General features: G+C 64.0%; 110 protein-coding genes, 3 tRNA genes and 1 pseudogene (2 of these 114 running past the window's edge). 61 read left to right on the plus strand and 53 right to left on the minus strand.

Annotated elements, in window-relative coordinates:
* Positions 1-332, plus strand: partial view of a hypothetical protein gene (locus VOI18_RS00770; RefSeq protein WP_323760518.1) — the end only. Its footprint begins 997 nt before the window's first position; the window shows 332 of its 1,329 coding nt (coding positions 998-1,329); its start codon lies beyond the left edge, outside the window; it ends in the stop codon at positions 330-332.
* Here VOI18_RS00770 and VOI18_RS00775 read toward each other — a convergent pair.
* Positions 329-766 (minus strand): helix-turn-helix domain-containing protein, encoded by a 438-nt coding sequence (locus VOI18_RS00775; protein WP_323760519.1) that lies wholly within the window; start codon positions 764-766, stop codon positions 329-331. The two genes, VOI18_RS00770 and VOI18_RS00775, sit on opposite strands and share 4 nt — an antisense overlap.
* 72 nt (positions 767-838) lie before the next feature.
* Between VOI18_RS00775 and VOI18_RS00780 the strand changes: the two genes are divergently transcribed.
* A complete protein-coding gene (locus tag VOI18_RS00780) occupies positions 839-1,525 on the plus strand; it encodes a cation transporter (protein WP_323760520.1) in 687 nt (228 codons plus the stop codon).
* Here the strand turns inward: VOI18_RS00780 and VOI18_RS00785 are convergent.
* The 12 genes from VOI18_RS00785 to VOI18_RS00840 all read right to left on the minus strand — a co-directional run bounded on the left by VOI18_RS00785 (position 1,477) and on the right by VOI18_RS00840 (position 12,697).
* On the minus strand, positions 1,477-2,082 hold the full coding sequence (locus VOI18_RS00785) for a hypothetical protein (RefSeq protein WP_323760521.1): 606 nt from the start codon (positions 2,080-2,082) through the stop codon (positions 1,477-1,479). The two genes, VOI18_RS00780 and VOI18_RS00785, sit on opposite strands and share 49 nt — an antisense overlap.
* A 39-nt stretch (positions 2,083-2,121) precedes the next feature.
* Positions 2,122-3,474, minus strand: coding sequence for a peptidoglycan-binding protein (locus tag VOI18_RS00790; RefSeq protein WP_323760522.1), 1,353 nt, complete (start codon positions 3,472-3,474; stop codon positions 2,122-2,124).
* Between the two features lie 181 nt (positions 3,475-3,655).
* The gene (locus tag VOI18_RS00795; RefSeq protein WP_323760523.1) at positions 3,656-4,270 is read right to left on the minus strand and encodes a nucleotidyltransferase family protein; all 615 of its coding nucleotides are present in this window, start codon (positions 4,268-4,270) and stop codon (positions 3,656-3,658) included.
* Positions 4,271-4,272: 2 nt separating this feature from the next.
* Positions 4,273-6,672: a phenylalanine--tRNA ligase subunit beta gene (gene pheT / locus VOI18_RS00800; RefSeq protein WP_323760524.1), complete on the minus strand. Its 2,400-nt coding sequence runs from the start codon at positions 6,670-6,672 to the stop codon at positions 4,273-4,275.
* Positions 6,673-6,691: 19 nt separating this feature from the next.
* Positions 6,692-7,264 (minus strand): hypothetical protein, encoded by a 573-nt coding sequence (locus VOI18_RS00805; protein WP_323760525.1) that lies wholly within the window; start codon positions 7,262-7,264, stop codon positions 6,692-6,694.
* On the minus strand, positions 7,264-7,656 hold the full coding sequence (locus VOI18_RS00810; RefSeq protein ID WP_323760526.1) for a hypothetical protein: 393 nt from the start codon (positions 7,654-7,656) through the stop codon (positions 7,264-7,266). The genes VOI18_RS00805 and VOI18_RS00810 overlap by 1 nt, the downstream gene beginning before the upstream one ends.
* Positions 7,656-8,738 carry a phenylalanine--tRNA ligase subunit alpha gene (pheS, locus tag VOI18_RS00815; RefSeq protein WP_323760527.1) on the minus strand — a complete coding sequence of 361 codons (1,083 nt, stop codon included), beginning with the start codon at positions 8,736-8,738 and terminating at the stop codon, positions 7,656-7,658. The genes VOI18_RS00810 and pheS overlap by 1 nt, the downstream gene beginning before the upstream one ends.
* Positions 8,739-9,054: 316 nt before the next feature.
* Positions 9,055-9,411, minus strand: coding sequence for a 50S ribosomal protein L20 (gene rplT, locus VOI18_RS00820; RefSeq protein WP_323760528.1), 357 nt, complete (start codon positions 9,409-9,411; stop codon positions 9,055-9,057).
* A gap of 31 nt (positions 9,412-9,442) precedes the next feature.
* Complete coding sequence (gene rpmI, locus VOI18_RS00825; protein ID WP_323760529.1) at positions 9,443-9,643, minus strand: 50S ribosomal protein L35; 201 nt, start codon at positions 9,641-9,643, stop codon at positions 9,443-9,445.
* 157 nt (positions 9,644-9,800) lie between these two features.
* On the minus strand, positions 9,801-10,253 hold the full coding sequence (locus VOI18_RS00830; RefSeq protein WP_323760530.1) for a MerC domain-containing protein: 453 nt from the start codon (positions 10,251-10,253) through the stop codon (positions 9,801-9,803).
* Positions 10,254-10,436: 183 nt separating this feature from the next.
* Positions 10,437-12,200: a hypothetical protein gene (locus tag VOI18_RS00835; RefSeq protein WP_323760531.1), complete on the minus strand. Its 1,764-nt coding sequence runs from the start codon at positions 12,198-12,200 to the stop codon at positions 10,437-10,439.
* Positions 12,201-12,223: 23 nt separating this feature from the next.
* Positions 12,224-12,697 (minus strand): peptidase S1, encoded by a 474-nt coding sequence (locus VOI18_RS00840; RefSeq protein WP_323760532.1) that lies wholly within the window; start codon positions 12,695-12,697, stop codon positions 12,224-12,226.
* A gap of 252 nt (positions 12,698-12,949) precedes the next feature.
* Between VOI18_RS00840 and VOI18_RS00845 the strand changes: the two genes are divergently transcribed.
* Complete coding sequence (locus VOI18_RS00845) at positions 12,950-14,218, plus strand: MFS transporter (RefSeq protein WP_323760533.1); 1,269 nt, start codon at positions 12,950-12,952, stop codon at positions 14,216-14,218.
* 69 nt (positions 14,219-14,287) lie between these two features.
* Here VOI18_RS00845 and infC read toward each other — a convergent pair whose 3' ends face one another.
* The 3 genes from infC to VOI18_RS00860 form a co-directional block, all read right to left on the minus strand.
* Complete coding sequence (gene infC, locus VOI18_RS00850; RefSeq protein WP_416374847.1) at positions 14,288-14,827, minus strand: translation initiation factor IF-3; 540 nt, start codon at positions 14,825-14,827, stop codon at positions 14,288-14,290.
* Positions 14,828-14,980: 153 nt separating this feature from the next.
* Positions 14,981-15,964, minus strand: coding sequence for a glycosyltransferase family 9 protein (locus VOI18_RS00855; protein ID WP_323760535.1), 984 nt, complete (start codon positions 15,962-15,964; stop codon positions 14,981-14,983).
* Positions 15,961-17,109: a glycosyltransferase family 4 protein gene (locus VOI18_RS00860; RefSeq protein WP_323760536.1), complete on the minus strand. Its 1,149-nt coding sequence runs from the start codon at positions 17,107-17,109 to the stop codon at positions 15,961-15,963. The genes VOI18_RS00855 and VOI18_RS00860 overlap by 4 nt, the downstream gene beginning before the upstream one ends.
* 226 nt (positions 17,110-17,335) lie before the next feature.
* On the opposite strand from VOI18_RS00860, the gene VOI18_RS00865 reads away from it, so the two are divergent.
* Positions 17,336-18,022 (plus strand): hypothetical protein, encoded by a 687-nt coding sequence (locus tag VOI18_RS00865; protein ID WP_323760537.1) that lies wholly within the window; start codon positions 17,336-17,338, stop codon positions 18,020-18,022.
* On the opposite strand, the gene VOI18_RS00870 is transcribed toward VOI18_RS00865, so the two are convergent.
* The 5 genes from VOI18_RS00870 to VOI18_RS00890 all read right to left on the minus strand — a co-directional run bounded on the left by VOI18_RS00870 (position 18,023) and on the right by VOI18_RS00890 (position 22,928).
* Positions 18,023-18,997 (minus strand): diguanylate cyclase, encoded by a 975-nt coding sequence (locus VOI18_RS00870; RefSeq protein ID WP_323760538.1) that lies wholly within the window; start codon positions 18,995-18,997, stop codon positions 18,023-18,025.
* Between the two features lie 126 nt (positions 18,998-19,123).
* Positions 19,124-20,263, minus strand: coding sequence for a tRNA epoxyqueuosine(34) reductase QueG (gene queG, locus VOI18_RS00875; protein ID WP_323760539.1), 1,140 nt, complete (start codon positions 20,261-20,263; stop codon positions 19,124-19,126).
* Complete coding sequence (locus VOI18_RS00880; RefSeq protein WP_323760540.1) at positions 20,238-21,104, minus strand: hypothetical protein; 867 nt, start codon at positions 21,102-21,104, stop codon at positions 20,238-20,240. Before VOI18_RS00880 ends, queG begins: the two co-directional genes overlap by 26 nt.
* 143 nt (positions 21,105-21,247) lie before the next feature.
* Positions 21,248-21,925, minus strand: a complete 678-nt coding sequence (locus tag VOI18_RS00885) for a glutathione S-transferase family protein (RefSeq protein ID WP_323760541.1) — start codon at positions 21,923-21,925, stop codon at positions 21,248-21,250.
* Positions 21,926-21,956: 31 nt separating this feature from the next.
* Positions 21,957-22,928 carry a cation diffusion facilitator family transporter gene (locus VOI18_RS00890; protein ID WP_323760542.1) on the minus strand — a complete coding sequence of 324 codons (972 nt, stop codon included), beginning with the start codon at positions 22,926-22,928 and terminating at the stop codon, positions 21,957-21,959.
* 149 nt (positions 22,929-23,077) lie between these two features.
* Between VOI18_RS00890 and VOI18_RS00895 the strand changes: the two genes are divergently transcribed.
* Complete coding sequence (locus tag VOI18_RS00895) at positions 23,078-23,884, plus strand: undecaprenyl-diphosphate phosphatase (RefSeq protein ID WP_323760543.1); 807 nt, start codon at positions 23,078-23,080, stop codon at positions 23,882-23,884.
* Between the two features lie 75 nt (positions 23,885-23,959).
* Positions 23,960-24,826, plus strand: coding sequence for a CPBP family intramembrane glutamic endopeptidase (locus VOI18_RS00900; RefSeq protein ID WP_323760544.1), 867 nt, complete (start codon positions 23,960-23,962; stop codon positions 24,824-24,826).
* A 47-nt stretch (positions 24,827-24,873) separates the two neighbouring features.
* Here VOI18_RS00900 and VOI18_RS00905 read toward each other — a convergent pair whose 3' ends face one another.
* Complete coding sequence (locus tag VOI18_RS00905; RefSeq protein ID WP_323760545.1) at positions 24,874-25,839, minus strand: complex I NDUFA9 subunit family protein; 966 nt, start codon at positions 25,837-25,839, stop codon at positions 24,874-24,876.
* Between the two features lie 164 nt (positions 25,840-26,003).
* On the opposite strand from VOI18_RS00905, the gene VOI18_RS00910 reads away from it, so the two are divergent.
* The 6 genes from VOI18_RS00910 to VOI18_RS00935 all read left to right on the plus strand — a co-directional run bounded on the left by VOI18_RS00910 (position 26,004) and on the right by VOI18_RS00935 (position 29,888).
* Positions 26,004-26,090, plus strand: a tRNA-Leu gene (locus VOI18_RS00910).
* A 181-nt stretch (positions 26,091-26,271) separates the two neighbouring features.
* Positions 26,272-27,483 (plus strand): tyrosine-type recombinase/integrase, encoded by a 1,212-nt coding sequence (locus tag VOI18_RS00915; RefSeq protein ID WP_323760546.1) that lies wholly within the window; start codon positions 26,272-26,274, stop codon positions 27,481-27,483.
* Positions 27,470-28,240 (plus strand): hypothetical protein, encoded by a 771-nt coding sequence (locus VOI18_RS00920; protein ID WP_323760547.1) that lies wholly within the window; start codon positions 27,470-27,472, stop codon positions 28,238-28,240. The genes VOI18_RS00915 and VOI18_RS00920 overlap by 14 nt, the downstream gene beginning before the upstream one ends.
* A 110-nt stretch (positions 28,241-28,350) precedes the next feature.
* On the plus strand, positions 28,351-28,557 hold the full coding sequence (locus tag VOI18_RS00925; protein ID WP_323760548.1) for a helix-turn-helix transcriptional regulator: 207 nt from the start codon (positions 28,351-28,353) through the stop codon (positions 28,555-28,557).
* Positions 28,558-28,580: 23 nt separating this feature from the next.
* Complete coding sequence (locus VOI18_RS00930; protein WP_323760549.1) at positions 28,581-28,967, plus strand: hypothetical protein; 387 nt, start codon at positions 28,581-28,583, stop codon at positions 28,965-28,967.
* A gap of 291 nt (positions 28,968-29,258) precedes the next feature.
* Positions 29,259-29,888 carry a hypothetical protein gene (locus VOI18_RS00935; protein ID WP_323760550.1) on the plus strand — a complete coding sequence of 210 codons (630 nt, stop codon included), beginning with the start codon at positions 29,259-29,261 and terminating at the stop codon, positions 29,886-29,888.
* Between the two features lie 239 nt (positions 29,889-30,127).
* On the opposite strand, the gene VOI18_RS00940 is transcribed toward VOI18_RS00935, so the two are convergent.
* Together VOI18_RS00940 and VOI18_RS00945 are read right to left on the minus strand one after the other, a co-directional pair.
* Positions 30,128-33,028: a class I SAM-dependent DNA methyltransferase gene (locus tag VOI18_RS00940; protein WP_323760551.1), complete on the minus strand. Its 2,901-nt coding sequence runs from the start codon at positions 33,026-33,028 to the stop codon at positions 30,128-30,130.
* 566 nt (positions 33,029-33,594) lie between these two features.
* On the minus strand, positions 33,595-34,023 hold the full coding sequence (locus VOI18_RS00945) for a hypothetical protein (protein ID WP_323760552.1): 429 nt from the start codon (positions 34,021-34,023) through the stop codon (positions 33,595-33,597).
* A gap of 410 nt (positions 34,024-34,433) precedes the next feature.
* Here VOI18_RS00945 and VOI18_RS00950 point away from each other — a divergent pair, with 410 nt between their 5' ends.
* The 10 genes from VOI18_RS00950 to VOI18_RS00995 all read left to right on the plus strand — a co-directional run bounded on the left by VOI18_RS00950 (position 34,434) and on the right by VOI18_RS00995 (position 43,827).
* Positions 34,434-35,954: an MBOAT family O-acyltransferase gene (locus tag VOI18_RS00950; RefSeq protein WP_323760553.1), complete on the plus strand. Its 1,521-nt coding sequence runs from the start codon at positions 34,434-34,436 to the stop codon at positions 35,952-35,954.
* 12 nt (positions 35,955-35,966) lie between these two features.
* The gene (locus VOI18_RS00955; RefSeq protein WP_323760554.1) at positions 35,967-37,226 is read left to right on the plus strand and encodes a hypothetical protein; all 1,260 of its coding nucleotides are present in this window, start codon (positions 35,967-35,969) and stop codon (positions 37,224-37,226) included.
* A gap of 26 nt (positions 37,227-37,252) precedes the next feature.
* Entirely contained in the window at positions 37,253-37,867 is a 615-nt protein-coding gene (locus tag VOI18_RS00960) for a ribonuclease D (protein WP_323760555.1), read from the plus strand.
* Between the two features lie 87 nt (positions 37,868-37,954).
* Entirely contained in the window at positions 37,955-38,665 is a 711-nt protein-coding gene (gene lptC / locus VOI18_RS00965) for an LPS export ABC transporter periplasmic protein LptC (RefSeq protein WP_323760556.1), read from the plus strand.
* The gene (locus VOI18_RS00970; protein ID WP_323760557.1) at positions 38,665-39,198 is read left to right on the plus strand and encodes an LptA/OstA family protein; all 534 of its coding nucleotides are present in this window, start codon (positions 38,665-38,667) and stop codon (positions 39,196-39,198) included. Before lptC ends, VOI18_RS00970 begins: the two co-directional genes overlap by 1 nt.
* A 45-nt stretch (positions 39,199-39,243) precedes the next feature.
* Positions 39,244-40,005, plus strand: coding sequence for an LPS export ABC transporter ATP-binding protein (lptB, locus tag VOI18_RS00975; RefSeq protein WP_323760558.1), 762 nt, complete (start codon positions 39,244-39,246; stop codon positions 40,003-40,005).
* A 37-nt stretch (positions 40,006-40,042) separates the two neighbouring features.
* Entirely contained in the window at positions 40,043-41,557 is a 1,515-nt protein-coding gene (rpoN, locus tag VOI18_RS00980; RefSeq protein WP_323760559.1) for an RNA polymerase factor sigma-54, read from the plus strand.
* A 181-nt stretch (positions 41,558-41,738) separates the two neighbouring features.
* On the plus strand, positions 41,739-42,368 hold the full coding sequence (hpf, locus tag VOI18_RS00985) for a ribosome hibernation-promoting factor, HPF/YfiA family (protein ID WP_323760560.1): 630 nt from the start codon (positions 41,739-41,741) through the stop codon (positions 42,366-42,368).
* A 17-nt stretch (positions 42,369-42,385) separates the two neighbouring features.
* Entirely contained in the window at positions 42,386-42,850 is a 465-nt protein-coding gene (gene ptsN, locus VOI18_RS00990; RefSeq protein WP_323760561.1) for a PTS IIA-like nitrogen regulatory protein PtsN, read from the plus strand.
* A gap of 83 nt (positions 42,851-42,933) precedes the next feature.
* On the plus strand, positions 42,934-43,827 hold the full coding sequence (locus tag VOI18_RS00995; RefSeq protein WP_323760562.1) for a hypothetical protein: 894 nt from the start codon (positions 42,934-42,936) through the stop codon (positions 43,825-43,827).
* Between the two features lie 78 nt (positions 43,828-43,905).
* Here VOI18_RS00995 and VOI18_RS01000 read toward each other — a convergent pair.
* Together VOI18_RS01000 and VOI18_RS01005 are read right to left on the minus strand one after the other, a co-directional pair.
* Positions 43,906-43,981 (minus strand) — tRNA-Ala (locus VOI18_RS01000).
* Between the two features lie 121 nt (positions 43,982-44,102).
* On the minus strand, positions 44,103-44,570 hold the full coding sequence (locus VOI18_RS01005) for an FYDLN acid domain-containing protein (RefSeq protein WP_323760563.1): 468 nt from the start codon (positions 44,568-44,570) through the stop codon (positions 44,103-44,105).
* Positions 44,571-44,681: 111 nt separating this feature from the next.
* Here VOI18_RS01005 and aroA point away from each other — a divergent pair, with 111 nt between their 5' ends.
* The 5 genes from aroA (at position 44,682) to VOI18_RS01030 (ending at position 49,783) form a co-directional block, all read left to right on the plus strand.
* Positions 44,682-46,025, plus strand: a complete 1,344-nt coding sequence (gene aroA, locus VOI18_RS01010) for a 3-phosphoshikimate 1-carboxyvinyltransferase (RefSeq protein WP_323760564.1) — start codon at positions 44,682-44,684, stop codon at positions 46,023-46,025.
* Positions 46,022-46,648: a (d)CMP kinase gene (gene cmk / locus VOI18_RS01015; protein WP_323760565.1), complete on the plus strand. Its 627-nt coding sequence runs from the start codon at positions 46,022-46,024 to the stop codon at positions 46,646-46,648. The genes aroA and cmk overlap by 4 nt, the downstream gene beginning before the upstream one ends.
* A gap of 155 nt (positions 46,649-46,803) precedes the next feature.
* Positions 46,804-48,540: a 30S ribosomal protein S1 gene (gene rpsA / locus VOI18_RS01020; RefSeq protein ID WP_323760992.1), complete on the plus strand. Its 1,737-nt coding sequence runs from the start codon at positions 46,804-46,806 to the stop codon at positions 48,538-48,540.
* Positions 48,541-48,680: 140 nt separating this feature from the next.
* Positions 48,681-48,986, plus strand: a complete 306-nt coding sequence (locus VOI18_RS01025) for an integration host factor subunit beta (protein WP_323760566.1) — start codon at positions 48,681-48,683, stop codon at positions 48,984-48,986.
* Positions 48,987-49,072: 86 nt separating this feature from the next.
* On the plus strand, positions 49,073-49,783 hold the full coding sequence (locus tag VOI18_RS01030) for a putative metalloprotease CJM1_0395 family protein (RefSeq protein ID WP_323760567.1): 711 nt from the start codon (positions 49,073-49,075) through the stop codon (positions 49,781-49,783).
* A 2-nt stretch (positions 49,784-49,785) separates the two neighbouring features.
* Here VOI18_RS01030 and VOI18_RS01035 read toward each other — a convergent pair whose 3' ends face one another.
* A complete protein-coding gene (locus VOI18_RS01035; RefSeq protein ID WP_323760568.1) occupies positions 49,786-49,938 on the minus strand; it encodes a hypothetical protein in 153 nt (50 codons plus the stop codon).
* A 91-nt stretch (positions 49,939-50,029) separates the two neighbouring features.
* Here VOI18_RS01035 and VOI18_RS01040 point away from each other — a divergent pair, with 91 nt between their 5' ends.
* The 9 genes and pseudogenes from VOI18_RS01040 (at position 50,030) to VOI18_RS01075 (ending at position 57,284) form a co-directional block, all read left to right on the plus strand.
* Positions 50,030-50,986 (plus strand): LysR substrate-binding domain-containing protein, encoded by a 957-nt coding sequence (locus tag VOI18_RS01040; protein WP_323760569.1) that lies wholly within the window; start codon positions 50,030-50,032, stop codon positions 50,984-50,986.
* Between the two features lie 149 nt (positions 50,987-51,135).
* Complete coding sequence (locus VOI18_RS01045) at positions 51,136-51,771, plus strand: phosphoribosylanthranilate isomerase (RefSeq protein WP_323760570.1); 636 nt, start codon at positions 51,136-51,138, stop codon at positions 51,769-51,771.
* 29 nt (positions 51,772-51,800) lie between these two features.
* A complete protein-coding gene (gene trpB / locus VOI18_RS01050; protein ID WP_323760571.1) occupies positions 51,801-53,033 on the plus strand; it encodes a tryptophan synthase subunit beta in 1,233 nt (410 codons plus the stop codon).
* Between the two features lie 126 nt (positions 53,034-53,159).
* Positions 53,160-53,399, plus strand: a pseudogene (locus VOI18_RS15025) (BrnT family toxin); the annotation flags it as partial.
* Positions 53,374-53,670, plus strand: a complete 297-nt coding sequence (locus tag VOI18_RS01055; RefSeq protein WP_323760572.1) for a BrnA antitoxin family protein — start codon at positions 53,374-53,376, stop codon at positions 53,668-53,670. The pseudogene VOI18_RS15025 and the gene VOI18_RS01055, both read left to right, overlap by 26 nt.
* A gap of 94 nt (positions 53,671-53,764) precedes the next feature.
* The gene (locus tag VOI18_RS01060; protein ID WP_323760573.1) at positions 53,765-54,175 is read left to right on the plus strand and encodes a hypothetical protein; all 411 of its coding nucleotides are present in this window, start codon (positions 53,765-53,767) and stop codon (positions 54,173-54,175) included.
* Positions 54,172-54,969, plus strand: a complete 798-nt coding sequence (trpA, locus tag VOI18_RS01065) for a tryptophan synthase subunit alpha (protein ID WP_323760574.1) — start codon at positions 54,172-54,174, stop codon at positions 54,967-54,969. The genes VOI18_RS01060 and trpA overlap by 4 nt, the downstream gene beginning before the upstream one ends.
* Before the next feature lie 61 nt (positions 54,970-55,030).
* Entirely contained in the window at positions 55,031-55,966 is a 936-nt protein-coding gene (gene accD / locus VOI18_RS01070; RefSeq protein WP_323760575.1) for an acetyl-CoA carboxylase, carboxyltransferase subunit beta, read from the plus strand.
* Positions 55,938-57,284 (plus strand): folylpolyglutamate synthase/dihydrofolate synthase family protein, encoded by a 1,347-nt coding sequence (locus VOI18_RS01075; protein WP_323760576.1) that lies wholly within the window; start codon positions 55,938-55,940, stop codon positions 57,282-57,284. Before accD ends, VOI18_RS01075 begins: the two co-directional genes overlap by 29 nt.
* 74 nt (positions 57,285-57,358) lie before the next feature.
* Here the strand turns inward: VOI18_RS01075 and trxA are convergent, their stop codons facing one another.
* The 6 genes from trxA to tsaE form a co-directional block, all read right to left on the minus strand.
* Entirely contained in the window at positions 57,359-57,679 is a 321-nt protein-coding gene (gene trxA / locus VOI18_RS01080; protein ID WP_011642030.1) for a thioredoxin TrxA, read from the minus strand.
* 80 nt (positions 57,680-57,759) lie between these two features.
* Positions 57,760-61,311, minus strand: coding sequence for a double-strand break repair helicase AddA (gene addA / locus VOI18_RS01085; RefSeq protein ID WP_323760577.1), 3,552 nt, complete (start codon positions 61,309-61,311; stop codon positions 57,760-57,762).
* Entirely contained in the window at positions 61,308-64,358 is a 3,051-nt protein-coding gene (addB, locus tag VOI18_RS01090; protein WP_323760578.1) for a double-strand break repair protein AddB, read from the minus strand. The genes addA and addB overlap by 4 nt, the downstream gene beginning before the upstream one ends.
* Positions 64,355-65,068, minus strand: coding sequence for a nucleotidyltransferase family protein (locus tag VOI18_RS01095; protein WP_323760579.1), 714 nt, complete (start codon positions 65,066-65,068; stop codon positions 64,355-64,357). The genes addB and VOI18_RS01095 overlap by 4 nt, the downstream gene beginning before the upstream one ends.
* The gene (locus VOI18_RS01100) at positions 65,065-66,162 is read right to left on the minus strand and encodes an aminoglycoside phosphotransferase family protein (RefSeq protein WP_323760580.1); all 1,098 of its coding nucleotides are present in this window, start codon (positions 66,160-66,162) and stop codon (positions 65,065-65,067) included. The genes VOI18_RS01095 and VOI18_RS01100 overlap by 4 nt, the downstream gene beginning before the upstream one ends.
* A complete protein-coding gene (tsaE, locus tag VOI18_RS01105; protein WP_323760581.1) occupies positions 66,152-66,628 on the minus strand; it encodes a tRNA (adenosine(37)-N6)-threonylcarbamoyltransferase complex ATPase subunit type 1 TsaE in 477 nt (158 codons plus the stop codon). Before tsaE ends, VOI18_RS01100 begins: the two co-directional genes overlap by 11 nt.
* Before the next feature lie 103 nt (positions 66,629-66,731).
* Between tsaE and VOI18_RS01110 the strand changes: the two genes are divergently transcribed.
* On the plus strand, positions 66,732-67,052 hold the full coding sequence (locus VOI18_RS01110; protein WP_323760582.1) for a 2Fe-2S iron-sulfur cluster-binding protein: 321 nt from the start codon (positions 66,732-66,734) through the stop codon (positions 67,050-67,052).
* Between the two features lie 33 nt (positions 67,053-67,085).
* Here VOI18_RS01110 and VOI18_RS01115 read toward each other — a convergent pair whose 3' ends face one another.
* Entirely contained in the window at positions 67,086-69,575 is a 2,490-nt protein-coding gene (locus VOI18_RS01115; RefSeq protein ID WP_323760583.1) for a sensor histidine kinase, read from the minus strand.
* Positions 69,576-69,842: 267 nt separating this feature from the next.
* On the minus strand, positions 69,843-70,289 hold the full coding sequence (locus VOI18_RS01120) for an energy transducer TonB (RefSeq protein WP_323760584.1): 447 nt from the start codon (positions 70,287-70,289) through the stop codon (positions 69,843-69,845).
* A gap of 205 nt (positions 70,290-70,494) precedes the next feature.
* Between VOI18_RS01120 and VOI18_RS01125 the strand changes: the two genes are divergently transcribed.
* Entirely contained in the window at positions 70,495-72,477 is a 1,983-nt protein-coding gene (locus VOI18_RS01125; protein WP_323760585.1) for a hypothetical protein, read from the plus strand.
* An 81-nt stretch (positions 72,478-72,558) separates the two neighbouring features.
* Here the strand turns inward: VOI18_RS01125 and VOI18_RS01130 are convergent, their stop codons facing one another.
* The 4 genes from VOI18_RS01130 to VOI18_RS01145 form a co-directional block, all read right to left on the minus strand.
* A complete protein-coding gene (locus tag VOI18_RS01130) occupies positions 72,559-72,834 on the minus strand; it encodes an HPr family phosphocarrier protein (protein WP_323760586.1) in 276 nt (91 codons plus the stop codon).
* Positions 72,831-73,238 carry a PTS sugar transporter subunit IIA gene (locus VOI18_RS01135; RefSeq protein WP_323760587.1) on the minus strand — a complete coding sequence of 136 codons (408 nt, stop codon included), beginning with the start codon at positions 73,236-73,238 and terminating at the stop codon, positions 72,831-72,833. Before VOI18_RS01135 ends, VOI18_RS01130 begins: the two co-directional genes overlap by 4 nt.
* A gap of 65 nt (positions 73,239-73,303) precedes the next feature.
* Positions 73,304-74,926, minus strand: coding sequence for a stimulus-sensing domain-containing protein (locus VOI18_RS01140; protein WP_323760588.1), 1,623 nt, complete (start codon positions 74,924-74,926; stop codon positions 73,304-73,306).
* 10 nt (positions 74,927-74,936) lie between these two features.
* Positions 74,937-75,647 carry a response regulator transcription factor gene (locus VOI18_RS01145; protein ID WP_323760589.1) on the minus strand — a complete coding sequence of 237 codons (711 nt, stop codon included), beginning with the start codon at positions 75,645-75,647 and terminating at the stop codon, positions 74,937-74,939.
* 167 nt (positions 75,648-75,814) lie between these two features.
* Here VOI18_RS01145 and VOI18_RS01150 point away from each other — a divergent pair, with 167 nt between their 5' ends.
* The 4 genes from VOI18_RS01150 to VOI18_RS01165 are packed head-to-tail and all read left to right on the plus strand — an operon-like array spanning position 75,815 to position 79,239.
* Entirely contained in the window at positions 75,815-77,515 is a 1,701-nt protein-coding gene (locus tag VOI18_RS01150) for a hypothetical protein (protein ID WP_323760590.1), read from the plus strand.
* 46 nt (positions 77,516-77,561) lie between these two features.
* Positions 77,562-78,134 (plus strand): DUF1214 domain-containing protein, encoded by a 573-nt coding sequence (locus tag VOI18_RS01155; protein WP_323760591.1) that lies wholly within the window; start codon positions 77,562-77,564, stop codon positions 78,132-78,134.
* Positions 78,131-78,682 carry a DUF1254 domain-containing protein gene (locus VOI18_RS01160; protein ID WP_323760592.1) on the plus strand — a complete coding sequence of 184 codons (552 nt, stop codon included), beginning with the start codon at positions 78,131-78,133 and terminating at the stop codon, positions 78,680-78,682. Before VOI18_RS01155 ends, VOI18_RS01160 begins: the two co-directional genes overlap by 4 nt.
* A gap of 56 nt (positions 78,683-78,738) precedes the next feature.
* A complete protein-coding gene (locus tag VOI18_RS01165) occupies positions 78,739-79,239 on the plus strand; it encodes a hypothetical protein (protein WP_323760593.1) in 501 nt (166 codons plus the stop codon).
* A 511-nt stretch (positions 79,240-79,750) separates the two neighbouring features.
* On the opposite strand, the gene VOI18_RS01170 is transcribed toward VOI18_RS01165, so the two are convergent.
* The 3 genes from VOI18_RS01170 to VOI18_RS01180 form a co-directional block, all read right to left on the minus strand.
* Positions 79,751-80,290: a hypothetical protein gene (locus VOI18_RS01170; RefSeq protein ID WP_323760594.1), complete on the minus strand. Its 540-nt coding sequence runs from the start codon at positions 80,288-80,290 to the stop codon at positions 79,751-79,753.
* Positions 80,291-80,409: 119 nt separating this feature from the next.
* The gene (locus VOI18_RS01175; RefSeq protein ID WP_323760595.1) at positions 80,410-81,522 is read right to left on the minus strand and encodes an AraC family transcriptional regulator; all 1,113 of its coding nucleotides are present in this window, start codon (positions 81,520-81,522) and stop codon (positions 80,410-80,412) included.
* Positions 81,523-81,664: 142 nt separating this feature from the next.
* Complete coding sequence (locus tag VOI18_RS01180; protein ID WP_323760596.1) at positions 81,665-83,869, minus strand: prolyl oligopeptidase family serine peptidase; 2,205 nt, start codon at positions 83,867-83,869, stop codon at positions 81,665-81,667.
* Between the two features lie 85 nt (positions 83,870-83,954).
* On the opposite strand from VOI18_RS01180, the gene dapF reads away from it, so the two are divergent.
* A complete protein-coding gene (gene dapF, locus VOI18_RS01185) occupies positions 83,955-84,773 on the plus strand; it encodes a diaminopimelate epimerase (RefSeq protein ID WP_323760597.1) in 819 nt (272 codons plus the stop codon).
* A gap of 107 nt (positions 84,774-84,880) precedes the next feature.
* Entirely contained in the window at positions 84,881-86,185 is a 1,305-nt protein-coding gene (locus VOI18_RS01190; protein ID WP_323760598.1) for a hypothetical protein, read from the plus strand.
* A gap of 87 nt (positions 86,186-86,272) precedes the next feature.
* Here the strand turns inward: VOI18_RS01190 and VOI18_RS01195 are convergent, their stop codons facing one another.
* Entirely contained in the window at positions 86,273-86,623 is a 351-nt protein-coding gene (locus tag VOI18_RS01195; protein ID WP_323760599.1) for a hypothetical protein, read from the minus strand.
* Between the two features lie 194 nt (positions 86,624-86,817).
* Here VOI18_RS01195 and VOI18_RS01200 point away from each other — a divergent pair, with 194 nt between their 5' ends.
* Entirely contained in the window at positions 86,818-87,345 is a 528-nt protein-coding gene (locus VOI18_RS01200) for a CC0125/CC1285 family lipoprotein (protein WP_323760600.1), read from the plus strand.
* A gap of 86 nt (positions 87,346-87,431) precedes the next feature.
* Here VOI18_RS01200 and VOI18_RS01205 read toward each other — a convergent pair whose 3' ends face one another.
* Positions 87,432-89,675, minus strand: coding sequence for a TonB-dependent receptor family protein (locus tag VOI18_RS01205; RefSeq protein WP_323760601.1), 2,244 nt, complete (start codon positions 89,673-89,675; stop codon positions 87,432-87,434).
* A gap of 179 nt (positions 89,676-89,854) precedes the next feature.
* Complete coding sequence (locus VOI18_RS01210) at positions 89,855-90,637, minus strand: SDR family NAD(P)-dependent oxidoreductase (protein WP_323760602.1); 783 nt, start codon at positions 90,635-90,637, stop codon at positions 89,855-89,857.
* 158 nt (positions 90,638-90,795) lie between these two features.
* Here VOI18_RS01210 and VOI18_RS01215 point away from each other — a divergent pair, with 158 nt between their 5' ends.
* From VOI18_RS01215 to VOI18_RS01245, 7 genes are all read left to right on the plus strand, one after another.
* Complete coding sequence (locus VOI18_RS01215; RefSeq protein WP_323760603.1) at positions 90,796-91,659, plus strand: isoaspartyl peptidase/L-asparaginase; 864 nt, start codon at positions 90,796-90,798, stop codon at positions 91,657-91,659.
* Complete coding sequence (locus VOI18_RS01220; RefSeq protein ID WP_323760604.1) at positions 91,659-92,195, plus strand: RNA methyltransferase; 537 nt, start codon at positions 91,659-91,661, stop codon at positions 92,193-92,195. Before VOI18_RS01215 ends, VOI18_RS01220 begins: the two co-directional genes overlap by 1 nt.
* A gap of 95 nt (positions 92,196-92,290) precedes the next feature.
* Positions 92,291-92,821 (plus strand): hypothetical protein, encoded by a 531-nt coding sequence (locus VOI18_RS01225; protein WP_323760605.1) that lies wholly within the window; start codon positions 92,291-92,293, stop codon positions 92,819-92,821.
* A gap of 1,051 nt (positions 92,822-93,872) precedes the next feature.
* Positions 93,873-95,063 carry a 23S rRNA (adenine(2503)-C(2))-methyltransferase RlmN gene (gene rlmN / locus VOI18_RS01230; protein WP_323760606.1) on the plus strand — a complete coding sequence of 397 codons (1,191 nt, stop codon included), beginning with the start codon at positions 93,873-93,875 and terminating at the stop codon, positions 95,061-95,063.
* A complete protein-coding gene (locus VOI18_RS01235) occupies positions 95,060-95,947 on the plus strand; it encodes a GNAT family protein (protein WP_323760607.1) in 888 nt (295 codons plus the stop codon). Before rlmN ends, VOI18_RS01235 begins: the two co-directional genes overlap by 4 nt.
* A 53-nt stretch (positions 95,948-96,000) precedes the next feature.
* Positions 96,001-96,348, plus strand: a complete 348-nt coding sequence (locus tag VOI18_RS01240) for a hypothetical protein (protein WP_323760608.1) — start codon at positions 96,001-96,003, stop codon at positions 96,346-96,348.
* Positions 96,345-97,802, plus strand: a complete 1,458-nt coding sequence (locus tag VOI18_RS01245) for a methyl-accepting chemotaxis protein (protein ID WP_323760609.1) — start codon at positions 96,345-96,347, stop codon at positions 97,800-97,802. Before VOI18_RS01240 ends, VOI18_RS01245 begins: the two co-directional genes overlap by 4 nt.
* On the opposite strand, the gene VOI18_RS01250 is transcribed toward VOI18_RS01245, so the two are convergent.
* Complete coding sequence (locus tag VOI18_RS01250) at positions 97,803-98,555, minus strand: hypothetical protein (protein WP_323760610.1); 753 nt, start codon at positions 98,553-98,555, stop codon at positions 97,803-97,805.
* A 346-nt stretch (positions 98,556-98,901) separates the two neighbouring features.
* On the opposite strand from VOI18_RS01250, the gene VOI18_RS01255 reads away from it, so the two are divergent.
* Both VOI18_RS01255 and VOI18_RS01260 read left to right on the plus strand, forming a co-directional pair.
* Positions 98,902-99,663: a creatininase family protein gene (locus tag VOI18_RS01255; protein ID WP_323760611.1), complete on the plus strand. Its 762-nt coding sequence runs from the start codon at positions 98,902-98,904 to the stop codon at positions 99,661-99,663.
* Between the two features lie 3 nt (positions 99,664-99,666).
* A complete protein-coding gene (locus tag VOI18_RS01260) occupies positions 99,667-100,227 on the plus strand; it encodes a hypothetical protein (RefSeq protein ID WP_323760612.1) in 561 nt (186 codons plus the stop codon).
* 113 nt (positions 100,228-100,340) lie between these two features.
* On the opposite strand, the gene VOI18_RS01265 is transcribed toward VOI18_RS01260, so the two are convergent.
* The 4 genes from VOI18_RS01265 to tsaD are packed head-to-tail and all read right to left on the minus strand — an operon-like array spanning position 100,341 to position 103,100.
* On the minus strand, positions 100,341-100,676 hold the full coding sequence (locus VOI18_RS01265; RefSeq protein WP_323760613.1) for a Rieske (2Fe-2S) protein: 336 nt from the start codon (positions 100,674-100,676) through the stop codon (positions 100,341-100,343).
* Complete coding sequence (locus VOI18_RS01270; protein ID WP_323760614.1) at positions 100,676-100,969, minus strand: YciI family protein; 294 nt, start codon at positions 100,967-100,969, stop codon at positions 100,676-100,678. The genes VOI18_RS01265 and VOI18_RS01270 overlap by 1 nt, the downstream gene beginning before the upstream one ends.
* Positions 100,969-101,970, minus strand: a complete 1,002-nt coding sequence (locus VOI18_RS01275; RefSeq protein WP_323760615.1) for an NAD(P)H-dependent glycerol-3-phosphate dehydrogenase — start codon at positions 101,968-101,970, stop codon at positions 100,969-100,971. Before VOI18_RS01275 ends, VOI18_RS01270 begins: the two co-directional genes overlap by 1 nt.
* A complete protein-coding gene (gene tsaD, locus VOI18_RS01280) occupies positions 101,967-103,100 on the minus strand; it encodes a tRNA (adenosine(37)-N6)-threonylcarbamoyltransferase complex transferase subunit TsaD (RefSeq protein ID WP_323760616.1) in 1,134 nt (377 codons plus the stop codon). Before tsaD ends, VOI18_RS01275 begins: the two co-directional genes overlap by 4 nt.
* Before the next feature lie 37 nt (positions 103,101-103,137).
* Here tsaD and hemC point away from each other — a divergent pair, with 37 nt between their 5' ends.
* The 7 genes from hemC (at position 103,138) to yghU (ending at position 109,550) form a co-directional block, all read left to right on the plus strand.
* Positions 103,138-104,103: a hydroxymethylbilane synthase gene (hemC, locus tag VOI18_RS01285; RefSeq protein WP_323760617.1), complete on the plus strand. Its 966-nt coding sequence runs from the start codon at positions 103,138-103,140 to the stop codon at positions 104,101-104,103.
* On the plus strand, positions 104,100-104,837 hold the full coding sequence (locus VOI18_RS01290) for a uroporphyrinogen-III synthase (RefSeq protein ID WP_323760618.1): 738 nt from the start codon (positions 104,100-104,102) through the stop codon (positions 104,835-104,837). The genes hemC and VOI18_RS01290 overlap by 4 nt, the downstream gene beginning before the upstream one ends.
* A gap of 33 nt (positions 104,838-104,870) precedes the next feature.
* On the plus strand, positions 104,871-106,196 hold the full coding sequence (locus VOI18_RS01295) for a hypothetical protein (RefSeq protein WP_323760619.1): 1,326 nt from the start codon (positions 104,871-104,873) through the stop codon (positions 106,194-106,196).
* Entirely contained in the window at positions 106,193-107,659 is a 1,467-nt protein-coding gene (locus tag VOI18_RS01300) for a heme biosynthesis protein HemY (protein WP_323760620.1), read from the plus strand. The genes VOI18_RS01295 and VOI18_RS01300 overlap by 4 nt, the downstream gene beginning before the upstream one ends.
* Entirely contained in the window at positions 107,656-108,300 is a 645-nt protein-coding gene (udk, locus tag VOI18_RS01305; protein WP_323760621.1) for a uridine kinase, read from the plus strand. Before VOI18_RS01300 ends, udk begins: the two co-directional genes overlap by 4 nt.
* 90 nt (positions 108,301-108,390) lie before the next feature.
* A tRNA-Thr gene (locus tag VOI18_RS01310) sits at positions 108,391-108,466 on the plus strand.
* Between the two features lie 232 nt (positions 108,467-108,698).
* Positions 108,699-109,550 (plus strand): glutathione-dependent disulfide-bond oxidoreductase, encoded by an 852-nt coding sequence (yghU, locus tag VOI18_RS01315; RefSeq protein WP_323760622.1) that lies wholly within the window; start codon positions 108,699-108,701, stop codon positions 109,548-109,550.
* Between the two features lie 62 nt (positions 109,551-109,612).
* Here the strand turns inward: yghU and VOI18_RS01320 are convergent, their stop codons facing one another.
* The 3 genes from VOI18_RS01320 to bfr form a co-directional block, all read right to left on the minus strand.
* Positions 109,613-111,517 (minus strand): hypothetical protein, encoded by a 1,905-nt coding sequence (locus tag VOI18_RS01320; RefSeq protein WP_323760623.1) that lies wholly within the window; start codon positions 111,515-111,517, stop codon positions 109,613-109,615.
* A 25-nt stretch (positions 111,518-111,542) separates the two neighbouring features.
* Positions 111,543-112,229, minus strand: a complete 687-nt coding sequence (locus tag VOI18_RS01325) for a DUF305 domain-containing protein (protein ID WP_323760624.1) — start codon at positions 112,227-112,229, stop codon at positions 111,543-111,545.
* Positions 112,230-112,351: 122 nt separating this feature from the next.
* Positions 112,352-112,490, minus strand: the end of a protein-coding gene (gene bfr, locus VOI18_RS01330; protein ID WP_323760625.1) for a bacterioferritin. Its footprint extends 341 nt past the window's final position; the window shows 139 of its 480 coding nt (coding positions 342-480); the start codon falls outside the window, past its right edge; it ends in the stop codon at positions 112,352-112,354.

The raw sequence follows: 112,490 nt of genomic DNA on the forward strand, positions 1-112,490 counted from the left end.
AGATGCTCCGCAATTCCGGGTATTACCTCGTATTCGTACCGGTGCTCTTCCTGGCGGTTCTGGCCGGGCTGAATATCGGCCTGATCGAGTTGACCGGCTTTGATGCCGGCGCCCGACTGGCCGATCTCGGTGTGATTTTCGTGCTCCTGTTCGTCAGCATGCTGGTCATCTATGGCGTCTTCCTGCGGCGCTCGATGATGAGCATTGACGAGATCAACCAGGACGAATGGATCGGCTTTGACAGCCTGATGCTGGAGAATGTTCTGGGCGAAATTGTCGGCAAGTACGCCGAAGATGTCGGCTACTGGAAGAACCGGATGGGTCGCGGCTAGGGGGTCCGGTCCGGACTGTGGTCGCCGTCACACAGGCCATGATCGGACAGGGTCTGGATCACGCGGCAGTCATCGACCACGCCATGTGAGCATTGCGCTACCATGCGCTTGAGCTCGGTGCGGACGGCCCGCAGACCGGCGAGGCGCCGCTCGACATCCGCCAGCTGCTGACGGGCAATCCTGTCCGCCGCGTCGCAGGAGGTTTCCGGACGGCTGGCCATGTCCTGCAGCGCCCGCAGGTCGTCCAGGCCGAAGCCGAGGTCGCGGCCATGCCGGATGAAGCGCAACTGCTCCAGATGGCTGGCATCATAACGCCGCTGGCCGCCGGCCGAGCGGTCGGGTGCATCCAGCATGCCGATGGATTCATAATAACGGATGGTCGGGATCTTGACCCCCGTCCGGCGCGACAGGCGCCCGATCGAAATATCTGACATCGCCCCTTGAACCTCCAGTCGCTAGAGGGATTAGGTTCGACCCTAGTTGATTTGAAATGACGGGAACAGACCATGTCAGCCAGTTGCGGACATCATCAGGACTTTGACGGCAGCGCCCCGGGTTTCCGGCGCGCGCTGTGGATCGTGATCGCGATCAATGCCGTCATGTTCGGCGTCGAAATGCTGGCTGGCGCCGCGGCGCGGTCGCAGGCACTCAAGGCCGACGCGCTCGACTTCGCCGCCGACGCCGCGACCTACGGGCTGTCACTCTATGTGATCGGAAAGCCGGCCAACTGGCGGGCCAATGCCGCCATCATCAAGGCCATCAGCCTGCTCGCGATCGGCCTGTCCATCCTCGGCCTCGCCCTGTGGCGGGTGGTCTTCACCCAGCAGCCCGAACCGGCCCTGATGGGGTCGATCGCGGTGCTGGCCCTGCTGGCCAATCTGGCCAGCGTGCTGATCCTGCTGCGCTGGCGCGACGGTGACGCCAATGTCCGGTCGGTCTGGCTGTGCTCGCGCAATGACGCGATCGGCAATGTCGGGGTTCTGGTCGCGGCAGGGCTGGTCGCCTGGACGGCCTCGCCCTGGCCAGATCTGGTTGTCGCCGCGATCATGGCCGGCCTGTTTACCAGCTCTGCGGTGCAGATCCTGCGTCAGGCGCTGGCCGAACGGCGCGCCGGTCATGCCTGCGAGCGATCAGCGACGGGCGGTCAGTGTCCGTCGGTTGAAAAGACTGAACCGATCGTGTCGCCGGACTGATCCCGACGCCCCGCATGGCCGTCATGGTCATGCCGCCGGGCCCGGTCGCGACCGCGCGGCGTTGAACAGTCCGAGCAACCTGTGGCGATGCGCTCGCGTACGTCAGCCAGGGTTTCGGAGAGATCATGGAAACGGTCCTGGCCATCATGCCAGAGGGCGGCGGTGTCCTGGCAGGCGGCCTCGTCGAACCGGTTCTCTTCCAGACAGCGGTTATAGGTCCGGCAGGACGCGGTGGCGAACCGGTAGGAGGCATCGAGGTCGGTCTCGAATGCCGCGATGATTTCCTGCGTGCGGGTATCGGCGACATTGGCACCGGCGAGCGCATCGGCGCGGATCGCCTCGCGATACCCGTGCACTTCGCTCAACATTTCCAGGCGCTGCTCGGCCAGCGTCTCCACCATGCACATGTTGATCGCCGGTGTGACAGTATCGGGAGCGACAGGCGGGGCGCGATTTATGACCGGACGCGGGCCGGCCGGCGCCGACGGCGGCCGCGCATGGGCACCGCACGCGCCCAGAGCCGTTGCGGAGGCCAGCATCATCATCAACATCTTCATCGAGGTTTCCATCATCCTCATCCTCCATCATCCCGCCGCCTAGTCGGCCGCGGGCGGGGCTCCGTCCATTGCCGCCTGATAACAGCCCGGCTGGTGCAATTCATTGCCGTTCAAGCGGCGCATCTCGTCAACGCGGCGCTGCCAGGCGAGATAGAAGCGGTCGCCATTCTGTTCTGCCTCATCGATCAGGGCCTGCGAGATCCGGGTCCAGCGGGCACCGGGCTCACCATTGACCCCGACAACACTGCGCAGTCGGCGAGCCCGGTCATGGCCGAGATCGGCAGCGCGGCGAAGATAGCTGTCGGCGCGCTCGGGGCTCTCGACAATCCCGCACAGGCGGTAGCTGCCCTGCACCGTGCCGGTGCCGTACATGACAGCGAGATTGAAATTGGCACCGGCATGGCCGCGCTCGGCTGCCGTCTCCAGCCATTCCAGCGATGTGTCTATATTCTGTTCCAGGCCCAGACCGGTGGCGAACATGATGCCGAGCAGGTTTTGGGCGTGGGCGTCGCGGGCGGTCAGGGCAGCGTGGCAGACCAGGGTCACGGTCTCCGCCGGTGTCAGCACGCCGGTCAGGTCAAAGCCGAGATCACCCTGGAAGTCGCGGACCGAACGACGGGTCATCGGGCCGTAATTGCCGTCCACCTCGCCATTGTAATAGCCCAATGCGGCCAGGGCCCGCTGGCGCAAGGCCAGCTCGATGATGTCGCCATCATCCTCGGTCTGGTCAAAGCCATAGGCGATCCGCGCCAGACTCTGCGGCGTGGTCGGACAGGAGCGCTCCAGAACGGCGGCCTGCAAGCGCTGATGGGCGACCAGCGAGGCCTGTGCTCCGCCAACAGAGGAGCCGATCAGCAGCGCCTCGTCCCAGGCGGAGCGGGCCTCGTCGATCCGGTCAACGGCCTGGTAGGCATCGCCGACCCGCAACCAGCAACGCGCAATCGCGCCGTCACCGACATCCCGACTGTCCGGCGTACAGATACGCTCGCCCGGATCGCGCGTGAAAACCGGGGGCCGGGTGATCGGACGGGCCTGGGTCGACGAGCCGGGTCCGGCCACGCCGGTGGACACGTTCAGACCGCCCGGTGCTGATCCACCACCATAGTCTGTGGACCCTGGCCGGACATTGGGCGGCGGGTCGGGATAGCTGGTCGTCGCACGTCCGGGCGGGGTCACCGCGCCCGGCCGGGTGGCCGTCGGAGTCGTTGCTGTCGGGCGACGGTCATTGCCGAACGGCCACCAACCCCCCTCATCCGTCTGAGGACAATACTGTCCGGAACAATAGCCGGCATCATAGGCGCGCGAATGGGTATAACCCAACACAACGACCAGCCCGATCAGGACAAGGATCGTTGCGGCGGCCTGGGCCAGAAGGGCGGTCACACGCTCCATGTCAGACGTCATCTCCCCCGAGGATCGTCGCGCTTGCCGTTAAGCTTGCATTAACGAGCCTAGCGGTTGTGCGCGGCGCTTGCCATACGCCTCACGCGCGATTGACCGAAAATTCGCCCTTCCGGCCGGAATTCCGCGGCAAAATCCCCCGACGGTTGAGTCGCAAAAAGCCGGACTCGCGTCAGACGGGAGCGGGCACAAAATCCAGCTCGGGCCAGAGCCGGGCCTGCTCCGCAATCTTGCGATTCCAGGCCTCGGGACCGGCAAGGCCGGGCATCGGCCGAATCGTTCTCGAGAAGACCGCTTCCAGTCCCAGCGGCGCGAGGAGTTCCGGCCGACCATGCCGATCCAGGCGGATAGCCACGGCATGGGTCAGCGAGGCGAAGTGGCGCAGCGCGTCGGTGGTGTCGACCAGGGCTTCACGCTGCGTGCCGTACGCCTCGTTGAACCAGATATGCACGCGGGCCTGATTGCAGATCTCGACCGGGACCGGAAGGTCGGCAAACCGCGCTTCAGCGGGCCCAACCACGTTGGCCTCTGCCGCCGCACCCAGGTCACCGGCATCGAAATAGGCGAGATCATAGTCATTGATCCCGTAGCCGCCGGGGCGGCCGGTCTGTGCGTTCCACACCGCCTTGTAGACCGCGCCGGCCATCAGCGCCCAGTCCGGCAGGCCAAGCCTGTGCGCCCGCTCCAGCACCTCGCAGGCCAGGGGATCCGCCATCACAGCGGCAATCACAAATGCGGACTGCTCCGCCGCGGGCGGCACAGTCCAGCCTGATGCGTCGCCGGTCATGGTCAGCTGCGCAGGCTGGCGCCGGTGGCCTTTTCGACCTTGGCCACAATGCCGGCCGCGATCGCCTCGATCTCTTTTTCGGTCAGGGTTTTGTCGCGCGGCTGCAGGGTGACCTCGATGGCCAGCGAGACCTGGCCCTCCGGCACGCCCTTGCCGTCATAGACGTCGAACACGGAGACATTCGTGATCATCTGCTTGTCGGCACCCTTGGCGGCGCGGACCAGCGTATCGGCCGCCACCGACTTGTCGGCCAGGAAGGCGAAGTCACGGGTGACCGGCGTCAGGTCGGCGCGCTCGAGCGGGGTGCGGGCCTTGAGACCGGAGGCCTTCTTGGGCTGCGGGATGGCGTCGAGCACGATTTCAAAGGCCAGCACCCGACCGTCGATATCGAGCGCCTTGAGGACGGCAGGGTGGATCTCGCCGAACTCGGCCATGACATTCTTGGGACCCAGACGCAGAACGCCGGACCGGCCCGGATGCCACCATTCACGCGCCTCGGCGGCAACCTGCAGGCTGTCGACCGGCGCACCGGCCGCCGCGAGCGCCGCCAGCGCGTCGGCCTTGGCGTCGAAAATGTCTGGCTGACGGGTCCCGGCCCAGTGGCGACCGGCCTCGACCCGGCGCGCGCCGGTCGCGACCAGTTTCTGGCCCTTGTCGCTGTCATCCAGATAGATCGGTCCGACCTCGAACAGGCGCGCATCATCCTGACCGCGATCGGCATTGGCCTGCAGCGCTGTGAGAAGATGGATCAGCGCCGTCGGCCGCATCACGTCGAGCTCGGAGGAAATCGGGTTTTCCAGCTCCAGCCCGGCGCCATGACCGCCAAACAGCTTGGCCTGCTGCGTATTGCAGAAGGACCAGGTGACAGATTCCGAATAACCCCGACCGGCCAGCGCGCGGCGGGCATGGCGGGCGCGCAGCTGCATCACCGTGGCCGGCGCTTGCCGGCGCACGGGCGGGCGCGGCAGGGAGACAGCGTCGAGCTTGTCGAAGCCATGAATGCGGGCGACCTCTTCGACCAGATCGGCCTTCTGGGTACAATCCATGCGCCAGCTCGGCACACCGACGGTCAGGACATCTCCCTCGCCTGATGGCGCAAAGCCCAGCGTTTCCAGGATGCGGATGATCTCGGCGCGTGGCAGGTCGAGCCCAGTCAGGCGTTTGACCTCGGCGATGGGGAACTCAATGGCGGCCGGAGCGGCCGGGACCTCACCAGCGACGACCACGTCTGATGCCTCACCGCCGCAGTATTTCAGGACCAGCTCGGTCGCCTGCTCGATACCGTCGACGACCGACGCCGGATCAACGCCGCGCTCGAACCGGTATTTGGCATCGCTGTCGATGCCGGTCGCCTTGGCGGTGGCGCGCGTGATCAGCGGGTCGAACCAGGCACTCTCGATGAAAACGTCCGTCGTTTCGGATGAGACGCCGGAATGGCTGCCGCCCATGATGCCGCCAAAGCCGAGGCAGCGGGCATCGTCGGCGATCACGCACTGGTCCTCGCCCGGCACGTGCTCCTTGTTGTCGAGCGCCTCGAAGCGGTCCGCCTCACCCTTGCCACGACGGGCCCGGATCACACCGTCCAGCCTGGCCAGGTCATAGACATGCAGCGGCCGGCAGCGGTCGACCGAGATCATGTTGGTCATGTCGGCGAGGAAGTTGATGGGCCTGAGGCCGATCGCCTTGATCGCCTTTTTCAGCCAATCCGGGCTTTCACCATTCTTGACGCCCCGGATCACACGGCCGGCGAAGACCGGGCAGGCCTCCGGCCAGTCCAGCTCAACCTTGACCGGACAGGGGAAGCTGCCGGGGATGGCGTCGATATCATGGGTCTTGAGCGTGCCAATCCCGGTCGCGGCGAGGTCGCGGGCAATGCCGCGCACACCCAGCCAGTCGGGGCGGTTGGGCGTGACTTCAAAATCCAGCACCGGGTCTGCCTGACCCAAGGCTACAACCGCCGGCGTGCCGACTTCGAAGGGCTCGGGCAGGTCGATGATGCCGTCATGATCCTCGCCCAGTTCCAATTCCTTGGCCGAGCACATCATGCCATGGCTCTCGACACCGCGGATCTTGCGCGGCTTCTTGTCCAGCGCGAAGTCGAGGCCCGGGATGTAGGTCCCCAGCGGCGCGTAGATGGCATACATGCCGGTGCGGGCATTGGGGGCACCGCAAACGATCTGCTTGGTGCCGTCGACCGTCTCGACCGTGCACACTTTCAGCTTGTCGGCATCGGGATGCTTTTCCGCATGGGTGACATGGCAGACCGTGAAGGCCGCGAACTTCTCCAGCGGATTGTCAATCTCCTCGATCTCCAGACCGGCCATGGTCATGGCGTCGGCGATCTCCTCAAGGGAGGCGTCGGTCTCGAGGTGGTATTTCAGCCAGGAAAGCGGGAATTTCATCGTCGGCTCCTGCCGTCACTTACAAGTTGGAATCCGGATCGACCGCCGGGCAGGCGTCGATCGGTTCGGGATGATTGGTCCGGCCATCGCGGCGGGCCGTCCAGCACCGTCCATAGACGGAGCAATAACAGGCCTCGACCGTGAGGGCGAAGAAGTCTTGCTGGTAGTCACGGATGAGCGGCCAGCGCTCTTCACTGGCCGGCCAGGTGATCTGGGCCAGGACAACGGTTTCACCCGGTGCGAGGATCGCGCCCTGGCTGCCACCGGTCCACATGTCGGGGCGTGGCAGACCGTCCGGACGCACCGTGCCCATCTCTTCCCAGTTGCGCAGTGACTGACCGGCGAAGGACGCGTCGATCCGATCGACCAGCGCCGGGCCGATCCCGTCATTGGTCATGCCGACAAGAAAGATGTGCTGACCGTCCTCGGTCGACATCTGGGTTTCAACCTGTACCGCCGGCCAGACATCGGCATGCTGCTGCGCCCGCATCACCCGGCCCTGGTCCCAGGCGACAAAAAGCGCCGCGACACCCACAAGCATCGCGCCGATCCCGGTCAGGGTCTGGTGGTTATTTGTGAGCCAGCGCCACATCAGTCGTCGCCCTCATCGATCTTTAGGGCCCGGAGAGCCCGCATGAAATCGGACAGATATGACTGATCGGCCTGACCCGAGGCGACGAACTCACTGCTCCTGTCGAACGTTGCAAGCCGGGCTTTCACATCGATATGCCCCATCTTACCCGCCATCATGACTACGAGACTGAAATCACCTTCAATTGCGTCGAGCTTCGCTGTCCCGTCGAGGGAGCGGCCCAAATGGCCAAGCTGGTCGAGAAATGACGCGATCCCGAGACGAAACGTATAGACTTGGGATTTCGCCTCTCCCAGATCCGAAGCAAGGTGCACCAGAACATAGATGCTGTCCGCGGCCTCATCAGAGATCGCGATGCGCATTGATCCGCACTGAAGCGCGGCCTCCGGCATCAACTCAGCCCTGTCGCCAGGTTTGCCTGCAGCAGCGGGCTGAAGCCGTAATGCGCCATCCAGCGGACGTCGGAGTTGAAGAAATCGCGCAGGTCGGGGGCGCCGTATTTGAGCATGGCGAGACGATCGACGCCCATGCCGAAGGCGAAGCCCTGGTATTCGTCCGGGTCGAGGCCGCAATTGCGGATCACATTCGGGTGGACCATGCCGCAGCCGAGGATTTCCATCCATTTGTCGCCGGAGCCGACCTTCACTGCATCACCGACCCGCTCATAGCGCACATCCATCTCCGCCGACGGTTCGGTGAAGGGGAAGTGGTGCGGGCGGAATTGCGCTTCCACCTGGTCGGTCTCGAAGAAGGCGGCAATGAAGTCCATCAGCGTGCCCTTGAGGTGACCCATATGGGTTTCCTTGTCGATCACCAGGCCTTCGACCTGGTGGAACATGGGCGTATGGGTCTGGTCCCAGTCACAGCGATAGACGCGGCCCGGCGCGATGATGCGGATCGGCGTCTTGCCTTCCAGCATGGTGCGAATCTGCACCGGCGAGGTGTGCGTGCGCAGGACCTTGCGCATGCCCTCGGCGTCCGGCTTCATGAAGAAAGTGTCCTGGGTGTCGCGGGCCGGGTGACCTTCCGGGAAGTTGAGGGCGGTGAAATTGTGGAAATCGGTCTCCACATCCGGCCCTTCGGCGACGGCAAAGCCCATATCGGCAAAGATCACCGCCAGCTCTTCCATCACTTGTGTGATCGGGTGCAGCGAGCCCTTCGGTTCCGGCCGCACCGGCAAAGTCACATCAACCCTCTCCGACGCCAGCGCCGCATTCAGGGCTGCCGCTTCCAGATCCGCCTTGCGCGCCTCGATGGCGTCATTGAGCCGGGTCTTGAGACCATTGAGCGCCGGGCCCATCACCTGACGTTCTTCCGGGCTCATCTTGCCCAGCTCGCGCATCATCAACGACACCGAGCCCTTCTTGCCCAGCGCCGCAACGCGCACCGCGTCCAGCCCGGCCTCATCGGTCGCGCCCTCAATCTGGCTGCGGACCCCGGCTTCAAGCGTGTCGAGATTGGAAGTGTCAGTCATGTCATGTCGTCCCATACGGTCGGGAAGGATTTAGCGGCTGGGGTTTTGTGTGTCGACCGGGAGTGACGGCTGGGGGGCAAATAGGTCCTCGCCCAGACAAGGCGAGGTGGATCGCCGCGCAGCGGCGAGACGGAGTGGGTGACGGTCCGTCAGGATTAGAACGCTGACGCGTTTCACCCGATCCGACCCGGCGCTGCGCGCCGGCCCACCTTCCCCATCAAGGGGAAGGACCTATTACCGAGACCGTCACCACAAACAAAAAGGGCCCGCCAGCTTCACGCCGACGGGCCTCTTTGAAACTCGGTGTTCCAGGCGTTTAGCCCAGAGCGTCCCGCGCCTGGTCGACCAGGGCCTTGAAGGCGTCCGGCTCGTGCATGGCGATGTCGGCGAGGACCTTGCGGTCAACTTCGATGCCGGCCTTGGCGAGGCCGTTCATGAAGACCGAATAATTCATGTCGTGCTGGCGGGCGCCGGCATTGATGCGCTGGATCCACAGCGAGCGGAAATTGCGCTTCTTGGCGCGGCGGTCGCGATAGGCGTACTGGCCGGCCTTTTCCACGGCCTGGACGGCAACGCGGAAGGTATTCTTGCGGCGGCCGTAATAGCCCTTGGCTTTCTTGATGACTGACTTGTGGCGTTTAGAGGTCGCCGGTCCGGACGTTACTCGAGACATATTGAAGTGCTCCTACTCGGTGCCAGCGGCCTTAAAGGCCGTTCGGGAGGTATTTTTTCACGATCTTGGCGTCCTGGGGTGACAGGGTCACCTGGCCGCGCTTGTTGCGGATCTGCTTGGGGGTCCGCTTGATCATGCCGTGGCGCTTGCCGGTCTGACCGGCCTTCACCTTACCCGTGGCGGTGAGCTTGAAGCGCTTTTTGGCGCCGCTCTTCGTCTTCATCTTCGACATTTTCATCTCCTTTGCAGGACGCCCGGAAGCGTCCGGTGGATGGTTCAGCCAGCGGGCATGTCGAATTCGGCCCGGTTGGCTGGTGTTGGAAGCGGGGGTTTATACCCGCAATGCCCCTGATTGCAAGCGGTCATGCGAGTCGCAAGCGGGTTGAGACTCAGTGCGCGTGATCGTCACACAGGCCACAATCGCGCTCATGCACATGCCCGGCCCGGGCGCGGGCCCGCCAATTGGCGAAATGGGCTCCGGCGAGCACGGTCACGCCGCCCAGGGTCAGCACGGTCTCGACGGTTGTCGAAAACAGGTGCGAGGCACCCAGTGCCATGACCGACAGGCCGGCCAGACCAATCACGAAGATCGGCCATCCGGCGCGAGTCGCCCGCACACTCCAGCCCAGGCCGATCAGCGAGACCGGCGCCGCGATGGCGAGCAGCAGCAAGTGCCAGTCATGGCTCAGGCCCAACAGTTCACCGGCCTCTGGCGCCAGCATGGGCGTCGCCGCGGCAGCTGCCGGCAGGAAGAGGCAGTGGGCGATACACAGGGCTGACAGGCCGACGCCGGTGGCGTCGAGCTTGCCTTGATGATCGGAGATGTGGCGGTGAAAGGGCATGAATTGTCCGGCAGCGGTGTAACGGTGATATAGTATAACATTCACCGCTTGCAAAGCACCGAACTGCGCTATCCGGCAATTTTCTGCGCGCGCCTCCGGCAGGGAGCCGGCACAGACAAGAAAGGGCGACCCGAACGGGCCGCCCTCTCCTGATCCCCGCGCGCTGCGCGGCTGGTTTCCGGCTTATTCGTGGAAGCCGAGCTCGGAAATCGCCAGAACCGCCGGCGACAGGTCACCGCCCGAATAGGTTCCGACCCAGATGTCGTAGACGCCGGCTTGCGGATCGGCAAAGTGGACGCCCGGGTTCAGGTTCCCGGCGCCGTCATCATTGCAATACCATTCCCCGTCGGGCCCGTTGATCACCAGGGTGGTGTCACGCTCGGACACGGCCGAGATGTACAGGTCGAGGCCACCCGGCTCGAAGCTGAGCTCCACATCCGGCGCCAGGGTCACGAAACCGCGGCAGGACTGGTCGGCGGCCGATTCCGCCTCGACTTCACCGCCGGCCATCAGCTCGACGAGATAGGGATCGGGAACAAAGCCACCGGTCAGCTCGACATCCCCGTAATTGGCCGGCAGGGCGTAATCGAGCGGGGTGTCGGGCAGGAAGCCGCCGCCGAAACCGAGTTCGGACACATGCAGCGTCGCCGGACCCCCGTCATACTCGCCATAGGTGCCAACCCAGACATCATAGCGACCCGACGCCGGATCATTGAACACGACACCCGGATTGAGCTCGCCGGCGCTGTCATCATCACAGTGCCAGCTGCCATCGGGCGCATTGACGATCAGGGTCGCGTCACCGTCATAGCTGGCCGACAGGTAGAGATCGAAATCCCCGGCCTCGTATTCCAGATCGAAATCCGGCGCACTGTCTGCCCAGCCGCGACAGTTCTGCGCGACCGCTTCGTAGACATCCGTGCCGCCACCGGCGATGACATCAACATTGTAGGGATCAGGCACAAAGCCGGCCTGCAGCGAAGCCGACCCGGACTGGGACGGCAGCGAATAATCGAGCACTGCCGGTTCATCGACATTGCCGAGGAAACCGAGCTCGGACACGTAGAGCGTCGCCGGAATGTGGGCGCTGGACGAGTAGCGCGCGGTCCAGACCGCATAGCGGCCCGGCAGCGGATCACGGATCTGTACGCCCGGATTCAGGTTTTCGGCGCTGTCATCATCACAGTGCCAGCCACCATCCGGCGACTGTACGGCAAGCGTCGTGTCGCTCTCGGCCTGCATCGAGAAATACAGGTCAAAGGTGTCGCTGCCGGCATAGTCGACCCAAACGTCCGGTGCCCGGTCAGCATTGCCCCAGCACATGCCATCGGCGAAGCGGTCGAGTGTCATCTCGCCGCCGGCCTGGACCGCGACCGTCCGCGGATCATCGGCGAACCCTTCGCTCAGGCTGAGCGTTCCCGATTGCGGCGGCAAGCCGGCAGACGGGGCTTGCGAATAAGGATTGTCATCCTCGAAGCCGAGCTCGGAAATATGCAACATCGCTGGCTCATAGCCGCCGCCGGAGCCATAGGTTCCGACCCAGATATTGTAGAGCCCGCTCTGCGGGTTATCAAACATCATGCCGGCATTCAGGCCGCTTCCGGCACCGTCATCGTCGCAATGCCAGGCGCCATCCGGCGTGTTGACCAGCAATACGGTATCCACATCAGAGGCCGCCGAGAGATAGAGGCTGAAATCGCCGGCCGAGTAATTGAGATTGTAGGACGGCTGATAGCTCACGAACCCCGGACACCATTCCGAGGCACCGCTCGCTGGCATGGCACCCCCGGCGCGCAGGCCGATCGAGACCGGATCAGGAATGAAGCCGGCGTCCAGCTGACCCGACCCATAGGCCGGAGCTGCGGATATGTCCTGCACCGCCTGTGCCGGTGCGGCGACCAGAAGGGTCGCGACTGCGGCGCCCGTCAGCAATTGAAGTTTCATCATGTTTCTCCCCCAGGATTGAAGTGTCACTCGCTGTATAGTTCGGAAATCGACAGGCGGGCCGTCGCCGGGCCTGGCCCGAGAAAGCGGCCGACCCAGATATCGTAGTGACCGGAAACGGGTTCACCGAACCGGATCGAAGGATTGAGGCCGCTGCCGCTGTCATCATCGCAATACCATTGACCATCCGGCGCATTGACGACCAGCGTCATGTCATCGTCCGAGGCGGCCGACAGGATGAGCGGGAAAGGTCCGGCGTTGTAATATACCGCGACATCAGGCTCGGCGCCGCTGACGAAGCCGTGGCAGGTTTCGGAAACGTCGGTCGACGCATCGATGCGCGCCTCCAGCTCCAGGTCGATGGTGACCGGATCCGGCGTGAACCCGGCGGACAGGTAGAGGCTCTCTCCCGGCCCGGCCCCGACACCCCACGCTGCGCCTGACCCGGCTGGCGAGGCCAGCAAGACCAGTGAAATCAGGGCGGAATGCCAAAGACGCATCAATCTGTCTCCTGTCCGGTCGCCATCGCGACACGCCGTCGCGTCACGTGTCAGTTGAACATGCTTTGTGTCGGATATCATCAGAAATCCGGGCGGCTGAACATCATCTGAATGGGTGAGCCGCGTTTCCGGCAAACACGCGGCAGCAATAAGGCGCCAGCGCAGGGCTGTCGTCCAGCCTGTTGAATTCTCGCAGGAAAGCGCGTTAATCGGCGACCGGGCCGCGCTCGCGGTGTCCAGCGGATTTTTGTCGTGCTCACACCCTCCCTGTCGATCTTCGCCAATCAGCCCTACCGGCATTACTGGATCATGCGGCAATTATTGTCGGCGGCCCGCCAGATGCAGGCGGTGGCAATCGGCTGGCAGGTCTATGATGTCGCGCGTCAGACCCGCTCGGTGGAAGAATCCGCCCTGATGCTGGGATTTGTCGGATTGGCAATGTTTGCCCCGGTCTTCTTCCTGTCCCTGCTGGGCGGGCAGGCCGCCGACCGGCTCGACCGCAAGCTGATCCTCGTTGTCACCAACCTGATCCGGGTCGCCTGCGCCGTCGCCCTCGCCATCAGCCCCTTCCATTCCGGGCCCGTGACGCTGGTCATCGTTTTTTCGGCGGCCACCTTCCTCGGCGTGACCCACGCCTTTTCTCCCGCCGCTTCCAGCGCCCTGATGGCGCGGATCGTGCCGCGTGACGACATGCGCCAGGCCATCGCCTGGAACTCGCTGGGCTTCCAGGTCGCAGCGATCGGGGGGCCGGCGGTGGGCGGCCTGCTGTATATTATCGGACCGACCACGGTCTATCTGGTCAGCGCCGTCATGCTGGTCGTCGCCACCCTCGTCATTGCGACAGCCCGTACGCCCAGGCATGAAAAGCTGGAGGGGCAGCGCGGCCTGTCGATGGTGATCGACGGCCTGCGCTATGTGCGCGACAACAAGGTTGTGCTGGGTGCGATCTCACTGGACCTGGTGGTCGTGCTGTTCGGCGGTGTCACGGCCCTCCTCCCGGTCTTCGCACGCGACGTGCTGCATACAGACACGGTTGGCCTCGGCCTGCTGCGCACGGCGCCCGCGATCGGCGCCGGGCTGATTGCCTTCCTGCTTGCCGTGCGTCCGCTGACCCGACGGATCGGCATCTGGATGCTGGGCGCGATCGGCGTCTACGGCGTCGCCATGATCGGTTTCGCGCTGTCGGAGGTGCTGATCCTGTCGATGATCGCCCTGGCCGTGACCGGAGCCGCCGACATGATCTCGGTCTTCATCCGCCAGTCCATTATCCAGCTGGCCACGCCGGTTGGCATGCGAGGCCGGGTCTCGGCGGTCGAGTTCATTTTCATCTCCGCCTCGAACGAGCTGGGCGAATTCGAGTCCGGCGTCGCCGCCCGCTTCATGGGACCCATTGGCGCGGTCCTTCTGGGCGGCGGCATGGCACTGGTCACCGCGGCCGCGTGGTTCCGCCTGTTCCCGCAACTGGCAAGGACCGACGCCCTCGACCAGGTCGAGGAAGACCCGGCCCGCCCCCCGGCCTGACCCTCCGGCAGACAAACAAAAACGGCGCCCCGGGAGGCGCCGCTTTCGTATCTGACATGTGAGGCCCGCTTAACGCGGCGCCATCACCATGACCATCAGGCGACCTTCGAGCTTGGGCTCGAACTCGACCTTGGCCACTTCGCCGAAGTCTTCCTTGACGCGGTTCATGATGTCCATGCCGCGATTCTGGTGAGCCATTTCGCGGCCCCGGAAACGCAGGGTCACCTTGACCTTGTCACCCGCCTCGAAGAAGCGATGCATGGCCTTGGTTTTCACCTGGTAGTCATGGATATCGATGTTCGGACGCATCTTGATCTCTTTGATCTCGACGGTCTTCTGCTTCTTCTTGGCCTCGGCCTTTTTCTTCTGGTCCTGGTATTTCAGCTTGCCGTAATCGACGATCTTGCAAACTGGCGGATCGGCATTCGGCGACACTTCAACGAGGTCGAGCCCAGCCTGTTCGGCGGCCTCAAGGGCCGCTTCCGTCGGCATAATGCCTTGCTTCTCACCAGTTTCGTCGATCAGGAGCACCCGCGGTACGCGGATATCCCGGTTAATGCGCGGGCCCTCTTTTTTGGGCGGTTGCGCAGCGTGCGGTCTACGGGCTATGGCATCTTCTCCCTGGTTGCCCCAAAGCTGAACCTTACTAATCCTCCCGGGACGGCGCTGGATCAAGCCCTAAACAGGCAAATAGCGCCTCAGGTCCGCCGGGAGGCGGGCACTATGGTGAAATGATCACAATTGGCAAGCGTGCAGAGCGGTTCACGCGGCAGCCGGTGCCCGGTCAAAGCCGCCCGCGAAGCGCATCGCGGCGATGGCCTCTTCCGGTGTCACCTGGGCCAGGGTGACCGCATGCATCAGGATGACCGGAGCGGATCCGCGCGGCGCGATCGGCGCCGGGTCATCGATATTGCCGTAAAGGGCCAGCGCCGGCGCGCCGGCGGCCGTCAGCAGGTGGACCAGCGGCGTGTCTTCGGAGAAGACAAAATTCGTCCGCCGCGCCAGTCCGGCCAGCTGTGGCAGCTTGGCCTTGCCAGTCAGGTCCCGCGCGCCCGGTGCCACTTGTGACACGTGACGGCCGACATCGCGCGTGTCCGGGCCGCCGATCAGGGCCGGCGTGATGCCCGCCTGCAGAAGTTCATGCGCCAGCGCGGCCCATTTCTCCATCGGCCAGCGCAAGGCCGGTTTCACGCTGTCGCCCGCCGGGGCCAGCAAGGCGAATGGTCCATTGAGGCCGAAATATTCCGGGTCCAGCATGCGGGACTGCTTGGCCAGGAAATCGACCCAGCTGGCATCCGGTGACGGCGCCGCGCCCAGCGGGAAGAATGTCGGCTCGAAGCCCAGCGCATCATTGAGCGCCCCTGCCAAAGCGTCGACCGGGTGCCCGCCTGCATCCGCGCCCGCCGCAATGTCGTACCAGCGGCATTTCGAGAAGCGGAAATTGCCCTTGATCTTGCGGGATTCAGCGCTTCCCACGAGATCAAACACCCGCACGGGCTTGGCCAGCTTGATCCGCTTGTCACGGAGCCCGACCATCGGCCGCGTGTCCGGACAGGCATCGATCTCGATCGCATTGAACCACGGGCAATGCTTGAGGAAACCCTCATAGTCCGGCGTGGTCAGCAAGATGATGCGGTCACGCCGGAAGGCGTCGCGAATGGTCTTCGCGGCCGCCAGCATGCGCACCGTCGAGGTCAGGTCACCCCAGTGAAGGATATAGGTTATGTCGCGCTGCGGCTCGGTCATGGGGCTGAGTTTAGAACCTCACGATAGACCCGCAAAGTCGAAGCTTGCAGGGAGACGGTAGAAAAATGCGTCGCGACATGGTCACGGGCAGCGGCGATCATGGTGTCATGCACATTCCGGTCCAGCGTCAGTGCCGTCGCGATGGCAGCAGCTAGGGCGGCCGGATCGCCCGGCTTGACCCGCCAGCCCGTTTCACCGTGCCGAACCACCTCACGGGCACCCCCATGGTCCGCCGCGATGACCAGCCGCCCCATTGCGCCGGCTTCCGCCGCCGTCCGGCCAAAGGCCTCCGGCTCGATCGATGGCGTGAGGACGAGATCGCACAGCGCCAGCGCTGCCGGCATGTCCGTGCAATGACCGACCCGGTGAACCCGGTCGGCTACACTGAGGGCGGTCGCCAGCTCGTCGAGCTCGTTGGCGTAGGCGTCACGGCCTTGCGCATCGCCGACCAGCAGAAGGTGCGGCGCGGCGCGACCGGTGTCGGCCAGCCCGGCGAGCGCCCGGATGGCCTCGCGCTGACCTTTCCAGCCGGTCAACCGGCCGGGAAACAGCAGTATCGGCGCGGAGCCAACCAGCGCCGCGACGCCCCATTGCGCGGCGAGGGCCGAGACCCGGTCCGGCTGGACCGCCGCCGGGTCGAAGCGCGCCAGATCGACGCCGCGCGGAATAACAACCAGACGGTCTTCCTCGACGGCGTGTTCGCGCCGGACATGGTCAGCAATGAATTGCGAGTTCGCGATGACCCGCTCGCCGCGAGCCATGACCGAATTATAGCGCCGCTTCAGTCCTGATCTGGCATTGTAGGTGCCGTGATAGGTGGTGACGAAGCGGGCGTCGGTCCGGTCGCAGGCCCATTTCGCGCTCCAGGCCGGCGCGCGCGAGCGGGCGTGCACGATCTGGACGCCGTCGCGACGGACCAGGCTGACCAGCGACTGCATGTTGGACCACAGGGTGAGCGGGTTCTTGCTGGCAACCGGCAGGCGGATGAGCTCACCGCCCAGTGCCGCCAGCTCACCCTCAAGGCGACCGCCCTCGCTGGCAACCAGCGCCCGCCCCCCGGCAGCGACCACGGCCTCGGCGACTTCCAGCGTTGTCCGCTCGGCGCCACCGGCTTCGAGTTCGGGTATCACCTGGAGAACGATCATGACGGGACGGGCTTTCTCATGCGCGCGCCAGGCCGGAATGCCTGCCGGCGAGACTTCTTCCATAGCTCGCCCGGGAAAACAAACCGGCTTGGAGGTGAAACCCGGACTATCCCCGCAGGGTCATCCTGCCGTATCTGGTCCGGGTGGAGCCTGTCTCGGGGGAAGGGCGTCACCGGTAATTCACGCGGGCCCCACGCGGCCCGTCCCGACCTGACGGAGTTGATTGATGCGTACTACCCCGACTGTCTGCGCCCTGTCGCTGGCCGCCCTTTCCATCGCCCTTGCGCCGATCGCCCAAGCCCAGACCAGCGCCGCCTACCGGGAAAGGGTCCGCCTGGACACCTGCCTGGGGCAAATACAGATCGACCCCTCGGAGGCTCTCGAACGGGCCCAGACCTGGCGCCTTGAAGGCGGCGGATGGCCGGCGGAAGTGTGCGAAGCGCGGGCCCTTATCGAGCTCGGTGAACCCCGGGTCGGGGCCGACATCCTGGTCAGCCTGGCCGAACGCCAGCCGGTCGGCATGGTCGATGAGGAACGCGCCGAGCTTTACATCCTGGCGGGTGATACCCGCTTTGCGGCAGGCCTCCCCGGTCAAGCGGCCTCGGCCTATGAGGCCGCGCTCGCCCTGGTGCCGGACTCGATTCCGGCGCGTCTCGCCCGCGCCCGACTGCTCGCCGATGCCGGAGACTGGATGGCCCTGGCCGGTGATGCCGAAGCGTTGATCGCCCACGCTCCCTATCTGGCCGCAGGCTGGCGCTATCGGGGACAGTCCCGCCTCGGGCTTGGAGAGCTTGACCTCGCCTGGCAGGACATGGAGCGGGCCCGTGAACAGGAGCCCGATGACATTCCGTCGCTTCTGTTGCGCGGCGCCATACTGGAAGCCCGCCGACTGGATGCCGGCACGGTCGACTGATCAGCCGGCCTGTTGCTGTTGCGGCGCGTCGTCCTGCTCCTCGGCACCGTCCAGCCACACCTTGTTGCGACCCGTGTCCTTGGCCCGGTAGAGCGCCGCATCCGCGGTCTGGAGCAGGACGTCCGGGGCGCAGATCAGGTCGCCATTATTGAGGCTGGCAACACCCAGGCTCGCGGTGACAGGCACCTTGACGCCCTCATCGGTGGAGATCGTCATCGATTCCACAGCTGCGCGGATGCGCTCCGCGGCAATTCCGGCGGAAAACAGGCCGGCGCCCGGCAGGATGACGCAGAATTCCTCGCCACCGAGGCGGCCCAACATGTCATTGTCACGCAGACAATCCTGCACTGCCTGCACCGTCTGAATCAGCACCGTGTCACCGGCGGCATGACCATGGGTGTCATTGATCGCCTTGAAGTGATCGAGGTCGATCATGATGACCGAGAGCGGAATATCATCGCGGGTTGCACTCTCGGCCCGCAGTTCAAGATATTGCATGAAGGCACGGCGGTTGGCCGCGCCGGTCAGCGCGTCGGTCTCGGCGAGGCGCTTGAACTGTTTCTGCATCCGCACCAGCCGGCTGGCGGCGCGCAGGCGGGCCCGCAACTCGGTCATGTTCACAGGCTTGCGGATAAAGTCGTCAGCGCCCGCATCGAGCGATTCCTCGAGGCGCCGGTCTTCTCCCGAAGCGGTAATCACGATCGTGTAGACGGACTCGGTTTCGGTATTGGCCTTCAACGACCAGCACGCTTCCAGTCCCGACACGGCGCCAACCTCGATGCCGGTCAGGAAAATGTCGACCGTTCCCAGGTTGAGCAGCTTCAGGGAATCTTCGGCGTTGTTGGCGGTCTGGACGCTGTAACCGGCCTGCTGCACGGCTTCAGACAGGATGCGGAGCTGGACCGAGCTGCTTTCGCAGATCAACACCGAGATCGCCTCGGAGGACAGGTCAGTTTGAAAATCTGCCGAAGTCATCGTGAACGGCCCATATTGATTGTTGCCATGACAGACGCCCTCCCCCCGAAGCTCGGTCCTTGCCAGAATTCGAGCCTCAGTATCTGTCACAAAAGGATAACATCCCCTCAATTTTGACGCGTCGCGCTACGAATTCTGCCTTGGCAGGGCGCCCCACTCGGCCCGGACATCAGCGTCCGGCTCGCTCAAGGCGTTCAGGTCACGGAGATCCGAAGCACGCGGTGGAGACAGCCGCCCCAGCGCCCAGACCGCCATGCCGCGAACCAGCGGCGAGGCGTCATCGAGCGCCGATTCGACTACCGGAAGCAGCGCCAGGTCACCGGAATTGCCGATCGCAATCATGACGTTGCGGACAAAACGGTCGCGACCGATCCGCTTGACCGGCGAGGCTGTGAACACCTGGCGGAACGCCGCATCATCGAGCGCCGCCAGCTCGGCCAGCAAGGGCCCCTTCAACTCCGGCCGCGGATGAAAGGCCGCCTCGGCGCTGGTTTGCGCAAACTTGTTCCACGGGCACACCGCCAGACAGTCGTCACAGCCATAGATCCGGTTGCCCATGGGCTCCCGGAATTCGACCGGAATGACACCCTTGTGCTCGATGGTGAGATAGGAAATGCAGCGTCGTGCATCGATCCGGTAGGGCTGCGGGAAGGCCTTCGTCGGGCAGATATCGAGGCAGGACCGGCACGAGCCGCAGGTGTCGCGCTCGGCTTCGTCCGGCTCCAGCTCGGCCTCGGTCAGCATCACGCCCAGAAACAGCCAGGAGCCGAACTCGCGAGAGACCAGATTGGTATGCTTGCCCTGCCAGCCCAGCCCCGCTTTCTCCGCCAGCGGCTTTTCCATTAACGGCGCCGTATCGACGAAAACCTTGACCTGCTGGCCGGTTTTCCCGGCAAAGGCCCGCGCCAGATGTTTCAGCCGCTTCTTCAGCAGGTCATGATAATCGGCGTTTTGCGCATAGACGCTGATCACCCCTTCCGAGCGCCGTTCAAGCAGCGGCAAGGGATCCCGTTCCGGCCCGTAATTCAGCCCGACCACCACGGCCGACTTCGCGTCCGGCCACATCGCCGTGGGATGCTGACGCCGCGCCAGCGTCTCCTCCATCCACACCATCGACCCGTGATGCCCGTCCGCGACATATTCCGCCAGACGATCACCGGCGACCCAGACTTCGTCGGCACGGCAGATACGGGCAGTCGAGAAGCCGAGTTCGAGGGCGAGGGCTTTGAGGTCCTCAGCGTCAGTTGGGGAACATTTGCTGGGCAAGTGCAGTCATTCTTTGCTGATTTTCACTACGTTGTTGCTCAAGCGAAGCTATAGCTTCTAGCTGCGCAAGCACGCCTATCGATGCGCCTTCGCTTTCAATCCGACGGCCGGTCTCCAACAGCAGCGCGCTCATTTCGGTTTCGAGGTCAAACGCCGCCTCCAAAATGGTGCTGCTTTGTTCGAGCAAGGGCAAAAGCTGGTGCCCCCTCTCGGTCGATGACGGTGATCGTTGGATTTCCCGATTTCGCTCACGCAGGGCCCGTCGTCCTTGTGATACGTGATCACGCACAGCGCTGTGACGCGCTTGCAACCGTTCAACAGGGTCGTCGACCATAAACTCAGATGGTTGAGCGCCCCAATCCATTCTCATCATCTCTAGTACGAGGATCATCGATGCCATGTTCGCATTGATCGATTCGACCCAAGCCTCCTCGGGGTCGCGGTCAGAATCGCTTGTCCCTGAGGCCAGATTTTGCCTGATCTGCCCGACATACACCTGTTGAATCACAGCATACTGGGCGGCGGCCACACTTGGCCAATCCACCACTTGTCCCGCGATTGTTTCCGAAGACGCATGGTACTGCGCTTCAACAAATGACCGCACGCGCGGAATCAAGTCTGCAACGCTGTTCCGCTGGGCCGCAATACCGTCTGCTTGGCCGTCGAGCGGAAACTCGGGGCCCACGCTCAACACGGCGAGGCGGGCCTCCAGAGCATCAAGGTGGGCTTCCGCCGAGTTTCGCCAATTGGCCAACCTCTGCCGCGCGGTCGTCGCATCAATCTGATGCTGAGCGTGGAGCTCAACGGTTTCATCGGCTTGGGTCGTGTCCAGCAGGCTCATAGCGCCATCCGACAAGCTGGTCATTTCAACAGACCAAGCCACGTATGACCCAATGCGCTCAGCACGCGACTGACCGTACGAAGGCGAGATCGAGACCCCAAGAAAGATAATAGAAAGGACGTATCGACACACAGTTTTCATCATCAAAAATCCAGATCCGCATAATGCGCCGCCGCGGGCACACCCGGCAGCTTGTCCGCCAGCAGCCCGCGAAAGGCCGGGCGGCATTTCACACGGGAATACCATTGCTTGACCGGCTCGAACTCGTCCCAGGGGACGTCGCCGAGATAATCGGCGCAGGACAGGTGCGCCGCCGCCGCAATGTCGGCGAGGGTATATCTCGGGCCGGCAAGTCCGTCGCGAGCTTCCAGAAGCCAGGCCATGTGATCGAGATGTCCGCGCAAGTGGTCGCGCCCGGCGCGCAGGGCGGCCGGGTCGGGAGCGCCGAGACCCTGGGCGCGCTTTTCCAGCTTTTCGTGCAGGAGGTAGGCGTTGACCTCGCCATCATATTTGCGGTCGAACCAGTCAACGAGACGGCGCGCCTCGGCGCGTTCGGCCGGCCCGCCCGGCAAGAGACAGGGGCTCGGCGTGGTCTCTTCCAGATATTCAAGGATGGCCCGGCTCTCGACGATCACCCGCCGACCGCCACCGCTTTCATCGATCAGGACCGGCGTGGTGCCAGCCGGATTGAGCGACAGGAGATCGTCCGGGCGCTCCCAGGGCACTTCCAGCTGCAGCTCGTGACGCAAGGATTTCTCCTCGAGCACGAGGCGAACCTGCCGGGAAAACGGGTCGAGGGGCCAGAAGTGAAGCGTTCGCATGGCAACAGGCTAACCCGCTTCAACCAGAAGTCTAAGCGTCCTTGGAGGTGGTTTCTGCATTGAAAAATTCAGCACCATGCGGTTCGGCAACCCCATGCGGGTCGGCATGGATGAGGATATCAGCCGCCGGGAAGGTAGCGTGCAGCCGTCGTTCGCAATCCACCAGGATCGTGTGGGCCTGCTGCAGGGTCAGCGTCGGGTCCACGGAGACGTGAAACTGGATGTGGACCAGCGGCCCGGCAGCCCGGGTGCGCAAGGCGTGAAGATTGATGATCCGGGGATCGTCACTGGCCAGCGCACGGATCTGCTCGCGCGCCTCGTCGGGCAGCTCGCGATCCATCAGCTGGTCGCCGGCCGAGCGGGCCACGGTCCAGGCGGTCCAGAACAGCCAGAGTGAGACCAGGAGGGCGGCGGCGGCGTCCAGCCACAACAGGCCCAGCAGGGTCGATCCGGCGATCCCGACAATGACCACCACATTCGCGCCGAGATCGGAGAAATAGTGGGCGCGATCCCCTTCGACAGCGACCGACCCGGTGGCCGCCACGGCCCGGGTCTGGACAATCACCAAGCCGATCGTCAGCACGATCGACAACCCCATCACCGCATAGGCCCAGCCGGACGCCCGGACTTCGACCGGATTGATCAGGTGCTCGATTCCCTCGCGCATCAGCAGGGCCGCCGATACGGCGACGAAGATGGCCTGCAGGATGCCGGCGAACGCTTCCGCCTTGCCATGCCCGAAACGGTGTTCCGCATCGGCCGGCTCGGCGGCGTAGCGGACCGACAGATAGACCGCCAGCGAGGCGGTCAGATCGAGCAGGCTGTCGGCCATCGAGGCCAGCAGCGCCACCGATCCCGACATCCACCACACACCGGCCTTGGTCAGGGTCAGGATGAGCGCGACCACGACCGACGCCACCGTCGCCTGGCCAGTATGGCTCAGCGCGTCTTTCGGGCTCAGGCGACCCGGACCACCCGGCCCGGCGGCAAAATCATGGGGCATGTCGACATCCTTCAATGCCGGTTTTGCGGTGCGACGGCCCGGTCGTCAATCGGGCCGGTGCGTCGGCCTGTGCGCATGGCCGGTCGGGCGTCTGGCCAATCGGGCCGGATTGTTCAAATATCGCTCCACCCGTCCTGGCAGGAAAACCCATGAGCCTCATCTATCTCGTCATCCTCGCGCTGGTGCAGGGCATCACCGAATTCCTGCCGATCTCGTCCTCGGCCCATCTCATCCTCGCGCCGCAAGTGCTCGGTCAGGCCGATCAGGGCCCGCTGATCGATGTGATGGCCCATGCCGGCTCGCTGCTGGCGGTGCTGGTCTATTTCCGCAGCGATATCATTGCGGTGGCGATGGGCAAGCTGGCGCTCCTGCAGGGCCGGGTCACGCCGGGCGGGCGGATCGCGCTGCTGGTCGGCGCGTCCATGCCGCCGATCATCATCGTCGCCGGGGCCCTCATCGCCTTCGACCTGGTGGACAGCCTGCGCTCGCCGCGCGTCATCGCCATCGCCACGCTGGTCTTTGCCCTGCCGCTGTGGCTGGCCGACCGGTATGGCCGCCAGACGGTCACCATCGACACCATGAGTTTCAGGCAGGCCGCCCTGATCGGTGCCGCCCAGCTGTTCGCCTTGATACCCGGCGCATCGCGTTCCGGCGTCACCATGACCGCCGCGCGCGCCCTGGGACTGACCCGCAGCGACAGCGCCCGCTTTTCGATGCTGATGGCGATCCCGGTCATCGGGGCGTTCGGCCTTGTCTCGCTGATCGAGCTGATCCGGGCCGACGGCATGACGGCGGGTGCCAGCCTGACCGACGGGTTGATCGTGGCCGGATTGTCGTTCGTCACCGCCTGGGCCGCGATCGCGGTCCTGATGCGGCTGGTCGAACGGATCGGCTTCCTTCCATTCGCGCTCTATCGCGTTGCCCTGGGTCTCGCCCTGCTGGCCTTTGTTGTTTAGGTAAAATCCGAATTATCTTGCCGGACTGTCCGGCCCGTGCTTGATTAGGCTTGACCCTAACCATGGAGGCCGGCCATGCGGGCTGTGACGGTTTTCTTGCTGATTGCATTCGGGTTCAGCTGGCTGGTTGCCTGGCAGATCCAGGCGAGCGGCGGCCTCGGCGCGCAGGGCCCGCTGGCCAGCCTCGCCATGCTGTCCTTGATGATGATGGGTCCGGCCATCGCTGCCATCGTCTGCACGCTTGTCTTTGACAGGGGGCGCCGGCTCGCAGCGCTCGGGCTGCGCGGCTTCAGCGCCTGGACCGTGGCCCGGTGGACAGCCATCGCCTGGCTCATACCGGTCCTGGTCTGCGGTCTCGCTGTTGCGGCGACCCTGGTGCTGTCCGGCCAGCCAATGGGCGACCCGGTCGCCCTCATCGCGTCACAACTGGCCGCCTCGGACCAGGACGTGCCGATGGACCCGGGCACTCTCCTGGCCATCCAGCTGGCGGTCGGCCTGCCCGTGGGGATCGCGGTCAACACGGTCTTCCTGTTGGTCAGCGAGGAACTGGGCTGGCGCGGCTGGTTGCAACCGCGACTGACGGCTCTCGGCTTCTGGCCCATGTGTCTGGTGGTCGGTGTACTCTGGGGACTCTGGCACGCACCGATCGTGTTGATGGGCTACAATTATCCGGGCCTCGGCTGGACCGGGGTCGCCGTCATGACGCTCTTCACCACCCTGTGGACGCCGTATCATGCCCTGGCCCGCGAGCGCGGCGGGCTGCTGGCCGCGGCCGGCATGCACGGCGCACTGAACGCCGTCGCGGGTGTGTCGCTGCTGTTCCTGTCAGCGCCGCAATGGCCCTGGAACGGACCGCTGGGCGTGGGCGGGTTGGTGGTGCTGGCCGCCGGCCTGCCGCTCATCGCCGTGGGGCGGAGCGGCATGAAAAAACGGGCCGCGTAGCACGCGACCCGCTTTCTGATCCGTCAGTCCGGCGCACTGCGGCCGGATCAGGCCTCACGCTCGTGGAACTGGCCATAGCGGCGATAGCGTTCCAGATAGCTTGGCACGATGGCTTCGACCGTTTCACCGGTGACCCCCAGATCGGCCAGACCCTTGGCATCGTCGGCGACCACATTGTCGGACTGCAGCTGGATCAGCTGGTCGCGGGTGATCAGGACCGGCATCAGGGGCAGCGCCCCGACCAGCTCGGAGACGGTCGCGATCACCTTGCCGATCGTCCAGGGCAAAGGCAGCAAGAGACGCGGCCGGTCTATCTCGTCGAGGATGAAGCGCATCAGTTCTTCGAATGTATAGACGCCCGGCCCGCCCAGCTCATAGGTCTGGCCGCGCGTATCATTGCGCTCGAAGGCCGCCAGCACCGCCTTGCCGACATCACCGGCGAAGACCGGTTGGAAACGGGACTTGCCGCCCCCAAAGAGCGGCAGGGCCGGCACGAAACGCGCCATCGCGGCAAACCGGTTGAAGAAACTGTCTTCGGTGCCGAACACGATGGACGGACGCAGGATGGTCGCGTCGGGCATGGCGGCCAGCACGGCGGCTTCGCCCTCGGCCTTGGTCCGGGCATAGCGCGAGGCGCTGTCAGCCGAGGCACCGATGGCGGAAATCTGGACCATGCGGTCAATCCCCAGCGCCGCCGCGGCGCGGGCAATGGTCGCCGTCCCCACCGCATGCAGGCGGGTGAAGGTCTGGCGGCCGCTCTCATTGAGCACACCGACCAGGTTGACCACACCGCTGGCGCCCTCAAGCGCCCGCTCGACCGAGGCCGCGACACGCAGATTGGCCTGGACCAGCTGAACCTGTCCGACCACACCCATGACCCGCAGGTCCTGGGCCAGGTGCGGGCGACGCGTGGCGACGCGGACGCGATAACCGGCTTTCGCCAGCGCCCGAACCACATGACGTCCGACAAATCCGGACCCGCCAAACACGGTGATGATCTCGTCTCGCAGCATGGTTTGCCCTCATACAGATGGGATTTGATCCGGATAGACCAAAAAACCGCGGCGCTGTCCATGCGGCAATGCGCTTGCCGTCCAACTGCAGAACACAGCGATGCGTGCATTGAGGCCGTTGACAGCGCCCCGCCCCGCCTTTAGTTACCGCGCCTCGCACACCTGCCCAGGTGGCGGAATTGGTAGACGCGCTGGCTTCAGGTGCCAGTTCCCGCAAGGGAGTGGAAGTTCGAGTCTTCTCCTGGGCACCATTGCTTTCTCCGAAAGTGAGCGAAACGGTCCATAAATACCTGAAATCAAACGATAAACCCAGCTAACTCTCCAGTCGGTTGTCCGATATGGTGCGGGTATATCCGTTGGCATGCGGGCATTTTGTGGGTAGATTTGCGGGTATCCCGAACCTGTCACGGGGTAGCCGTGAGAGGCCCGCACATGCCGCTTTCCGATCTTCAGGTGCGCCAGTTCAATCCGCGCGAAAAAGACTACAAGAAAGCCGATGGCGGCGGCCTGTATGTGCAGGTCCAGAAAACCGGGTCGAAGCTCTGGCGGATGCGGTACCGCTTCAACGGCAAAGAGAACATTCTCTCATTCGGCCCCTATCCGGCCATCAGCCTGGCGAGAGCGCGCGAATTGCGGGCTGAGGCCAAGACGCTTCTCGCCGAGGGGATAGACCCCAGCGCACACGCCAAGGAGAAGAAGGCGGCGGAGGCAGCCCTTACCGAACACACGTTCAAGAAGATCGCTGCTGAACTGATGGCCAAGCTCCGAAGGGAGAAAAAGGCCGAAGTCACCCTGAAGAAGAAACAATGGGTGCTGGACATGGCCTATGGAGATTTTGGCGACCGGCCCATCACCGCAATCAGCGCTGCCGATATTCTGGCGACACTCCGCAAGGTGGAAGCAAAAGGCAAATTCGAAACCGCCAAGAGACTTCGCGCGACCATCGGGCAGGTGTTTCGCTACGCCATCGCAACGGCGCGGGCAGACAATGACCCCACCTATGGGCTGAGGGGCGCATTGATCGCCCCCAAGGTTTCCCACATGGCGGCGATCACGGACCTCAAGCAGTTTGGCAAGCTGATCCGCGCGATCTGGGCCTATGAAAGCGGCTCGCCATCCACGCGGGCTGCGCTGAAGCTCATGGCCTTGCTCTACCCGCGCCCCGGTGAATTGCGGCTGGCACTCTGGGAAGAGTTTGATCTTGAGCGCGCAACCTGGACGATACCCGCCGCGCGCACGAAAATGCGCCGGGAACACACCAAACACCTGCCGCCATTGGCGGTGGACATATTGCGGACACTGCAAGCCGAGACCGGCAGCAATTACCGCGCCTTTCCGTCATCCCTCGCCCGCGACCGGCCCATCAGCGAGAACACGCTAAATCAGGCACTCCGGCGCATTGGATTCGACAAGGATCAGCACACATCGCACGGCTTCCGGGCCAGCGCGTCCAGCCTGCTCAACGAAAGCGGGCGCTGGAATGCTGATGCCATCGAAGCCGAACTTGGGCATATTGGTGCGGACGAAGTGCGCCGTGCCTACCACCGGGCACGGTATTGGGATGAACGCGTGAAGATGGCGGACTGGTGGGCAGGGAAGATTGCTGAATTCGTTCCCACGGGGCAACGCAATGACCAAAAATAGACAACTGGAAATCAAGTTAGCGAAAGGCGTGCCGTACGACAGACACGATCTTTCGCAGCAACACAATGGGGTTATTGGCGATTTCAATGATCTGTCTAAGGCGTTCAAATCCAACCCAACAATCGAAAACTACGTCCAGCTAAGGCGCTCGAATCCTGAAGCATTGATCGAGATAGCCACGAGCTGGTCTATGGATTGGCTCTTCGCGAACGCTGACATTCTCGAGCAACACGGCATAGACCCGCAAACAGTGGCCGGGGCTCTTGATGCTGATCCGGCCTGCATCAGTGAGGTCAGCCTACAGCTGATGGAGCGCCTGATTGAGCGGGAGGCCATGGAATCAGCGGGTGAAACCCATGTCCAAAGCCGCGGAAAGGCAATCGGCAATAGCCTCGTAAGCTATCTGATAGCCATGATGTTGGATGCATTGGATTGGAATGACGAGTTGCATATTCCGAGAGACCTCATGGTCTTGATAAAGCATCAAACTGGTGCTGACCGCTCATCGGAAGACAAAGCTATGGAGACGCGCAATAATCGCTTCAACTCGACGTGGATAGCGGCACAACTACGGTATCAAGGTCAACCGGGTTCGATACGACAAGTCGCGAGAATTTTGAATCTCAACCCCTCAACTGTTACCAGATGGTTCAATGACGGCAGCACCTTTGAGGACGAGGTACAGCAACAATTAGCGGTCCTCCGCAGCGATATGATGGCAGAATACAGGGAACGTCTGGATAGCTACAGGCCATAGTGTTGCACCCAAATCCACGTGCGCAACACCCTGTCCGTTTGCGAACAATAGAGTGCGCTGCCAATCGGTGGCGTGCGACACTGGCCGCTAAGCCAGCATCGAGACGCATCATGCTGCCTACCCCCGCACTTCCCGAAACAGGCCTCGTTCGCTTGAAATCCATCCTCGCCCCGCAAGGCCCCATCCCGGTCAGCAAATCGACCTGGTGGCAGGGCGTGCGGGATGGGCGCTTTCCCAAGCCTCAGAAGCTGGGCGCTCGAGTGACCGTCTGGCGTGTGGAGGATATCCGCGCCTTGATCGAACACGGCGCGGCGTAGGTGGCGATGTCAGGCGCAAGCCCGTGTCGCAACCTACATACCCAAGCAGTCGCCATGATCGCCCGCACGCGCGGCTCTATGATCACTGGCTAAAACACCCGGCATGGATCGAGCTGTCGCCACCGGCCTTCAAGATCATCGCGATGCTGTTGGCGTCCTACAGGCCGGACAAGCCCAATGCCTACCCGGTAGGCGAGCGGCGAATGGCCAGACGGTGCGGATGCGCGCCTGCCACCGCCAGGAAGGCCGTGGATGAACTCATGGCACGTGGTTTCCTGAGGCAAGAGCGCAAGGGCGGCAACCGGGGCAATGCGGCAAGCCGGGAGCGCGTGGCCTCACTCACCGGCTATGACACCGAGGCGGCTGCCGGGGATCCGAACCTGCCGATCAAGACATGGAAAGGCGCATGAAAACGGGACGCCACAAATCAGCGGCATGAACGCGTCAAATCTGATGCGCTGGGGGGAGCGCTGTCGAATGCCCCGACCGGCTCGAAAACCCAAGCCTGATTGAAGGCCTCAATGCGTTTCGACCTGTCCGGAAAAGCTGCGTCCACCCGTATAGCATTGAGCGAGCGCGCATCACCAAGCCAAAGCCGGACCCAAGCCCGGCACGGATACCCCCGCCGCTGGGGGCGCACGACACACCGATCTGATCATCAGTTTCGCAAGCGATTTCGCAAAAACGGAGACGGCTTCACAATGGGCGGATATGGATCGGGCAGGCCGGGCTGGAAAGACAAGGTGGAGGATTACCGCTGCCTGGACGTCAATCAGCTGCACCGGGCAGGCTGCCTTGCGCCGGGGACTTCCGGTGGCTGGCTATGGATGCGGGATGGCGAACGCGTTGCCGATATTTCCCTGCAGAGTACGGGACGGGCGCTGACCCTTTCGTTTCGGTTTCGGTGGCGGGGGGAAGACTGGCAGGACGTCCGGCAATCCGTCACGCTTGCTTCAACGCCTTGCCGCTTCGGCGGCACGCGCCCGTGGTTCATCTGCCCCGGCGTGGTCAACGGGAAACGGTGCGGACGGCGCGTCGCGAAACTCCATGCGGGCGGTCGATACTTCCTTTGCCGGCATTGCTACCGGCTGGCCTATTCGAGCCAGTCGGAACGCGCGTTCGACCGCCTCTTGCGCCGGGCCAACAAGCTGCGCACCGCGCTGGGCGGGGAGCCAGGCACCGGTTCCCTGATCGCTTGCAAGCCAAAGGGCATGCACTGGAAAACCTATGATGCCCGCGTGGCAGAGATCGATCAGCTGGAAGAGGCCGCCAATCGGCTTTTCATCGCTGCCTGTCGCCACCGCTTCCCGGAAATCAGCTTGTTTCTATGACAGTCAAACTCGTTACTCGCTCAGGTTAGATCGACCAGCGAATCGCTCGAGTGAAGGTGTCATCGATTCCTGTGGCGAGTTTGGCTCTGAACTTGGCCGCGCAGGTCTCCCCGATCCAGCATCCAACCGGGGGCAATGAAAATTGGCAGAACTATCGTTCTTGCTTCGCTGGCCTACTGAATGAGGGATTAGGGAAATCGCGTCTTCGACGGCAGTGAAACAACTCACAAATCGGCAAACTACCCCAAAGCTAGACAGTCATCTGAATAGAACTCGGGATTTTTGGAAAACCTTTCGGGTAAACCCGGGCCAAAGATTTCACTTCCTCGAGCTTCTAATTCGTTCAGTTGTTGATTGAGTTCGAAAAGAAATCTGAGCGCATCAACCTTCGGTGTCATTCCATAGCAGGCACGCACGGCTGCTTCCAATTTGGCTTTAGCTTCATCGACCGGATGATCGCCGGGAAGCTCGGCTGAGCGATACAACTCACGCAAAGTGAAGCCATGTTTCTCGCAGAGCGACCTTCGAAGATTTCTCAATTCACGTGCTGCCTTGGCTACAGCAAGCGCATCCTTCAATGTGGGTTTCTGAGGCCATGGAAATGAATCGAACACCGAATTTGACGTGTAGCGAAAATCTTCGCGAAGTGTGGAGCATCGCTCGACAAACCAATTCCAGTGAACATCAGACTGAAGGATTCCGAACGAGTAATCGTCTTCCAAAACAAACACCGTCAGTGCGTCTCCTGGGTGTATAGTCGGACTTAAAAACTCAAAAATTGGCCGTTTGGTCACTCGGCCACACACAATATATCTCTTCACATTGGTTATGGCGCGCATCAAATCTGAACGGCGGTAAGACAGCGTCCACCAGCGCCTCAAGAAACCTTCATGATGGCGATTAAGTCGGGCGGTCGGATCAATGGCTTTGAGCGCTTCGTTCTTTTCTTGCTCCTTTAATGCAGCCTGTTCGCGCTTGGGCAGAACTGTTTGCTGAAGCATGCTAAATAGCGGCTCGAACTCACGCGCTTCCAATTGGTCCCTCTCTCCAAAATCGATTACATACCGTGAAGGTAGGCTATCGGGAGACCCAACCAGGTCGTTTGCAATCAAATAGGGGAAGAGAACATCTTTCAGTGCTGGGTTGCCTTTTATCTGCGCTTCAGCATCGTCTCGATTTAGCAGAAATGCTTTGTGTCCGTGAGTTTGACCTTGGGCGCATCCAAATCCGGCACTGTTGGTTCGCAACGTCTTAGCTTTGGTGACATCGACGCCAAAAGACAGCGACGACGAAATTGAAGCTCTGTCCTCGTAGCGCCACCCCCCCAGAGGATCAGAACCTTGTTGAAGGTAAAGACGTTTTGGGACGTCCGATTTTCCCTTGATCCAATTGACAATCGACACATGTACTGCGGCGTCGCCGGACCATGGCATACTAGAAACAGCTTCGGTGATCATACCGCCCTCGGAAGTGATATAATCTAGCCCGCCTTCCCTCGAATAATTCTGCCGTATCGAGTTTGTTCCAACCAAACCCGCACGACCGCCTTTATCGAGATGATCATGAGCCAGCCGGAACCAATAGACGCAATAATCTGCCAGACCCGGCACATCAGGATGGGCCGCTCGCAGACGATGGACATACTCCACCCCAAGTTCGTCCTGAATCTTATTTTTGCTCTGAAAAGGGGGATTTCCGATTATCGCATCAACTTCCGGCCACTCACAAAACAGTGCGTCATCCTGGGAGATGTTTTCGTCTAGGTTGTCCAAAGGTAGGCCCTCATTGAAACCTAGTTCCATTTCGTCTCTGCCAAGCTGATCCAGTGCCTCATCCAGGGCCAGCTTCTTCGCAAGCATCAATGTCACCTTTGAAAGCTCCACAGCGAATGAATCTACGTCCAATCCATAAAACTGATTTGGACTTACAATGCTCGCAGTGATGGATTGCTTGGCAACATTTTTAGCCGAGAAGCGGTCCTCCATCCGGCGTAAAATGCGTAGGTCTAACCGAGCCAGCTCTCTGTATGCGGTGTAAAGGAAATTACCGCTGCCACAGGCAGGATCAAGAACGCGATACTCCATCAACTCCCGTCGCAGATTGATCAAATCCTGCAATCGTTTTGTTGAATCAATACGGTCGATCCAAGGCTCTACGATTGTTGGTCTGACAATCCGATGAATGTCGGATTCCGACGTGAAGTGAGCACCAAACGCATGCCGCGCCGATTTATCCATGCTCTGTTGGAAGAGCGTTCCGAAAATAACTGGATTGATTTTTGACCAATCTTCGGTCGCAGCACCTTCATTGCCGCCGATCATTTTCAACTCATCCGAACTTAGTTCAATGGGTTCAACTTTATTGAACAAGCCCCCGTTAAAATATCGAACACCTTTGAACCTGCCGCCTTTCGCGGGTTCCTCAGTGTCCATCTGTCTGAACAATCCACCGAATAGATCGAACGACGATTGACCGTTGTTCAGGCAATCATAGACGATGTTGACCACGGTTCCAGACGGAAGAAGGTCAATGTCTTCCGCGAACATTGCGACCATCAACTGAAGAACAAACCGCTGAGCCGCATCACGGCCGACCGGATTCAAGTTCCTCTCGGTCACTGATCTGAAGAGCGCTGCCATCTTGTCGGCGGCGGAGCGTGACACGGCTTCGCGATCATTTTCAAAAATCGGTCTAGGATCGTGACGGAAAAGGAAGTTTAGTGCCGTGTAGCGCTTGGGCAGCTCATCAATCGAGACAATATCGACTGGGTCATTTAGTTGTCGGTCGAAATCGTAAATGTAGAACTCGTCGAAATTGCATAAGACGACGTACCGTGGCCGGTCGGGGACGGCATTGATCCAATATTCGAAAGCTTGATCGTAATGTCGGCTAAGCTTCTCTCCCGATTTCTTCATTTCGATGAGGACGCGGGGTTTCCAAACAAGATCGGCAAAGGCGGTCCCTTTCGCATCTGCCTTCTTAATCCGGTATTCTAGGCCCGCACCAGCTTCCTTGTACCCATCGTGTCCGAATGCTTGAAAAAGCCTATCGCAGAAAACCTGCGCCTCACCCTTTTCATCGCCGCTAAGCGTCGCTCTGTAGGCCACGAATTTCTTGAGGCGCTCTACTTCTTCGGACACCTGCTACTCCTCGGCTCGTCGCAATCGTCGAAACAATCGCTCTGCTAATCAATCAGGGGGTTTCTGAACTTGTAATTGTTCCATACTCTTCGGCAAGTCGCTTATCCTGCGTTTTCGGTCGCGTTACCGGTTGCGGAACCCACACCAATGCGCCCCCGCCGCTACCATCCGGCTGATTTTCTGAGACTAGAAATTTCCGGTTTTTCCAGGCAGGAAGAGCTGATTGCGCGAAGCGGCGCAATATGGGAATCGATTGGCGGGAGGCGTCCCCAGGTCGCGCCACCACTTTCCCGTTGAAAATGGCATCAGGTCTATTGGTTTGCGGGTAGATTTGCGGGTACTTTGTGACTGTCAAATATTTTTTGTTGGGAGTTTCAGCGCCTTACGCCCACGAATCGATGCCTCTCCTGGCACCATTGCTTCAGAACTATAGCGACGATTGAACGGTCCGCTTGGCGGGCCGTTTTCGTTTGTGGGTTGGCCGCTCACGAAAATGCCCGACTGCGGGGGACCACAGCCGGGCGTGTTTCACCTGTCTGCTTCGTACAGGTCGTAAGGTCTCGCGCTTACGAGCCGGTCGAGACCGGGGTGGTGCGGCGCTGGATGTTGAAGCTGCCGCTGTCACCGGGCTGGAGATAGGCGCGGCAGAAGCCGGCTTCGGTCACCGTGAACGGGCATTCCAGCTGGGTGTGTTCCACATTGAGGGTGAGGCGCAGCTCGCCGCGATCCGGTACCGAATAGGTGCACAGGCCGCTGACCACATCACCGACCGAGAAGCGGCCATTGTCGAGCGGGCCGCGGCCACGCTCACGGGTGGCGACGTTGTCGCCGTCACCCTGGGTGAGCCGGCAGGACACTTCCCAAGCGCGCTCGCCCGTCATCTCGAGCAGAAAGGCCTCGCCACTGTCGGGCGCCTGCGCCGGTGCCGTGGCTGGCACCAGGAGGGCGACGGACGCAGCGAGGGAAGCCGCGATCATCGTGCCGTGTCTCTTCATTGTGGTCTCCCTTCTGCGAGCAAGCCGAGCCTGCGACTAGCCTGAGCCTGTGAGGCACCGGGTCTGTGAGGAACCGGGCCTGCAAGCGACATGTCCGAGCCGCATACAACACGCGGACCTGATAATGACACGCATGGTACAGCCTGTGCGCCAATTGTAAAGTCCGTGTACGGACGTTCGAATGACTTTCACAACACCCGACTTGTGCTGTGATTATAGGCGGTTCCGGGCCTAACCGGATACGCCCGGGCGCAACTGCAACGTCTTAACGGTGGGTTAATCGGGTGACATCCGGCTCAAACCGCGCGCCCTGTGGACAATCCTGTGGATAATCCTGATGCGTGCAGGCCTGCCTTGCCGCCCGGGTGGCGGACGGCTAGCGTCGCTCTCACCTCCGGCGCGGCGCGGTCATGATCTTCAATTCCTTCGAATTCCTGTTTCTGTTCCTGCCCGGTGTGCTGCTTGCCTACTACCTGGCGCGGCGCTTCATCTCGCACTGGACCGCGCTCAGCCTGCTCGCGGCAGCGAGCTTCTTTTTCTATGCCTGGTGGGACGTTTCGCGGGCCCCTTGGCACGAGCTGGACGGCTGGACCGGCGAGAGCCTGATCCGCTCGCTGTGGTTCATCCGCCACGTCCTGTTGCTGCTCGGTTCGGTGATCATCAACCACATCGTGGCCCGGCTGATGCGGCGCTGGGGCAACCAGCCGCTTTTGGCCATCGGCATCATTTTCAACCTGTCGCTGCTGGGCTTCTTCAAATATGCCGACTTCCTGGCCGGCAATATCAACGCGCTGACCGGGCTGGACCTGCCCGAACTCGGGCTTGGCCTGCCGCTGGCGATCTCGTTCTTCTCCTTCCAGCAGATCTCATATCTGGTCGACGTGGCGCGCCGGAAGACCGAGCCGGGCCGCTTCTTCGCCCACGCACTCTTCGTCTCTTTCTTCCCGCACATTGTTGCCGGTCCGCTGATCCAGCACCACCAGATCGCCTCGCAATTCAACGACACCACCCGCAAGGATGATATCTGGGACAATCTGGGTGTCGGCCTGTCGCTGTTTGCCATCGGCCTGGCCAAGAAAGTGCTGATCGCCGAAAGCATCGAGCCCTATGCCTCCTCCCTGTTCGCCATGGCCGAGCGCGGCGACACGCCGGGGCTTGTGGCTGCGTGGCTGGGCGCGACGGCCTACGCGCTGCAGATCTTCTTCGATTTTTCGGGCTATTCCGACATGGCTCTGGGTTTGGCGCGCTGTCTGGGTTTCCGCCTGCCGGTCAATTTCAACGGACCCTACAAGTCGGCCTCGATCGTCGAGTTCTGGCGTCGCTGGCACATCACGCTGAGCCATTTCCTGCGTGACCATCTCTACATCCCGCTGGGCGGCAACCGTCATGGCGAGACCCGTCGCTCGATCAATCTGATGGCGACCATGCTGCTGGGCGGCCTCTGGCACGGCGCGGCCTGGACCTTCGTGATCTGGGGCGGGTTGCACGGCCTAGGCCTGACGGTGAACCACTATTGGGCCAAATGGGGGCCAAAGGGCTGGTTTGACGGCCACCGCCGCGTCCTGGCAATCGGCCTGACCTTTGCCTTTACCACCATCGCCTGGGTCTTCTTCCGGGCCGAAACCTGGTCAGGGGCCGGCCGTATCCTGGCCGGGATGTTCGGCCTGTCGGGCCTGGGACTGGAGGGCGTGTCGGGCGAGCTGGTCATCTGGGTTGCCTTCGGGCTCGGCCTGGTCTGGTCGCTGCCGGACACGCCGGAACTGTTTGCCGACGTGCTCGATGAGCAGACCCGGAAAGATGCCCAGATCACGCCCAAGCCCGGGCCACGCTGGCGCTTTACCCACTGGGCCGCCATCGGCGCGGCCGCCCTGCTCTTCCTGTCGGTGCTGAACGCCTGGAAGACGTCCGAATTCATTTACTACGCATTCTAGGACACAGCCCCGATGCAACGTTATGCCGCGACATTGCTGATTGCCCTTTTCGCCACCCTTGCGGGGTTTGCCGGGTTCAATGCGGTGGTCGACCCGTTCGGCGTCATGGGCACTCCGGACATACCCGGACTGACTTCGCGTGACACCCGCCTTTATAAGGACGGTGGACGCGTCCATATCGCCGACCGGCTGGCCCGGGGCGGCGACCCGGCGATCATCCTGGGCTCCTCGCGCACGGTCGATGGCTTTCCGCGCGACCCGGACGACCTGCCCGCCGGCTTCATCAATGCCGGCATGCGCGGCACCAATATCTTCGAACTGTCGCAGGCCGCGGCGCTGGCGGCGGGAGACGCGCGGCTGCGCTGTGTGGTGATCGGGCTGGATCTCGATGAATTCGGGACCCATTCCAAGGCCAAGTCGACCTATTGGCTGTCGGCGCTGCGTGACGGCAATGCCGACTTCGCCCGTGCCCGCGTATCACTGTCGCCGAGCACGTTCCGCGCCTCGGTCCGGATGCTGGCCGACAATCTGACCGGATCGTCACCGCGCATGCCCTGGGTCGACACCTATCCCTCCGGCGCCCAACGGAGACGCTATGATGACAGCGCGCGGGGCATTTACCGCTTCTATCTGGGCTATCGCTTCGATCCGGAACGCCTGGCCCTGTTCGAAACCGTTCTGGATAACCTGACCGCCCAGGGCGTACAGGTCACAGGCTTCATCCACCCGCTGCATGCCTGGCGGGAAGAAGCGTTGTTCCGGGCCGGGCGCGGTGAGGACTTTCTGGCCTTCCGCGCGGCACTGGCCGAGACCTTCGCCCGCCATGCGGCTCGGGAACCGGTCGAGGCCTGCCTGCCGGGCCCGGCCAGCCAGCTGTTCGACTTTTCGGGCTTTCGCCCCTTCGCTGCGCTGCCGGCGCCGGCTGTCGATGCGACAGCAGCCCACCCGACTTTCTTTGAACCCTCCCATTATCTGCCGCATGTCGGCGCTGACATGCTGGCCATCATGGCTGGAGAAACGCCCGAGGACGCACGCGTCACCGGCGAGCGCCTGGCACCGCAGACGTTGTCCCGGTCGGCCGAAGCGCTGGCCGAACGCCGGGCAGCCTGGCTGGCGACACCGGATGGCGCAACCGCCACAGCCCTGCTCGATGCGGTCATCGCCGACAATCCGACCGCCCAGCTGGAAACGCCGCAATTTCTCAACCGTGACGACGAGACCAGCGTCGCCGACAAGCTGGCGCGCATTGCACCGCGCGCCGCGCGGCGTTAGACGCTGGGACAAACAAGGATGACGCCATGACCGTGCACTACCACAAGGGCGACCTGCCCGCAGACATCGACCTCGGCCCCATTGTCGCGGTCGATACGGAAACCCTGGGCCTTTCCCTGACCCGCGACATGCTGTGCGTGGTCCAGCTGTCGTCCGGCGATGGCGATGCCCATGTCGTCCAGATGAACCGGGCCGACTATGACTGTCCGAACCTCAAGCGTTTGCTGGCCGACGACGGCGTCGAGAAGATTCTCCATTTCGCCCGCTTCGACGTGGCAATGGTCGAAAAGTATCTCGGCGTGACGATGGCGCCGGTCTTCTGCACCAAGATCGCCTCGAAACTGGTACGCACCTATACCGACCGGCACGGCCTGAAGGATGTGACCCGCGAACTGGTCGGCGCCGACATGAACAAACAGCAGCAATCCTCCGACTGGGGTGCCGACGAGTTGTCGCCGGCCCAGCTCGACTATGCCGCGTCCGACGTGCTGCACCTGCACCAATTGCGCGAGAAGCTCGGCATGATGCTCGAGCGCGAGGGCCGCACGGGCCTTGCCAAGGCGTGTTTCGACTTCCTGCCGACGCGCGCGAAGCTTGACCTGGCCGGGTGGCCGGAGATCGACATTTTTGCCCATTCCTGAACGGCGCCGCCTTGAAAAGGCCAGCAAAGGCTGGTCTTTCTGGCGCACGGGCCTGATGCCAATGCCCGATCGGATATGTTTGACCCCGTGACAAGCCTGACCGCTTCCTCCGGCCCCGATGCCTTCCAACCCGCCGCCGCCCGGTGGGAACCCCGCCGTGCGCTCGCGCTCAGCGTGGCCCGCAAGCGCACGGCTTTCGTGCGCGGAATGCGGCTCTTCTTCACCGCCTCGGCACTGGCGATCGCCGGACTGCTGGTCGTTCAGCTGGTGCTGGGATCCAGCGGAAGCGTGACCGGTGAAACCGAAGCGGTCAGCGCGGACATCCGCATGACCAATCCGCGCTTCACCGGCCGCGACGAAAGCCTGACGCCCTATGTGGTCACCGCCGATACGGCGATCCGCCGGCGGGACGCGGCCGACGGCGTTACCGAGCTGGAACGCCCGCGTCTCGATTACGACTTCCTCGAGGCGGGTGCGGATGTATCCCGGGTGCTCGCCGAATCGGGCCGCTACGACCTGCCCAATCGCATTCTTGACCTCTATTCCGACGTCAATTTCCGGACCCGGGCCGGCTATACATTCCAGTCCAACCACGCCCGCATCTTCCTGCGTGAAGAGCGCGTGACCGGTGAGGAAGCGGTGGAAGGAACCGGCCCGATGGGTACAATCCGGGCCGACAGTTACGAAATCACCGATGGCGGCAATCGCATCATCTTCTCCGGCAATGTCCGGGCCCGCCTGATACAAGATCGCACCGCGCCCGTCCCGGATGCGTCGCCCGAAGAAGGAAACGACTGATGCGCCTGCTAGCAATCACCCTGTCAGGACTGGCCGCCACAGCTCTTCTGTCGACGGCTGCCCTGGCGCAGATCGGCAATTCCTCGCTGCCGCTGGACATCGAAGCCGAGACGTTCGAGGTGCTCGACGCCGAGCGTCACATCGTCTGGCTGGGCGATGTCCATGTCGTCCAGGGCGAGTCGAGCCTGCAGGCCGATCGGATGGACGTCTACTACACCGGCGAAGGTCCCGGCGGCGGATGGGGCGATATCGACCGGATCGTGGCCACCTCGAACGTCTTCTACATCACACCGACCCAGCGGGCGCGGGGTGATCGCGGCGTCTATGAACTGGCCGAGGAAGTCATCACCCTGACCGGCGAGGTGGTCATCACCCAGGGCGACAATGTCATCACCACCAATCGCTTCGTGAACAACCTGACCACCGGCAATTCCAATTTCGGTGAAGCCGGAACCGGCGAGCGCGTCCGGATGGTGCTGCAACCGGCCCGCTCGGACGACACCGCCGAGCCGACCGAAAACCCCGAAGGCTGACAGCGCGCCTGCTCGCGGGCCTGCGGAACAAGGACACACCCCTTTATGGCGATTACCGAACCCATTCCCCGGGCCGAATCCGAGACAGCGGGCGGCCTCGTTGTCGAGCAGATCGGCAAGGCCTATCGCAAGCGCCCGGTTGTGAAGGGGGTCTCGGTTTCGCTCCAGCGCGGCGAAGTGGCCGGACTTCTGGGCCCCAACGGGGCCGGCAAGACGACCTGTTTCTACATGATCACCGGCCTCGTCGAGGCGGATTATGGCCGCATCCTGCTGGATGGCGAGGATATCACCCGCCTGCCCATGTATCAGCGTGCCCGGCTGGGAATCGGCTATCTGCCACAGGAAAAATCGATCTTCCACGGCATGACGGTCGAACAGAACGTGCTGGCGGTTGCTGAAGTGGTGGAGAAGAATCGCGATGCGCGCCATGCGCTCGTTGATCAGCTGCTGGAAGAATTGCGCATCTCCCACCTGCGCGATGCCCCGGCGCCCTCACTGTCAGGCGGTGAGCGTCGGCGGATGGAAATCGCCCGGGCCCTGGCAACCCGCCCGTCTTTCATGTTGCTGGACGAGCCCTTCGCGGGGATCGACCCGCTGGCCATTACCGATATCCGTGACCTGATCCGCTTCCTGAAGGAGCGCGGGATCGGGATTCTCATCACCGACCATAATGTCCGTGAAACCCTTGAAATCACTGACCGGGCCACGATCATTCACGAGGGTGAAGTATTGTTTGAGGGCTCGCCGGCCGAGATCCGGGCCGACCCGGATGTGCGGCGCGTTTATCTCGGAGAAAGCTTTGGCTGATTAACCTCTGCATGAAACGTACCAAACAGAGGTTCACATGGCCGGATTGATGCAGAAGCTGGATATGCGCCAGGGACAATCCCTGGTGATGACGCCCCAGCTCCAACAAGCCATCAAGCTGTTGCAGCTCTCGAATATCGAGCTTGCCGAGTTCGTCGAGGGCGAGCTGGAACGCAATCCCCTGCTCGAACGCGATGACAGCGGCGAATCAGCCGAATCGCAGCGCGAAGAGGGACAGGGCGAGCCGCGCGAGCTGGAGCTCGCTGCGCCCTCTGCCGATGCCAATGATTCCATCGATGCCGATGTCGACATGATGCATGGCGAGGACTCGAAGTCGGACCTGTCCGGCGTCGACGGTGTCGAGAGCGGCGCGGCCATGGGTGCCGGCTCGGTCTCCGGGCACACCTCGGGCAGCAGCCGCGGCCCGGCGAGCGAAGACTATGACGCCATCGCCAATTCCTCGCGCGACATCTCGCTGGCCGAACACCTGCACGAACAATTGTCGATGGCGACAGGCGACCCGGTCGACCGCCTGATCGGCGCGCACCTGATCGACCTGGCCGATGATGACGGCTACATGCGCTCGGACCTCGACGAAATCGCGACCCAGCTGGGTGTCGAACGCGCGCGCGTCGAAGCGGTGCTCAACCTGACCCAGACTTTCGATCCGGCCGGCGTCATGGCCCGTGACCTGCCCGAATGCCTCGCCCTGCAACTGAAGGACAAGAACCGGCTCGATCCGGCCATGGCCACCCTGCTCGACAATCTCGAACGTCTCGCCAAGCATGACTATGCGGCGTTGAAATCGCTGTGCGGTGTCGACAGTGAAGATCTCGACGAGATGATTGCCGAGATCCGGGCCCTGACCCCCAAACCCGGTCATGCCTTCGGCAGTGATTCGACCCGGGCGGTCGAACCGGACGTTTTCATCCGCCAGTCGCCCGATGGCAGCTGGCAGGTGGAACTGAACTCCGAGACCCTGCCGCGTGTGCTGGTCAACAACAGCTATTTCAACGAGATCAGCGCCGTCGCCAAGTCCGAGACCGACAAGACCTTCATCACCGAGTGCTCGCAGAACGCCTCCTGGCTGGTCAAAAGTCTCGATCAGCGGGCGCGGACGATTCTCAAGGTCGCGAGTGAAATCGTGCGCCAACAGGACATGTTCCTGGCCCATGGCGTCGCCTATCTGCGTCCGCTCAATCTGAAAACCGTCGCGGATGCGATTGGCATGCACGAATCAACCGTCAGCCGGGTCACCTCCAACAAATATGTCGCCACCGCCCGCGGCATGTTCGAGCTGAAATATTTCTTCACCTCCGCAATTCCCTCCTCCGGTGGCGGGGAGGCCCACTCTGCCGAGGCAGTACGGCACCGCATCAAACTGATGATCGGCCAGGAATCGGCGGACGGCGTGTTGTCCGATGACAGTCTCGTTGAACAATTACGGGATGAAGGGATTGAAATCGCCCGCCGGACTGTGGCCAAATACCGGGAGGCGCTCAACATCCCGTCCTCGGTCCAGCGTCGTCGCATGCTAAAACGCGCTGGCTAGGGATCGCTTGAATGAGCGCCCCGGTGGTAAGCTTCCACCGAGAACGCGGCCTGCTGGCATCCGGAGAACAGTCATTGACTCCCCCTGCGGCCCGCGACTAGGTTCCGCCCGCTTTCCGAGGAGAGGCGGAACTGCACGTCAACGCCTCACGTGCCGGTGAATGGCCGGCGGGAAGGAGCGCATGCATATACAGGTGGTCAGCAAGGGTATCGACGTCAGCGGCGCGCTGCGAGAACAGATTCTCGGGCGCGTGGAAGACGGCGTAGCCAAATACTTCAACCGTCCCGGTGAAGCTTATGTATCGATCTCGCGCGAGGGCACAGGCTTTCGCGTCGAATGTTCGGTGCATCTGCCATCGGGCGTCATGCTGCAGGCCCACGGCGAAGCCGATGATGCCTACAAGGCAGCGGAAAACACCATGGAGCGCCTGGAGAAGCGCCTCCGCCGCTACAAGCGGAAACTGAAGAACCACCACAATGACAACAAGGCCGAACTTCCGGCCGAAAGTCTTCCCATCGTCGTCCTCAAGGGCATGCGTGACAGTCATGCCGATGACGAGGATTTCGACGACGAAGACACGAGTGGCGCACCGCTCAATGGTGCCCCTGAGCCGATTGTCATCGCGGAACAGGTCGGAGAAGTCCGCACCCTGACCGTGGGCATGGCGTCGCTGGAGCTGGATGCGGCGGATTCGTCCTTCCTGATGTTCCGCAACGCGGCCAATGGCGGTCTCAACATCGTCTACCGGCGACCGGACGGCCATATCGGATGGCTCAACCCGGCGCGGGAAGACCGCTCAGAGCCAGCCTAGGAGCGCGTGGTCAGACAATGGCGTTAGCTGATTTGATCCCGAATTCGGGAGTAAGCATCGATTTGGGTGCGTCCAGCCGGAAACAGGCCCTGCAGGCCATGTCCGAACTGGCGGCCAGCATCACGGGACAGGCGTCCCGGACGATTTTCGATGCCGTGCTTCAGCGCGAACGCCTCGGCTCCACCGGAGTCGGACAGGGTGTCGCCATTCCCCATGCCCGCCTGAGCGGGATGGATGATGTGGTCGGCATTTTTGCCCGGCTCCGGACGCCGGTCGACTTCGAGTCGATCGACGGCCGGCCGGCCGATCTGATCTTCATGCTTCTGGCGCCGGAAAACGCCGGCGCCGAACACCTCAAGGCGCTGGCCCGCGTGTCCCGCCTGTTGCGCCGTGAAGATGTCCGCCAACGCCTGCGCGCAGCGCCGAATGGCGATGCCGTTCACGCTGTCCTGTCGGGCGAACCGGCCTCCGACGCCGCCTGAGCCTGGCCGCCTGAACACGGCACTCATCACAGGTTCAGCCGGACCCTGCTTTCCTGTCGCTTCACACTGTCAGGAGACCGGGCATGCTGCGCGTTTGTCTACTGGCCGGGATGGTGGCGCTCTCTGGCGCTGCGGTATCGGCCCAAACCCCACCCCCCAGCCTGCGGGAACTGGCCGAGACCGGCGATCCGGTGGCGGCGTTCGAGTACGGCTATTCGCTGACATTCCCGGAAGACGGCGAGCCCGATACGGTGACCGGCCGCTACTGGCTGATCCAGGCGGCCAATGCCGGCCATCAGCCCGCCAATCACATGCTGGGCATCGTCTATCGCGATGGTTTTGGCGTCGAGGCCGATATCGACAGGGCCCGCGCCTTTTTCGAACTCGCCTGGCAGGCCGGCGACAGCGCCGCCGGCCACGACCTCGCCGAACTGATGCTGTACGACTACAGCGATGAGCGCGACGGTGCCGTGGCAATCCTGGAAGCCATTCTCGACGATGCGGATACAGGCCCGATGGCCAGCCTCACCCTCGCAGAAACCCTGATGTTCGATGGCGAGGACGACAGCGGGGACCAAGGAGACGCGGTCCGGGCCGTCACCCTTGCCCGCGACGCCCTCGACCGTGATCCCGGCCTGGTCCGCGCCCACTACCTCCTGGGGATCGGCGCCGCCGAGGGTCTGGGTGGACCGGTCGACCAAGCAGCCGCCCGGCTGGCCTGGGAAGCCGGGGCCGAGGCGGGAGACGCGCTGGCGCTGATCGCACTGGCGGACAGCTGGCTGGACCCGGATTGGGGTGTCAACGATCGCGGCGAGGCAATGGCGTTGTACGCGCTGGCAGGCGAGCTGGGAGACGACCAAGCGGCCGACCTCGCCGCTGACCTTGCCGAGGACCTCGATGATGCCGAAACCGAGCGCGCCGGGATCCGGCGTCTGGCCTGGGAAAGCCGGATGGGCTGGCAGGCAATGCCCGACTGACACCAGCACCCTTTCGCCCGGACACGAAAAACCGCGCGACAAGAAAAAACCCCGCCGGAAACCGGCGGGGTTTGATCATGGTGGAGCCAGACGGAATCGAACCGACGACCTCTTGCATGCCATGCAAGCGCTCTCCCAACTGAGCTATGGCCCCGAAACTCGGGTCACCGCGGGCGATTGGGTCAATGCCCGGGGCGAGAGGCGCGGAACCTAGTCCCGGTTTTCCCCGGGATCAAGCCTCTTTTGCGCGGCAAATGCAGCGCCTCGGCAACGACCTAATTGTCCTCGTCCTTGTCGATGTTGAAGTCGCCGAAATCGTCGTCCTCATCATCATCGATCAGAACGCCGGTATCATCGGCATCATCGTCGTCATCCTCGTCCTCATCGACGCCGCCTTCCCCGAAACCGTCGGGAAGGTCGTCGCTCAAACCCGATGCGCCCTCGTCATCATCATCGTCGTCATCATCATCGCCAACCGGCTTGCGGGCGAGCGTCTCGGCGTCGACTTCCGGCGTATCATCCACCTCGTCGCCATAGCCGTCCTCATCGTCTGCCTTCGCAGGCTTTTTCGGCGCTTCATCCTCTTCGACGGCCTCGAGCTTGGCCTTCAGGCGCGGGTCTTCGCGCTCCGGGTCAAACTCGGTTTCGCACTTGGGGCACCGGGCCGGCCGGCGTCCGAGGTCGTAAAATTTGGCGCTGCAGCTGGGGCAGGCGCGCTTGCTTCCTAGTTCAGGCTTGGCCATGGCTTCCCTACATAACCAGTTTTCAAAATCGGCGGGCCCCGTTGCCACGATCACCGCGCTCTGTCAAAACCTCATCGCCGTCATGTCACCTCAAACCTTGCAAATCCGTTGATGACCCCATCTTTGAAGCGCCCTTCCGGCGCCATGCGGGCCGAGCCCGCGTCTGCCCTGTCCGGCACCATCAAGGCCCCGGGCGACAAGTCAATATCCCATCGCGCCTTCATCCTGGGCGGACTGGCGAACGGCGTGACCGAAGTCACCGGTCTGCTGGAAAGTGATGACGTGCTCAATTCCGGCCGCGCGGTCGCGTCGCTGGGTGCCACGGTCGAGCATGTCGGTCCGGGTCACTGGCGGATCGGCGGTTGCGGTGGCCGGTGGACCCCGCCTGTTGCACCGCTGGACTTCGGCAATGCCGGCACCGGCGTCCGCCTGATGATGGGCGCCGTGGCGGGTACCGGGGCCAGCGCCGACTTCATCGGCGATGCCAGCCTGTCATCGCGCCCGATGCGCCGGGTGACCGACCCGCTGGGCGAAATGGGGGCGCGGTTTGCAACCACCGACGGTCGCCTGCCTGCCCGGCTGGACGGCGGTCCGTTGACCGGCATCCACTACACACCGCCGGTCGCGTCGGCGCAGGTGAAGTCCGCGATCCTGCTGGCGGCCCTCGGCGCCACCGGCACCACCGTCGTACATGAGCCCGGCATCACACGCGATCACACCGAAACCATGCTCAAGGCATTCGGGGTCACGCTCGCGGTCGAGCGCGAGGGCGATGCCGCCACCATCACGCTGACCGGCCCGCAGACCCTGACGGCCTGCCCCGTCGATATACCGGGCGACCCCTCATCATCGGCCTTCGCGATCGTGGCCGCATTGATCGTCCCCGGCTCGGACATCACCCTGGAAGGCGTGATGGACAATCCCGCCCGCACCGGCCTGATCGACACGTTGAAGGAAATGGGGGCCGACATCACCGTCACGCCGGGCCGCGACATGGCCGGCGAGAAGACGATGACCGTCCGTGCGAGACACAGCCGGCTGACCGGCATCACCGTTCCCGCCACGCGGGCGCCCTCGATGATCGACGAATATCCGGTCCTGTGTGTCGCCGCGGCCTATGCCGACGGCGTCACCCACATGCCGGGGCTTGAGGAATTGCGGGCCAAGGAAAGCGACCGGCTTGCCGGCAGTGCGGCCATGCTGCGCGCCAACGGGGTCCCGGTCGAGGAAGGCGAGGACAGTCTCGCCGTCACCGGCATGGGCGCTGGCGGTGTACCCGGCGGCGGTCTGACCCCGACCCATCACGACCACCGCCTCGCGATGAGCGGCCTGGTGATCGGCCTCGGAGCGCGTGCCGGTTCCAGTGTCGACGACGTCGCCATGATTGCCACCTCCTATCCGGACTTTTTCGACCACATCGCCGCCCTTGGCGGACAGCTGGGCCCGGTCGCATGATCATCGCTGTGGACGGTCCCCTGGCCTCGGGAAAAGGCACCATCGCGCGGGCCCTGGCGGCTCATTTCGGCCTGCCCTATCTCGATACGGGCTCGCTCTACCGGGCGACCGGTGTTGCGGTGCTCGACGGCGGTATCGATCCGATGGACGCCGAGGCCTGCGCCCGGGTGGCGCGGTCGCTGGACCTGACCGCCATCGACGAGGTTCGCATCCGGACCGCCGAGGCGGGCGCCATGGCGTCGCGGGTCGGCTCGATCCCCGAAGTCCGCAAGGCGCTGTTCGACCTGCAGCGGGCCTTTGCCGAACAGCCTGGCGGAGCGATCCTGGACGGGCGCGACATCGGGACCGTCATCTGCCCGGACGCCGATGTGAAGCTCTATGTAACGGCCGACACCGAGACCCGGGCCCGGCGACGCTGGCAGGAACTGAACGCCCGCGGTGAGGCCATCAGCCTCGTCGAAATGCTGGCCCAGACCCGCGAACGGGACCACCGCGACGCCGGTCGCAGCGACGCGCCCATGCGTCCGGCCGACGACTCGACCTTGCTAGACACGTCATCCTTGAGTATAGACGCGGCCGTTACCGACGCTGTCGCGATTGTGGAAAAACGCCAAAAGGCGTGAACATTCCGGCGCCAAGGTGACAGATAGCCGGGCGTTCTGACCGCGGAATGTCGTGATCCTGATGGGTCGCGGCCCCGTTGCGGCCGCCCATACAGTTCAATTTCCAACCGGCCGAACCCGGCCAAGCAGCGAGACGATAGCCGGTCAAAGACCACATTCGAACCCTCGCGGCTCCGGAGCAACCCTTTAACATGTCTACAGAAACCCTTACCCCGAGCACCGATGATTTCGCCGCCATGCTGGAAGCCAGCCTGGCCGGCCGCGACCTGGCTGAAGGCCAGGTCATCAAAGGCAGCGTCACCGCAATCGAAAATGGCGATGTGGTTGTCGATGTCGGCCTCAAGACCGAAGGCCGTATCCCGCTGCGTGAATTCACCGGTCCGGGTTCGGACGCCCCCAAGGTGGGCGACGACGTCGAGGTTTACCTCGAGCGCATCGAAAACGCCCTCGGCGACGCCATCCTCTCGCGCGACAAGGCGCGCCGCGAAGAGAGCTGGGATCGCCTCGAGAAGTCCTTCGACAAGAAGGACCCGGTCAACGGTGCCATCGTCGGTCGCGTCAAGGGCGGCTTCACTGTGGATCTGGGCGGCGCTTCGGCCTTCCTGCCGGGCTCCCAGGTTGATATCCGTCCGGTCCGTGACGTTGGCCCGCTGATGAACCAGGAACAGCCGTTCGCGATCCTGAAAATGGATCGTCCGCGCGGCAATATCGTGGTCTCGCGCCGCGCCGTTCTGGAAGAAAGCCGTGCCGAACAGCGCGCCGAGCTCGTTGGCCAGCTGGCCGAGGGCGAAGCCCGTGACGGCGTCGTCAAGAACATCACCGATTACGGTGCGTTCGTTGACCTTGGCGGCATTGACGGCCTGCTGCACGTCACCGACATGTCGTGGAGCCGCGTCGGCCACCCGTCTGAAGTGGTGGAAGTCGGCCAGACGGTCAAAGTCCAGATCATCAAGATCAACAAGGAAACCCAGCGCATCTCGCTCGGCATGAAGCAGCTCATGTCCGATCCGTGGGAAGGCGTTGCAGCGAAATACCCGGTTGGCGCCGTCTTTGAAGGCCGTGTCACCAATATCGCTGAGTACGGTGCCTTTGTGGAACTGGAAGAGGGCGTTGAAGGCCTCGTCCACGTGTCCGAAATGTCCTGGACCAAGAAGAACGTCCACCCGGGCAAGATCCTGTCGACCTCCCAGGAAGTCCAGGTCATGGTCCTCGATGTCGACGCCGACAAGCGCCGCATCTCGCTGGGCGTCAAGCAGACCCAGCGCAATCCGTGGGAAGTCTTCGCGGAAACCTTCCCGTCCGGTACCGCCATTCAGGGCGAGATCAAGAACATCACCGAATTCGGTCTGTTCGTTGGCCTCGAAGGCGATATCGACGGCATGGTCCACCTCTCCGACATCTCCTGGGATCAGTCGGGCGAGCAGGCCATCGAAGGCTTCAAGAAGGGCGACATGGTCGACGCCAAGGTTCTGGACGTTGACGTCGAGAAAGAGCGCGTCTCCCTGGGTATCAAGCAGCTGGCCGGCGATCCGATGGATTCGTCCGGTGTTGGCCGCGGCGACACCGTCACCTGCACCGTCACCGAAGTGACGACCGGCGGTATCGAAGTTGCCTTCGGCGACGACAGCCCGGTCAAGGCCTTCATCCGCAAGTCCGACCTGTCCCGCGATCGCGGCGAGCAGCGTCCGGAGCGTTTTGCGGTCGGCGACAAGGTCGATGCCCGCATCACCAATATCGACAAGGGAACGCGTCGGATCTCGCTGTCCATCAAGGCCCTCGAGATCTCCGAAGAGCGTGAAGCTGTCGAGCAGTATGGTTCCTCGGATGCCGGCGCTTCGCTGGGCGACATCCTCGGCGCCGCCCTGCGCGAGAAAGACGACAAGGCCGAATAGGCCCTGATCCGACCTCAGCGGTCATGAAGAACGGCCGGAGCGCAGGCTCCGGCCGTTTTTTATTGCGCAAAATTGTCCGTGTGCATTGACGCGGCGGGCGCCAGACGTAAGGATTAGGCATTCACTCGCGGAGGGTTAGCATGATCAAGTCCGAATTGATCGACCAGTTGGCCGAGGCCAATCCCCATCTCTATCACCGCGATGTGGAGCGCGTGGTCAACACCATCCTCGATGGCATCACCGATGCCCTGGCACGCGGCGAACGTGTCGAGCTGCGCGGATTTGGCGCCTTTTCGGTCCGTCACCGCCCGGCTCGGGTCGGTCGCAATCCGCGCACCGGCGAGAGCGTCGCGGTGAAGGAGAAGCACGTCCCCTTCTTCAAGACCGGCAAGGAATTGCGTGAGCGCGTCGACGCCTCCCGCGCAAGCAATCCGGAACTCGCCTGATCCGGACGGTTGCCGAAGCGGCCGGCCTCGATATTTCATTGCCCCGATTCATTCGCGCTTAAACGCCTGTGGCCATTCTGGTCCGCATGATCAGCGGATCTGTGTCCCCATTCCCGTCGGCGTCGGCCTTTGCCGGCGGCCTTCGTGCGCCTGTCGCTGCGGAGCCGGCCGCAGCAAAGGGCACGGGCAGTGCGTCCTGCGGCGGGGCGGACTGTTCCGGTTGTGGTGGCGCCTCCAGGGCGAAAGACACCGCGGAGCTTTCCGACGAGGAACGCAAGCAGGTCGACAAGCTCAAGGCGCGCGACCGGGAGGTCCGGGCGCATGAACAGGCGCACCAGGCCGCGGGCGGCCAATATGCCGGTGCCGCCAGCTATACTTTCCAGAAGGGCCCTGACGGCCGCTCCTACGCTGTTGGCGGCGAAGTTCCGATCGATGCCAGCGAGATCAAGGGCGACCCGCAAGCCACGATCGACAAGATGCAGCAGGTCAAGGCCGCGGCACTGGCCCCGGTCGAACCATCCGGCCAGGACCGCAAGGTTGCCGCCCTGGCCGACGCCAAGATTGCCCAGGCGCGCGCCGAGCTCAACCGGGCTCAGGGCGATGAAGGCGGTGAGGACGAACGTGCAGCGCCTGGGGAGAAGCTGCAGCCCTCGCTGAACCAGCAGATCGCGGAGATGCGACAGGCTGATACCCGGTCGGAAACGTCATCGGCATCAACGGCACCGCCCGACCTCACCGCCTATGCGGCCAATGCCTATCGGCATCAGACATCGACCGTATTCCAACACGCCTCCTGATCTCAGAACTTGCGGTTCCAGTCGGCGTGACCGTCCAGCCAGGCAAAGCGGCGGACCATCCAGCCCAGCCAGTCATGGCGCCCGGAATGGCGCGGCATGATCGCGTTCACGCGCTTTGGCTCGGTCGTTTCAATCATCAATTCAGTCAATGTCATGGACGCCTCCTGTTTCAGCGATATCTTGATATAGGCTGCGAGACATGGCACTGACCAACGCGTTCTCAAGGGTCTGACATAAGGTGATTTGATGGATAGATCGTCCGGACTGCCGCCGATCAACGCCATCCGCGTCTTTGAGACGGCGGCCCGGCTGGGCAATTTCACCCGCACCGGCGAGGCCCTCGGCATGACCCAGGCGGCCGTGAGCTATCAGATCAAGTTGCTGGAAGGTCGGCTCGGCTTTGCCCTGTTCGAACGCAAGGCCCGGCACGTCGAATTGACACCGCGCGGTACACGTCTCGCCAACGGGACATCGGACGCCTTCCGCCTGCTGGAACGCACCTTCCGTGATGTGCGCGAGGACCGCGATACGGTTCTCTCGATCACCGCCCTGCCGACCTTCTGCTCGAACTGGCTGGTCCCCCGCATTGGTGCTTTCCAGTTTGAGAGCCCCCACCTCGCGGTGCGCATCGACAGCCGCTCCGATCTGGTCGACATCAAGGGAGGGGAGGCCGATATCGGCATCCGTATCGGCAAGGGCCACTGGCCGGGCCTGGAAGCCCGCCGCCTGTTCGGTGACACCACGGCGCCGCTGGTCTCCCGCGCTGCGATGGACCGCTTCGGTCCGTTCGAGCGCCCCGAGGACCTGCTCCGACTGCGCCTGTTCGGACCGATGCGCTGGTGGCGTGACTGGTTTCGCGAGGTCGGTGGTGACCCTTCCCAGCTTCCCGACCGACCGGCGCTGGAACTGGAGACCCAGACCATGGAGGTCTCTGCCGCGATCGCCTCGGGCGATGCCGCGACCATGGTTTCTGCGGTCTATTTTGCCGAACAACTGGCTTCGGGCGCGTTGGTGGCGCCTTTCTCCACCGAGCTCGACCTGGGCGACGGCCACTACATGGTGTTCGACCCGACCCGCGCGAAAGAGCCCAAGATCAAGGCTTTCATCGACTGGATGCTCTTCCAGCCTATGGCGTTTTGTCTAAACCGCACCGAGCCGGCTTTTCCCGAGGCGGGGAAGGCGGTGGTGAATGGTCAGCCCTGAGAGATATGCCGGCTGAGGCCCGATCATCGCGCGAAGCGCGTACGTCGCCTTAAAGCCCTTGCCGGGAGACAGCCGTATCGGGACGGGTGCCCTGGCCTCGCTTCACAGAAGGCTTCCCCCGCGCCCTTGAAACCGCTAACGCTCCGCCCATGACCGACATCAAATTCTGCGGATTGAAGACCGGACGGGATATCGCGACGGCTGAGCAGGCCGGAGCACGCTGGACGGGGTATGTGATTTTCCCCAAGAGCCCGCGCCATGTCTCGCCTGCCCTGGCTGGCGAGCTGTGCCATCTGGCCAAATCGAGCGAGACCGTGGCTGTCACCGTCAATCCCGATGATGACTTGCTGGCGCAGATCCGCGACGCCATGCGGCCGGACTGGATCCAGTTGCACGGATCAGAAAGCCCGCAGCGGGTCGTGCAGGCGCGCGCCTATGCAAAGCGGGGGATTATCAAGGCCTTGCCGGTGGCCGAGGCGAGCGATCTGGAGGCGGCGAAGCCCTATGACCGCGTCGCCGACATGCTCTTGTTCGATGCCAAGCCGCCAGCCGGGTCCGATCGACCCGGCGGGCTGGGTCATGGCTATGACTATTCATTGCTGAAATCCCTGCAGATTTCCGTGCCCTGGCTCTTGTCCGGCGGGCTTGATGACACCAATGTCTGCGCCGCTGTCGCGGCTGCCGGAGCCAAGGCAGTGGATGTGTCTTCCGGTATCGAAAGCGCACCCGGCATCAAGGATGCCGGTCGCATTGCCGGCTTTGCGGCTGCCCTCGCAGCCTGCTGAGCCCCATCCCAGCGCACAAGGAGCGTGCCATGAGCGAAACCGTCTCTGCCGACACACGACCGAATGCGCTGTCGGCCTGGCCCGACGCACGCGGCCATTTCGGGCAATTTGGCGGTCGTTTCGTTGCCGAAACGCTGATGCCGAACATTCTTGAGCTGGAAAAGGCCTATGAGGCGGCCAAGGTCGACCCCGGCTTCAAGGCCGAGATGGATCTCTTCCTGAAAGATTATGTCGGCAAGCCCAGCCCGATCTATTTCGCCGAACGCCTGACCGAGGAATTCGGTGGCGCCAAGATCTGGCTCAAGCGCGACGAGCTGAACCATACCGGCAGCCACAAGATCAATAATTGCCTCGGCCAGGTCCTTCTGGCCAAGCGCATGGGCAAGACCCGCATCATCGCCGAGACCGGCGCCGGCCAGCATGGCGTGGCGACGGCGACGGTAGCGGCGCGTTTCGGCATTCCCTGCACCGTCTTCATGGGCGCTACCGATGTCGAGCGCCAGGCCCCGAATGTCTTCCGCATGAAGCTTCTTGGCGCCGAGGTAATTCCGGTGACCTCGGGCACCGGCACCCTCAAGGACGCGATGAATGAGGCGCTGCGCGACTGGGTCACCAATGTCACCGATACGTTCTACGTCATCGGAACGGTCGCCGGTCCGCACCCCTATCCGGCCATGGTTCGCGACTTCCAGTCGATCATCGGCCGCGAAGCCCGGGCCCAGATGATAGACCGCCTGGGACGCCTCCCGGATGCCTGCGTCGCCTGTATCGGCGGCGGCTCCAACGCGATGGGCCTTTTCCATCCCTTTATCGAGGATGAGGAGGTCCGCCTGATCGGCGTCGAGGCGGCCGGCCATGGTGTCGACACCGGCAAGCATGCCGCCTCGCTCAAGGGCGGACGCCCGGGCATTCTGCACGGCAACAAGACCTATCTCCTGCAGGATGATGACGGTCAGATCATCGACGCCCACTCCATCTCGGCCGGTCTCGACTATCCCGGCATCGGCCCGGAACACGCCTTCCTGCACGACATGAAGCGCGCCGAATACGTCTCCGCCACCGATGACGAGGCGATGGAGATGTTCCAGCTGTGCACCAAGCTGGAAGGCATCATCCCGGCGCTGGAACCCGCCCACGCCCTCGCCCGCGTCCGCGATCTCGCGAAAGAGCTCGGCCCGGACGGCGTCATCCTGATGAATATGTGCGGCCGCGGCGACAAGGACGTGCCGCAAGTCGCACGGATGTTGGGGGTGGAGCTGTAGCGCTTTATAGTTGCGTTCTGCGTTTGTTCCCGCATAATGCGAGTGAAGATCGATTGCGGAAAACGACAATTGTAGCTACACTACATGGAGTTCGAATGGGATCCGGCCTAGGATGAGGCCAACCGGCGCAAGCACGGGCTGAGCTTTTTTCAAGCCGTCCGGGCCTTTGACGGACGCACACTCACCCTTCCCGGTCGCGAGCACAAAGGCGAGAAGCGCAGCCTGACCATCGGGCGGATCGAGACAGTGCTGGTGGTTTCGGTCGTTCACACAGATCGGGCGGGCCGCACCCGCCTGATCTCCGCCCGGCCAGCCAGTCGACATGAAAGGGAGTTGTTCCATGGCTTTGAAGCGCGTGAAACTTGAAGACCTTCCGCCGCTCACGCCGGAGCAGCGCGCCGAACTCGCACGCCTGGCGGAACTCCCCGACGACGAGATCGACTTCTCCGACATACCGGAACTCGACGAGGCCTGGTTTGCTGAAGCTGTGGTCTGGACGCCGCCCGCCAAGAAACAGATCACCTTGCGCCTTGACGACGACATCATTGCCTTCTTCAAGGAGAGCGGAAAAGGCTATCAGACGCGCATGAACGCCGTGCTGCGGGCCTTTGTGGATGCGAAGAAGAAGCGGGCGTGAGTGGGATCGTGAAGACGCAAGTCGTGATTAAGTCAGACTGCGCACGCTGCGGCGGAGATGTGTCAGTGCTGGCACGCGTGTTGGGAGCAACATTGTGATCGGAGCAATTGTTTTGGCCAGCGCGCTCGGCCTTTCAAGCCAGGACTTTGAGAGTTCGATTGTTTTGATGGGAGGGTATCTGCCCACCCCGGCACACGTCGTATATGGCCCCGACAACCCGACCTCGATTGATCTGACGGGCACGTTCCATCAACGGTTGATGATGCTGGGTCGGCCCGACCCTGGCGTCATTGAGTTCCACATGGACCATTTGATCGCAGACCAGTGGCACGTGGGGGAATCGGACGAGAACCTGCTCAAAGCAGTTAGACGCACACCAGACACGGGATGCGAAGAAGTCCTGCGGCTCGATCTGATGCGTGAAGCCGGTCTTCTCTGGCTGGACTACACCCTTAGTCGCTCCTCGACCTGCCCGACCTTCCAACCTTTGACGGGACAAGAATGACCAACCGCCTCACCACCCGCTTCGCGGAACTGTCCGCTTATAATCGTGCCGGATTTGTCGCCTATATGATGGCTGGCGATGGTGACAGTCAGGGCTTGCTGAATGCGCTGCCCGCAGCTGGTGCCGATGTGATCGAGCTGGGCATGCCCTTTACCGATCCGGCGGCCGACGGCCCGGCCATCCAGGCCTCGGCGCTGCGGGCGCTGGAGGCAGGGATGACGCTGACGGGAACGCTCGCCCAAGCCGCCTCGTTCCGGAAGCTCGACACCGAGACGCCGCTGGTCCTGATGGGCTATGCCAATCCGATCTTCTCGATGGGCTGGGAAACCTTCGCCAAGGCTGCCGCCAAGGCCGGTGTGGACGGTCTGATCTGTGTCGATGTGCCGCCGGAGGAAGACGACGAACTGCGAACCGCCCTGACCAAGCAGGGCATTGCGCTGATCCGCCTGGCCACCCCGACCACCGATGATGCGCGTCTGGCGACCGTGGTCGCCAATACGGCGGGCTTCGTCTATTACGTTTCCACGACAGGGGTGACCGGGGCCGGAACCGGCGTGGTCACCGAGGTTGGCGCCGCTGTCGACCGGGTCAGGGCCGCGTCTGGCCTGCCGGTTGCAGTGGGATTTGGTGTTCGGGAGCCTGAGCAGGCCGAAGCGATCGCCAAGCGGGCCGATGCTGTCGTGGTCGGATCGGCCATTGTCGACGCCATGCACACCGGCGGCGTCGCAGCGGCGACCGGACTGGTGAAGACATTGTCGTCGGCGGTGCATGCCGCCCGGCGCACAGATAAATAGGCCTTCGGGCAAATAGGCCTTCGGGCCGAGACGCGTTAGAAACGAGTACGGGGCAAGACGCATGACCGAGAAGTCGAACGGAATGAGCTGGCTGTCGAAAATCACCCCGCCGGGCATGTCGAAGATCTTTTCCAAGCGCGACACGCCGGATAATCTCTGGGTCAAATGCCCCGTTTCCGAGGAAATGGTCTTCCACAAGGACCTGGAGGCCGGCCTGTTTGTGACCCCGGCCGGTCACCACATGCGCATTGCGCCGGCCTATCGCTTCCAGTTCACTTTCGACGGCGACTATACCGAGATAGAGACCCCGGAAGTGGTCAAGGACCCGCTCAAATTCCGCGACGACAAACCCTATACGGCCAAGCTGGCGGCGGCCCGCAAGAAGACCGGGCGCGACGACTCGATGGCCATCGCCACCGGCACGATCGGCGGGCTCGACGCCGTTGTCCTGGTGCAGAATTTCGCCTTTATGGGCGGTTCGCTCGGCATGGCCGCCGGTGAGAGCTTCATCAAGGCCGCCGAGACCGCGCTGGCCCGCAAGGCCCCGCTGATCGTCTTCACCGCCGCCGGTGGTGCCCGCATGCAGGAAGGCGCCCTGTCGCTGATGCAGATGCCGCGCACGACGCTCGCCGTCGAGATGCTGCGCGAAGCCGGCCTGCCCTATATCGTCGTCCTCACCGACCCCACGACCGGCGGAGTGACGGCCTCCTACGCCATGCTGGGCGATGTCCATATCGCCGAACCGGGGGCCCTGATCGGCTTTGCCGGCCCGCGGGTGATCGAACAGACCATCCGCGAAAAACTGCCGGAAGGCTTCCAGCGCGCCGAGTATCTGCTGGAAAAGGGCATGGTCGACAAAGTCGTGCATCGCGCCGACATTCCCGCTACACTGGCACGCATGTTGAGGGTCCTTATGAAAAAACCCGGCACCTCCATGCCCGCAGCGCTGACACCCCCGGCCCCCGATCATGTGGTGGTCGACGGGGGGAGCCATTAGCACGCGTCGACAAGACCTCGACGACGCGCTGGCGCGCCTCGCGCGCCTGCATCCCCTGAAGATTGACCTGTCCCTCGGCCGCTTGCAGCGGCTGCTGGCCACGCTCGGCTCGCCGCAGGATCAGCTGCCACCGACCATCCATGTCGCCGGCACCAATGGCAAAGGCTCGACCTGTGCCTATCTCGCCGAAATGGCGCGGGCCAAAGGCGAGCGGGTCCACATCTATACCTCGCCTCACCTGGTCAATTTCAATGAGCGTATCCTGCTCGATTCCAAGCCGGTCAATGACCGCACCCTGATCGAGGCCTTCGCCCGCTGCGAAGCCGCCAATTTCGGCGAGCCGATCACCTTCTTCGAGATCACGACAGCTGCGGCCTTCCTGCTGTTCTCCGAACATCCGGCCGACCGGTTGATCCTGGAAGTGGGCATGGGCGGACGGCTGGACGCCACCAATGTCATCGCCAAACCGGCCCTGACCGTGATCACCCCGGTCAGCCTCGATCACCAGGAATTCCTCGGCGACCAGCTCGCCGACATCGCCCGCACCAAGGCCGGCATCTGCAAGTTCGGTGTCCCGGCCGTGATCGCCAACCAGTGCGACGTCGCCGAGACCGCCATCCTCGACGAAGCGACCAAGATCGGGGCGCCAACCTATGTCTGGGGACGCGACTACAACGCCTACATGCAGCACGGGCGACTGGTATTCGAGAATGACCACCAGGTGTGGGACCTGCCGGCGCCGGGGCTTCTGGGCCCGCACCAGATTCTCAATGCCGGCGCTGCGGCGGCCTGTGCGGCGATGCTGCAGTGGCCGGAAGAGGCCGTGGCCAAAGGCATTGGCGATGCCCGCTGGCCGGGCCGTCTGCAGCGGGTCTCAACCGGGCCGATCGGCGATATCGCCCGCAAGGCCGATGCCGAACTGTGGCTGGACAGCGGTCACAATGAAGCCGCCGCGAAGGCCCTCTCCCACGCCCTCGCCGACATGGATGAGCGCGAGGACCGACCGCTGGTCATCATAGCCGGTTTCACGCCGGGCAAGGATGTGGAAGCCTGGTGCCGGCAATTCGCCGGGCTCGCGCGTCGTCTGATCGCGGTCGAGTTCAAGTCCGGCCGGGGCGGCTCCCAGGACCCGGACCACGTCGCCGCGGCGTCCGCCCGTGTCGGCCTGGAAGCCAGCGTCGCGGCCGGGCTGATACCGGCGATGAAGAACGCCGCCAAGGAACACCCGTCACCGCGAATCCTGATCAGCGGCTCGCTCTACCTGGTCGGCGAGGCCCTGGCACTGGGCGATGAACCGCCGCACATCACGCCGGGTTGAGCGACCTTCCAGTCATAAAAAACGGGCCCCCGATCCGGAGGGCCCGTTTTTTGTGTCTGGTGGAGAAGAAGCGCCTACAGCGTTTCCTGGACCCACTCCGAGATCTTGCCCTTGGCCATGGCCCCGATCTTGGTCGAGACGACCTGACCGTCCTTGAAGATCATCAGCGTCGGGATGCCCCGAACGCCGTACTTGCCCGGCGTCATCGGATGATCGTCAATATTGACCTTGGCGACCGTCAGCGAACCTGACATTTCCTCGGCAATCTCCTCGAGCGCCGGGGAGATCTGCTTGCACGGACCACACCATTCCGCCCAGAAGTCCACGAGGACCGGGCCGCTGGCATTGATCACATCACTCTCGAAGGATTCATCGCTGACCGCTTTGGTCGCCATGGGACACTCCTTTGTTGGGACGAATCCGCGGGGGCGGACTCCGTTGATGGCGCGTGAGGTAAGGAGGGCCGGGCCGTCCGTCAAGCCGCACCCGTGTCGAAGACGGTGTCGAGCACCGTGTCGGGAAGCTCCATCAATCGCGCCGCGTCGGTCCACAGCAGGGCGCAACGCACGGATTTACCGGGGTGAACCGCGCGCAACAGGGCTCGATAGGTCGCCATCTGGCCGAGATAAACTTTCGCCACTGCAGCAACATCGGCCGGTGGTGGGCGGTTGGTCTTGTAGTCGATGATCAGCACTTCATCGCCGGTCACGACCAGCCGGTCGACCTGTCCGCGGATGATCGTGTTGGCGGGAAGACCCGGCGCCTGACCGACCAGGGCCACTTCGGCCCGGCTGCCCGGACCGAACAAGGGCGCAAATTCGGGATGATCGAGTATGCCCAGTGTCTCGGTCAGGATCTGCGCCCGGTCCGGCTCGGAGATATCGGACTGCGCCGCGAGGAATCGCTGGCCGGCAGCCTCGCGTCGCTCGGATGGCAGGTCGGGCAAGGTCTGCAGCAGCTTGTGGATCACATCGCCGCGGCGGAAGCGATGCCCGCCCGGGTCGGCCAATGGAGACAGCACGGCCGGTTCACCGTCTTCGTCCGCCAACAGGCTGGACGGTGCCGCGCCCAGAATTTGACCGCCTTCGGCCGGTGCCATCCGGGCGGCCCAGTCCGGCAGGCTAGTTTCGCGATCCACCACGCCCCCAAAAGCGCCGAGCGCCACGGGTGCCGGGCCAAAGCGCAGGCCGGGCTCCGCACCCTCGACGAAACGCGCCACCGGTGTTTCGATCGGCTGCCACCCATCGCCCTGCCAGGCTGCCGCAAGTTGCGTATACCAGCTGTCCTCGGAGATCCGGCCCGGATTGCCCTGTCCCTGGCGCCAACCGCACACGATCAACCGGTCACGGGCCCGCGTCAGCGCCACATAAAGCAGGCGGCCATGTTCGGCCAATTGCCGATTCTCGGACTCCAAACGCAATGCGGCGACCACGTCGGTGTCGTCTGCCTTGCGCTGAGACCACAACAGGCCGCAATCCTCATGCGAGAAAACCGGATCGGACTTGCCGGTCAGCGGACTGCGCGTGGTATCCGGCAGGATGATGACCGGGCGTTCCAGCCCCTTGGAGGCGTGCACGGTCATCACCTGGACCTCGTCACGGTCCGGGCTCATCTCGCGTTTGATCTGGACGTCATCGCTCTCTATGCGGGCAATGAAGCTGGCCAGCGCGCCACCCTCTTCGCGCTCGTGCTGAAGCGCCCGCGCCAGGAATTCCTGCAACGGGTCCCGCGCCTCCTCGCCTAGACGCGCGAACAGGCGCGCCCAGCGCGTCTCGCCGGTCGGTGTCCGGGCATTGAGAAAGCCGGTGAAGAAATCATACAGGCGAGATTTGTCGGCCTGGTCTCGCAGCGCCGACAGGGCGGCGCGGGCATCGGCGAAGCGCGGATCCTCGCTGGTGAAAAGGGCGTTCCACAAGGTGCCGCGCCGCTTCAGGTCGGTTCGCGAGCGGGCAAGGTCATAGAGCGCCTGCTCGTCAATTCCCGGCCGGGACGGATCGATCGGATCGAACAGCGGCGAGCGCAGGACTTCCGCCAAGGCCAGATCATCCCCGGAGGTCATGGCAAAGCGCCCCAGCGCCAGCATGTCCTTTACCGCGGTCTGGTCGCGCAGCACCATCCGGTCTGCCCCGGCGACCGGAACGCCGGCCAGTTTGAGCTGACGGATCACTTCCTCAAAGAAGCCACCGGTCCGGCGCCAGACCAGGATGGCGATGTCGGATGGCCGGACCGGGCGCTGGCTGAACTGCCCACCCTTTTCCTCCCAGACCGCGTCACCGCGGGCGATCATGTCGGCGATCTCACCGGCCACCGTCCGGGCCAGCACATCGCGCGAACTGCCGCGGGCTCGCAGATCGACCGGGTCGAAGATCGATCCTTCTTCCGTCTTCTCCGGCTTGGGTATGGCCGGCCAAATCTCGACACAGCCCGGTGTATGCGACCGCGCAGCCCGGTGCCCCTGATAGCGGGCAAAGGGCAGGTCGGTGGCACCGGCAACAAACTTCATCTCCGGTGCCGGACGTTTCGCCTCGAAGGCCTGGTCAACCGCCGCAAGGATTTCCGGCGCCGAGCGGAAGGAGACATCCAGACCCGGGCGCTCGAACGGCACTTCCACCGCCGCTGTGGAGGCCGCCAACCGGTCGCCCTCCTCGATAAAGCGGGCCGGTTCGGCACCCTGGAAGGAATAGATCGACTGTTTCTCGTCACCGACCACGAACAGGGTCCGGCCCGTCTCCTGTGCGCCGGCTCCGGCGAAAAACTCGGCCGTCAGCCCGCGGATCATGTCCCATTGGCGCGGCGCAGTATCCTGGGCCTCATCGATCAGGGCATGGGCGAGCTGACCGTCGAGCTTGTAGCCAACCCAGCCGGAGAACGGGTTTTCCGGCGCCAGCAGATTGCCGGCCAACCGGATCAAATCGTCAAAGTCCAGCGCCCGTGCCTGTTCCAGCGCGTCGGAATAGGCGCGCGTGAAATCGTCGACAATACGCAAGGCCACGGCACTCGCCCGGGCGATTTCGGCCCGTTTGATCATGTCCCGCAGCGCATCCAGCCGCTCGGCCTCGGCTTCCAGCAGGGACAGGATATGGGGAAAGGGTTTGGCGATCGCAGCGGTCACGAGACTGGCGACCCGGTGAGCTCGCCCACCACCGGTAAAATAGAAGCTCAGCGCCAGATCAAACGCCAGACCCGGATCTGCAGTCGCCAGTGCCTGGAGAAGCAAGGCACCACGCTTGGCATCGGTGGGCTTGCCCTCGTTGCACATCGCGTGGGCGGCGGCCTCGATCTCCTTGCGAGGCATATCGGCCATCGCTTGCGCCTTCAATCGCTCCGGGGCCGCTCCCACAGGCAGGTCCAGCACGTCCCATAACTGAGCGACCAGCCCGTCGCACCCCCCGGCCCGCTCACAGGTCTCGGCGAAGTCATGGCGGTTGGACCGGGCCCAGCGCAGGATGGTGTTGATCGCATCGGGGCCGCCGGTCCCGATCAGCGTGTTGACGGCGTCAGGCGCCAGGCCCGCGAGCACCTTCCGGCGCGCCGTTTCCATCGCCTTGCCCGCCGACGCATCATCGAGGGTATCAAAGCCGGGCGGCGCGCCGGCCTCGAGCGGAAAGCGACGAAGCAGGCCCTCACAGAATGCGTGGATGGTCTGGATCTTGAGGCCGCCGGGCGTTTCAAGCGCCTGGGCAAACAGCTTTCGGGCCCGGTCCGCATCACCCGGTTTCAGGTCGCGATCCAGCAGCGCCTTGAGCTCGACAGCAAGGACCTCGTCCGGCGTCACCGACCAGTCACCAAGACGCTTGAACAGGCGCTCCTTCATCTCGGCGGCAGCGGCCTTGGTGTAGGTGACGCACAGGATTGTCTCGGGCAGGTGGCCGGCCAACAGCAGATTGATCACCCGATCAACCAGAACCCGCGTCTTGCCGGACCCGGCATTGGCCTCAACGAAAACACTCGCCTCGGGACGCGCGGCTCGCTTCTGGTCAGCGCTGGCCGACTTGAGGATATCCGGATCGAAACGGGCCTCGCTCATGTCTCGCCCTCCGATGAGCCCTCGGCCGCCGAGCCCCATTCGCCGCGCCGGGCGAGATGATCGAAATCACCGTAGTCATTGGTGTACTGGGCCCGGATCTGGCTTTCATAGGGCATCGTTTCATCATCGAAACGAGCAATCCATCCGCTCAGATCGGCCAGCGCGCCTTCGACATAGCTGGCCACATCCGAATTCTTGCCGTCGTCAATGCGGACCTCCTTGCCACCGCCGGCATTGCCTGGCAGCGAGATGTAGTAGAGCCCGGCCGCCTCGCCCGCCTCCAGCGCCTCGAACGCGCCCGCCGCCGCCATCGCCGCCGTCAGCGGCAATTGCGGATCAAAGCCGGCCTTGATCGACTTGGCGCTGGCCGAGCCGCCGGTCTTGTAATCGATGATGTCGAGGCGTCCGTCCGGATGGCGATCAAACCGGTCCGAACGCCCGGTCAGCGTCCAGGGTCCGGCGGGTCCCTCAAAAGGCATGGAGCCAACGATCTCGACCTTGTCGAGATGGATGCCACGCGCCCGGCGTTCGGCCTCCCAGCCAATCAACCAGGACGCCGCCCGCTCAAAGCGCGCCCGCTCCAGCACCATTTCCTCCGGCCCGAATCCGGCCTCCGCCAGCTTGAGCTCGGCGTGGGCGACCAGCTGGTTCACGGCGTCATCGGGAATGCCATCGGTCCAGGTCGGAACCACCGCTTCCAGCGCATCATGGAGCGCCGAACCGCGTTCGCGGGCAGCGGGCGGCATGTCAGCGGGATCAAGGCGGCGCAGTCCCAGCACATGGCGGGCATAGATGGAATAGGGGTCGCGGACCCAGGTGCGAATCTCCGTGATCGACATCTGCCGCGGCCGAACGGAGACGGGCGGTGTTGGCGTGGGACGCGGTGCAGCGGTCGGCGGCCCGCCTGGATCATCGAGGCGGCGCGACAGGGCGGCGTAGTCGGTCGCCGGCGCAAAGGCCGCGTCGGCCGCGGCTCCCAGCGCCCCGCGCGCCAGTGTCTTCAACCGCCACAGCCAGCGCGAGGCCACGGTGGGCGAGCCTTCCGACTTGCCCGACCGGGTCATAATCACATCCGGCGCGGCAGCGAGTTGTGCGAAATCATGGGCCGCCAAACCATAGCGCCGCTCCGGCGCGCCCAGACCCACTGTTCGCCGCATGCCCGGCGACAGCCACGGGTCGGCACCGGGACCAGGCGGCCAGACGCCTTCATTGAGACCGGCCAGGATCACCCGGTCGGCGGTGATCAGGCGGGCTTCGAGCGGACCGAGCACCTGCAAGCGCGGATGCACGCCGAGGCGCGGCGCGACCCGGCGCGACCGGCACATTTCACCGAACGCCGCCGCATACTCGGTCAGGCTCATCTCGGGCAGGGCTTCGCTTTCCTCCAGCAGGGAGCGCAAAAGGCCCGCGGCCGCTTCGCCGCCTTCACCTGCCCAGACCGTCTGCGCGCCGGACCCGCTGTCATCGGAGGCCAGGGCCTCGGCGGCTTCGGCATGCGCGCGCGCCCAATCGCGAGCCGGGCGTTTTCCAGTTGTCAGTAGTCCGGACAAAGCGGTATCGAGCCGATCGAGAATGGCGTTTATCGTCGCCCGGTCCTCGTCGAACAGCTTGACGTATTTTCCGTCGAGCCGGGCCCGCACAGCAGCCAGATCGCGACCGGGACGGGCGCCGCGCAGCGCTTCCGCCTCGAACTTCGCCAGCACCGTATGGGTCAGGCCGCGCCGATGGCCGGCCCGGAACAGGGGCGATCCCCACAGCGCGGTCAGGGCAACGACGCTGCCGCAATCGCGCGCCACATCCAACAAGCGGGTCAGGAATGCGCCCGCCATTGTTTCCGCCAGCGCCGCGCCGCCGGAATCATCCAGCCGGACGCCAAAGCGCGTCATCTCGGCGGAGACCCGGCGGGCCAGCATGCGATCCGGTGTGACCAGAATGGCCGTCCGGTCCGGGGTTTCCAGCACCTCGCGGAGCATCAGGGCACAGGCACGGGCCTCGCTGATCTCGTCTGCGGTCTCGACCAGGGAGAGCCCGGACATGCCGTCGCCAAAGAAGCTGGCACCGAAGCGCTCCTCCAGCTCACCGATCCGTTTCAGCCATTCATCGGTTGTGTCGGCCGGACGCAAGGCTTCGGCGATCAGTCGGCGGCGACGTTCGGCCAGGTTGTCTTCCGCCGCTCCCGGCCAGGACGGCAGGGTCGAGCGATCCACGCCGAGCTCTTCGACCAGTGTCTTTATTGCCCATTGCGGGTGATCGTCCTTGATCGAGTCCCAGGCCGATGTGTCGGCGTCCCAATCGAAGCCCGGCAGCACCACCGCGCCCTGTGGCAGGTTGGCGACGACTTGCATCAACTTCCGTGCGGCCGGGATCGAACCCGTGGACCCGACCACCAGAACCGGATGGTCCGGCGGCTGCCGGGTCCAGCGATCGACCAGCTCGTGCAGGACCAGCGAGCGCCGCGCCGCCGCATCGGTCAGACCCAGCTCGGCCAGACGAGTCGGCCAGACACGCTGCACGATATCGATGAATTCGACAGCCTCGCGGCGGTCGGCCGGCAGATAGGTGGTGACCGCGTCGTGCAGATCCGACAGGTCGCTGACATCCTCGGTCGCGAGATCGTCGAGCAGGGCGGCCAGCGAGTCCGACAGGGCCAGCGCGCCGCCAACCCCGAGCGGGCGGCCGAGCGCACTCTCCTTGGCGAGGATGAGGCGCGCCAGCTCATAGCGCCGACGCTCGATCGAGATTGCCGGCGCCGCCAGCCCGGCCAGCTCTCCCGGCTCGAAGGGCGGGTCGTCGACATCAACATCACCAATGGGCCGGATCAGGGGCAGCAGGGCGACACCATTGCCGGCCAGCTCGGCGAATACATCGCCCAAGGCCTTGGCGGCACGGCGTGTCGGGGTCAGGATCAAAAGACGCGTCAGCGAGTCCGGATCACCGGCCGCGTCGAACTCGTCACGCAGTGTCGTCGCCAGGACGCGCAGAAAGTCCGCCTGCGGCGGAATGGTGTAGAGGCACGGGCCCGACGTATCGAAAAGACGTCCGCTCACCGCGCCAGCCGCGCCTCCGCCTCGGCCAGGGCGCGCGGGTCACCGACATGCATCCAGAAGGCCGGCAGGGTGACACCGTGCAAGCGGCCCCTGGCTGCCAGCTCGCGCCAGACTTCCATCATCGAGAAACGACTGACGGACCGACCGGCCAGAACCGCCGGATTGAGGATCTGGACACCGGCATAGGCGTAGGGCGCCGATTTCGCCTCACCGCGGAACCGGACTTCACCGCCCGCGTCCAGAAAGGCGTCGCCCGGACCGTCAAAGCCGAGCGTCGCATTCATCGGTGCCAGCAGCAGCAGGGCGTCCATCGCCGCGCCATCCCAAGCCGTCCGCAGGCTGTCGAGCGACGCGGCACCCGTTTCTTCCCAGATGGCATCAATATTGGCGATGAAGAAGGGATCGGCCCCCAGCTCGGGCAGGGCTTTCACCACGCCGCCACCGGTTTCCAGCACTTCGCCGCGCTCGTCGGAAATGGTGATGGACGGTCCATCCGGACGCGCCGATAGATGCGCCTCCATCTGGTCGGCGAAATGGTGGATATTGACCACGCAGCGCTCGACACCGCCCGCAGCATAGCGGTCCAGGGTCCAGTCGAGCAGGCATTTCCCGCCAACCTCGACCAAGGCCTTGGGGCGCTCGTCGGTGATCGGCCGCATGCGCGTCCCCAAACCGGCGGCCAGCGCCATGGCGGTGCGGATCTCGATCATTTGTGGGCTTCCGCGAACACCTGGGGCGCATGGGATTTCATCCACATGTGCAGGGGCATCAGGGCCGGGTGCTGAAGGTCGGCGACAAAATGGCGAGCCACGCGCGGCAGCAGGTCGAGATAGCGGGCTTTCCCGTCCCGCACAGCCAAGCGAACGAAGATGCCGAGAATCTTGGCATTGCGCTGGGCGCCGAGCACGGCATAGGCGGAATCAAACCCGGCTGCGTCCTCGATCCCTGCCTTGTGGACAAAGCGGGCCTTGAGCGGCACGGCGAGCTTGCGCTCGACATTGCGACGGGCGTCCTCGATCAGCGAAACCAGGTCATAGGCCGGGTGACCGATCAGCGCGTCCTGGAAGTCGAGCAGGCCGATTTCACCCTCGCCGTCTCGGTCGGGAAGGTAGATCAGGTTCTCGGCATGAAAATCGCGCAGGACCAGGCCGGGCGCGCAATGATCGAGACGCTTGAAGGACCGGGCCCAGATCGCGTGCCACTCGTCACGGGCGGCGGCGTCGGGGGCGGCGCCGGCATGCTTGTCGAGGAACCAGTCCAGGAACAGGTCGGCCTCGGCCATCAGCGCGGTCGCATCATAGGCCAGCAGCGGCCAGGTCTCGCCATCGCGTTCGACTGCATCGGGAAAGCTGGACCGATAGATCGCTGCCAGGACATCGACCGCCTTGGCGTAAAGCGTACCTTCGTGCAGGTCACCGGGCAAAAGCCGGGCGATCAGGTCATCGCCGAGATCCTCCAGCAGCAGGAAGCCGGATTGCGTGTCACTGGCCAGCACGGTCGGGGCGGAAAAGCCGCGCTCGCACAGGGCGTCGGCCAGGCCCGCAAAGGCGGTAAGATTTGACCCGGCCAGACGGGCGACGGCGTTATAGCCCAACTTGGCACGCGTCTGTGGATCCGCATCCGGCGGGCAGACTGGCGCTTCGGCTGCGGCCGGCGCGTCCATCAGCATGGCCCGCTCATCGCCTTTTTCAAGGCGGACATAGCGGCGTGTCGAAGCGTCGCCCGGCAGCGGATGATGCGTTGCATCGCCCCAGCCGGCCGTGTCCAGAAATCTCGCCATTGCGGCTGTGCGGTCAGATGTCATCAAGGCGCGCCTCCCACTCGCCAAACCCTGTTAAGCCCGCCCGTCTTGGTATGTCCATTGTCGCGCCGGGGCTTTCCCCGGTCATCTCGAGCTGCAGCTCCAGCCTGTCAGCCGGAACGAGACCGAACAAGCGGTCGGGCCACTCGATCAGCATCGCCACGTCGCCAAAAGCATCATCAAGGCCCAACTCGTCGAGCTCGTCGGCGCTCTCGATCCGGTAGAGGTCGGCATGCCAGAGCTCGTCCGGACCCCAGTCATAGGTCTGGATGATCGTGTAGGTCGGGCTGGGCGCGTCATCGACGCCGCACAGCGCCGCGATGACCGTGCGGGCAAAAGTCGTCTTGCCGGCGCCCAGTTCACCCTTCAGGAATACCGTGTCGCCGCGGCGCAGCGCTTTGGCGAGCCGCAGGGCCAGCGCCTTGGTTGCCGCCAGATCGGGCAAGGAAACAGTCTTCAAATTTCCCATGGATTGCGCTTAACGAAGCCCGCTCGGTACGGCAAGCGGTGAGGCTGAATCTTGACTTGGCCGTGAACGCTGTTCATTTGCTGGGCGAAGAACGGAGACTGGCATGCCGAAGATTACCTATATCGAGCACAACGGAACCGAACACGTCATCGACGTCGCCACCGGGCTGACCGTGATGGAAGGCGCGGTGCGCAATCTGGTTCCCGGAATCGACGCGGATTGCGGCGGGGCCTGTGCCTGTGCGACCTGTCACGTCTATGTCGACCCGGCCTGGGCCGACAAGACCGGGTCTCGCGAGGCCATGGAAGATTCGATGCTCGACTTTGCCGAGGAAGTCCAGGAGACCTCCCGCCTGTCCTGCCAGATCAAGGTCAGCGACGCGCTGGACGGTCTGGTCGTGCGGATGCCCCAGAACCAGGGCTGAACCGGACTGTCAGCCTTTCAGGCCGGGGTGGGCCTATTCGGCCCGCGCCCGGTCTCCGGCCAGACGCGTCGCCGGACGGCTGGCCAAATCCAGCTCCGGCGGTACGGCGTTTCCCCGCGGCTCGGGCGGCAGGTGGCAGGACACCAAGGTGCCGCGCTCGGGCTCGGACTGAAGCTCGACCCAACCGCCATGCAGCTCGGCGATCTCCTTGACCAATGACAGACCCAGACCGGCCCCGCCGCGCTCACCGCGGGCGAAGCGGTCGAACACGCTGGCCTGTTTCTCGGGCGCGATGCCCTCACCATCATCCTTCACCCACAAGGTGACGTCCTCACCATTGCGGCGTGCGCCGATGGTGACGGCACCTCCGGTGGCGACATGGCGGATGGCGTTGGAGAGCAGGTTCATGGAGACCTGCTTGAGACGGTTGCGGTCAGCGCGCAGCAGGCCGAGCCCGTCCTCGATATCGACATCCAGCTTGATGGCGTGATGGTCGGCCCTGGCCGCGACCAGGTCGGCCGCTTCACGCGCCACTTCGCCCAGATCCACATCACCCAGTTCGAGCTCGAGCTGTCCGGCATCGATCGCCGCGACATCGAGGATGTCGTCGATCAGCTTGGCGAGGTGTGCCGCCGCCGACTGGATCGCCGACATCGGTTCCTTCTGGCGGTCGGACAGTTCACCGGCGAAGCCCTGGGCCAGCATGTCGGCATAGCCGCCGATCGTCGTCAGCGGTGTGCGCAGCTGATAGCTCACATGTTCGACAAACTCGGTCTTGATACGCTCGGAGGTTTCCAGCGCTTCGGCCCGCTCGCGCAGGGCTTCCTCGATACGGCGACTGTCGGTGACATCGTCCCAGCAGATCAGGGTGGCGCCATCGGGCAGGGGTCGGGTGAGATAGGTCAGGACGCGGCCGTCCGAGCGACGCATCTCGCCAGTGACCTGTTTTCGGGCCTGCGGGCTCGGATCTGTGACCCGCGCCTTGATATCGGTCCAGACCCGATCATCGGTGAACAGGGCGGTGCAGGTCTCCGAGACGGCATCGAAATCAGGTTGGCCGTCGAGCTCCTCGGCTTCAAAGCCCCACAAATCCTCAAAGGCGGAATTGTTGAGTTGCAGGCGGCCATTGGCGCCAAACACGGCGACCGCCTCGTGCAACTTGTCGAGGGTCGCGCGCTGGACGTTGATCAAGGTGTTGTAGCGCGCGCGCAGCGCCAGCTCGTCGGTCTTGTCCTCGAAGATCAGCATCAAGCCGCCAAGCGGATGGCGCTGCCGGGCGACCCGCAGGGTCCGTCCGTCCGGCAAGGGCCACAGCTCGTCCGGAGTCTCTTCGCTGGGCGGGGCATCATAGCGGGCGAGCTCGTCGGTCTTCCAGGCTCCGAAATCCGCCTGCTCGGGCAGCAGCCGCTTTTCGCGCATGCGGTCGAGGAACTGGCCATGGCCGGGTCGCTCGTTGAGCCAGGCGTCGTCGAGCTTGAACAGTTTCAGGAATGCTTTGTTGTGAAAGTTCAATCGCTTGGAGCGATCGAACACGACCACAGCTTCGGCCATGTGATTGAGCGTGTCGTCATGGGCCCTGCGGAACCGGGCCAGGGCCGCCTTGGCTTCCTCGCCATCGGTCACGTCGAGCGCGAAACCCGCTGCCCCGCCCGAGACCGGGAAGACCAGGAATTTGAGACCGCGCCGTGAGCCATCGACGACGACAATGCGCATCTCGTCCATGGGCTCGCCGGCGGCTGTGGCCCGGGACGCCAGCTCGGTCATCGCCGGGTCGAGCAGGGTCTGACGTTCAATGACCGCGTCGACCGCGTCACCTTCGACCGCCTCGATATAAGCCTGGTTGGCCCATTCGATCCGTCCGGTCGCATTCATCCGCCAGGCCGGAACCGGCGCCCGACCCAGCATGTCGAGAAAGGCCAGCGGATCCTTGGAGACCAGGCGGCGCGCTTCCTCGATGCGTCCGCGCGCTCCGGACTCCTCGAGCCCGCGAATGGTCGCGTCAGAAAGCCAGACCACCAGTTGGGTACCGGCAGCCCGCCCATCGGCTTCCAGAAAACGACCGCTTGGACCGAGGATGGTCAGGGAGAAGGGCTGACCCTTTTCACTCAGTTCGCCGAAGCGGCGACGCAGGGTGGTTTCCTCGCCGCCCGCCGAACGCGCTTCATAGTCGGCAAGGCCCTCCATCAGGATGCCGGCCGGATTGGGGCCGTCATTGGCCTCGGCGAAACGCAGCAGGGAGGCGAGCGCGACCGAAGACCCGAAAACCCGTGGTGCCCCCCACCCCGTATCTGCCTCTTCGGTTGGCGGCAGGTCCCAGACCAGCACGAGACCCGGATGGGCGCCGAACACACTGTCGGCCCGGGCGATGCGGTCTTCCAGATCGGCCATCTTGCGGCGCCACAGCGCCTGCGCACCGCGAGCGCCTGCAGTCTGTTTGAAGGCCCAGATGCCAACGGCCACGGCGAAGGCCACGGCTCCGATGGTGACAGCGAGTGTCACAAACTGAAATGTCTGTCCGGTCATCAATGTCGCCCTGGGTGCGGACCCGTCCCCACTGCCTGCGGCCCTCACGAATCACCATGATACCGGCCTGTCGAGTCGCGGGCGATGCCCGCACCGGTAAATTTCCTGACACGTTATATACCCGGGCCGGCATTGGCGGGGAAAAATCCGGCCCCGACGACCGATTGCAGCCGTATAGCCCCGTCCACGGGGTCGCTCACCGGCAGCGGCTGGACCGCCGGACACTGGGCGCCTGGCTGCTCGAAACTGTGGATAGTGCCCGGCCGGTCAGCGGATATGGACTTCGCCAGCGCGGAATTCGAACATCACCACGCAGTTTTCCAGGATGTCGACGCCATCCAGCGGTGCGAACTGCCATCTCGAAACGGCCCGCTCGGTCGCGCGGTTGAAAGGCCCGTCGGGTACGGCCCGGTGAACCCGCGCCCGGTGCACGCTGCCATCCGCATAGACATGGAAACGCACCACAACCCATCCCTGACGGCCGAATTGCCAGGCCCGGGCCGGATAATCGGGCAAGCTGGCGGATGTCGCCGCCAGCGTCGAGCCGCGGCAGTCCTCGGGGCCCATCATGCGCTCGACATTCGGCGGAACCGGCAATTCGTCACGCGGTATGAAGGGTCCCCGTCCGGGCGGCTCCAGACCTGGAAGCTCGACGGATGGCAGTCCGCCGCACGCGGTCAGAACGAGACAAAGGGTGGCAACTAGACTTCGCATGGCCGCAAGCTAGCGGCTCGCCCGGAGCCGAGAAAGCCCGCATTCAGCGCACCGGAGGACGGGCGTTGCTGAACAATTCGTAAAGAATGAGTGAACCCCGTTCATTTTCCGGCATCAAACTTGTAGGGTTCAGTCGAAATGGGTGAGGGGCCTGCCGATTTGGGACAATCGGCCAGGCAATATGTTGTTAGAGGTGCGTCAAGCCATGTCTTTGTTGCCAACCGCGCATGCGGGACAGTCCTTCGGGGCCCGCCGGATCGATTTTTACACTGTTTCGGGTGAAGTCTCGGCGTCCGACGATGCCACAGGCCGCGTCACCGATACCGACAGCATGACCCATGATGTCCGACTGCTGGATCGCTCCAATGCCCTGGCGCCAGGCGACACAGCCAGTGTGCTGCGTGTGCAGGCCGGGCCCAATCGCCGATCCCGGCCGGTCGCGATCATCAATCACAGCCGCGGCACCTGGATGCGTGCCGCGCCCGAGGCGACCACCCTGCTGGCCCGGTCCGGTGTTACGCGTGGTTTCAACTGGTGGCTATCGGTCCTGGTTCTGGCCCTGGTCGCCATCGCCGCAGTCTGGCCGGCGATCCATGTCTTCCTGACCGAGGTCAATGCCAACCTCATGGCGCCGGTGCCGGTGTTTGACGTATTCACCGAGATCAACGCCGCCCTGCCCGCGCTTGGCGGGTGGCGGATGGAAGCGGCGTTGCCGTCCGGCCTGCTCGACAGCCTGGCATCGCTCGGCTTCATCCCGATGGACCAGCTGACCCAATTGAGCCTTGCCCTGGGGGCCGGATTGCTGACCCTGTTGGCCTTCTTCGGACGCTCCTGGCGCCTCGTCTACATTCCGGCGCTGGGCGCCCTCGCCCTGGCCGGCGGCGCCATTCTCGGATCAACCCTGCCAACCCTGGCGGTGATTGGCGGCAGCCTGGCATTCTTCGTTCTGGGTGGCCTGGTCAACCGGATCCGCGACGGCGGCCGCTTCAACGCCCGCGTCGCCCGACTGGCCGAACACGCCCTGCGCAATCCGCCGCAGGAAGGCGTCCGGTCCGGTGACACAGGATCCGCAGCCCCGGCTGTCGCAGCCTCGGCCGCCATCGCGACTGCGACCGCGGCCGCACAGGGCGACAATCCCACCGGTGACATGTCGGAAGCGGCAAATGCCGAACCCGCTTCTGGAGCGGCCAGCGAAGCCGCAAGCGACACCCATGCATCCGGTGAAGCCGAAGCCCCGAACCCGGCTGACCTCCTGCCGGCCGCCCCGGATGACACAACAACGACCGATACGGTTACGGCCGGCCGGCCCGCGGCTCCCGAAGCGGCCGGTGATGCCGTCGCGGCGGCCGAGACCGACGCCGGCGCGTCGGACGCAGAATCAGAAACAGAAACCGAAAGCGTGGCAGCCGACGCCCAGCCAACCGCGCCCGGGACCACTGCCGATGACGCAAGCACCGTGACGGATATCGAACCATCGCCGGAAGCCGCAGTCATTGCTGATGCCGTGATCGACGAAACCGCCGACAGGACAGATCCGATCGCCGCAACCGCGTCCGATGACGCCGGAAATGACGACACGGCGGACGCAATCATCGACACGGAGGCGTTGACTCCGGAACAACCGGCCGGCAACGCACCGGACCTGTCCGCTGCCGACGAGGACGCCGTTGGCGACAGCGAAGACACCGCCATCGCAGCCGATATGGCTGATGCGCCGACGACCGAATCTGCGCCCGCTCCCGTCACCGGTTCGGATCAAGTCGAAGCCGATGATGACCTTCCCAGTCTGGATGAGGTGGCCGCAGCTGCAGCCCTCAGCGAGACCGAGAGCGCCCCGGCGAATGACGCGGGCAGCCCGGCCTCCGGTGCGCCCAGCATCGCCGTCGACCTGAATGACGAGCGCACCATGCCCGTCGCACCGCCGCCTCCGATGCCGGGAGACGGCGCTCCCCAGGTGGCAGCACCGGCCAATGATTCCAGCGAGCTCATCGCCGGACCGGCTGAAGCAGACAGCCCGGACGAGATTCAACCGGACGACCCGGCGACGCCGGCCCCGGAGCTTGCCGCCCCGATTGTCGACGACCCGATGATGGACGAGGCCGGTGACCCCATGGTCCCTGCGCCGGACGCCGGTGACCTCGCCCCCGGCGCACCGGATATCGAGCTGGACCGCACGCCTGCCGAATGACCGGAAAAAGGGTCGCTCCAACAAGAAAGCCCGCCATCCGGCGGGCTTTTTTTGTTCGGTCCGGCAGCCGCAATCGCGCCGCTACTCGTCTTCGTGAAATTTCGCCTCGACCAGCTCTGTCAGACTGTCGGCAGCCCGGGCGGCGTCAGCGCCTTCCGACTCGATCGCGATAACCGAGCCCTTCGAAGCCGCCAGCATCAGCAATTCCATGATCGAATCGGCATTCACCGTCTCACCATCGCGCGACACATGGATGGTGGCGTCGAACCCCTGCGCCATCTCGACAAATTTTGCAGCGGCACGGGCATGCAGGCCACGCGCATTGCAGATCGTGACCTTGCGCGCGACTTTCGTCACTTCTCCGCACCCTCAAGAACATTGGAAGCGATGGCGATATAGCGCTTGCCAGCGTCCTCGCCCATGCGGGCCAGGCTGTCGAGATCGGCGCGCGAGCGCGCCTCGGCCAGCTTGATCAGCATCGGAAGATTGACCCCGGCGATAACTTCGACCTTGCCCGCCTCGAGCAGGGAAATCGCCAGATTGGAAGGTGTTCCGCCAAACATGTCGGTCAGGATCAGCACGCCTTCGCCTCGATCGGCATCCTCGATCGCCTGCTTGATATCGCCGCGGCGTTTCTCCATGTCGTCATCGGGACCGATGCAGACAGCCAGAAATGCATCCATCGGACCCACCACATGTTCCGTGGCAGCGACAAATTCATCGGCCAAACGGCCATGACTGACAACGACGACTCCGATCATGAATGCATCTAAACGCGGCTTCACATTGGGGGGAAGCGTCTTTTTGCAACTGGGCGACCAATTTGTCAGTCGGACTCGGCCGACGGGAGCTCGACCGTGAAGCGCGCGCCGACGATATCGCCGTCCTGATTGCGGCGATTGCGGGCAATGATCGTGCCGCCATGGGCCTTCACGATCTGGCGGCAGATCGCCAGTCCCAGCCCTGAATGGGTACCGAAGGCCGCGCCCTTGGGCCGCTCTGTATAGAAGCGCTCGAACACGGCTTCCAGATTGTCGTCCGGAATGCCCGGCCCCTGGTCATCGACATGGATCTTGAGGCTGGCCTGGCCGTGATGCTGGCCACGCCGGATCGATATCAGGACTTCACTGTCAGCCGGCGAGAAGGTCAGCGCATTGTCGAGCAGATTGCGGAACACCTGTCCCAGCGGATCACCGCGACCGATCACCAGCGCCGAACGGACCTGCTGGTCCATCCGGATCACCGCCGGATGGCTGCCCGCTTCATTGTAGGATTGCGCCAGGTCGACCAGCAGGCCGGCCAGGTCAAACCGGCTGACATCCTCGCGCGCCAGTTCGGCATCGACGCGGGACGCCCGCGAGATATCGGTGATCAGACGGTCCAGCCGGCCGACATCGGCCGAGATGACCGCCAACAGGCGGTCACGCCGCTCGGCATCCTTCGCCTTGGGCAGGACCTCCACGGCGGAGCGTATCGACGTCAGCGGATTCTTCAGCTCATGCGCCACGTCCGCCGCAAAACTCTCGATCGCATCAAGACGGTCATACAGAGTCGCCGTCATGTCGGAGAGGGCAACGCCGAGCTCGCCGATCTCGTCATTGCGGCTGCGCAGGTCCGGCATCGTCACGCGGCGCCCCCCGGCGCGTCGCGCCTCGCGCGCCGCCCGCGCCAGCCGGCGGATGGGCCGGGCGATGAAAACCGTCAGCGCCAGCGACGACATGGCCGTGACCAGCGCGGCAATGAGCATGAAGGGCAGCAGCGCCCGACGCTCGGCCTCGATCAGCGTGTCGAGGTCATAGGACTCAATGGTGACCACACCGACAATGGCCCGCACCGGCTGGATCGGAAGCGACACCGACACCACCCGGCGCCCGTCGGCCTCGCGCCGGACACCGGCCACGGTCTCGCCATTGATGACCTGGCGCACCTCGTCACGCAGGTTGCGTCCCATCGCGGCGCGTTCTTCGGAGGACCGCAGCAGGCTGGCCAGACTGTCCAGCAATTGCACCGGCAGAGAGCGGGCGCTTTCGGCAATCGGCGCACGCGGCGTGCCGGGCGGCGGCAATTGCGTGGTCTCGAACACATCGGCCAGCAAATGGCTGTCGGCAACAATGGCGGCACCCTTGTCGAACACGATCACCCGCGACTCTTCGGGCACATAGAGCTGTCGCAGGATTGCGCGGGCATCCTCATTGCGTAGGGCCGGAGCCGGCGCGCCGTCGGACGCGCCCTCGGCCAGAACATTGGCGATCAGCTCGCCCTGGGCGCGTAGCGAATCCAGCTTGGCATTGACCAGGCCGCGCCGGGTTTCGGTCAGCGCCAGCATGCCCACGACGAGCACGCCGAGGGCGACGAAATTCGCCATCAGGATCAGCTGGGCCAGACGCGAGGACGGTCGCGGCGCCAGGCTGCGAAGCCAGGCACCGGCCCGCCGCAAACCCGACGTCACAGAGCTCGTCTCAGTCTTCTTTATAGCGGTAACCCACGCCGTAGAGCGTCTCGATCGCGTCGAAACTCTTGTCGCCTTCGCGGAACTTCTTGCGGATACGCTTGATGTGGCTGTCGATCGTCCGGTCATCGACATAGACCTGGTCATCATAGGCCGCGTCCATCAGGTTGTCGCGACTCTTGACGTAGCCGGGCCGGGTCGCGAGTGCCTGCAGGATCAGGAATTCGGTCACCGTCAGACGGACCGGCTCACCTTTCCAGGAACAGGCGTGGCGATTGGGATCGAGCAACAGGCTGCCGCGCTCCAGCGGCTTGCTGTCGCCCGGCTCCAGCCCGATCGTGCCGACCGGGTCGCCGGACAGGCGGGCGCGACGCAGGACCGCCTTGACCCGCTCGCCGAGCAGGCGTTGCGAGAACGGCTTGGCGATATAGTCGTCGGCGCCGAGATTGAGGCCCAGGGCCTCGTCAAACTCGTCATCCTTGGAGGTCAGGAAAATGACCGGCAGGTTCGACGACTGGCGCAAGCGGCGCAGCAGCTCGAGCCCGTCCATGCGCGGCATCTTGATGTCGAAAATGCCGAGGTCCGGCGGATCCTCGGCCAATGCGGTCAGCGCGGACGCCCCGTCATTATAGGTCCGCACATTATACCCCTCGCCTTCGAGAAAAATCGAAACCGATGTGATGATGTTTTCATCATCGTCCACGAGTGCAATCGTCGCCATGCCATCTCCGCGCGTTGACCCCAAAAACCGGGCCGGAATTGATCCGCGTGCCGGAACCATAGCCGCGGCCGGGTCGACACGCCAAGCTCCCTTGATGAATCAGGAGCATGGTTCACTCGGTTTTAAGCCTCTTTGTGCCATCAATAAGGCTCACGGGGAGCAGGTTCATGGCCGGTGACGTTCATTACGAGGTCTTCTTCAAGAAGAACCGCAAGTCCAGCTGGGCCCTGCAGGAAGCCCGGGATGATCGCGACCAGGCGATCCGTCTGGCCCATTCCCTCATCGCCAAGCAGAAGGACGCCTCGGTCCGGGTGACCAAGGAAACCTTCGACCCGAAACACCGCAAATTCCGGTCCGTTCCCGTCTTTGAACGGGGTGCCGAGACCATGGGCGCGGAGACGGAAAAGACCGGCGAGGCCCGCCTGCCCTGCCTGACCCCGGATGATCTCGCCAAGCCGCATGCCCGCGACACGATCCGCCGCGTCCTGACCAGCTGGCTGGAGCGGATGCAGGCCATCCCGATGGAATTGCTGCATCGGCCCGACCTGGTCGAAAGCCTCGAAGCCTCCGGCACCGAGCTGCAACACGCCGTGCAGAAAGTCGCGATCGCTTCGGCCAGTGACAGCGATGCCGGGGTGCATGGCTATGTCAAACAGCTCAACGAGCTGGTCCAGAAATCGCTGGGACGCATCTACAAGGATGGTCGCGACAAGCGCCTGCCCGAATACCCCAAAAAAGCCAATTTTGCCGATATTGCCGGAGACATCCACAAGCGCGATGCCCGCGCCTACACCCTGCGCGCCGCGATGGCCGACCGCCTGCGTCACGAGAAGAAATATGGCGACAAGCTGGAAGCCCTGCTGGACATGGCCGACAGCATGTTCAACGACGATGAAGCGCGCACCTTCGCCCTGGATGAGGTGGACCATTACATCGCCGAGGTCATCGCTTTCGATGCCGGCCGCGACGCCCTGCTGGGCAAGTGCAAGGATCTTGGCGAAACGCTTGAGCGTCTCGCCTGCCTGTTCGATGGCGACCATTCCGCCGATGCGCTGAACCTGGCGCCCAGCGCCGCCAAGCGCCTAGCCCGCAAGATCAAGGGCAAGGAATTCCCGGCCTGCCGTGCAACCATCGCCGGCTGCATCCTGAAGGACCTCGAACGCCCCAAACGCCTGCGCCCGAGCAGCGTGCGCGACGAGGTCCGCCTCGCCCGCGACCTCGCCAGCCGGCTCGTCATCTGCGCCGACAGCACCCTGCCGGCCGATGCGCTGATCAAGGCCTTCGGCTCACGTTCGGCCCGCCTCCTGCAACCGGAAATCATCGACGAGCTGCTGCGTCATTCGCGCGGCGCCGACGAAGACCTCGACCGTCTGATCGCGTTGGAAGAAAACCTGGTCGGCGAGAGCAACAAGCAGAAACTGGCGGGCTATATCCGCTCGACGCTCGGCTCCAACCAGGCCGATGCCTGGTATGTCCGCGGCGATGCCAAGCCACTGGAACGCCTGGCCAAGCTGACAGCGCAGCAGGCAAAAGTGCTCAAAGGCGGATACCCCGAGCGCGACAAACTCGAACTGGCGGCCAGCTTTGACGCCATGGGCATGAAGGTGGTCGACGACAGCAAGGTGCTCAACATGGTCGAGGGCGGCAACCGTCCGGCCCTGGACAAGGCCACCGGCCTCCTGCGCCTCGCCACCGGCGGCGCCCTGCCGATCGGCAAGTGTTCCGAGGATGCCCAGGCCCGCGCCCTGCGTCACCTGAAATCGGCCGTCGGCCTGAGCGAGGCCCAGACCGAGGACGGGCACTCCAAGCTGCGCCAGATCCAGGGCATGCTGCAGGAACTGACCATCCTGCAGACCAAGACCGGCTGACGCTTTTCGCTTTTGCCCGGAGTCCGAAACTGGCTAGGCTCACCGCATGATGTTGCGCCACGCCCTCACCTTCATCGCCGGACTCTTTTCCGGCACGGCCATGGTCGTCGCCCTGGTCTTCAGCCCGGGCGAAATTGGTGGCGTCAGCAATGGCCCCTGGATCACCAACCCGCAGATCGGTTCCAGCGATGCCAATCCGCTGACGCGGGCGTTGGTCGCGCGGCGCGGCCTGTTGGCGCTCAACCGCGAGGAAGCGGTCTATTTCACCGCCACCCGCGACAGTCAGGGGCATAATCTCACGGAGCGATGCGCCTATGAAATCATCGGCCAGATGCCACCAACCCGCTGGTGGTCACTGACGATCTATGACGAGGCCAGCTTCTTGCCGCGCAATGGTCGCAACCGCCATGCGGTCAGCCAGACGACGGCGCGCACCGATGCATCAGGCCGGGTCATTATTCCCGTCGGACAGGATGAAGTCGGCGCGATCTTCACCGAGAATGCCGGCCTGTTCTCGCTGACCCTGCGGCTCTATCACCCCGACCCGGTCGTCCTTGAAGATCTGGACAGCCTCACCTTCCCGCGCATCGATCGGCTCGGCTGCGAGGGCGAGACATGAAACAGCGCGGCCTGCCCTTCCTGTCCTTTGTCCCCGGCCTGTTGATCGGCGCCGCCGTCACGCTGCATGTCCTGCCCGGCATTATCATGGGACGCGCGATGGACCGGATTGAAAGCCTCGGCGGAGACGGTGAAAGCGTGCGCCACGCGCCGCGGGTCACCGCCGAAAACCAGACCATCGTGAGATCCAGTCCCGATATTCTCTACTCGGTCTGCCTGTTCGACCTGGCTGACGGGCCAATGCGGATTGATGTGACCTGGCCGGCCGACGGGAACTATGCCTCGGTCAGCTTCTACGACGCAAATACGAATAATTTCAGTGCAATCAGTGACCGGGGCGTCAATACCGGCAGCACCAGCCTGATGCTGACTCAGTGGACAGAATGGCTAACAATCCCGAACCTGCGCAACGGTGCCGACCGGCAGGTCAACGCACCAACCAAAACTGGCCTTGTCCTCTATCGACGCGTCATCGACGCCAGTACTGACCTCGACATCGCCGAGGCAGAACGCCAAGGCTTCACCTGCACCCAGATGGCCGATCAGTAAGTTGCCATTGCTGGCCCGGCTAGCGAGACTTCCGGCTCAACATGCTGGGGAGAGCCATGAACACCACCCTGATCGCCGCGCTGGCCACATCCGTCGCCCTCGTCGCCCCCGCTGCCGCCCAGGACGACAGCGCCGATATACAGGCTGCGATAGACGCGCTCTACGCCGTGATTTCAGGACCGGTCGGGCAGGAACGCGATTTCGACGCCATGCGCGCGATGTTCATGGACGGAGCGGCCATGGGCGCGGTCGGCGCCGGCCCCGACGGCAATGGCGCCGGCGGCGTCATCTCGCTGGACGACTACATCGAACGCTCCGGCCCCTGGCTGGTCGAAAACGGTTTCACCGAGCGCGCCACCCGAACCGAGATCGAGCAATGGGGCGAGATCGCCTACGCCCGCTCGGCCTATGAAGGCGTCAACGGGGTCACTGGCGAGACTTTCCTGGTCGGGGTCAATTTCATCACCCTGTTCAAGATCAACGGCGACTGGAAAATCGCCTCCATCCTGTGGCGGACAGAGACCGAAAACTGGCCGGTAGACGCCGCGTTTGAGTAATGGGCGGTCAGGGGTGGAATGCTGACGCGTTTCACCCCTCATTGTCATCCCGGGCGGATACCCCGCACAAGCGGGGTGGAGACCCGGGACCAATAAGCCCGGTGCTGCCAATTTAGGTCGTATAGGTCCCGGCTCTGCGGCCTGCGTTCGCAGGCCATTCGGCCGGGATGACAACTACATCTGAACTCAGAACCTGTCCTCACCCTGCCTCCTCCCCAGGGAGATGGAACGCGCGAACAAAAAAGGCCCCGGAGCCGAAACTCCGGGGCCTTTCTTCTGGATCGTGTCGACCCTATTCCGCGTCGAGCGGGTCGGTGTCATCCATCAGCTTTTGCATCAGGAAAGTGTAGAGCAGCGCCTCGCTGCGGGCCCGTTCGCCGAGATTGGCCGCGGCAGAGTGACCGCCAGCGGTGTTCTCGGAATAAAGGTAGTCATGGCCCAGCTGTACCGAGACCGGTTCGCCTTCCCGATCCCCCGCCCGAACCGACTGCCGGGCGACGGCAGTCCGGCATCATCCGGGCGCCGTTGTGCGCCGGACACGGGTCTCATTGCGGAGCTGGAAGGCGTCGGAACCGATCAGCCTCACCCGCTTGGTCTGGCGCATGACGCCCTCGGCAAACTCGATCTGGTAAAGAATGTCGGCCGGCGCGTTGTCATCATTGCCTTGGCTCGACAGCTCAGCCGACCAGCCGGTCTCGGTTCGCGCGAAGGCGACCAGGCGAGCCTCGATCATCTCGGACCCGCCATATCCGACGCTGGCTACCACGAGATGGTCGCCCTCGATCGTCACGAGCTCGGCGCCGAACACGCGGTAGCCCGGATCGACGAAGGCCAGCTCGGTAATCATGTAGGATCCGTCTGGGGCAAGCCGCACCGTGCGTTCATGCGGTATCTCGGCAAGCTCACCGGTCCGGTAGTCCCGATAAGTTAGCGCGCCGGTCCAGTGTCCGGCGAGCTCGGCCAGGGCCGCCTCGAGCTGATCCATGTCCTGCGCCGCGCTCGTCGACGCGAGGGCGGCGAGCCCGAAAAGGGCTGCTAGAAATTGTCTCATCGGGATATCTCCATCGAGATAGGCCAGGATGGCCCGTCCTCACGATTGCGATCTTGCCGATTTGATCCGATGGCGCGTCCCGACGACGGTAAACTCGCAGTTTTACTGTATTTGAGACTTCATGGAGCGGCGAGGCCAGCGCGCACTCGCGCTGGTGTCTGCCCGGTGATGTCCTTGAAAACCCGGTTGAAAGTGGCCTTGGAATTGAAGCCGCTGTCGAGCGCCAGCGCGAGCATGTCGTGCGCACCCTCGCCCGCGGCGAGCTTCTCCCTCACGTGTGCGACCCTGATCTCGTTGATGAAACGATTGAAGTTGACCCCTGCGCCCTGGTTCACGGTCCGCGAAAGATAGCTTTCATTGGTCCCGACACGGCGCGCCAGCTCGCGCGCGGTCAGGCGGGGTTCGAGATGCCAGGCCTCCGCCTGTACGCGCGCTCGCAGGCGCCGGGCCTCGGCCACCCAGTCCCGACCGCTGGCCACGCTCTCGGCGCTCGGCTGCGAGCCGCCGAGCTTGGGGAAAGGTTCTCTTTGCAACAACAGTGCGCATTGCCCGATGGCCCAGAAACACAACGCGACCACGACGTGAAAGGCGAAGCTGTCATAATGATCGAGCGGAACGATAAAGTGGTCGATCACCACCATGATCACGCCGGACAACAATGTCAGGGCGGACAAGCCAAGAAACAGGGGAAGCCAGCGGCGGTCGAACTCAGCGGCGGCCGAAGAATGGTCGCCCAGAAACCGGCGATGTTGCCAGTAGGCTCTGCCGGCGCCGGCAAGCCCGAACAGCGCCAGCATCACAGCCAAGCCATTACGCAAGGGCCAGTAGAGACCGGCATGAAAGTCGCCGACCCGATCCCAGCGCGTCTCGAACGGCTGCAGGAACCAGTATGTCTGGTAGCTGAAATCGATCGCGCCGGGCAGCATCAGCCACCAGACGATAGCGGGGATCCGCCCGGTCGTCAGGGCGATCCCATAGCCAAGGATCAGGGGGCCAACCAACAGGTCATTCTGGAACGGTGCGAAGGAAAGCCAGGGAAAGGCATCGTAAAAGCCGGCGAAACCGATCAGTTGCGGCACCAGCGTCAAGGTCACGACCACCAGAAGGGCTGCCAGGAGACGATTGGCCGGTCGTTCGAAGCGGCGCAGGCCCAAAAGCACGGCCGCGATCAGCAATTGCGCAGCTACGACCAGCAGTAGCGCCGTGCGCCATCCGAAGAAGATCTCGTCCATACCGACCTAGATACCGACTCAACATGGCAAATGCACGGGCCGATCTGACTAACGCATTGTCGCCCCGAAAGCGATCAGCACGGCCCAAACAAAAAGCCCCGGAGCCGAAACTCCGGGGCCTTTCTTCTGGATCGATGTGACCCTATTCCGCGTCGAGCGGGTCGGTGTCATCCATCAGCTTTTGCATCAGGAAGGTATAGAGCAGCGCCTCGCTGCGGGCCCGCTCACCGAGATTGGCCGCGGCAGAGTGACCACCCGCCGTGTTCTCGTAGTAGAGATAGTCATGGCCCAGCTCTTCCAGCAGGTGCGCCATCTTGCGGGCATGGCCCGGATGGACGCGGTCATCCTTGGTCGAGGTGTAGAGGTAGATTTCCGGATACTCGCCGTTCGCATCGACATTGTGATAGGGCGAGATCGAGCGCAGGAAACCGCCCTCGTCCGGGTCTTCCGGATTACCGTATTCGCCCATCCAGGACGCGCCGGCCAGCAGCGTGTGAAAGCGCAGCATGTCGAGCAGCGGCACGGCCGAGACGACGGCATTCCACAGGTCGGGACGCTGGGTGTACATGACGCCGGTCAGCAGACCGCCATTGGAGCCACCATAGACACCGAGGTGACGCGGACTGGTGATGCCGCGGGCCGACAGGTCCTCGGCGACGGCGATCAGGTCGTCATAAATGCGCTGGCGCTCCATCTTCAGGCCCGCCTGGTGCCAGGCCGGTCCGAACTCACCGCCACCGCGGATATTGGCGACCACATAGGCGCCGCCATTTTCCAGCCACAGCTGGCCGCGGGAGCCGGAATAGCTCGGGCGGATGGAGACCTGGAAGCCGCCATAGGCGTACAGCAGGGTCGGTGTGGTGCCGTCCATCACCGTGTCTTCGCGGCGGACCACGAAATAGGGCACCATCGTCCCGTCCGGAGACACCGCTTCGAGCTGTTCGACCACCAGGCCTTCGGCATTGAAACGGGCCGGAATGGACTTGATTTCCTCAACCGTCAGCTCGGCCGCATCGACCATGAAATAGCTGTCCGGCGTCAGGAAGCCTTCGGCATTCATGAAGGCCACATCATGACGGCTGTTGGTCCCCCCCAGGCTGATGGTCATGTTGGCGGGAACCGGCACGGTTTCCGACGACCATTGCCCGTCCTCGAAGTGGAAGGCCTCCAGGCCGCCCACGACATTCTCGTCAATGGCAACCAGGAAGGACGAGGCCGTCGAACCCATGCCGCCAAGCGACTGGCGTGGCCCCGGTACGAAGACAGTGCGAACATCCGGCAGCTCACCGGTCGCCGCGAATTCGGCCATGTTGAACGACAGCAAGGCGCCTTGCGGGAAGGTTTCACCGCCCTCGGCCGGCGTCCAGGCTTCCTCGATCGTGAACACCAGCTCGCCCTGGTAGAGGTCCTGGATCGACGACTTGCTGGGCAGCGGCAACTGCATCGGGTCGGCATTGGCTGGCAGGTACCACCAGGTCGTGTCGTAGAAAGTGTCAGCCTCTGACGCCATCATGTAGACGGTGCCGTCATGGTCCTCGGCACGGAAAGCGAAGAGACCCACATCATCCTCGTCGCCGCGCACCACTTCAGTGGCGTCAGCGAGGTCGGTGCCGCGCTCCCAGCGGTAGGCGACAGACGGGTAGCCCGAGCTGGTCGTGTCTTCCGGCGACGTCGCCAGTCCGACCATCAGCGTGTCCTCGTCAATCCAGCTGACCCCGCCCTTGGCTTCCGGGGTCTCGAAACCACCTTCGACAAAGGCCCGGTCCGGGATCGAGAACTCACGGCGCACGGCCGCATCGGAGCCGCCATCAGACAGCGTCAGAATGCAGCGCTCATAGGCCGGCGCCAGGCAGTTCGAGCCGCGCCAGACCCAGTTGCGGTCTTCGGCTTCGGACAGGGCATCGAGGTCGAGCACCACATCCCAGTCAGGCTCGTCGGTCAGATAGCTTTCCAGCGAGGTCCGGCGCCACAGGCCATGAGTGTGCTCGGCATCCTGCCAGAAATTCCAGATATAGCCGCCGGAATAGGAGCCGTAGGGGATCCGGTCCTCGGACTGGGCAATGGCCAGCGCCTGATCGTACAGGCCCTGATAGCGCTCATCACCTTGCAGACGGGCAAACGTCCGCTCGTTCTGGCCTTCGACCCATTCGATGGCCTGTTCGCCTTCGACCTCTTCCAGCCAGACCCGAGGATCATTGTTCGGATCGATCTCGACGATCTGGCGTTCCGCGGGCGCATCCGGTGTGGTGTCGGCCAAGTCGTCGCCCTCATTGCTGGCGGGCTGAGTGCAGGCCGCGAGGATGGCGGCACTGGCTGAGATCGCCCAAAACGTCTGGTAAACTTTCATCAGTCTCTTCCCATCTGATGTGTGTGCCGCAATTAACACCGGAGCGGTGCTGGACGTAAAGGGACGGGAGCGTTATCGCAGCAGGATGATCGCTCGTCTGATGAATGGTGCCGGCAACAAGTTCATCCTCGCCGACGTGCGGGGGCGGGCCGGAGTGTTCAACCTGTCTGCGGCCGCGGTGACCGCCATTGCGCGGGAGCATCCGTTCGATCAGCTGCTGGTGCTCGAGGACAGCGACACGTCGGATGCCTTCATCCGCATCTGGAATTCCGATGGCGACGAAGTCGGCGCCTGCGGTAATGGAACCCGCGCTGCGGCGTGGGCCTTGATGCAGGAGCGCCGCTCCGACACTGCCAGCCTCGACACGGCGGGTGGCCAATTGCTGGCGCGCGATGCCGGAGCCATGACCGTCAGTGTCGACATGGGCGAACCCCGCCTGGACTGGCAGGACATACCCTTGGCCCGACCGATGGATACGGCTCGACTGGATTTCGCCGTGGAGGTCGACGGCATCCGCATCGACGCACCGGGGGCGGTCTCGATGGGCAATCCCCACGCCGTTTTTTTCATCCGTGATGTGGCCGCCTTGCCGGTCACAACCCTCGGGCCGGTTGTCGAGCATGACCCGCTGTTTCCGGACCGGGTCAATGCCGGTTTCGCGCAAATCCTGGACCCCCGCCATATCCGGTTGCGGGTCTGGGAGCGTGGCGCGGGCATCACGGCGGCGTGTGGCACCGGGGCCTGCGCCGCCCTGGTTGCAGCGCACAGACGCGGCCTGTGCGAACGACAGGCGACCCTCCATGCCGATGGTGGCGATCTGTCGGTCGAATGGCGCGCGTCGGACAACCGCATCATCCTGACTGGCCCGGTCGAAGATGAAGGCCCGGTCACGCTTGATATCTGACCGCGCCCGACCGGCCTGCACAGGGCTGTGACTTACAGACCCGGAAATTTGTCTTATCATCCACAAAAGGGTCGTATTGGGGCCGTGTTCGTGGGGAAACTGGACACATGACATTCAAATCCTTGGCAATCGCCATCGCATGCGTGGGCCTGCTGGCCAATCCGGTCCTGGCCCAGGATGAGGCGGCGGTCGCGCCGACGCCCCAGAGTATCGCTCTGGAAATGTTCAGCGAAGCCGGCCGCGCCTTGCGGGCCGGCGACATGGAGAGCGCCCGCCGACTGATGCTGGCCGCCCTCGACCTCAAACCGGCTCACCCGGCGGTGTTGCGGGCGCTGGTGACCATCGCGACCCGGGCCGAACGCGCCGATGACGGTTTTGACGCTTTGGACGGCATGGTCCGGGCCGGTCTGACCTTCGAAATCGGCGATGCAACACGGGCCCTGCTCGAGGATGCAGACAGCGATCGCCTGGCATCGATCCAGGCCGCTCTCGCCGCCAATGGAACCGCGGTGGGAGACGGCGAGGTGGTGGCCCGGATCAATGCGCCGGATGCCCTGATCGAAGGGGTGGCCGTGGACATCGAGACAGACCGGATTTTCGTGTCCTCGGTGGCGCGGCGTGAAATCCTGATGCTCGAACCGTTTGCCCGTGACGAGCCGGTCGTGTTCGCCAACCGGGAGGACGGCCTGTGGTCGGTGTTCGGCCTGTTCGTCGATGACCGGACCCGAATGCTGTGGGCGGCTTCGGGCACAGTGCCGCAAACACCGCTGGACGAGGGAGAGGCCGAAGGAACAGCCCTGTTCGCCTTCGATCTGGTATCGGGCGACCTGTACCGGCGCTACATGATCGACGGCGCTGTGCAAATGGCCGACTTCGTGGTCCGCGACGGCAGCGTCTTCATTTCCGACAGCCAGGCGCCGCGGGTCTATCGACTCGACAATGTGTCTGGCGAGCTGGAAGTGCTGGCGGAAGACCCCCGCTTTGTCAGCCTGCAGGGCGTCGCCCTGGCCCGCGGTGCGCTTTACGTCGCCGATTATTCGATGGGCATCTGGCGGATAGACCTGGTTGATGGCAGCGCCAGCCTGGTCCGTGCCTCCGACGTCAGCCTGATCGGTATTGATGGCCTGCGCCAGACCCGCGATGGCCGGATCATTGCGGTGCGCAACGGTGCCGTCCCGCACCAGGTGATGGCGATCGACCTCGATCCGACCGGGGTTGAGGTCGCCAATGTCGAGGTCCTGCTGCGCGCCCACCCTTCGATGACGGACAATACCGAGCCGACCCTGGTCGACCTCGCCGATGGGCGGGCCTGGCTGGTCGCGAATGCCGCCTGGCCGCTCTTTCCGGCAGATGGATCCGAACCTGACGGTGCGCGTCCGGTAACCGCCATTGTCGAAATGGACCTGCGCTGACAGGCGCTTGATCAGGATCGGGATGAAGAGCTGGCCCGCAGCCTGTATGCCAAAGGACTTGAGGCCGGGCAGACTGACGCGGCGGTACTAGCGGCCGGAGTCGAGGGTCAAGCCAATGCCGCAGGCCCGCTGGATGACGATGTCGGCTCCGACGGCGCGCTGGTGCAGGTGCGCCAGCTGGGTCTCGGACAAGGGGGCCGTCTCGCCGCTAAGGCCGACGATATCGGGATCATCGGTGATGCGGGAGAGGTCGGGGATGACCACCGCCAGCACATGCATCTGGTCATGGGTGAAGCGCGAGTGCGCCTCCCTGACGATGCAGGTACACACCGCCTCCGAGAAGCCGGCCTGTCGGCAGGCCTCGTGGATTTCCGTACCGCCGTCCACGTCCAACGCCAAAGCTGAAGGCGCGGCCAGGCCGACGACCATTGAGATCACGGCGACACGGCCTGTCCGGATTAGCCCCATTCGTCCCATAAGCCCCCCTTGCAGTCCGGCACCGTCAATCAGGCGTTTGACGACGGACCCGACACCCCTATGCTCCCCAGGTGAAGATTCCGCCCGCTGAAACGGGTCAGGACGAGTCATATAATATGAGGCGAGGGACCGCCTGCTTGGAAAGGAGCCCCATCATGAAACGCGTTTTGATCGTCTTGGCGAGCCTGTCGGCGCTGGGCGCCTGCGCCACGGCAACGCCCTATCAGGCCGCTGACGGATCCCGTCCGGGCTTCACCGAAACGCGGATCGAGAGCAATCGCTACCGGATTTCCTTTGATGGCAATTCGTTGACAGACCGCGAGACCGTGGAAACCTATCTGCTCTACCGGGCTGCCGAGCTGACGGTGGAGAGCGGCTATGACTATTTCACGGTGGTGAACCGGGCCACCGATGAAGAGACCCGCGTCATGGCCTCGGCACTGGGTCAGTCGCCCTATGCCGGCTTCCGTGTCCATCATGCCTATTTCCATCCCAGTTGGGGGTGGCGTGGCTGGCGCGACCCGTTCTGGGATGAGTTCAATTATCGTGAAAGCACACGGTATGAGGCCAGCGCGGAAATCTATCTGGGACGCGGCACCAAGCCCGACGACCCCAGCGCCTTCGGGGCCCGCGACGTGATGTCCAATCTCGGCGACCAGATTGTCCGCCCGGCTCCGGACTGATTGGCCCGGACCGGTCTCGCGACGAAACCAGAGTCAAAAAGGCCGGGGCGAGCCCCGGCCTTTTTCGTTTATCGCGGGCTCACGGGTCAGAAATCGACTGACAGGCCGAACAGAACAGCGCGGGGCGCACCCGGACGGAGACCGGCCGGACGGCGGGCGACGGTATAGGTTTCGTCGGCCAGGTTCCGGATCGAAACCCGGGCCCGGACCTGGTCGCTGACGGCATACCAAGCGGACGCATCCAGCACGGTGTGCGCGTCGACGCTTTCATCGGCCGGGATCGCACCCTGTCCCGCCACCGTTCGGACCTCGTCGACCCAGGACAGTGACACCTCACCGCCAAAGTGACCCGCATCGAGACCCAGGGAGGCAAACATCTGGTGCTCTGGAATATAGGGCAGCTGATCACCCGACTGGACATTGCCCCACGGACCAAAGCCCGAGTTGAAGCCGGTCTGGAATTCAGCATCGGTCCAGGTATAGGCGAGACGCACAGGCAGCTCGACGCCATCAAGCCCGGCGACAAGGGCGAGGTCGGCATCACCGGTCAGCTCAAGGCCGAACACATCCACTTCACCACCATCAAACTGGTCGCCGATTGCACATCCGCCACCGGTAGAGTTGGTGCAGGTACCGATCAGGTTTTGATAGGCGTTGAAGAAGCCGATCGCCTCGACACTGAACAGGTCATCCTGGTAACGAGCGCCGAGCTCCCAATTGGTTGCGTCTTCGGCTTCCTGGGTGGTTGAACCGGGAGCCGGCGGGGCAAAGCCGCGATGCACGCCGCCAAACAGCGCCCAGTTGGCATTCAGGTCATGGCGAACACCCAGACCCGGAACGAAGGCTTCTACCGTGTTTTCCCGGATTGCGAGGCTGGCGCCGGTGCGGCTCGGGTCATTGCGACCATAATCCTCGCGGCGCAGCTCGATCTGTTCATAGCGCAGACCCGGCGTGACCACCCAGCGGCCGAAGGCAATCTCGTCCTGGACAAATATCGCCACGGCCTCGGCGGTTTCGATACGATTGGAATCCGAGCCCGGAGCGTCGATCGAGGTCAGCACCAGCTGGCCGTTGTCCATGCGAAAATTCTCGCGCCACTGGAAGCGGTCCATCTCGTCCTCGTGCACACGAAGCCCGACCCGCCAACCATGGCTGGAATCGCCGACCATCGCCTCACCGGCGAGTTCAAGCTGGACGCCTTCAGCGGAATAGTCGCGATTATTGTGCTTGATCAGGACAGCATCATCGGCCGAAACAAGACCCGCCCCGCCCTCGATGATGGCGAATGCGGCGGCGTTGCCGGTCGGGTCAGACAGGATCGACGAGATCGAGGCGGCCGGAGCCGCGCCGGCACCATCCGGGTCCACCCGGTCAAGCTTGAACCAGTCGCGAGCGAACGTCGTCGAGTAGGCGACCGCCGACAGCTCAAGCCCGTTGGAAAGCTCGGTCTGGTAGCGCAGCGACCACTCGGAATGTTCGGCATCCATCTGGTCGAGCTGGCTGGCAGCGTAGCGACGGAAGGGGTCGGCGGCGAAATCGGCGTCGGTCAGGCCGAGATAGGTCTCGTTCGACAGCTCGTCGGAGTACTGGCCCTTCAGTTCGAACATGTGGATCAGGCCACCGGCACTCAGCTCGACACGCAGCTTGCCGACATAGTCTTCGATATCATAGCCGGTCGAGGCATCTGACATGCCATCAATCACCTTGAAACCGTCGGCACTGTCGAAGAAGCCTTCGACCAATCCGCCAATGCGCACCCCGTCGCCGGCATCGGTCATGCCACCGACATGCGCATGGGTACGACGGGTGTTCTCGTCACCAGCCCACACCGTGACCCGACCGGACAGGTCCTCCGGGACGGGAGTCGAAAGCAGATTCAACGATCCACCCTGGCTGCGCGGGCCATAACGGACACCAGCCGCACCCTTGATGACTTCCACACCGGCCATGCGACCGGCATGCGGGAAGTAATAGGCAGCCGGGGCGGCATAGGGCGCCGGGGCAATCAGGACGCCGTCTTCCATCAGGGTGATTTTTTCAGACCGGTCGAGCCCGGTACCGCGCATGCCGATATTCGGGCGCAGGCCGTAACCATCCTCCTCCTGGATGTTGACGCCCGCCACGGTCCGCAACAAGCGGGTCACGTCGGCATAGTCGTGTATGGCCAGGTCCTCGGCGGTCAGAAGATCCGCCGAGCCGGCGATCGCATCGGCATCGCCATTGAGACCGATTACAGTGATCACATCAGTCGAGGCCGCGGTTTCGGCCTGGCCGTGGGCAGCGCCGGCGAGGGCGACGAGGGCGGTAGCGGTAAGCAGGGTTCTACGCACGATGATTGTCCCGGAGTTTGCGTTTGCAAGTGATCCGCAATTACGAGGGTATGCGGCCCGAGTCCACCGTGAATGAGAGTGATTATCAGTTTCTGTGCGAAAGTGTCGCAACCGGGTCACAAATGCCAGAGAGCCGGACCTTGCGGCCCGGCTCCCGGAAACTGGCAAAGCAGGTCTGCCTATTTTGGCGGCATGCGGGCGCCCGCGTCGAGACGGACGCACTCGGCGTTGATATAGTCGGACGAGACCATGAAGGCGACGAGATCGGCGTATTCTTCCGGCGTGCCGAAGCGCTGCGGGAATTGCAGGTGCGAGGCCAGCGAGACTTTCACCTCCGGCGGCATCTGCTGGTAGATCGGCGTCTCGAAAAAGCCCGGCAGGATGGTGTTGACGCGAATGCCTTCACGGGCAAGGTCGCGCGCCATCGGCAGGGTCATGCCGGTGATACCGCCCTTCGAGGCCGCATAGGCGACCTGACCGATCTGACCGTCCTGGGCCGCTACAGAAGCAGTGTTCACGATTACGCCGCGTCCGGAACCCTCGAGCGGGTCCAGCGACATCATGCCGGCCGCCGATTTCGAGGCGCACAGGAAGGAGCCGATCAGGTTGACGCCGATAACGGTCTGGAAGCCCTTCGCCGAATGGGCCGAGACCTCACCGGTCGAGGAGGACCGGCGTGCCGTTTTCTCGGCCCAGCCGATGCCGGCGCAGTTGACGAAGACGCGTTCCTGGCCGTGCGCTTCACGCGCCTTGGCCAGGCCGGCATCAACGCTGGCCTCGTCGGAGACATTGACCTGGCAGAACACGCCGCCGATTTCCTTGGCGACCATCTCGCCGCGCTCGGCATTCATGTCGAAAATGGCGACCTTGGCGCCATCGGCAGCCAGGCGGCGGGCTGTGCCTTCGCCGAGGCCGGATGCGCCGCCGGTGACAATGGCGGCAATGGATGAGTCGAGTTTCATGAGGCACTCCCCTTTATCGATCCCAGCGACATAGCGTGACACCCGGCAAAAGAAAATCCGCGGCAACGGCTCGTTGGCAACGGAAATCCGGCTTGGGCAGTCCGCGCGAGCGATGCTAGAGCAGTCGCCAAACCCTAATTCCAACCGGGATGGACAGTATGAGCGGACGTTACGCCCTTTTGCTGCACGGCGGCGCAGGCACCCTGGCCGATCGTGACTATGCACGCGAGATCGAGCACATGCGCGGCCTGGCCGAGACCGCAAAGGCACGCCTCGCCATCGGTGCCAACGCGCTCGATATCGTCCAGGACATTGTCCGCGAACTGGAGGCCTCGGGCCTGTATGTGGCCGGCAAGGGCGCCTCGCCCAACAAGGCCGGTCGCTACGAACTGGATGCCGCCATCATGGACGGGGCGACCCGGCGGGCCGGATCGGTCGCCGCGCTGACCGGCTTCACCAGCCCCGTTTCGGCAGCTCGCGCCATCATGGACACCACGCCACATGTGATGCTGGCCGGTCGCGGTGCCGAACGTTTCTGCAGTGAAGCCGAGCTCGAGCGCGTCGAAAGCGTCAACGACTATTACACACCCGCCGCGGCCCCGGACGACCGGGACATTGCCACCGGCACGGTCGGCTGTGTCGCCCTCGACCTGGAAGGCCGGCTCGCGGCCGCGACCTCAACCGGCGGCACCCTCAACAAGATGGAAGGCCGTGTTGGCGACAGCCCGATCATCGGTTCGGGTTGCTGGGCCGACGGTCATGTCGCGATCTCCTGCACCGGCCAGGGCGAATACTTCCTGCGCACCGCCACCGCCAAGGATGTCTCGGCGCGGATGGCCTATGGCGGACAGTCGCTGGACGAAGCGGTCGCCGGCGCCTTGGCCGATGTCGGCGCGCTGGGCGGCGAAGGCGGCATCATTGCCGTCGACCGTCATGGCAATCTGGCGGCTCCGTTCAATTCTCCCGGCATGAAGCAGGCCATGGTCCATCCCGACGGTCGCATTACCGCAGGCGTGCGCTGATGCTGGCGATGAAGCGTGGCTATTTCGGTGTTGGCGCGGAGGGCATTTCCAAACCGATGAACATGGGCGCCATCCTGCGCACCGCCCACGCCTTTGGCGCCAGCTTTGCCTTCACGCTCAATGCCAGCCACCAGGTGCGCGATGTCTATCGGGCCGACACCGCCAAGTCGGTGGATCATGTCCCCTACTATGAATGGCCGGACCTGACCGCGATGGCCCTGCCGTCCAACTGCCAACTGGTCGGAATCGAGCTGGCCGACGATGCCGTCGACCTGCCCAGCTTCCGGCACCCACTGTGCGCCGCCTATGTGTTCGGGCGGGAGCGCGGCTCACTGTCGCAAGACGTCCAGGACCGCTGCAGCCACATCGTGAAAATCCCGACCAAATTCTGCGTCAATGTCTCGGTCGCCTGTGCGATCACCCTGTATGATCGCCAGATCAATTTCGGCGGCTTTCCCGAGCGACCGCTGATGCCCGGCGGGCCGGATCTGGAAAGCCTCGCCGAAACGACTCGCAAGGCCGGTATCCACCGCTGAACAGGTCACGCCTGCGTGTCCGTTAGGTCGGGGTTAACTCCGCCATCATACCGCCATAGGGGCGCCCTATTGGGTTCAACCGTTCCGACATGAGGATGACCGCCGTGCGTTTCCGACCTGCCTGCCTCGCTCTTGGATTGACCACTGCAATCGGCTTCGCGGCGACACCCGCGGCCATCGCCCAGGATGACCCGCAGTTTCGCGGCGAGTACAGCGACTGGCGCGTTTTCACCCGCAACACCGAGGCCGGGTTTTCCTGCTATGCCCTGAGCCGGCCGACCGACAGCACACCGCGTGCCCACGAACACGGCAATGTCTATTTCCTGGTCGCCTCCTGGCAGTCCGGAGCGGTTGAGGAACAGCCCAGCCTGCTGGTCGGCTATGACCTGCGCCCCACCAGCCCGCCGCAGGTCCGCGTCGGCTCGGACCGTTTCGACATGTTCGCCGACAGCCAGGAAGGCTTTCTCGACGATCTGGACGAAGAGGCCGACCTGATCCGCGCCATGCGCCGCGGCTCGGTGATGCGGGTGACGGCCACCACGCTCGACGGCGTGGCCACGGCGTACGAATTCTCGCTTTCGGGCGTGACGGCGGCCCTGGAACGCGCCGAGACGCTGTGTAACTAGGCGGGCTTTGCGAAGCACCTGCCGAGCCGGCTTATCCCTGTTGTGTACGCCAGTCCGTCTCCCTAGGGAGAAGGTGGCTGGAGGCCGGATGAGGGGGATTCTTCCTGCTTTCACCGGGATTTACCCCTCACCCTGCCCCTCTCCCGGGGGAGAGGGAAAGTGCGCTCGATCAAAAAAATCACCAAACTTATCCTCCCCCCTCCCCACCAGGCGATAATGCCCACGGTTTTCGGGACGGGAGGCGCGAGCTCAGTCACTTGTGCCCGGAAACGAGCGGAGCCTGTCCGGGCAGCGGTGTGACAGCCGATATGCACTGGCAGGGCGTGCGACCAGGTCGCGGGGCACTAAACGACCGACCCCATCTACCTGACGCATTGGAATCGGGGTGGAGACAGCCCGGGAAATCTCCGTGTGCGGGATGCCGAGGACACCACGGACACCGCCTGCCAGCCAAACGGACACCCCGGTGTCCAACGGCATCCCGTTCCCTCCCACCTTCGGCGTGAAAGCGTGCGGAGACGCAAATCCGTGCGCGTATCCCTTTGTCACCCCTGCCACCCGCCTGCGCGGGCGCAGGTTCCCGCCCGGCGCAGGCCGGGCGAAAGTCAGGGGCCTATCTTTTGGCCACAAGTTGGTCCCGGCCTTGCGTCCGGCCTGCGCCGGACGTCCAGCCGGGATGACAAGCGGGTGGGGGGGCCAGATGACACATCTCTCTCGCCCGTCGAACCCCAAGCGCCGCGCGCAGGCCGATCCATACATCGCTTGCCAGCCAGCAGGCCGTATCCTCCCGGCAAGCGGTTTAGGGTGGAGTTTGCGCCAGAGGCGCGGGGGGGGGGGTGATGGGAATTAATGGTGCCTGTCCCACATTCCCCAAAACTGGTGTTCCCCGTCCCTTCCAGGTAGCAAACGGACCGTAGGCCAGATGGATGGCGTGGCCAACAGTGCCCTGGCGCTTGCCACGTCATGACCACCCGGTCGTCCACGACTCGGATTTGCCGCGCTTTCGTGATAGAGCGCGCGGCTCCGTTTGAAATGAGATAGTCTGCCGGTCATGAACCACGCCCTGAATATCGACGCCCGCAATGGCAATGCGCCGCGCATTGACGAGACAACACCGCGTGCCTTGCCGTCCCTCGCGGGCATGACGCGTGAGGAATTGCGCCTCGTCGCAATCGATTGCGGGGTCGAGGAGAAGAAGGCGAAGATGCGCGCCGAGCAGCTCTGGCGCTGGATCTACCACTATGGCGTCACCGATTTCGACGCGATGACCAATATCTCGAAAGACCTGCGCGCCATCATTGCCGACAAGTACGCGCTGCACCGGCCCAAGCTGATCGACCGCCAGGTCTCCGTCGACGGCACTCGCAAATACCTGATCGAGCTGGCGCCCGGCGTCGAGTGCGAGACCGTCTTCATCCCCGACGTCGCTCGTTCCGGCGCCTTGTGCGTGTCGAGCCAGGTCGGCTGCACGCTGAACTGTACCTTCTGCCATACCGGCACCCAGGCCCTGGTGCGCAATCTGACCGCTGCCGAGATTGTCGCCCAGGTGATGATCGCCCGCGATGACCTTGAGGAATGGCCGACCTCGAACGAGAACCGCAAGATCACCAATATCGTCTTCATGGGCATGGGTGAGCCGCTGTACAATCTCGATCATGTCGCGACCTCGATCGACATCATTTCCGACGGTGAAGGGATCTCCATTTCGCGGCGCCGGACGACCGTCTCGACCTCTGGCGTGGTGCCGAAGATCGAGGAACTCGGCGCGCGCACCGGCACCATGCTGGCGATCTCGCTCCACGCCACCAATGACACGCTGCGCGACGAGCTGGTGCCGCTGAACAAGAAATACCCGCTGGTCGAGTTGATGAACGCCATCCGGGCCTATCCCGGGCTGGGCAATTCCAAGCGCGTGACCTTCGAATACGTGATGCTGAAGGGCGTCAATGACAGTCTCGCTGAAGCCAAGGCGCTGGTGAAACTGCTCAAGGGGATCCCGGCGAAGATCAATCTCATTCCCTTCAACCCGTGGCCCAACAGCCCCTATGAATGCTCGGACTGGGACCAGATCGAAGCCTTCGCCGATGTGGTCAACAAGGCGGGTTACGCCTCTCCGATCCGCACCCCGCGCGGCCGCGATATCTTCGCCGCCTGCGGCCAGTTGCGCTCGGAGAGCCAGAAGGTGAAAGCCAGCGTCCTTCGCAAGCAAAGGCTTGCTGACGGGGCCAGCCCGCAAGCGTGACCTCCGCCGTTCTCTACCGCTGGAAGCTGAAGCCCGGGCGCGCGGCCGAGTTCGAGGCCGCCTGGGCCGAGGGGACCTTGCTTATCCACGACGCCTGCGGGTCGTACGGGGCGGCCCTGCACAAGGGTGAGGACAGGCTGTACTGGTCCTACGCCGCCTGGCCGAATGAAGAGGCTCGGTCCGCTTGTTTCTCGGAGCATGACTGGTTTTCCCGGGACTGCTTCATCACCATGCAGGCCTGTATCGAGACCCGCTTCGATGAAATCAGGCTGGACCTGGTACATGACGCGCTGAGCGATCGGGCACCGCCGTGTGCAACGCCTGTCCTCTCGACTCGGCGCCTGCTTCTGCGCCCCCTGGTTCCCGATGATGCCGAGGCCTTGTTTCCGGCGCTCGGAGACCCCGATACCATGACATACTGGTCCCGACCTGCCTTCACCACGGTAGCCGCGGCGCGCGCGCACCTGGTGACGAGCACCCGGTCTGCTTCCGTGCGCACCTGGGCCATCTGTCGACCGTCCGATCCGGGCGATGCGCTGGGATGGGTCGTGCTGATGGACCGCAAGGATGGAGTCGCCGAAACCGGCTATATCATCCGGCCTGACGCCCGGCGGGCCGGCATAGTGAGTGAGGCCGTCAGCCGCATCCTGGCCTACGGGTTCGGTGAGCTGGGCCTGCGCCGCATCTATGCCGATACCGACCCTGACAATTGCGGGTCCATCGCTGTCCTCAAAAAGCTGGGTTTCACGCTGGAGGGCCGTTTGCGCGGCCAGTGGAACACCCATCTGGGCATCCGCGACAGCCTGATTTTCGGCAGGCTGGCGGCGGAATGGCAGGGCGGCGGCGACAACGGACCAGTGGCAATTGAAAACGGTAAATCCTGATTAACCGTGAGTCGTCTAGAACAGGTCACTACTCAGAGGCCTCCGCAAAGACGATGCTCAAGAACACGCCGACTATACTTTTGATTGCACTGATTGGTGCAACACCACTTCTGGCGGCTGCGGAGCCTGCCGAAGATGGTCGCTACGCCGCAATCTTCCCGCCTGGTTGGCAGGCCCGTGACGTGGTGCTCGCCGCCGCCGAAGCCGGACAATCAACCCTGAACATCGGCCGGGCCGCCAATATTGGCGTGTTCCAAGTTCCGGGGCCCGAGGATCGCCGGGCGCTGCGCGAAGCCGGAGCCTGGCTTGTCCTGCCAGCCAGTGCCTTTCGCGGTTGCCTGATCGACCAGACCTCCATGACCGCCGCCAACCGGTTCACAACAGAGAGCCCATCCACATGACCAGCCTCAATCAAATCCGCCAGCGCGCCCAGACCGTCTCCCTGCTGATCATGGCCGGCCTCTGCGTCAGCCTGGTCATCACCGCCGGTATCGTCGCCACGGAACGCCTGCTTCCCGCCGGCCTCGTTGGTCTTGCCCTCCTGGCGATCGCCGGAGCAAGCTGGCGGTTTGACCCGAACAGCGCCGCTTCCAGAGCGACGGTCGGAACAGCGCTGATCGGCTACCCGGCCCTGTTTGTCTATCTGTTGAGTGGTTCGCCCTGGCAGATCGACATGCACATGATGTTCTTTGCCGCCCTGTCGATCTCCGCCGTCATGCTGGACTGGCGCGTGATCGTGGCGGCATCGGCCGCCACCGCGGTGCACCATCTCTCGCTCAACTTCTTCCTGCCCTGGGCCGTCTTCCCGGACGGCGCAGACTTCTTCCGGGTCGTCTTTCATGCGGTGATCGTGGTCGGGCAATCAGCCGCACTGGTCTGGATGACGTATAACGCCTCGAAAGCCCTGGATGGCGCCGACCGCAAGGCCGCCGAGGCCGCCGAGGCCCAGTCAGCGGCCGCCATCAGTGCCGAGGCCCAGGTGGAAACCAAGGACTCGGCCGACCGTCAACGGCATGCCATTGCCCAGCTGGCCCGCGAATTCGAGGAAGCGCTTCGCGTGGTATCCGGCGGCATTTCCGGCGCGGCAGGCCAGGTCAGTTCGCTCGCCTCCGATCTGAGTGGCGACGCCGAAGCCACCCGCGAAGGCGCGTCGGAAGCCTCGGCTCGCGCTTCAACGACCAACAGCAATGTCCAGTCGGTGGCTGCTGCCGCACAAGAGCTTTCGGCGTCGATCGGTGAAGTCGCCCGCATCCTCCAGAACAGTGGAGATGTATCCGATCGCGCGGCCGCCGAAGCCGAAGGAGCCGGACGGTCGATCGATGCGCTGGAAACCGCCGCCAAGGAGATCGAGGACATCATGCGCCTGGTCGCCGGCGTTGCCGAGCAGACCAATCTCCTCGCCCTCAATGCCACCATCGAGGCGGCCCGGGCCGGCGAGGCCGGCAAGGGCTTTGCCGTTGTCGCATCGGAAGTGAAAGCGCTGGCCGAACAGACCACGCGGGCTTCCAGCGATATCGGACAGAAAATCGAATCCATGCGCGGGGCGTCAGGCGGGGCGGCTGAGTCGCTCGGTCGCATTGCCGAAATCATCAGCGAGCTGCGCCAGTCCACAGAGAGTGTTCAGGGTGCCTTCGCCGAGCAAAACCAGGCCACCCAGGAAATCGCCTCCCTGGCCGAGCGGGCCGCCGTCGAGACCACCGAGGTCAACAATTCCATGAATGCGGTCAACGAGGCCGCCGAACGGACCAATGGCGCCGCAGAGTCTTTCACCCGGGCGTCCGGAGAGCTGGGAGAAGCGGCCAGCCGCCTCGACGAGGAGCTCAACCGCTTCCGAAGCCAGCTGGACGCCGCCTGATTACTCGGGCTTGCGGAAACGCAGCACGAAACGGTCGGTCTGCCGACGGATCGACGGGTCGAACGGGCTGATCTCGCGGCTGTCTTCAGGATTGGCCAGCATGTCACTGCTGCCGTCCAGCACGAAACCGGCCGCGAGAACTTCCTCGATAACCGAGGCCTCGTCGATCCGGTGAAGGGACTCGACGACGTCCAGGCCGCGACCCGCCACGGCGTGGTGATCAACAACAACGTAGACGCCACCCGGACGCAGGGCCTCAAACGCGGCGGCATTCATGGCCACGCGATCGGTCCCGTCCCAGGCGGTGTCGTGATAGAACAACACCATGAAGACCCCATCCAGCGGCCCATCGACATGCTCGCCGAAAGTCTCGATGGATGAGCTGAAATGAGTGAGATTGTCGCGCTCGGCCGCAAAGGCAGCGAGCCCGGCATCGGTTTCCGCAAACCGCTCCGCGACCCAGGTCGGGTTCATTGTATAGACGTGGCCATTGCTGCCGACCGCCGTCGACAGGACCCGTGAATAATAGCCGGAACCCGCCGCCAGATCAGCGATGCGCCAACCCGGCTCGACACCCGCAAAAAGCAGGACTTCGGCCGGATGCCGATTGGCATCGAGCTGACGGTCAGCTTCCGGGCGGCTGGCATCGGCCACAGCCCCCTCGATGCTCGCGGGCATGGGCCCGTCCTGGGCCTGCAATGATCCGGAGGCCAAGGCGGCCAGAGCTATGGATGCAACCAAAAATCGACGCATGAATTCCCCTCACACAACAAGATATCCGGCCACCTCCTTACAGCATCCTCCGCCAATTCGCGCATGACAGGTCACTCACGAAGACGTGACACCTCCCGTAATCCGCGATTCTTTTACGCTTGATAAGGACTTGCGCGGTAGACCGGTATCAGACGGCAACAAGCCGCGATGGAGGGGTCCTTGCACTATATTCTGGCATTTGCCGCGCTCGCATCCGCCGCGGCGGCGTGGCTCTATCATCGCGAAAGCCGCCGCCTCTAGCCGGTTCCCGTCGACACGCAGACCTTGCACAATTCAGCCGTCAGCGCTTACCTCCCCGGATCCAACAATTCCGGAAAGGGCTGTCATGCTTTTGCACCACGCATCCTGGCCTGAGGTCGAAGACTATCTGACCCGCTCCAAGGGGATCATCATCCCCATCGGCTCGACCGAACAACATGGCCCGAACGGGCTGGTCGGTACCGATGCCATCTGTCCGGAAGTCATTGCGGCCAAGGCCGGCGAGGACGCGGGCCTGCTGGTTGGCCCGACCTTCAATGTCGGAATTGCCCAGCATCATCTCGGTTTTGCCGGTTCGATGACCCTGCGCCCGTCGACCATGATCGCGGTCATCAATGACTGGATCGAGAGCCTGACGCGGCACGGCTTCGACCGCATCTATTTCTTCAACGGGCATGGCGGGAACATCACCACGATCAACGCCGCCTTCGCCGAGTACTATGCGAATTTCTCGCTCGACGGCACGCCCTGCCCGGTCCAGCTGATGCAACGAAACTGGTGGGAATTGCCCGGCGTCATGGATACCTGCCGCAAGCTGTTCCCGGTCGGCGAGGGCATGCACGCAACCGCCTCGGAAGTCTCGGTGACCTACTACGCCCATCCCCACGCCATCAAACAGGTCGAGATGAGCCCGAAGATCGCGCCGGTCGGCGGCTTCAGTGACGCGGCGGATTATCGCCGGCGCTTCCCGGATGGCCGGATCGGCTCCGACCCGTCCCAGGCGACACCTGAAAAAGGCGCCGAGATTGTCAGCTGCGCCAAACAGGCTCTGATCGCCGAATGCACCCGCTTTTTCGCGATGCAACCGGCCATGGAATCGGCGGAGTAGGTCATGGCAGCAGTCTGGACACCACCCATATCGGATGCTGCCGTGAAGGCGGCGACCGGTCGGACCTGGCCGCAATGGCGCGCCGAGCTCGATGGCTGGGCCGGGGGTCTGGACCACACGACCCTTGCCCGGACCCTGCGCGATCAACACGGCCTGTCTGGCTGGTGGGCACAAATGGTCTCTGGCACCTGGGAAATGATGACCGGTCGCCGCGACCCGCATCAACGCGCTTGCGGCGATGGCAAATACCAGGCCTCCGGATCAAAAACGATTGCGGCGGCCGCCTCGGAGATCGAGGCGGCTTTCGACTTGCCAGGCTTTGCCGAGTGGGGACCGGATGGCGTTTTCACCCGGACCTCCGGCACGCCGGGCAAGTCTGTGAACGGACAATGGTCCGAGGGCGGTCGCCTGTCGGTCTGGCTCACCGGCAAGGACAGCGAAACGGGCTGCAAGACGCAGGTCAGCCTGAGCCACGAAAATGTCGAAACGCCCGAGGATTGCGAACATTGGAAGACCGAGTGGCGAGCGGCTCTGGCCCGATTGAAGATGCGGCTCGAAGATTGAGCACTCTCTTCGGCCGACAAAGAGCGGACGCGCCGCGTCCGACTTGCCCGCTGCCGCACGGGACCCCCTGACCGGGTGGCCGAGCGCGCTACCCCGGCAGCGTCAGGAACGAGTCAGACAGCCCGTATTTCCGGGCCCACGATCTCGACGGCGATAGCGGTCAGCCGGTCGCCCGCTGCCGGTCCACCGGTACAGTCACCGCTCGTCACGTCAAAACTGGCCCCATGGACGGGGCAGACCAGCGTTTCGCCCTTGTGAAGCAGGCCCCGGCCATCCGGCAGGCACAATGGCAAACCGGCATGCGGGCACAGATTGGTGAACGCCGTGACGGCGTCGCCGCGGCGCACCAGCACCACCGCGCCGCGTTCCCAGTCAGACGCTCGGGCCCCCGGGTCGGGCAAATCATCGAGGCGGGCGAGAACGGTTCCGGGCGGCGGTTTGGGCCGCATCAGCTGGCCCCTTCTGGAGGATTGAACACCCAGCGATAGGGCGCAACCTCGACCCGCTCGAACAGGCCGGCAGCCTGATAGGGATCGGTCGCCAGCCAAGCCTCCAGGGCGCTCCGGTCCGTCGCTTCGATGATCAACATCGAGCCCGCCATCTCGTCCGTTTCATCGAGCCAGGGACCGGCCGCCTTGACGCTGTCGCCGGCGGCCTTCAGCCAAGCGATATGGGCGTCGCGATTGGCCACCCGGATGTCAAGCGCGCCGGCCTTGTCCCACGTGTGCACCAGAAACAACATCAAGCCGTCTCCAAAGTGAAGGGGCGCGCCAGCAGGGTCTCGATGGCGTCATCGACACTGGCTCGCCCGGCCAGGATCTCGTTGACCGCTTCGCAGATCGGCATTTCAACACCATGGCGGCGCGCCAGTTCGACCACGGCCGGTGCGCTGGCCACGCCTTCGGTGACCGCGCGGCGACCGGCCATGATGTCGTCCAGCGACACGCCCCGCCCCAGCGCCATTCCGCACGACATGTTGCGCGATTGCGGCGAGGAACAGGTCAGGACCAAATCGCCCAGACCACACAGGCCGGCGAGCGTTTCGCGCTGCGCGCCGAGGGCCAGAGCCAGTCGGGTCATTTCCGCAAAGCCGCGCGAAATCAGCGCCGCATGGGCCGATTTACCCAACCCCTTGCCCTCGGAAATCCCGCAGCCGATGGCCAGAACATTCTTCACCGCTCCGCCAATCTCGGCGCCGATCAGATCGGTCGCGAGATAGGGCCGGAAGCGCGGCGTTCCCAAGGCTTCAATGAGCCGATTGCCGACCCCTTCATCGGCACAGGCCAGGGTCACGGCTGTCGGCAGGCCCTGGGCTGTGTCGATGGCGAAACTGGGTCCCGACAGGACAGCGGCGAGGGCCGAGGGAATGGTTTCCTTGAGCACCTGGGTCATCATCGACAGGGAGGATTGCTCAATCCCCTTGGCGCACAGGACGATCGGCACACCGGGTCGGGCATAGGGCAGGAAGTTTTCCAGGACGCGGCGCAAGTGCTGCGCCGGAGCAACCGCGAGGATGGCGTCGCAGGCGTCAAGGTCAGAGATCGATGTCGTGGCCACAATGGCCTCGCCCAGTTGGACGTCCGGCAGATAGATCGTGTTTTCGTGCCGGGTGTTCACCGCATCGGTCACGTCCTGCTCGAACGACCAAAGCGTGACATCGCGCCCTGCCTTGGCCGCTGTTTGCGCCAGGGCCGTACCCCAGGCGCCGGCGCCGATCACGCCAATGCTCTGATACTCGCTCATGCCTTGGGTCCCTTTCGTCCGGAGCCAATCGCAGGGTCGGCCTTTGCCGAAGCCCCGTCCAGTGGCCAGCGCGCCCGCGCCGGCGCATCAAGCCCGTCAATCTGGCCACGCGCCAGCTTTTCCAGTCCGACCAGCGCAATCATCGCGGCATTGTCGGTACACCATTTCATCGGCGGCGCGACCAGTCGGAAACCGGCCGCAACGGCCTCGTTTCCCAGAGCCGCGCGCACGGTCTTGTTGGCGGCCACTCCGCCGGCGACGACCAGCGACAAGGGTCGCGGGGCATCCGGGAAACGGTCGACAAACATTGCCAGCGCCCGGCGTGTACGGCTGGAAAGCGCACGGGCGATGGCCGCTTGGACACTGGCCGACAGATCGGCGCGGTCCTGGTCTGATGGCGCATCGAGCCGGTCCCAGATCTGCCGGGCCGCGGTTTTCAGGCCGGCAAATGAGAAGTCACAGCCCGGCTTGCCCTTCAGCGGCACGGGCAGATCGAAGCGCGTCGCGTCACCCGATTGCGCACACCGCTCGAGCGCCGGCCCGCCGGGGAAACCCAGACCCATCACCTTGGCCGTCTTGTCGAAGGCCTCACCGGCCGCATCGTCCATCGTCGAGCCGAGACGGTGATAGACGCCGACATCCTCGGCGATCAGCAATTGGGTGTGGCCGCCGGAAACGAGCAGGAGCAGGTAGGGAAAGGCCAGAGGCTCGGATATACGCGGCGACAGGGCATGGCCTTCAAGATGATTGACCGCGATCAGCGGCTTGCCCGCCCCCAGCGCCAGGCCCTTGGCAGTCATCAGCGCCGCCATTACGCCACCGATCAGGCCCGGACCGGAGGTCGCCGCAATACCGTCCAGATCGGCCACGGCCAGCCCGGCCTCATCCAGCGCCTGCCTGACCAGCCCGTCCATCGCCTCGGCATGGGCACGGGCCGCGATCTCCGGCACCACGCCGCCAAACGGCGCATGGGCGTCATTCTGCCCCAGGACCCGGTCCGACAGGACGGTCACCGATCCGTCAGCCTCCCGGCGCAAGATCGCCGCCGCGGTTTCGTCGCAGCTGGATTCCAGACCCAGCACGGTCAGTGCGCGCGCTTGCGCTTGGGGGGAGGTGGGCGCTAAGTCCATGACTGTCCACTAGCCCCAAGACCGGGATGATTGCAACGTGAAGCCGCCGTCCAGACCGCTCGCCATCGCCACCCGCCGCTCCCCACTGGCGCTCGTCCAGGCGCGCGATGTACAGGCCAAGCTGGCCGCCCAGTGTGGCCTGACCGGCGAGGAGGCCGAGCGCTGCTTCCCCATTCTGGGCCTTGTCTCGACCGGCGACCGGATCCAGGACCGCACCCTGATCGAGGCCGGCGGCAAGGGGCTTTTCACCAAGGAGATCGACGAGGCCCAGCTGGATGGCCGCGCCGCTTTCGCCGTCCATTCGATGAAGGACGTGCCGACCGTCCTGCCAGACGGGATCGTGCTGGGCGCCCTGCTGGAGCGCGAGGACCCGCGCGACATGCTGATTGCGCGCGGGGGCGAGACACGGCTGGCTGACCTGCCGGAGGGTGTCACCATCGGCACCGCCAGCCTGAGACGACAGGCCCAATTGCTGAACAGGCGTCCGGATCTGCGGGTCGTGCCTTTGCGCGGCAATGTCGACACACGCCTCGGCAAGCTCGCCGAGGGTCGCATCCACGCGACCTTCCTGGCCCGTGCCGGGCTCAATCGTCTGGGACGCGCCGAGGCGCGCCGCGATCCGCTTGAGACCGAAGAAATGCTGCCAGCCGCGGCGCAAGGCGCCGTCGGCGTCGCCATCCGTGCCGGGGATGAGGAGGCCGCCGCCCATGCCGCCGGCCTGCATCACCGTGACACGGAGATCGCCGTCCTCGCCGAACGCGCCTTCCTTTTCGAACTCGACGGGTCTTGCCGGACGCCGATTGCCGCCCATCTGAATAAGGTATCAATGGACTTCGTCGGCGAAGTTTTGACTCCTGATGGCCAGCAGTGTTGGCGCAAGCAGATTCGATTCGACATGACCCATGCGACCCCAGACAGCGCCCGGCAGGCCGGGCAGGACCTCGGACGAGCCGTGCGCGCCGCCGCTGGCGACGGTCTCGCTGCGGCGTTGGTGAACACATGACGGTTCTGGTCACACGGGGATGGCCGGGTGCTGAACGGACCGCGTCCGGTCTCAGACGGATGGGCATAGACCCGATCATCTCGCCGGTCCTCGACATCAATTTCCGCGCTCGCATCGATGCCAGCCTTGACGGTGTCCAGGCGCTGGTTTTTACCTCGGCCAATGGCGTCCGGGCCTGGGGGCCACGCCGGCCCGAGCGTGAGCTTCCGGTTTTCGCCGTCGCCGACGCGACCGCCCAGGCGGCCCGGGATATCGGCTTCAAGCGCGTGCAGTCTGCCCAGGGCGATGTGGCGTCCCTGGCCGGCCTCATCCGGCGCAAGCTCAATCCCGACAAGGGGTCCTTGCTGCATGTGCGCGGCATCCATGTGTCCGGCGACCTGTCCGGCGCCCTCAAGCCGGATGGCTTCAAGGTCCGCGATGCCATCGGCTATGGCGCGGTGGCCGTTGATGCCCTGGGCGAAGAGGCCATTGCGGCCGTGATTTCCGGCGCGCCGGTGACCGTGTTGATCCACTCCGCTCGCGGCGCCAAGACCTTTCTCGACCTGCTGCGAAAATTCGGGCTGCATCACTGGCTCGGCTCGGTCACCGCAGTGGGAATTTCCCGCAACGCGCTCGCCCCGCTTGAAGGAGCCGGTTTTGGGGCGCTTGTCGCCGCACCGGCACCCAATGAAGACGCGCTTCTGGCACTGCTTGATGATTCATCGGAACTGGCCTCCGCAGGCCGCGCGTCCTAAGCTGGCGCAAATTCGCACGAATCATGGGCCGTCATGGCTGATCCCAACGATACTCTCGATCCCGAACCCGTCGACGCCGAGTTCGAACCGGCTGATGATGGCCGTCCGCAAACACGCACCGCACCCAAACGGGGCGGCGTGCTCGGGCACATGCTGGTGTTTCTGCTTGCCTCGGTGGCAGGCGGTGCCATCGGCTTTGGCGCGGTGCGATATCTACCTCCGACCGCCGGGGTCGCCGCGACCTCCGAAGCGGTGTCAGACGCTGCAACGGAACGGGCAGCCCTCGGTCAGTCCCTGACGCGCCTGGACGTCCGGCTCGCAACGTTGGAAGACACCGAAACGCCGCCTGACCTGTCCGACGCGATCGGCGCGCTCTCCGACCGTTTGGCCGTGCTTGAGACTGCACCATCCGGTCGTGCCGACAGGTCGCCGGTCGATCTGTCCGCAATCGAAGCGCGCCTTACTGCCCTCGAAACAGCACCGGAAGACGCGGTCTCGACGCCCACGACCTTCGATGCGAGCGGGCTGGAAGCCCGGCTGGCGGCGCTGGAAACCGCACTGGCTTTGACCGACGCACGGGCCCAGCAGGCCCTCGAGGCTGTCCGGGACGAACCGGCTGCCGGAGTCGATCCACAAATCCTGCAGGCCATGACCGACCGCATCACCGAAATCGAAGCCGTGGTCGACGGCATGGAGCCTGGGATTGACATCACACCGCAGATCGAACGCCTGACAGGAACCATCGAAACCCTGCAGCGCGAGCTCGCGACGGTTCGCGAACTGGCTGAAACGGCGCAGGCCAGCGCCGACGACGCGTCACGCTCCATCGCCGCTGTGCCATCCAGCGATACCGGGCTGGCATCGCGGCAGCTGGCCGCCCGCGCCCTGGCGCTCTCTGCACTGAGGGACATCGCCCGGACCGGCGACGGGTTTGAAGCCGAGCGCGCGGCTCTGGCGCGGCTCTGGCGTGGCAATGCAGACCTCGAAGCCATGGCCCTGTACGCCCGCGCCGGCGTGCCGACAATCGGTGAGCTGGCGACCGGCTTTCCGGGCGACGAGATCCGGGCCGCCGCCGGTCCCGGGCGCGTCTTTTTCGGGTTGATCGAAGTGCGCCGGACCGACGGCAGCGACACAGACACCGGCCCCCTGGCGATGACCGCCCTGGCCGAACGCCGCCTGGCCGAAGATGACCTTGTAGGCGCCGTCACCATTGCCGAACGCCTCGAAGGCGACGCGCTGGACGCCGTCCGAGACTGGTTGATCCAGGCCCGCGCCCGCCTTGACCTGACGGCCCGCCTGCAATCATTGCGAGAGGCGCTCGCTGCCAGCGCCGCCGAACAGGGAAGCGACCCGACATGATCCGCCTGATCCTGGCTGTCGCCTTTGCGTTACTGACCGCTGCACTGGGCGCTTTCCTGGCCCTGAACCCGGGCCACGCCTCGTTTGAGTTTCTTGGCATGCAGACCGAGATGCCGTTCGTCGTCGCGGCCGGGCTGGTGATCCTGTTCGCGTTCGTGATGCTGGTTGTGTGGTGGGGCATCTACATGTTGTGGACCTCGCCGGACAAGGTGAAGGGCTTCATGGGCCGTCGTCGCCGCGAGCAGGGCTATGACGCGCTGGAAAAGGCGTTGATCGCGTCAGCGGCCGGCGATGGCGAAGCCGCTGTGCGGCAGGCCGCCCGCGCCGATGCCCTGCTGGACAGGCCGGCCCTGTCACGTCTTCTGGCGGCCCGCGCCGCCGAGTCCGCCGGCAATCTGGACGGCGCACAAGCGCACTACGAAGCCCTGTTGAACGACCCGAAAACCCGTATTGTCGCCCGACGCGGCCTGGCCCAACTGTCCAATGAGCGCGGCGACTTCACCGCCACGATCGATCATGCCGCCGACGCATTCCAGCACGCGAAGGGGGCCCGCTGGGCCTTTGATGCGCTGTTCGACGCCCAGGTCGCCAAGGCCCATTGGCGCGACGCGCTGACCACATTGACCGAAGGCGAGCGCCGCAAACAGGTCGCGCCCGACACGGCTCGCCGTCGTCGCGCGGTCCTGTTGACGGCCGCCGCTGTCGAGGCCGAAACCAGTGATGCAGAGAGTGCCCGCGAGCTGGCCGTATCAGCCCATCGTGCCGCGCCCGGTTTTGCACCGGCAGCGGCGCTCGCGGCGAGACTGCTGGCCGATGGCCGTCGTCACAAGCGGGCGTCGGAAGTCCTCGAGTCGGCGTGGGCCTCTGCTCCACACCCGGCCCTTGCCCGAGCCTTTCAGGATTTGCGGAAATCAGACACCAAGGCCAAGCGCCTGGAGCGGCTGAAAACGCTCGCTGCGCTCAATCCGGACCATCGGGAAAGCCACCTGATCCTGATCCAGATCGCGCTGGAAGAGGGCGACGCCCCGTCCGCTCGCGCGCTCCTCGATCCGATGATCGATGGCACCACACCGTCCTCACGATTGTGCGCCCTGGCGGCCCGGCTGGCTCGCCTGGACGGCAAGGACGAGCTGGCACGACGCTGGATGACGCGCGCCTCCCATGCCGGCGCCGACGCAGACTGGTCGGACATTGATCCGGAAGGCCGCCTGTTCGCCTACACGCCCGACGACTGGAAGCGGATGGTCTATGTGTTTGGTGATGAAAACCGGTTGACCCATCCGCGCTATGAACGTTTCGAGCGGGCCGCTGGCGCCGTCCCGGAAACCGCTCTGCTCGACGCGCCGCGTCCGGTGCGGTCCGCCAGCTCGCGCACCGCGAGCTTTGCCGAAAGCACGCCGCGCATGCCGGATGATCCGGGCGTTCCCGACAGCGACGAGGCCGCCGGAAGCGAGCGCCCGTGACGCCGGGCGAACACACACCGTGCCAGGTGACACTGGTTGCGATTGTCGGGGGCTCGGCGTCCGGCAAGACCCGGCTCGCCCATGCCGTCGCCAAGGCCTCGCCAGACGGCTATGTCATCAAGGAAGATGACTATTATCTCGACGCCGCGGGTCTGGAGGCGTTCGATCCGTCGACCTTCAACTTCGACGAACCCGCGGCCAAGGAGCACGATCTCCTGATCGCCCATCTCACGGCCCTGAAAGCTGGCGAAACCGTCGACATCCCCCAGTACGACTTCACCCGCCACAGCCGGGCGCCACAGACACAGCATTGCCGGCCGGCCAGCCTGATCGTGGTGGAAGGCCTCCACGCGGTGGCGTCGCCTGCCTTGGCCGGCCTGTTCGATCTGATTGTCTATGTGTCCGCGACCCGACCGGTCCGGTTCAAGCGCCGGCTCCAGCGCGATGTCGCCGAGCGTGGCCGCACGCCGGAGTCGGTGAAGCACCAGTTCGAGACCATTGTTGAACCGATGCACACCCTTCATGTCGAGCCACAGAAACCGCGCGCCGACCTTATTGTCACCAATATGGGCCCGCCCGATTTCGACTGCCTTGCCGAGCCGGTGCTCGAGCGGTTGCATCTACTTTCTCACACGGGCTGATTTAGGGCTGATGAAGGGCTTGCCGCCGCCGTTTTTCGCGGCTAGTTTCCGCCGCCTCCCGGCTGATATCAGCCGGAGCCCATGAATTGGGCCGCTTTAGCTCAGCTGGTAGAGCAACGCATTCGTAATGCGTAGGTCAGGTGTTCGAGTCACCTAAGCGGCACCATTCTTTCCTCGCTTCCGTTGCGCTTGAACCCGTGCCGGGCATCAGCTCGGGTGGCGGGGTTTGCACGCACAAGACGCGCGCTCAAGGTTTTGGTGGTCGAGATCGCTCCGTCGGGCCACAGCACGTCGACCTCAACCCGCCGGGCCGCGCCGTTCGCCGCAGCGATGATCGGCGCGCCTTGTTCTTTGCGGGCAGCTTCCTACATTCCGCTGCAAGCAAAGAGGAATTCCTGATGAGCCAGGCCGAGGACTACCAGCCGCCAAAAGTGTGGACGTGGGATAGCGAGAGCGGCGGTCGTTTCGCCAGCATCAACCGTCCGATCGCCGGGCCGACGCATGACAAGGCTCTCCCTGTCGGCAAACACCCGCTGCAACTCTACTCCCTGGCGACACCCAACGGAGTGAAGGTCACGATCATGCTGGAGGAGCTGCTGGCGGCCGGCCACGCAGACGCCGAGTATGATGCCTGGTTGATCCGGATCACCGAAGGCGAACAGTTTTCCTCCGGCTTCGTCGACATCAATCCGAACTCCAAGATCCCGGCCCTGCTTGATCACAGTACGGAGACGCCAACCCGGGTGTTCGAGTCGGGCTCCATCCTGCTTTATCTCGCCGAGAAATTTGGCGCCTTCCTGCCGACCGACGCGGCCGCCCGCACTGAAGCCATGAACTGGCTGTTCTGGCAGATGGGCTCCGCGCCCTATCTCGGCGGCGGCTTTGGGCATTTTTACGCCTACGCGCCGGAGAAGTGGGAATACCCGATTGATCGCTTTGCCATGGAAGTGAAGCGCCAGATGGACGTGCTCAACCGCACGCTGGCCGAACGCCGCTACCTCGCCGGGCCCGAATATTCCATTGCCGACATGGCAGTGTGGGCCTGGTATGGCGCGCTCGCACGCGGTGTCCTCTACGAAGCGGCGGAATTCCTGTCGGTCCAGGATTACACCCACGTCCAGCGCTGGGCAGCCGAGATCGCTGACAGGCCCGCCGTCAAGCGTGGCATCAAGGTCAATCGTGTCTGGGGCGAGGACTCCAACCAGGTTCCCGAGCGCCATTCCGCTGCGGATCTCGACGCCCGGGCCTGACCCTTAAGGGCGCGCCGGAGCAGGCCAGCCGGTCGCCGGCCTGCTCCTGTTCCGGCGTTGATCTAGCGGACGCGCAGCAGCATGGCGCTGAGTTCCGCCATGCGGCGCGCATCGGCCGAGGACGGCCCGGCATCCGTGGTTGCGGTATCGAGCCGCTCGGCGGCTGCGGTCAGGGACGCCGCATCCGCGTCTCCGGATGACCAGGCGTCAACCGTGTCCCGAACCATCGCTAGCGCGGCTTGATCAAGCGCCCCGCTGCGGGTCAGCTGATCGAGATAGGCACGGGCCACAACCGGCTCGTCCGGCCAGGTGATGTGCAGCTGGGTCTGGGTGTTTGCCTCATCGAAACGGATCAGCTCGGCCGCCGCGACCTCATTGGCCGTCAGATAGGCGCTGGGCTGGAGGCGGAACACGTCGAGACCGCGGGCGATCTCCGGCGCCCAGACGCGGCCATTATGCCAGTAAGCCGCCCAGTATCCGCCGACGCGCAAGGCGTCGGGCCCAAGCGGACCACGGTCAAAGAAGGCAATCTCGAACGGGTTGTCGCTATCGGTGAAGTCGATGATGGACAGACCGCCACTATACCAACCCTGCACCATGATATCCCGGCCCGGCACCGGTACGATCGAGCCATTGTGGGCGACGCAGTTTTCGATGTCCGACTGTTCGCCCGGTATCTTGAAGAAGCCGCGAAGCTCCAGCTCGCCGTCGACGATGTCAGCGATGAGGTTGGCACCCCAGTTCTCCGGGTCCTCGGCACGGCAGCGCGCACCCAGCCCGCCGCCCCACTCGTCCGTGAACAGAACCTTGTTGGCATCGTTGGAGAATGTGGCTGAGTGCCAATAGGCCATGTTTGGGTCGGCGAGGTCGGAAATCCGGCGCGGATTGACCGGGTCGGTGATGTCCAGAAGGATCCCGTTGCCACCACAGGCACCGCCCGCCAGACCCATTTCGGGATAGACCGTGATATCATGGCAGGCCACAGTCGAGGCCGCGGTCTGGGCGCCGTCTTCCATGGCGCCGCCAGCCCACAGGCCGGCGATCTCGCCGGTCTCATGATTGGTGAAAATACGGGGCCGGCTGACAATCGAAGCCTGCTCGGGACTACCCAGCGGCACTTCAATGACATCGATCGAATAGAGCGCTGTGTCCGGGTTTTCATCCGGCTCGCCACCACTGCACCCGGCCAGCTCGCTGTCCGGACGCGGACTGCTGGTGCCCTGGACATAGATGTAGGCGATCGAGTCATCGGTGGGATGCGGCACGAAGGTGTGGGTGTGAGACCCGCGGCAGGTTTGGACGGCCGCAACCTGACGCGGCGCGTTCAGATCGCTTATGTCGAAAATCCGAACCCCGAGGAACCGTTCCGGGCTCGACTCCGCCTCGACACCGCCATTGCCGCAATCAAGGCGGCCACGGTTCTGTTCAGTCGAGAAGAAAACCAGATCCCCGTGCACGCTGACATCGCCCTGCCCGCCGGGACAAACCACCGACAGGATATGCTCAGGGTCATCCGGATTGGCGGTGTCATAGACATTGAAGCCGTGAAACCCGCCCATGATGACCCGGTCACCGGTGAAGGCGAGGTCCGAATTCGCGAAGGCGAGCAGACCGGGTCCGGTTTCCTCTTCGCCGACTTCATCGTCGCTTGCACCGGAATCATCGGCGCCGGTTTCCGCGGTCTCGTCAGATCCGTCGTCATCCGCAGGCTCATCCTCGCCCTCGCTGTCATCGGGTCGACCGAGCGGGATCATGACTGTATCCAGGTCGAAAAATCCGTCGGGCGGCGGGACTGAAGCCGTCAGCTCGAGATTCCAGATCGCCGTGCCGGCGTCAAACAGGCCCGGCGCCAGGCCTGCCCGAGACGGCGGAGCTTCGCTCATGTCGTCGTCCACGGTGGGCGAACAGGCCACCATTGCCGCGCCCAGCGCGGCCAGTGAGACCATGGATCGGAATGTCGCTTTCATGTGTGTCCCCTCGGACCAGCTGTCTCTACAAATCGGCGAGCATGCCGCGCATGCGCGAAATTTCGGCCGATTGGTCGGCGATCACCGCCGACAGGAATTCGGAAAGTTGCGGGTCCTCGCCATTGCCCGGCCCGGCCAGCAGGTCGGTCACCATGTCGATGGCACCCTGATGATGATGGATCATGCCGGCAAGATAGAGCCGGTCAAACTGGTCGCCGCGGGCGGCCTCGAGCTGAACCATCTGCGCCGGCGACAGCATCCCCGGCATCAACGGCGTATCGGACGGGACACCATGCGCGGCATGATCCATGCCCGGCTCCATGGCGTGATTGCCATGCCCTTGCCCGGATGCCGCCATTGCGGACGCATGCGCCATCCGTGTCGACAGCCCCCGCCGCTCCAGCCAGGCTTGCATCATCTCGATTTCGGAGGCTTGTGAACTGGCGATCCGCGCACCCATCAAGGCGACGTCCGGATTGTCTGTCCGACCGGCGATCAGCTCGCCCATCTCCACCGCCTGCCCATGATGCACAATCATGTGCTGCATGAATCGGACATCCGCCGCCGAGTGCCCGGTCCCGGCCAAGCTTATGGATTGCTCCGGCGTCACGGTGCGTGACGGCAGGCCCGGCGCGCCGGGCTGGAAAATCGGCGGCGATGCGAACGCCTGGGGCGTTCCGGCCAGGATTGCGCCCACAACGAAAATGGTCACTGACTTTATCATGCGCGAGCCCCCCCGGACGCGTGGCACCAGATGCCCGGTCGGAATGTAACCACGCTTGGCGCCGTTCGGGAATAGCCGGCCGCGATCCTGGACTGTCGCGCTCCCGGACGTCAGTCGGCGCCCGGTGACATTTGCGATTGCATGTATCGCTCCTCACCAATCTTCGCGATCAGGCCAAGCTGGGTTTCGAGGAAGTCGATATGGTCTTCTTCACTGTCTAGAATATCGGTGAAGATCTTGCGGGTGACG

The organism is Maricaulis sp. (genome assembly GCF_034670125.1).
Lineage (GTDB): Bacteria > Pseudomonadota > Alphaproteobacteria > Caulobacterales > Maricaulaceae > Maricaulis.

Excerpts from the sequence above, each read along its gene's own strand:
- VOI18_RS00775 (WP_323760519.1), bottom strand. The coding sequence starts at position 766 with ATGTCAGATATTTCGATCGGGCGCCTGTCGCGCCGGACGGGGGTCAAG.
- VOI18_RS00780 (WP_323760520.1), top strand. The coding sequence starts at position 839 with ATGTCAGCCAGTTGCGGACATCATCAGGACTTTGACGGCAGCGCCCCG.
- VOI18_RS00785 (WP_323760521.1), bottom strand. The coding sequence starts at position 2,082 with ATGAAGATGTTGATGATGATGCTGGCCTCCGCAACGGCTCTGGGCGCG.
- VOI18_RS00790 (WP_323760522.1), bottom strand. The coding sequence starts at position 3,474 with ATGGAGCGTGTGACCGCCCTTCTGGCCCAGGCCGCCGCAACGATCCTT.
- VOI18_RS00795 (WP_323760523.1), bottom strand. The coding sequence starts at position 4,270 with ATGACCGGCGACGCATCAGGCTGGACTGTGCCGCCCGCGGCGGAGCAG.
- pheT (WP_323760524.1), bottom strand. The coding sequence starts at position 6,672 with ATGAAATTCCCGCTTTCCTGGCTGAAATACCACCTCGAGACCGACGCC.
- VOI18_RS00805 (WP_323760525.1), bottom strand. The coding sequence starts at position 7,264 with ATGTGGCGCTGGCTCACAAATAACCACCAGACCCTGACCGGGATCGGC.
- VOI18_RS00810 (WP_323760526.1), bottom strand. The coding sequence starts at position 7,656 with ATGCCGGAGGCCGCGCTTCAGTGCGGATCAATGCGCATCGCGATCTCT.
- pheS (WP_323760527.1), bottom strand. The coding sequence starts at position 8,738 with ATGACTGACACTTCCAATCTCGACACGCTTGAAGCCGGGGTCCGCAGC.
- rplT (WP_323760528.1), bottom strand. The coding sequence starts at position 9,411 with ATGTCTCGAGTAACGTCCGGACCGGCGACCTCTAAACGCCACAAGTCA.
- rpmI (WP_323760529.1), bottom strand. The coding sequence starts at position 9,643 with ATGTCGAAGATGAAGACGAAGAGCGGCGCCAAAAAGCGCTTCAAGCTC.
- VOI18_RS00830 (WP_323760530.1), bottom strand. The coding sequence starts at position 10,253 with ATGCCCTTTCACCGCCACATCTCCGATCATCAAGGCAAGCTCGACGCC.
- VOI18_RS00835 (WP_323760531.1), bottom strand. The coding sequence starts at position 12,200 with ATGATGAAACTTCAATTGCTGACGGGCGCCGCAGTCGCGACCCTTCTG.
- VOI18_RS00840 (WP_323760532.1), bottom strand. The coding sequence starts at position 12,697 with ATGCGTCTTTGGCATTCCGCCCTGATTTCACTGGTCTTGCTGGCCTCG.
- VOI18_RS00855 (WP_323760535.1), bottom strand. The coding sequence starts at position 15,964 with ATGACCGAGCCGCAGCGCGACATAACCTATATCCTTCACTGGGGTGAC.
- VOI18_RS00860 (WP_323760536.1), bottom strand. The coding sequence starts at position 17,109 with ATGATCGTTCTCCAGGTGATACCCGAACTCGAAGCCGGTGGCGCCGAG.
- VOI18_RS00865 (WP_323760537.1), top strand. The coding sequence starts at position 17,336 with ATGCGTACTACCCCGACTGTCTGCGCCCTGTCGCTGGCCGCCCTTTCC.
- VOI18_RS00870 (WP_323760538.1), bottom strand. The coding sequence starts at position 18,997 with ATGACTTCGGCAGATTTTCAAACTGACCTGTCCTCCGAGGCGATCTCG.
- VOI18_RS00880 (WP_323760540.1), bottom strand. The coding sequence starts at position 21,104 with ATGAGCCTGCTGGACACGACCCAAGCCGATGAAACCGTTGAGCTCCAC.
- VOI18_RS00885 (WP_323760541.1), bottom strand. The coding sequence starts at position 21,925 with ATGCGAACGCTTCACTTCTGGCCCCTCGACCCGTTTTCCCGGCAGGTT.
- VOI18_RS00890 (WP_323760542.1), bottom strand. The coding sequence starts at position 22,928 with ATGCCCCATGATTTTGCCGCCGGGCCGGGTGGTCCGGGTCGCCTGAGC.
- VOI18_RS00895 (WP_323760543.1), top strand. The coding sequence starts at position 23,078 with ATGAGCCTCATCTATCTCGTCATCCTCGCGCTGGTGCAGGGCATCACC.
- VOI18_RS00900 (WP_323760544.1), top strand. The coding sequence starts at position 23,960 with ATGCGGGCTGTGACGGTTTTCTTGCTGATTGCATTCGGGTTCAGCTGG.
- VOI18_RS00905 (WP_323760545.1), bottom strand. The coding sequence starts at position 25,839 with ATGCTGCGAGACGAGATCATCACCGTGTTTGGCGGGTCCGGATTTGTC.
- VOI18_RS00915 (WP_323760546.1), top strand. The coding sequence starts at position 26,272 with ATGCCGCTTTCCGATCTTCAGGTGCGCCAGTTCAATCCGCGCGAAAAA.
- VOI18_RS00920 (WP_323760547.1), top strand. The coding sequence starts at position 27,470 with ATGACCAAAAATAGACAACTGGAAATCAAGTTAGCGAAAGGCGTGCCG.
- VOI18_RS00925 (WP_323760548.1), top strand. The coding sequence starts at position 28,351 with ATGCTGCCTACCCCCGCACTTCCCGAAACAGGCCTCGTTCGCTTGAAA.
- VOI18_RS00935 (WP_323760550.1), top strand. The coding sequence starts at position 29,259 with ATGGGCGGATATGGATCGGGCAGGCCGGGCTGGAAAGACAAGGTGGAG.
- VOI18_RS00945 (WP_323760552.1), bottom strand. The coding sequence starts at position 34,023 with ATGAAGAGACACGGCACGATGATCGCGGCTTCCCTCGCTGCGTCCGTC.
- VOI18_RS00950 (WP_323760553.1), top strand. The coding sequence starts at position 34,434 with ATGATCTTCAATTCCTTCGAATTCCTGTTTCTGTTCCTGCCCGGTGTG.
- VOI18_RS00955 (WP_323760554.1), top strand. The coding sequence starts at position 35,967 with ATGCAACGTTATGCCGCGACATTGCTGATTGCCCTTTTCGCCACCCTT.
- VOI18_RS00960 (WP_323760555.1), top strand. The coding sequence starts at position 37,253 with ATGACCGTGCACTACCACAAGGGCGACCTGCCCGCAGACATCGACCTC.
- VOI18_RS00970 (WP_323760557.1), top strand. The coding sequence starts at position 38,665 with ATGCGCCTGCTAGCAATCACCCTGTCAGGACTGGCCGCCACAGCTCTT.
- lptB (WP_323760558.1), top strand. The coding sequence starts at position 39,244 with ATGGCGATTACCGAACCCATTCCCCGGGCCGAATCCGAGACAGCGGGC.
- rpoN (WP_323760559.1), top strand. The coding sequence starts at position 40,043 with ATGGCCGGATTGATGCAGAAGCTGGATATGCGCCAGGGACAATCCCTG.
- hpf (WP_323760560.1), top strand. The coding sequence starts at position 41,739 with ATGCATATACAGGTGGTCAGCAAGGGTATCGACGTCAGCGGCGCGCTG.
- ptsN (WP_323760561.1), top strand. The coding sequence starts at position 42,386 with ATGGCGTTAGCTGATTTGATCCCGAATTCGGGAGTAAGCATCGATTTG.
- VOI18_RS00995 (WP_323760562.1), top strand. The coding sequence starts at position 42,934 with ATGCTGCGCGTTTGTCTACTGGCCGGGATGGTGGCGCTCTCTGGCGCT.
- VOI18_RS01005 (WP_323760563.1), bottom strand. The coding sequence starts at position 44,570 with ATGGCCAAGCCTGAACTAGGAAGCAAGCGCGCCTGCCCCAGCTGCAGC.
- aroA (WP_323760564.1), top strand. The coding sequence starts at position 44,682 with ATGACCCCATCTTTGAAGCGCCCTTCCGGCGCCATGCGGGCCGAGCCC.
- cmk (WP_323760565.1), top strand. The coding sequence starts at position 46,022 with ATGATCATCGCTGTGGACGGTCCCCTGGCCTCGGGAAAAGGCACCATC.
- VOI18_RS01025 (WP_323760566.1), top strand. The coding sequence starts at position 48,681 with ATGATCAAGTCCGAATTGATCGACCAGTTGGCCGAGGCCAATCCCCAT.
- VOI18_RS01030 (WP_323760567.1), top strand. The coding sequence starts at position 49,073 with ATGATCAGCGGATCTGTGTCCCCATTCCCGTCGGCGTCGGCCTTTGCC.
- VOI18_RS01035 (WP_323760568.1), bottom strand. The coding sequence starts at position 49,938 with ATGACATTGACTGAATTGATGATTGAAACGACCGAGCCAAAGCGCGTG.
- VOI18_RS01040 (WP_323760569.1), top strand. The coding sequence starts at position 50,030 with ATGGATAGATCGTCCGGACTGCCGCCGATCAACGCCATCCGCGTCTTT.
- VOI18_RS01045 (WP_323760570.1), top strand. The coding sequence starts at position 51,136 with ATGACCGACATCAAATTCTGCGGATTGAAGACCGGACGGGATATCGCG.
- trpB (WP_323760571.1), top strand. The coding sequence starts at position 51,801 with ATGAGCGAAACCGTCTCTGCCGACACACGACCGAATGCGCTGTCGGCC.
- VOI18_RS01055 (WP_323760572.1), top strand. The coding sequence starts at position 53,374 with ATGGCTTTGAAGCGCGTGAAACTTGAAGACCTTCCGCCGCTCACGCCG.
- trpA (WP_323760574.1), top strand. The coding sequence starts at position 54,172 with ATGACCAACCGCCTCACCACCCGCTTCGCGGAACTGTCCGCTTATAAT.
- accD (WP_323760575.1), top strand. The coding sequence starts at position 55,031 with ATGACCGAGAAGTCGAACGGAATGAGCTGGCTGTCGAAAATCACCCCG.
- VOI18_RS01075 (WP_323760576.1), top strand. The coding sequence starts at position 55,938 with ATGTGGTGGTCGACGGGGGGAGCCATTAGCACGCGTCGACAAGACCTC.
- trxA (WP_011642030.1), bottom strand. The coding sequence starts at position 57,679 with ATGGCGACCAAAGCGGTCAGCGATGAATCCTTCGAGAGTGATGTGATC.
- addA (WP_323760577.1), bottom strand. The coding sequence starts at position 61,311 with ATGAGCGAGGCCCGTTTCGATCCGGATATCCTCAAGTCGGCCAGCGCT.
- VOI18_RS01095 (WP_323760579.1), bottom strand. The coding sequence starts at position 65,068 with ATGATCGAGATCCGCACCGCCATGGCGCTGGCCGCCGGTTTGGGGACG.
- VOI18_RS01100 (WP_323760580.1), bottom strand. The coding sequence starts at position 66,162 with ATGACATCTGACCGCACAGCCGCAATGGCGAGATTTCTGGACACGGCC.
- tsaE (WP_323760581.1), bottom strand. The coding sequence starts at position 66,628 with ATGGGAAATTTGAAGACTGTTTCCTTGCCCGATCTGGCGGCAACCAAG.
- VOI18_RS01110 (WP_323760582.1), top strand. The coding sequence starts at position 66,732 with ATGCCGAAGATTACCTATATCGAGCACAACGGAACCGAACACGTCATC.
- VOI18_RS01115 (WP_323760583.1), bottom strand. The coding sequence starts at position 69,575 with ATGACCGGACAGACATTTCAGTTTGTGACACTCGCTGTCACCATCGGA.
- VOI18_RS01120 (WP_323760584.1), bottom strand. The coding sequence starts at position 70,289 with ATGCGAAGTCTAGTTGCCACCCTTTGTCTCGTTCTGACCGCGTGCGGC.
- VOI18_RS01125 (WP_323760585.1), top strand. The coding sequence starts at position 70,495 with ATGTCTTTGTTGCCAACCGCGCATGCGGGACAGTCCTTCGGGGCCCGC.
- VOI18_RS01135 (WP_323760587.1), bottom strand. The coding sequence starts at position 73,238 with ATGATCGGAGTCGTCGTTGTCAGTCATGGCCGTTTGGCCGATGAATTT.
- VOI18_RS01145 (WP_323760589.1), bottom strand. The coding sequence starts at position 75,647 with ATGGCGACGATTGCACTCGTGGACGATGATGAAAACATCATCACATCG.
- VOI18_RS01150 (WP_323760590.1), top strand. The coding sequence starts at position 75,815 with ATGGCCGGTGACGTTCATTACGAGGTCTTCTTCAAGAAGAACCGCAAG.
- VOI18_RS01155 (WP_323760591.1), top strand. The coding sequence starts at position 77,562 with ATGATGTTGCGCCACGCCCTCACCTTCATCGCCGGACTCTTTTCCGGC.
- VOI18_RS01160 (WP_323760592.1), top strand. The coding sequence starts at position 78,131 with ATGAAACAGCGCGGCCTGCCCTTCCTGTCCTTTGTCCCCGGCCTGTTG.
- VOI18_RS01165 (WP_323760593.1), top strand. The coding sequence starts at position 78,739 with ATGAACACCACCCTGATCGCCGCGCTGGCCACATCCGTCGCCCTCGTC.
- VOI18_RS01170 (WP_323760594.1), bottom strand. The coding sequence starts at position 80,290 with ATGAGACAATTTCTAGCAGCCCTTTTCGGGCTCGCCGCCCTCGCGTCG.
- VOI18_RS01175 (WP_323760595.1), bottom strand. The coding sequence starts at position 81,522 with ATGGACGAGATCTTCTTCGGATGGCGCACGGCGCTACTGCTGGTCGTA.
- VOI18_RS01180 (WP_323760596.1), bottom strand. The coding sequence starts at position 83,869 with ATGAAAGTTTACCAGACGTTTTGGGCGATCTCAGCCAGTGCCGCCATC.
- dapF (WP_323760597.1), top strand. The coding sequence starts at position 83,955 with ATGATCGCTCGTCTGATGAATGGTGCCGGCAACAAGTTCATCCTCGCC.
- VOI18_RS01190 (WP_323760598.1), top strand. The coding sequence starts at position 84,881 with ATGACATTCAAATCCTTGGCAATCGCCATCGCATGCGTGGGCCTGCTG.
- VOI18_RS01200 (WP_323760600.1), top strand. The coding sequence starts at position 86,818 with ATGAAACGCGTTTTGATCGTCTTGGCGAGCCTGTCGGCGCTGGGCGCC.
- VOI18_RS01210 (WP_323760602.1), bottom strand. The coding sequence starts at position 90,637 with ATGAAACTCGACTCATCCATTGCCGCCATTGTCACCGGCGGCGCATCC.
- VOI18_RS01215 (WP_323760603.1), top strand. The coding sequence starts at position 90,796 with ATGAGCGGACGTTACGCCCTTTTGCTGCACGGCGGCGCAGGCACCCTG.
- VOI18_RS01220 (WP_323760604.1), top strand. The coding sequence starts at position 91,659 with ATGCTGGCGATGAAGCGTGGCTATTTCGGTGTTGGCGCGGAGGGCATT.
- VOI18_RS01225 (WP_323760605.1), top strand. The coding sequence starts at position 92,291 with ATGACCGCCGTGCGTTTCCGACCTGCCTGCCTCGCTCTTGGATTGACC.
- rlmN (WP_323760606.1), top strand. The coding sequence starts at position 93,873 with ATGAACCACGCCCTGAATATCGACGCCCGCAATGGCAATGCGCCGCGC.
- VOI18_RS01240 (WP_323760608.1), top strand. The coding sequence starts at position 96,001 with ATGCTCAAGAACACGCCGACTATACTTTTGATTGCACTGATTGGTGCA.
- VOI18_RS01245 (WP_323760609.1), top strand. The coding sequence starts at position 96,345 with ATGACCAGCCTCAATCAAATCCGCCAGCGCGCCCAGACCGTCTCCCTG.
- VOI18_RS01250 (WP_323760610.1), bottom strand. The coding sequence starts at position 98,555 with ATGCGTCGATTTTTGGTTGCATCCATAGCTCTGGCCGCCTTGGCCTCC.
- VOI18_RS01255 (WP_323760611.1), top strand. The coding sequence starts at position 98,902 with ATGCTTTTGCACCACGCATCCTGGCCTGAGGTCGAAGACTATCTGACC.
- VOI18_RS01260 (WP_323760612.1), top strand. The coding sequence starts at position 99,667 with ATGGCAGCAGTCTGGACACCACCCATATCGGATGCTGCCGTGAAGGCG.
- VOI18_RS01265 (WP_323760613.1), bottom strand. The coding sequence starts at position 100,676 with ATGCGGCCCAAACCGCCGCCCGGAACCGTTCTCGCCCGCCTCGATGAT.
- VOI18_RS01270 (WP_323760614.1), bottom strand. The coding sequence starts at position 100,969 with ATGTTGTTTCTGGTGCACACGTGGGACAAGGCCGGCGCGCTTGACATC.
- VOI18_RS01275 (WP_323760615.1), bottom strand. The coding sequence starts at position 101,970 with ATGAGCGAGTATCAGAGCATTGGCGTGATCGGCGCCGGCGCCTGGGGT.
- tsaD (WP_323760616.1), bottom strand. The coding sequence starts at position 103,100 with ATGGACTTAGCGCCCACCTCCCCCCAAGCGCAAGCGCGCGCACTGACC.
- VOI18_RS01290 (WP_323760618.1), top strand. The coding sequence starts at position 104,100 with ATGACGGTTCTGGTCACACGGGGATGGCCGGGTGCTGAACGGACCGCG.
- VOI18_RS01295 (WP_323760619.1), top strand. The coding sequence starts at position 104,871 with ATGGCTGATCCCAACGATACTCTCGATCCCGAACCCGTCGACGCCGAG.
- VOI18_RS01300 (WP_323760620.1), top strand. The coding sequence starts at position 106,193 with ATGATCCGCCTGATCCTGGCTGTCGCCTTTGCGTTACTGACCGCTGCA.
- yghU (WP_323760622.1), top strand. The coding sequence starts at position 108,699 with ATGAGCCAGGCCGAGGACTACCAGCCGCCAAAAGTGTGGACGTGGGAT.
- VOI18_RS01320 (WP_323760623.1), bottom strand. The coding sequence starts at position 111,517 with ATGAAAGCGACATTCCGATCCATGGTCTCACTGGCCGCGCTGGGCGCG.